Here is a 113,442-nt window from a genome sequence, read left to right on the forward strand (position 1 = left end):
GGATGCTGTATTTCAAGCGCGCGCGCGTATCGAACTGTTGGGTCTGGGCGTGACGCTGATGGCCCCGGAATCTGTTTATCTGGCGGCTGACACCGTCATTGGACGCGATTGCGTGATTGAACCCAACGTGGTCTTTGGCCCCGGTGTGACTGTCGAAAGCGGCGCAACGATCCGGGCGTTCTCGCATCTGGAAGGTTGTCATGTCAGCCGCGGGGCTATCGTTGGCCCCTATGCCCGATTGCGACCCGGTGCCGAATTGGCCGAAAACGCGCGGATCGGCAACTTTGTCGAAATCAAAAATGCCGAGATCGCCGAAGGGGCCAAGGTCAATCACCTGAGCTATATCGGCGATGCCACCGTTGGCGCTGCGACGAATATCGGCGCCGGGACCATCACCTGCAACTATGATGGCGTGATGAAGCACCAAACCACGATTGGTGAAAACGTCTTCATCGGCTCGAACACCATGCTGGTGGCCCCGGTGACGCTGGGCGATGGTGCGATGACTGCGACGGGAACCGTTGTGACCCGGGACGTAGAACCAGATGCCCTGGCCGTGGCCCGCGCCCGACAGGACAACAAACTGGGGTATGCGCGTAAATTGTTTGACATGTTAAAGGCGAAGAAGGCTCGCCTAAGCAAAGGAGCCTGAGACCTATGTGTGGCATTGTAGGCGTTCTGGGACAGCATGAAGCTGCCCCCATACTGGTCGAGGCGCTCAAACGGCTCGAATATCGAGGCTATGACAGCGCGGGGATTGCGACCGTCAACGACGGTGCCTTGGGGCGCAGGCGCGCTGTTGGAAAACTGGTCAACTTGAGCGACTTGCTGGTACATGATCCCCTGCCCGGCAAATCCGGGATCGGCCATACCCGCTGGGCCACACACGGGGCACCTTCGGTCAACAATGCCCACCCGCACAAGGCTGGTCCGGTGGCTGTCGTGCACAACGGGATCGTCGAGAACTACCGGGAACTGCGCTCAGAACTTGCAGAGCATGGCATCGGCTTCGAAACCGAAACCGATACTGAAACCGTCGCCCTGATGGCGGAACATTTCCTCAAATCCGGTATGTCGCCCGTTGAGGCTGCGTTCAATACCATCGACCGGCTGCAGGGTGCTTTCGCGCTGGCCTTTTTGTTCGACGGTCAGGGCGATTTGATCGTGGCCGCGCGCAAAGGCTCACCCTTGGCCATCGGTCACGGAGATGGTGAAATGTATGTGGGATCTGATGCCATTGCTCTGGCCCCTCTGACAAACAAGATCACCTATCTGGAAGAAGGCGACCGCGCCGTTCTGACCCGCACTTCGTTGGAAATCCGCAACGAGGTTGGTGAGTTGGCCAACCGCGAAATGCGCAAAATCAAACTGGATCATGCGCGGGCCGACAAGGGCGAGCACAAGCATTTCATGGCCAAGGAAATCGCCGAACAACCCGTTGTGGTGGCGGAAGCGATCAGATCCTATATGCCCACCGGCGGCGATAAGGTGATTCTCCCCGATACAGATCTCGATTTCACCAAGCTAGACCGCCTGACCATGGTCGCCTGTGGCACAGCGTTTTATGCCTGCCTCACGGCGAAATACTGGTTCGAGCAGCTGGCCAAAATGCCAGTCGAGGTCGATATCGCCAGCGAGTTTCGGTATCGCGAACCACCGATCACTGACCGCACCTTAGCCCTGTTCGTCAGCCAATCGGGTGAGACTGCCGACACGCTGGCGGCACTACGCTATTGCGATGGCAGAGCTGACAAGATCGTCTCGGTTGTGAACGTCCCTGAAAGCTCGATTGCGCGGGAAAGCGATGTGGCTTTGCCAATTCACGCGGGTGTCGAGATTGGCGTTGCCTCGACCAAGGCCTTCACGTGCCAACTGAGCGTTCTGCTGATGCTGGCACTGAAGGCTGCGGCGGACCGAGGCACGTTGACCGATGAGGAAATCGCCGATCACGCGGCAGCCCTGCGCGGATTGCCTTCGGTGCTCAATACGGCATTGGACCAGAACCGGGCCATCCGCAAATCCGCCCAGCGCTTGTCCGAAGCACGCGACGTTCTGTTTTTGGGCCGTGGCCTGATGTATCCGCTTGCGATGGAAGGTGCGCTGAAGCTCAAGGAAATCAGCTATATCCACGCCGAAGGGTATGCATCGGGCGAGCTGAAACACGGCCCCATCGCCCTGATCGACAAGCATATGCCAGTGGTTGTCATGGCACCGCGCGACGCTGTTTTCGACAAGACTGTGTCCAACATGCAAGAAGTGATGGCGCGGAAGGGCAAGGTCATCCTTGTATCTGATGATGACGGCATCGCCGAGGCTGAGGATGGCGTCTGGAGCACGATCCGCATGCCTCATATCCACCCTAACCTGGCGCCGATCCTGTATTCGGTTCCGGCACAACTGCTGGCCTATCACACAGCCGTCGCCAAGGGCACAGATGTCGATCAGCCGCGCAACCTCGCGAAATCTGTCACCGTGGAATGATCACTTTGGGACCAGCAACTTGAACGACACTGACATCCGGACCCTTTTGCGTCTGATGCGCAGCTCGAAACAGGAATACGAGCTGTACCTGAGCAATGGGCGAACATTCCTTCATGCCAGAAAGCTGAGAGAAAACAATCAAGCCATCCTCGACTTAATCGCGGCCGAAGGTTTTGGACCAGACGACACATTGGGTGCGGGCCTTCAGGACCTGAAAGAACACTTGGAAGACTGGGCACAATGCTGGGATCGCGAGCAGGCCACTCTGGGCCCCAAGGATGATGATCCGTTTGTCTTTACAGGCTACAAGACGTATCCAAAGCATCTGGACGCGCTTCTGGCACAGTACCAAAAGGACAGGGGTCGCAAGATCTGAGGCGCAGCCGCTCCGAAATTGACAGTCACGGTGGAGAGCCCAATGGCCAAGCAATTCCCACAAATCGATGTCGCGCACCAAAAATTCATTGAAGACCAGCACATGTTCTTTGTTGGCTCTGCGGGCACCGAGGGGCGTGTAAACATCTCACCCAAGGGTATGGATTCATTGCGGGTTCTGGGACCCAATCGGATTGTCTGGATGAACCTGACCGGCAGCGGAAATGAAACTGCCGGGCATTTGCTGGACGTAAATCGCATGACGTTGATGTGGTGCTCTTTCACCACCCGCCCGCTGATCTTGCGCACCTATGGCGCCGCCCGCATGATCCAGACCGGGGACGAAGATTGGGCTGAAATGGCCCAGCAGTTTCCCTATCATCGCAGCGCGCGGCAGATCTACGACCTGACTGTCGATCTGGTCCAAACCTCTTGTGGTTATGCCGTCCCTTTCATGGAGTATCAGTCCGAACGGGACACGATGCAAAAATGGGTTGATGGCAAATCGGACGACGATATTCGCGCCTATTGGGTTGAGAAAAACCAACATACAATCGACGGCAAACCCACTGGAATTCTGGGCTAACCAACCATGATGGACGCGTATCTGAACCAGATCAAAGCCCACGCCGACCCTGAACGCGCAAAACAGATGGCGGCGTATCACAAGGCAGATCGACCCCATTTGGGCGTCGCAAACCCGGTTCTGAACGACTTGACCAAGATGTGGCGGCAAGAATTGGACGTGCCAGCACGTGTGGAACTCGCGGGTGCGCTTTGGAAAACCAACATCCACGAGGCGCGTCTTGCTGCAGCAAAACTGCTGACCCAAGCGCGCATCCGCCCCGATGCCGAGGTTTGGAGCCTGTTGCAAAGCTGGTTACCGGACTTCGACGCATGGGCGGTCGCAGACCACGCCTGCATGGCGATGCAGAAACGTCTGTCGGCCGACCCGGAGCGCTTGGATCAGGTCGAGCTTTGGACGACGTCAGATCATATGTGGACGCGCCGGGCGGCGCTGGTGGCCACCCTGCCCTGGACCAAACAGAACCATCCAAAACCTGATGACCTCCTACATCGAGATCGGGTGCTCGGCTGGGCTGCAAGCTATGTGCAGGATCGTGATTGGTTCATTCAGAAAGCGATTGCTTGGTGGTTGCGCGAATTGTCCAAACACGACCCGGACCGTGTGATTGCATTTCTAGAAAACCAGGGTGACGCCATGAAGCCCTTTGCCCGCCGCGAAGCGGGCAAGTACCTGAAGGATCAATCGACGAAGACCTGAACTTCAACCAATTCGTCAAATGGCACCAATAGCGCCCGCATTGCATCCACCGACAATCGGCTTCCGCTGCCGGCTGGTCCCGGTGCGGGAACCAGAGTGATATAAGCCTGTGCACCGGTTTTCGGGACAACAACGCGCGCAGTAACTTCCGCATCAACAAGTGGCGTCTGCATCCAGCGACCGGGGGTGGACGGATCGCCCAGACCAGCAATAGTCGTCCTGGCGCCGACCCAGCCCGCAGACGCCGAAACCGGCGCAGGGTCTGGCGTTTCAGTGTCAGCCTCAACCGCCGCAGACGTTGTTTCGGCGGGTGCCTCATCTTTTCCGAAAACGCGGTCTGTCGTGGACCGAATTGCGTCGCATCCACCAAGCACAACACATGATATCAAAAGCACGTATCTCATGTCTGAAACCTACAGCCCTGTGCGCATCTGTACCAGCGCAAAGCACAGTTCACCCTTGTCGCGGACAAGTTCCAGCTTTACCTATACCGAATGACAGCTCCGCTTATTGACCCGTTCGCACGCGCCATCACATATCTCCGCGTCTCCGTCACGGACCGCTGCGACTTTCGCTGCGTCTATTGCATGTCCGAAAACATGACCTTTCTGCCCAAGAAAGACCTGTTGACGCTGGAAGAGCTGGACCGGATGTGTTCAACCTTTGTCAAAATGGGCATCGAGAAGCTGCGCATTACCGGTGGTGAGCCATTGGTGCGCCGCAATATCATGACGTTTTTTAACGCCATGACACGCCATCTGGACAGCGGCGCATTGAGAGAACTGACGCTGACCACCAACGGATCGCAATTGCATCGCTTTGCCGATGATCTCTATGCGGCAGGCGTGCGACGGGTGAATGTCTCGCTGGATACGCTCGATGAAGACAAGTTTGGCCGCGTAACGCGCTGGGGTCGTCTGAAACAGGTCTTAAATGGTATCGACGCGGCACAAAAAGCGGGATTGCGCGTCAAAATCAACGCCGTGGCCCTAAAAGGGTTCAACGAACCCGAGCTGCCAAAGATCACCGAATGGTGCGCCGAACGTGATATGGATCTGACATGGATCGAGGTCATGCCCATGGGCGATATCGGCAACGAAGATCGTCTGGACCAATACTGGTCCCTCAAAGATGTGCGGGCTGAGTACGAAAACCACTATACGGTCAGCGATCTGGCTGAACGCTCCGGTGGCCCTGCGCGGTATGTACGCCTTGAAGAAACCGGTCAGAAAATCGGCTTCATCACTCCGCTGTCCCACAATTTCTGCGAAAGCTGCAATCGGGTGCGCCTGACCTGCACCGGTGAGCTGTATATGTGCCTGGGTCAGGAAGACATGGCTGACCTGCGCGCGCCATTGCGTGATCACCTCGATTCGGAAGAACCACTTGAAAACGCAATTCGCGCGGCGATCAATCTCAAGCCGAAAGGCCATGATTTCGACTATTCGCGCCAAACGATCGATGGTCAGATGAGCCGCCACATGAGCCATACAGGCGGCTGAGATGCCTGAACGTCCGACGCTGCTGTATCGGCTGTATTGCGGCCTGACCTCGCTTGTTGAACCACTGGCATGGCGCACAATTCAAAAGAAGCTACAAGCGGCAGACGTGTCCGTCGCACGTCAACGCGAACGCTTGGGTCATGCCTCCTTGCCCCGCCCCGATGGTCAGTTGATATGGTTTCACGCCGCCAGTGTCGGCGAAAGCCTGTCGGTGCTTAGCCTGATCAAGCGCATGGGGGACAGGTTGCCTGACGCGCATTTCCTTATCACCTCGGGCACGCCGACCTCTGCAGCCTTGATCGAAAAGCGCCTGCCCACGCGCACACGGCATCAATACCCACCGCTGGATACCGGCGGCCCCGTAAAACGTTTTCTGGATCATTGGCAACCCAACGCCGGTATCTTTGTCGAAAGCGAGATTTGGCCGCGACTGATCGTCGAAAGCGCCCGGCGAGGCGTGCCATTGGCCTTGCTCAATGCGCGCTTGTCCGAGAAGTCCGTGAAAGGTTGGTCGCAACGCCCCCAAACCGCACGCTTTATTCTGGACAGTTTCCGCCTGTTTCTGACCCAAAACGACAGGACCGCCGGAAACCTGATCGGCTTAGGGGCAAACCCCGATCATGTCCAGCGCGGCACCAACCTTAAAGCCATGTCCGATCCGTTACCCGTGGACCAAGATGTTCTGGATGGCATTCGCAAAGAAATCTCTGGGCGGCCGGTCTGGATTGCCAGCTCCACCCATGATGGCGAGGAAGAAACGGTTCTGGCTGCACACACGCGTCTTTTGAAACGTTGGCCCAACCTCCTGCTTTTATTGATCCCGCGCCACCCGGACCGTCGTGACGACGTGGCCGCGATACTGAAACAGGCCGGGCTGACAGCTTCTTTCCGCATGGCCGCCGAACCGATAACTGAGACAATTCAAGTCTATGTGGCTGACACGCTAGGCGAAACCGGCACCTGGTACGCGCTTTGCCCAATTGTGTTCCTTGGTGGATCGCTGAAGGAAATCGGCGGCCATAACCCTTTTGAGCCAGCGCAAGCCGGCGCCGCCGTGATCACAGGTCCGGGATACTTCAACTTCGCAGAAACCTTTGCACCTTTGGTGAAAAGCGGCGGTGCCATCAAAGTTCAATCGGCACAAGACCTCAGCGAAACAGTTGAACGATGGCTTACAGTTGAAAGCGCGCTGCGTGAAGCTCAAGCCGCCGCAAGCGCCTGTGTGAAGACGCAGGAAGATGCTCTGGACTCGGTCTTGGACACGCTGTGCAAGCGCCTTGATCTCACCTGACGCACACGACTCGCTCCTTCATCTGGCTAAAACTATCTCGGGGAGCGCGAGGGGCTGGCCCCTCGCTTGCCCAGGCCATCCCTAGGCCGCGGGCATCCGCTGTTCGACAATTTCCGCCCACCAGCTGCACCCGGCCGGAATGGCCTCATCATTAAAGTTATACTCAGGATGATGCACCATCGCGGTGTCACCATTGCCAACCAGAATATAGGCGCCGGGGCGCTCTTCGAGCATGAAGGCAAAGTCCTCGCCACCCATCACCAACGGCGCTTCTTCGCAACTGCCCGAGATCGAGCGTGCGACATCGGCAGCAAAATCGGTCTGTTCGTCACTGTTGACCATGACCGGATAGCCACGGATGTAAGTAACATCTGCCGTGCCGCCAAACGTGGCTGCGACACCATTACAGATCTCATTGATGCGCTTTTCGGCCAGATCGCGCATATCCTTGCTCATCGTGCGCACTGTGCCTTTGATCTGCACGGTCTGCGGGATAACGTTGAACGCTTTCGACGAAGTTTCGAACGATGTGACCGAAACGACCACCTGATCAATCGGATCAGCGTTGCGCGACGCAATCGTTTGCAGCGCCAGGACCGCTTTCGCCGCGATGATTGTGGTGTCCACAGTATCATGCGGTTTGGCTGCGTGACCTCCACGTCCTTCGAATGTGATGTCGAACTGATCCGTCGCCGCAAAGAAAGCGCCGGGGCGAATCGAGAAGCTTCCGACCGGTTTGCCTGGCCAATTGTGCATTCCATAAACTTCCTGGATGTTCCAGCGGTTCATCATGCCGTCTTCGCACATCTCGCGGCCACCGCCTCCGCCTTCTTCGGCGGGCTGGAAGATCACCACAACAGTGCCATCGAAATTGCGGGTTTCGGAAAGGTACTTGGCGGCCCCCAACAACATCGCGGTATGCCCGTCATGACCACATGCATGCATGGCTCCGGGCGTTTTTGAAGCATAATCCAATCCCGTGGCCTCATGGATTGGCAGAGCATCCATATCGGCGCGCAACCCGATGACTTTCCCAGAGGAATCAGCCTTGCCCTTGATCACGCCGACCACACCGGTTCGACCAATCCCAGTGACGACCTCATCACAACCGAATTCTTTCAGCTTTTCGGCAACCAGAGCACTTGTGCGATGAGTGTCGAACAGGATTTCCGGGTTTTCGTGCATGTCACGTCGCCAAGTTGTGATTTCATCCTGCAACTCAGCAAAGCGGTTTTTAACTGGCATACTGTCTCTCTCCTAATTCACTTCAAGCTGCCGGCATCCGGCGCTCGACCATTTCGGCTAACCACGAGCATCCGATCGGTATGATCTCGTCGTTGAAATTGTATTCCGGGTGATGCAGCCCTGCTGTGTCGCCATTACCCAAAATAATGAACGCGCCAGGGCGCTCTTCGAGCATGAAGGAAAAGTCCTCGCCCCCCATCACCATCGGTGCTTCGTCGCAGCTGCCACCAACCGAGATCGCGACCTCTTCGGCATAACCTGTCTGTTCCTCAGCATTGATTGTCACTGGAACGCCGTGCTTATAGGCGACAGTCGCGGTCCCGCCCATGGTAGCAGCAATCCCTTCCGCAATTTCTGTCAGGCGCTTTTCGATCAGGTCGCGCATCTCGTTAGAATGGGTTCGCACCGTTCCGTTCACGCTCGCAGATTGCGGGATCACGTTGAACGCCTTTGAGGATGTCTCCACGGATGTCACCGACAAAACGCCCTGCTGGATCGGATCCGCATTGCGCGACACCACGGTTTGCAACGCAACAATCAACTGAGACAACATCACGGTTGTATCCACGGTGTCATGGGGTTTCGCCGCATGGCCACCCCGCCCTTCCAGATGAATTTCAAACTCATCCGCCGCCGCCAGCAAGGGCCCCGAGCGGATGGCAAACTGACCCGTGGGAACGCCGGGCACGTTGTGCATGGCATAGACTTCCTGAATGCCAAACCGATCCATCAGACCATCTTTGCACATGGCCTCGGCCCCGTTGCCGCCTTCTTCGGCGGGCTGGAAGATCACAACCGCCGTGCCGTCGAAATTCCGCGTCTCAGCCAGATACTTGGCCGTCCCCAGCACCATTGCTGTATGGCCGTCATGGCCGCAAGCATGCATGGCGTTTGGAGTCTGCGAGGCGTATTCCAACCCGGTCTGTTCTTGCATCGGCAGCGCGTCCATATCGGCACGCAATCCGATGGCACGTCCTCGGGTATCCGACTTGCCCCGGATCACCCCTACCACGCCGGTGCGACCTATTCCGTTCACCACCTCATCACAGCCGAATTCTTTCAGTTTTTCGGCAACCAAAGCGCTGGTGCGGTGCGTGTCATACAGGATTTCTGGGTGCTGATGAATGTCACGCCGCCAGCCGGTGATTTCTTCGTGCATTTCTGCAAGGCGGTTCTTGATCGGCATGTCATGCTCCCTGTTATTATGCGACGGGCAATCGTCGTTCCACAAGCTCGGCATACCAACTGCAGCCGGCGGGTATCGCGTCGTCGTCGAAATTGTATTCCGGGTGGTGGCACATCGCGGTGTCCCCATTGCCTACAAAGATGTAGGCTCCGGGCCGTTCTTCAAGCATATAGGCAAAATCTTCGGACGGCATTATGGGATCGGTGTTCTCGGTCACCTTGCCTGCTACGGCGGCGGCGGCCTCGGCCGCATACTCCGTCTCAGCCTGGGAATTTACCGTCACAGGGTAGCCAGGCGTCCACGTCATCGTTGCAGTCGCCCCAAAGGCCGAGGCCGTGTCTTCTGCGATCCTGCGAACCCTCTCTTCCGCGATGGTGCGGTATTCGGGGTCAAGCGTTCTGACAGTACCCAAAAGGCGCACCGTGTGCGCAATGACATTCGAGGCCGAGCTGTCGGTTTCAAACGTGCCCACCGTCAGAACAACGCGCTTAATCGGATCGACCGTACGCGCCACAACGGATTGAAGAGCCACGACGATATGAGAAGCCACCAGCGTTGTGTCGACCGCATCATGGGGCGCGGCGGCATGCCCCCCTTTGCCGGTGACAACGATCTCAAACTCGTCAGAGGAGGCCAGCAGTGCCCCGGGCCGGATCGCAAACTCTCCGACAGGCAGACCCGGCATATTGTGCATGCCGTAGACTTCCTGAATACCCCACCGGTCCATCATTCCGTCTTGGCACATGGCCAGACCGCCCGCGCCGCCTTCTTCGGCGGGTTGAAAGATCAGCACGGCTGTACCATCGAAGTTCCGGGTCTCTGCCAGATATTGTGCCGCGCCCAGCAGCATCGAGGTGTGCCCGTCATGGCCGCAAGCATGCATTTTGCCGGACACGGTCGAAGCATAGTCCAGCCCCGTCGCTTCTTCGATCGGTAGCGCATCCATGTCCGCACGCAACCCGATCACGCGGCCTTGCGTATCCTGACGTCCGCGGATCACGGCCACAACACCGGTTTTCCCAATGCCCGGGGTTGTCTCGTCTACACCAAATTCTTTCAGACGCTCAGCAACAAATGCCGCAGTCTCGTGTACGTCATACATCAGCTCTGGATGAGCATGCAGATGACGGCGCCACTTGGTGATCTCGTCATGCATTTCAGCAAGTCTGTTTTTGACCGGCAATTTAAGTTCTCCACGTAGTTATTTGATAAACAAATAAAACAGATTACGCCGCCAACCTGGATACAAGGCGTTTCATGAAGGTCTGGCCCGAGTCAAACTGCGCGATCGAAATGAACTCGTTTGGCTGATGCGCCTGCGCGATATCGCCCGGCCCGCAGATCACGGCAGAATAACCCGCCTCCTGAAACTGTCCGGCTTCTGTGCCATAGCTGACGACATGGCTGGCATTGTCACCTGTCAGGGTGCGCACCAAAGCCTCGGCCTCACCTTCTTTTTCCGGCATCAAGGCAGGTACTGCAAAATTCTCGGAAACCTCGATGCGGGCTTCCGGATGGATCTTTTGCATCTGTGTCTCGGCCTCGCGGACCTGCCGTAGATAGGCATCTCGCCAAGTGCGAGCCTCTTCACCCGGCACAACCCGAAAGTCCATCATGAACCGGCAGTCTTTGGCGGTGATATTATGGGCCGTTCCGCCCTGAATCATCCCCACATGGCAGGTGGTCCATGGCGGATCAAAGACCGCCGCTATGTCACTCGGCCTGGCCAGCCGGTTTTCGGCGTTTCGCCTGTTGGCCCAGTCGATCAACGGGGCTGCTTCCATAATGGCGTTGACACCTGTGTGCATGATCGAGCTGTGAACTTCAAACCCGACCATATGGGTGTCATAGCCAAAGCCCCCCTTATGGCCGGTCACAGCTTGCATCATCGACGGCTCACCCACAATCACAGCAGAGCCTTTTGGCAGCACGCCCTGCATTGCCTCGATCATCGGCGGCGCACCGGTGCATCCGACCTCTTCATCAAAGCTGAGCGCCAGCTGTAGCGGGCGTTTGACATCGGCGTAGTGCGCCTCAACCAAGGCCCAGATGGCCAGGGCATCAAAGCCTTTCATGTCACAGGTGCCGCGCCCGAAATACTTGCCGTCCTTCTCTGTCACCAAGAACGGATCGGTATCCCATGGCTGCCCGTCCACCGGCACCACATCCGTGTGACCGGACAGAACAATTGCGCCCTCTTCCCAGGGGCCGACATGAGCATACAGCGCCGCCTTGTGCGGCTGCTCCGGGTCCGGCCAGCGATATGACGTGATCCCGTGGTCCCGCAAATACCCTTCGACCCAATCCACCAAAGGCAGGTTGCTGTCGCGGCTCACCGTCGGGAATGAGATCAGCTTGGTCATGATCTCAAGCGGCGTCAGGCGCAGTGCCATGGGGTCTAGTACCCGCTGTCAGTGGTGAGAATGAAATGCCCCGGTTCGACCTCGCGGTATTCCGACGGCTCTGGTGTGTACCCAATCGGGTGGATCGGAGATGGGATCGGTTTGAAATTTAAGTCCTTTTCCGACTTCCGTTTATTCGGATCAGCGATTGGCACTGCTTTCATCAGGGCCTGTGTATAGGCGTGCTGCGGGTTTTCAAACACGCGCGCACGTGGTCCCAGTTCCACGATCCGGCCCAGATACATGACACCGACGTGGTGGCTGACCCGTTCCACAACGGCCATATCATGACTGATGAAGAGATAGGACAAGCCCAGCTCGGATTGTAGCTCCATCATCAGGTTCAGAACCTGCGCCTGCACCGAGACGTCCAGAGCCGAAACGGCCTCATCTGCGATGATCAGCTTTGGGTTCAAGGCCAACGCGCGGGCAATCGCGATTCGCTGTCGCTGACCGCCTGACATTTCATGTGGGAACCGGCGCATGAAACTGCGCGGCAGTTGCACTTTGTCGAACAATTGTGCCACGCGGTCCTGCAACTCTGACCCGGTCGCCACGCCATAGTTCCGCATCGGTTCCGCCACTTGGTCCAGCAATTGCATCTGTGGGTTCAGCGAGGCGAAGGGATCCTGAAAGATCATCTGCATGTCCAGCCGCGCCTTGCGCAGACCGCTCTGATCCAGCTTTATGATGTCCAAGCCATCCAGATCGACCTCGCCAGACAAAGGCTCGACCAAACGCAGGATAGATCGACCGGCCGTGGATTTTCCGCATCCGGATTCGCCAACAAGACTTAGGGTCTGCCCTTTGTTCAATTTGAACGACACATCCTCGACCGCATGGACGTTCGAGATGGTCCGACGTAACAACCCGCCCTTGACCGGAAAGCGCGTCGTCAGGTTCTTGACCGTTAACAGAACCTCCTCGGTGCCTGGGATCGGCGCGATATTCTGCCCTTCCACGCCCAACAGCTTCATCGGTTCGGGCGCGGCTTTGCCCTGCATTTCACCCAACTTCGGCACCGCCGCCAGCAAGGCCTTGGTGTAATCGTGCTGCGGGTTCTCGAAGATCTCTTTGACTGAACCTTCTTCAACCTTGTTGCCGCGGAACATGACCACAACACGGTCGGCCATCTGCGCAACCACAGCCATGTCATGCGTAATGAACATAACAGCGGTGCCCGTTTCCCGTTTCAGCCGGTCCATCAGAGCCAGAATTTCGGCCTGAATGGTCACATCCAGCGCCGTGGTCGGTTCATCCGCAATCAGCAGGCGCGGTTCGCACGCCATTGCCATGGCGATAACAACCCGTTGCCTCATCCCACCGGACAATTCATGTGGGTATTGCTTCAGGCGTCGTTCCGGCTCGGGGATGCGTACCTGGCGCAGAAGTTCCAGTGCCCGCGCTTCAGCCTCGGGTTTGGTCATATCTTTGTGGATGCGCAGGCCTTCGGTCAGTTGCCGGCCTACTGTGAAAACCGGGTTCAGTGCAGTCATCGGCTCCTGAAAAATCATCCCAATTTCATTGCCGCGAATCTGTTTCATCAGGTCCTGATCGGCCCTGGACAGGTCCATCTCTTCGCCATCGCGCCGATCGAACAACAATTCTCCGCCCGCGATTTCGCCGCCTCCAAACTCGACCAACCGCATCAGTGACAACGACGAGACCGACTTTCCAGACCCGGATTCACCAACGATACAAACGGTTTCGCCGGGATTCACATCGAACGAGACATCCTCGACCCCAACCACTGGGCCGTCCTTGGTTTGAAACTCGACGCGAAGTTTTTTTATCTGTGCAATCGGTTGGTCCAGCACGCACACGCTCCCCTTGGCAGCTTTTTTGTTCTATTGCCCGACGCTAAGGCGGCAATAAGGGGAAAGTCAAACCGGTTGCACCTTTTCGCCACAGCAACTCTTGCAATTTTCCAAAGTTCTGTTTCGATACCAAGCGTAACCGTATTGGGGAGAATACGGCATCACCAGAATGCTGCCTGAATTTGCGATTCGAAATCAGGACCTTACTCCCCTTTCGGCAACGCCAAATCCGCAGGCATTGCGGAAGAAATCGAGACACGCAAGTGTCCAACATGGAGTGTATGATGAAAATCAAAACCCTTTTGCTTGGCGCGATCGCAAGCACAGCTATGGCCCCGATGGCCATGGCAGAGCGCGGATCGGACGGCAATGTCAGCATTATTTATTGGCAGGCTCCGTCAATCCTGAACCCTTTCCTGTCAGGCGGCACCAAGGACGTCGAAGCATCGTCGCTCGTGATTGAACCGTTGGCGCGCTATGACCAAGACGGCAATATGGTGCCTTTCCTTGCATCTGAAATCCCAACCGTTGAAAATGGCGGCGTTAGCGAAGATCTGACTTCGATCACCTGGAAAATCGCACCGGGAATCACTTGGTCCGACGGAACCCCCTTCACATCCGCAGATGTGAAATTCACCGCCGACTACTGCATGGACCCCGATGGTGGCTGTGCGCAGGTGACCAAATTCGAAGGCGTAACCGCTGTCGAAGCAGTCGATGACCTGACCGTCAAAGTCACATTCGACAAACCAACCCCATTCCCCTACGGACCGTTCGTTGGCGGCGAAAGCCCGATCATTCAGGCTGCGCAATTTGCCGATTGCACAGGCGCGAAAGCGCCGGAATGCACGGACCAGAACTTCAACCCAATCGGCACGGGTCCGTTTGTCGTCACCGAGTTCAAACCGAATGACGTGATCACATTCCAGGCCAACGACAATTACCGCGACCCGGCTAAACCCGCATTTGCTTCTGTGACGTTCAAAGGCGGCGGCGACGCGACAGCGGCAGGCCGCGCCGTTATGGAAACGGGCGAGTTTGACTATGCCTGGAACCTGCAGTTGGCGCCCGAAGTGATCGCCCAGATGCAGGAAGGTGGCAAGGGTACGCCCGTCGCGGGCTTTGGTCCACTGGTCGAGCGGATCATGTTGAACCAAACGAACCCATCGCCCGACCTACCGGAAGGTGAGCGTTCGACGGCTGCCCATCCGCATCCGTTCCTTCAGGACCCGGCCGTTTACAAAGCCATGTCAATGGCCATCGACCGTCCGCTGCTGGTGGAAATCGGCTATGGTCAGGCAGGTAAAGTGACCTGCAACTGGGTTCCGGCGCCGGCCGCGTTCAACTCGACCTCGATGACCTGCGACACGCAGGATATCGAAGGCGCGAAGAAGATGCTGGATGACGCAGGTATCGTCGATACAGATGGCGACGGCGTGCGCGAAAAAGACGGTGTTCCGCTGAAAGTTGTCTACCAGACCTCGACCAACGCCGTCCGTCAGGACTTCCAGGCGCTGATCAAGGAATGGTGGAGTCAGATCGGTATCGAATCCGAGCTGCGTAACATCAACGCGTCAGTCTTTTTCGGGGGTGACCCGGGTTCGCCTGATACCTTCCAGAAGTTCTATGCCGACGTTGAAATGTATGCCAACACCTTCAACGGCACCGACCCGCAGTCCTATCTGGGCAATGGTCTGTGCGACAAGGCACCTCGCCCCGACTCGCAGTGGCAGGGTGAGAACATCAGCCGCTTCTGCAACGAAGAGTTCGACAAGCTGCACGCACAACTGGCCGAAACCGCAGGTCTGGAGCAGCGGGCTGCTATCGCCACACAGTTGAACGATATCATCGTTCAGAACGGTGGTATGATCCCGCTGGTGCACCGTGGCCGTCTGTCGGCGCACGCGAACACGCTGGGTGGCGTTGTCCTGAACGTTTGGGACAGCGAACTGTGGAATATCGCTGACTGGTACCGCAAGACCGGTTCCTAAGCGTTAGCCTTGCAAAGCCGCGCCCCGATCTTTTTCGGGGCGCGGTCTTTCGCATAATCCACCAACAAGAAGACGCATATAAAGGCGCCTCTTAATGCTTAACTTCACAATCAGACGACTGATACTGGCCGTTCCGACGCTCTTGTTCATCAGCCTCGTCATTTTCCTGCTGCTCGAGCTCGCACCTGGCGATCCGATGGCGCAGGTTCCGCTCACTGTTCCGCCCGAAGTCAAAGAGAAGATGCGCGAGGCACTAGGCCTCGGCCAGCCGATGCATATCCGATTCTGGAAATGGATCGTGCAATTCTTCTGGATCGAACCACAGGTGCTGATCGACGCGATGTTCGGCACAACCTTCTCAGAAGGTGATCTGCGCGTGATTTCTTGGCAGACCCGCTCGCCGGTTATGGACATTGTCGTTCAGCGTATCCCGCAGACCCTGTGGGTTGTTGGCACCGCCTATGTGGTCGCCATCCTGATTGCCCTGCCCATCGGCATCTACTCTGCATATCGCCAGTACTCCTGGTTCGACCAGATGGGGACATTTGTGTCGATGATCGGCTTCTCGGTTCCGCCGTTCTTTTCGGGTGTTCTGGTGATCGTGATCTTCTCGGTCCAACTGGGCTGGTTCCCGTCGATCTATGACACCACACTTGTTGTGAACAGTTGGGACAGCTTTGTATTGCAGCTGAAACAGATGATCATGCCGGTCATGGTTCTGGCACTACAGATCACAGCGCAACTCAGCCGGTTCATGCGCGCCTCGATGCTGGACAACCTTAATCAAGACTACGTCCGCACTGCCCGCGCCAAAGGCCTGAGCGAGTATGTCGTGGTTATGGTTCACGTCTTGCGCAATTCGATGATCCCTGTCGTCACCGTGATCGCGTTGGGAATTCCCGCCATCTTTGGCGGCGCAATCATCACCGAACAGGTGTTCAAGGTGAACGGTATCGGCCAACTGCTGATTGGTGCCATTCAGGCCAACGACCTGCCGATGGTGCAAACCCTGACCTTCATCTTTGCTGTGCTGATCGTTCTGTTCAATCTGATCGCAGACGTTCTATATGGCATTCTGGACCCGAGGATTCGCTATGACTGATCACAATCATTCAGACACGCTGATCCCCGATGAAGGACTTGCCCCGGCATCAACAGCCCTGCCAACGGCCGACGTGCTGGAAGAGCTGGCAACCCCACCCCGCAGCCAATGGCGCGATGTGTGGGATCAGTTCAAAACCCACAAGGGCGCCATGCTGGGGGCGGTTCTATTCATCTTTATCGTGGCTGCCGTCTATCTCGGCCCGTTTCTTTGGACGATTGATCCGACGCAGATCGACATCCGGTCTCGGAATCAGGGGCCCAGCTTCGCTCATCCCTTTGGCACTGACCAGTTGGGGCGCGATATCATGGCTCGCATGATGTCAGGTGGTCAAACATCGGTTTCAGTGGGCATCACGGCAATGCTTCTGGCCCTGTTCTTGGGCTCGTTCATCGGCGTTGTTGCCGGATTCTTCAGACGGTTGGACGGTCCGCTGATGCGCCTGACGGACCTGTTCCTGGCTTTGCCGCTGCTGCCTTTGCTGCTGGTGATGATGCTGTTGTTCCGCGAGCCTTTGTCCGCAGCCTTCGGGCTGGAGCGTGGGATTTTCATCCTGATCGTCTGCGCCATCGGGATCACATCTTGGATGCCGACAGCGCGGATCGTGCGGGGTGATGTGCTGGCCATCAAGGAACGAGAATTCGTGCTGGCCGCCCGGTCCATCGGCACCAGCAACAGCCAGATCATCACGCGGCACATCCTGCCCAACGTGCTGTCGCCGATCATGGTATCGGCAACGCTGGGAATTGCTACGGCGATCATCACGGAAAGCGCCCTGTCTTTCCTTGGATTGGGCTTTCCGCCTGATTTCCCAACCTGGGGAAGGCTACTGTTTGATGGTGTCGACTACCTGCAGCAATACCCGGAGCGCGTATTCTGGCCCGGCCTGGCAATCTCGCTGACAGTGCTGAGCGTCAACTATTTGGGCGACGGCCTGCGCGACGCGCTCGATCCGCGTATTCGCGGACGCTAAACAAAAAATCAGTCGGCGCGCCTTAGCGCGCCGGCGCACACTACGATCATAACGGCCAACGGTAGCAAAACCGCGAAGGCCATCCGCAGCGTCAAAAGCTCGGCCAGAAACCCGATTAGCGGTGGCCCAATCAACAACCCGCCATATCCAAGTGTTGCGACACTGGCGATCGCCTGACCGGGCGGAACATTCGGGTCATTTGCCGCCCGGCTAAACGCCAATGGCATGATCACGGCATAGCCAACCCCCATCAGGGTAAATCCAAACAAAGCGAGGGGCACATTGCCGGAAGAGACAACTAAGAACACCCCCAAGGCCGAACAGAGACCACCAAAACGCGCCGAAGCGACGGGTCCAAACCGAGCGATGGCCACGCCTCCGGCAAGCCTGCAAACCACCATCGCAACCGAAAACACTGCATAGCCCAAGGTCGCCACACTTTCGGTAGATCCTGTCACGTCGCGCATGAACAAGGCACTCCAATCGGCAACAGCGCCCTCGCCCAGCGCAGCGCACAGTGCCGTGAACCCGACAAGGATCAATGCGCCCGAAGGCAAGGCAAAAACCGATCCTTGCGACAAGGCTGACCGGCGCGATACCCAAGGCACCCACGACATCGCCAAAGCCAGAAGAACGACCATGCAACCGGCCACCAAAAAATGCTGAAATGTCGTCAGATCAAATTGCACCGCTATGAAACCGCTGACCGCGCCCAGACCGGCACCCAAGCTCCACATCGCATGGAACGAGGACATCAACGGCTTGTCGTAGGTTTGCTCGACCTCTGCGCCCCAGGCGTTCATGGACACATCCATCGACCCATGAAACGCGCCGAAAACGAACAGAAAAGCCGCCAGCGCCGCAAAACTGTCTGCAAGCCCCAACAGGACTAGAGAAAATGTGTATAGGACCGCAATGATCCGGGTGATGGCAACAGCGCCAAACCGGTCTGTCAGACGCCCAGTCACTGGGAAGGAACAGACAGCCCCGGCCGCCATGAACAACAGTCCATAGCCCAAGTCTTCGTGGCTTAGTTGGAGGTGGTCGCGAACGGCAGGAATACGAGACGCCCAAATGCCGAACAAAGCACCGTTCAGAATAAACATGGCGGCCACGGCCCGCCACGCAGATGCAACACTGATCACTGGAAACCTCTGCCCCTTCACCGACACTCGCGACCACTTCTACAAAGGTCGAAGTCGGTGGCAAGCCGCTCTTACTCTAAACGGCTGCGTATTCTTCGGATTGCGTCCCAAACCAACAACACAACCGGAAGCGTGACAGCCGCCGTTAGCATGCCTTTGCTGATCCCGGCGGCCGTCAACGGATAGAGCAAATAGCTGGCCAGCGAAACCGCGTAGTAGCTGATCGCCACAACAGACAACCCTTCGACCGTGTGTTGAAGACGCAGCGCAAGATCGGCCCTGCGGTCCATGCTTTCCAGCAATGCCTGGTTCTGGGCGCTGCGTTCGACGTCCACCCGCGTGCGCAGCAGATCACCTGCACGGATTGCCCTATCCGACAAGGTCTGTAAGCGCCGTTCCGTGGACTTCACGGTGCGAATGGCGGGGTCATACCGGCGCATCATGAAATCGGCAAAGCTCTGCCTGCCGAGAAAGCGCTCCTCTCGCAATACTTCGATCCGCTGATTCACGATGGCCTCGTAAGCTCCGGTTGCACCAAACCGAAATGCATTGCGGGCAGACAGTGTTTCCAACTCGGTCGAGATTGCGAGCAGTTGCGGCAACTGATCATCGGGCCGGTTGGCATCGTCGGTCATTTCAATCATCAGCTCGGTCAGTTTTTGATCCAATTCACTGATGCGTTCTGTCAGACTTTTGACGCGCGCGAACCCAAGCATGGACATTGCCTTATAGGTCTCGACCTCACACAATCGTTGGATGATGCGGCCAATTCGTCGTTCGCCGGTCCCTTCCGAGACGAACATTGCAAACCGCATGTGCCCGGCCGGGTCGATGCGAAAATCGCTGGCGCAAGTGGCAGCATTATCCAACACTCGGGAAACGGCCAGACTTTCCGGCTCGAACCAATCGGTCAGCGACGCGCTGATTTGATCGTCATCGGGGCATGGTACTACACGCATCAGAACCGAGGTTACCCGTTGTCCCGGGCTGGACATCAGCCAGTCCGGTGGAAAAACCTCAAAATCAGCGGGATTGAACGCACGCTCGCTAACGTTGTTTGTGATCGCGGTGAACGTGACAAACTCCGTATGCTGTTCCCATTTGAGCCAGTGGCGCCCGATTTGCCCCGCGTAATGCGTCGCACCGGGTTGCGGATGCGGCGCGCCGTGGCGGTCCAAGAGGTCTGTCAGATGTGCGATATCTTCACTTCTGTCCCGACCCACCGCTTGTTCGGGCTTTTTGATTGCCAAAAACACAACCGTGCAGGGCATCTGAGCTACCGGAAAAGGGCGCGCATGCAATTCATTGGCCAGCGCATAGCGCAGCGGATGGTCCTGGATCGGTGTCATTGGTCGCTCCGTTGAATTCCCCGGACTATACGGTATGCACGGCAGACATCAATTCTCTTTTTATTTCAGTAACTTACATGGATACAACGGTATACAAGACACGCTATCTCATTGATTTGGTTGCCAGAGCTCAATCGGATTGCCCTCAGGGTCGTGGATGCGGGCAAACTTCCCGACCTCGCTGTCCCACTCTGGGTTGGTTTCTACGGTGATCCCGGCCGCTTGCAATTGTTTGGTCATGGCCTCCAGATCATCAACACGGAAGTTGATCATCCATTGTTGCTCGTCTCGGCCAAAATAGCTCGTGTCCTGCGCGAAGGGGGTAAACACCGTATAGCCCTCGCGCTGTTTCCACGGAACCGGATCATAGTGATGAACGCCCAGATGCGTCTCGTACCATTGCGTCAGCGCCTGCGGATCACGAGCGCGAAAGAACACGCCACCTATGCCATTCACTGTTTCCATCGGACACCTCCTGTGATCGCATGGTACCTCAATGCTGGCAAAAACAGAAAAGGCGCCCATATGGGCGCCTTTCCAAAGGGTATCGGGCCCAGATCAGTCGATCATCGGCAACAGCTTGTCCAGCGAAGCCTTGGCGTCGCCATAGAACATGCGGGTGTTTTCTTTGAAGAACAGCGGGTTTTCGATACCCGAGTACCCGGTGCCCTGGCCGCGCTTTGAGACGAATACCTGCTTGGCCTTCCAGCATTCCAGAACCGGCATCCCGGCGATGGGGCTGTTGGGATCTTCCTGTGCAGCAGGGTTCACGATGTCGTTCGAGCCGATGACAATGGCCACATCCGTGTCCGGGAAGTCGTCATTGATCTCGTCCATTTCCAGAACGATGTCATATGGCACCTTTGCCTCGGCCAGCAGAACGTTCATGTGGCCCGGCAAGCGGCCCGCAACGGGGTGGATGGCAAAGCGTACGTTCTTGCCTTGCGCCCGCAGCTTGCGCACCAGTTCGGAAACTGATTGCTGCGCCTGTGCCACGGCCATGCCGTAACCCGGGATGATCACCACGCTGTCGGCATCGTTCAGGGCTGCAGCCACGCCATCGGCCTCGATGGCAATCTGCTCGCCCTCAACAGCCATCTGCTCACCTTGCGGGCCGCCAAAGCCGCCCAGGATCACACTGACAAAATGACGGTTCATCGCTTTACACATGATGTAGGACAAGATCGCACCTGACGAGCCCACGAGCGCACCAACCACGATCAGCAGGTCGTTGCCCAGCGAGAAGCCAATCGCCGCAGCCGCCCAGCCGGAATAGCTGTTCAGCATCGACACAACTACCGGCATGTCGGCACCGCCGATGCCCATGATCAGGTGATAACCGATGAACAACGCGGCCAGCGTCATCAGGAACAGCGGGAAGAACCCACCCGACGCGGTGTACCAGATCAGGCAGATCAACGAGATGATCGCGGCCGCCGCGTTCAGCGCATGGCCACCCGGCAGCTTGGTCGCTGCAGATGTCACCTTACCCGCCAACTTGCCATAGGCCACGACCGAACCGGTAAAGGTGATCGCGCCAATGAAGATACCCAGGAACAGTTCCACATGCAGGATGCCCAGCTCTGCCGGGGTCTTCTTTGCAATCAGCTTGGCGAAAGCCCCCAGATCAGACAGATCCGCCTGATTGGCCGAATCCACGATAGCCATGACCTGCGCAACATTGCCAATCTCGAAATGCGCATTGTAGCCAACGAAAACAGCCGCCAGACCCACCAGCGAGTGCATCGCGGCCACAAGCTGTGGCATCTCGGTCATCTGTACGCGCTGCGCGACGTACTGGCCGATAAAGCCACCGCCAGCGATCAATAGTAGCGACAACAGCCACAAGCCAGACCCGGGACCGACCAGCGTAGCAAAGACCGCAAGCCCCATACCGACGATGCCATACCAGACCGCGCGCTTGGCGCTTTCCTGGTTCGACAGTCCGCCTAGGGACAGGATGAAAAGGACAGCCGCAACAACGTAAGCGGCGGTAGTGAAGCCATAATCCATGTGCCCGGCCTCCTTAAGATTTCTGGAACATGGCAAGCATGCGCCGGGTTACGAGGAAGCCGCCGAAGATGTTGATCCCGGCCATGAAGACAGACAGTGCCGCCAGCAGAATGACCAGGAAGGATCCCGATCCAATCTGCATCAGCGCGCCAACGATAATGATCGATGAGATCGCGTTGGTGATCGCCATCAACGGAGTGTGCAAGCTGTGCGAGACGTTCCAGATCACCTGGAAGCCCACAAAAATGGCCAGCACGAAGACGATGAAATGTTGCATAAAGCTGGCCGGAGCAATCAGCCCCACCAACAGCATCAGCACGCCGCCGACCCCCAGCAGGGTAAACTGCTGCTTGGTCTGCGCCTTGAAGGCCGCAATTTCCTGCGCCCTCTTTTCTTCCGGCGTCAGCTCTTTCACCTCAGCCTTAGGCTGAGCCGCGATTGCCTGCACTTTGGGCGGTGGTGGCGGGAAGGTGATCTCACCCTCATGTGTCACGGTCGAGCCGCGGATCACGTCATCTTCCATGTCATGATTGATCTGACCGTCCTTTTCGGGCGTCAGATCAGTCATCATGTGACGGATGTTGGTGGCGTAAAGCGACGAGGATTGTGAGGCCATACGGCTGGGGAAGTCGGTATAGCCGATGATGGTCACGCCATTATCGGTCACGACCTTCTCATCCGCGATCGTACCCTCAACGTTGCCGCCCCGTTCGGCCGCAAGGTCAACGATCACCGAACCCGGTTTCATGGCCTTGACCATGTCCTCGAGCCACAGCTTTGGCGCCGGGCGGTTCGGGATCAGTGCGGTGGTGATGACGATGTCCACTTCTGGTGCCAGTTCACGGAACTTGGCCAGTTGGGCTTCGCGGAACTCGTCGGACTGAACGGATGCATAACCGCCCGTGGCCGCACCGTCCTGCTGTTCTTCTTCGAAGTCCAGATAGACAAATTCCGCGCCCATCGACTCGACCTGCTCAGCCACTTCGGGACGGACGTCGAACGCATAGGTAATCGCACCCAGCGAGGTCGACGTACCGATCGCCGCCAGACCAGCCACGCCAGCACCCACGATCAGAACCTTCGCGGGCGGCACCTTACCAGCCGCCGTCACCTGGCCGGTGAAGAAACGGCCAAAGTTGTTGCCAGCTTCGATCACCGCGCGATAGCCTGCGATGTTGGCCATCGAAGATAGCGCATCCATCTTCTGCGCACGGGAAATCCGCGGCACCATCTCCATGGCGATCACGTTGGCACCCTTGGACTTGGCCAACTCCATTCCTTCTTCGTTCCCGGCCGGGTTGAAGAAGGAAATCAGCGTCTTACCCTTGGTCAGACGCTTTAGCTCGGCCTCGGTCGGGATCCGAACCTTGGCTACAATGTCAGCCGATTTCCACAACGAGGCTGCGGTCTTGACGATCTCGACGCCGACCGCCTTATACGCCGCGTCTGAAAAGCCCGCCGCTTGCCCGGCCCCCTTTTCAATGGCGCAATCATAGCCCAGTTTCTGCAGTTGCACGGCGGAGTCCGGGGTCATCGCGACCCTGTTTTCACCGTCCAGTATTTCCTTTGGCGTGCCTATTTTCACTGGCAGTCCCCCTAATTATCACTCTGGCAGAGCGGGTGATCGGTATTGTTAGTTAAGCAAAGATGTATCTTGCGCAAGATTATTTCGCAAGCGCAGCAATCGTTACGTGATGTCACAGCACGAAACACCCTATATCCAACGACGTGTTTTGCATTCATATCGGGCGAAATCCGCGCGAAAAGTACGGCGCAGACGGTCTTCTTCAGGCAATATAAAGCGACGTTCAAGCAGCCAGACAAGGATCGGCACCAAGACCAGTGACAGCACGGCGTCCAGACGCAGTACAAGCCCGGCCAAGATCAGGATATCGGCCAGATAGATCGGGTTGCGACTGTATTTGTAGATGCTTGATTGCACCAGCGCCGTCGGCGTTTCATGCGGGATGACTGTGGTCCTGTGCCTACGAAACTCGACGACCGCCATAACCACAATCAAAATACCGCCGCCAATCAAAACACCACTGATGAGATCGGTCACTCCGCCTTCCAGCGACAATCCAAAACCCAAAAAGCGCGCCTGCAGCCACGCCAGAAAAACAAACCCCAATAGCCAAACAGGCGGAATGTCGATCCGACGCATACATCGTCCCCGTGGATGGCGACACACAGTGGCACATGTCGCTTCTGCGCGATGTCCTATCGCTTTCAGACCGGAATAGCAAAACCTCAGTATGTCGCATGAATGGACAGATACAAGAGGATCGGATAGGCCAAAAGCACCCTGCGATGTGTAAGAAAGAATTGTGAGCCGCCATGACCGATTTTGCCGCAACCAAGGCCATGTTCCATCTGCCCGAAGGGGTTCTGTATCTCGACGGTAACTCTCTGGGACCATTGCCAAAAGCGGCCACGAACGGCGTCCAGCGCATGATGAGCGACGAATGGGGCCAGATGTTGATCACCGGCTGGAACAAAGCCGGCTGGATGGGCCTGCCCACGGGCCTTGGAGACCGTATTGGTCGGTTGATCGGAGCCGAGGCTGGCAGCGTCGTCGTCGGCGACACCTTGTCGATCAAGGTCTATCAGGCCGTTGCATCTGCGCTAGAGCTTAATCCAAAGCGCAAGGTGGTTCTGTCCGACAATGGTAATTTCCCCTCAGACCTATACATGGCAGACGGTCTGTTGCGGTCCCTTGGGGCCGAATACGAATTGCGCGTTGTTGACCCTGATAACGTCGCTGACGCGCTGACAGAAGAAATCGCGGTCTTGATGCTGACCGAGGTCGACTATCGTACAGGTCGCAAACACGACATGAAGGCCCTGACCGAGCTGGCCCATGCAAACGGCGTGGTAACGGTGTGGGATCTGGCGCACTCGGCCGGGGCGATCCCGGTTGATCTTGCCGGATGCAATGCCGATTTTGCGGTGGGCTGCACGTATAAGTACCTGAATGGCGGACCGGGCGCGCCTGCCTTTGTGTACGTGGCACCCCGACTGGCACCCAACGTGCGCCCTGCTTTGTCAGGCTGGCTGGGGCACGAAGCCCCGTTCAACTTCGATCTGGATTACCGACCCGGAGCTGGGATCGAGCGGATGCGCGTCGGCACGCCGCCCGTCATTCAGATGACGGCATTGTCCACCGCGATGGATGTTTGGGATATGGCCGATATTGCGGACGTCCGCACCAAATCCATTGAACTGACCGAGATGTTCATCGACCGGGTCGAAGCGACCTGCCCCGATCTTGAACTGGCAAGCCCGCGTGATCCGGAACAACGTGGCAGCCAGATTTCATTCCGGTTTCATGAAGGCTATGCCGCAATGCAGGCGCTGATTGCGCGTGGGGTAATCGGTGATTTCCGTGCACCCAACATCATGCGGTTCGGCTTCACACCGTTATATGTTGACGAAAACGATGTTGCTCAGGCGGCGGATATCCTGGCCGATATCATGACCAACAAACTGTGGGATACGCCCGAGTACAAAACGCGCCAGCGCGTTACCTGACCTCAAGCCCGGCGCCGATCAGGGCGGCCAGTTGCACGGTCCGCCTTTCAAATTCTTCCGCGCCGGACGCCGTCATTTTGACTCCCTTGAGCGCGACTGTGATGGTCTTTGCAGTTTCATCAGGGGTTTCAAACAACCGGACCCGACCAGCGACGTCTTCGCGGGTCAGCCACGCCGAATAAAGATCCGTTAGCTCGGCCTCGCCTTCTTCAACAATGTCGATGGACATCGATTTGGTCGTATCCAACATCTCTAACCCATGTGGTGACGCAAGAATGGCAGCCATCCCGTCTGCCTGCGCCAGGATTGCCCGTGTCACGAGGTCAGAAACTGCTCCGGACCCGTTTAGGGCTTCGGTCACAGCGACGATCTTTTCGGCATAGTGCAATTCGGTCAGCTTCCGAACAATCGCCTCTTTGTTCTTGTAGTGCAGATAAACCGCAGGACGGGACATCCCCGCCCCGCGCGCTATGTCGTCCATCGAGGTCTTGCGAAACCCATAGGACGAAAAAGCCTGAAACGCCGAGGTCAGGATCGCCTTTTGCCGTGTATCGTCACCGGTGTCGTTCATATTCGCAGACCTGACATTTTTTGTATATTTTGTCAATTGACATACTGACACTTTTCACCAATTATGTCAGAAACCAGCCGCAGCCAAGCGAGGTGAGCCATGGCGACCACCCTTAAGATCAACGGAACGTCTCATCAAGTGGACCTGCCCGATGATGTGCCCCTGTTGTGGGTCCTGCGGGATGAGGTCGGTCTGACCGGAACCAAGTTTGGCTGCGGCGTTGCCTCGTGTGGGGCATGCACCGTCCACATCGATGGTGAAGCTGTGCGCTCATGCCAAGTCGCGCTGTCCGACGTCTGGGGCGATGTGACTACAATCGAAGGCGTAGGAACCCCGGATGCGATGACCACAATCCAGCAAGCATGGGTTGACCATCAAGTAGCGCAATGCGGCTACTGCCAGTCAGGCCAAATCATGCAGGCTGCCACTTTGCTGGCTGAAAACCCGACCCCCACAGACGCCGATATCGACGATGCCATGCAGGGCAACTTGTGCCGCTGCGGCACCTATCCGCGCATTCGCGCTGCTATTCATGACGCAGCTGCCAAATTGAAGGAGGCATAAGCAATGGCTCGCATTGGAAAAATCCTCCGCCGTACTTTTCTGATTGGCTCTGCCGCGATTGTCGGCGGTGTGGCATTCGGCGCGTATTACGTCAGCCGTCCGGCGGCCAATCCGTTGAAACCGAAAGAAGGCGAAGCGGCGCTGAACCCCTTCATCCTGATTGACCAGAAAGGCGTCACTCTGTTTGCACCGCGCGCCGAGATGGGACAGGGCGTCCAGACCACCTGGGCAGCACTGATCGCAGAAGAATTGGACGTAGATCTGGATAAGATCACGGTTCTGCACGGCCCGGCAGCAGCGGCGTATTACAACTCGGCTCTGGTCGGTGAAGGCCTTCCCAACAAGGGCTATGACATTACGAACTTCCAACACAATCTGGGTGAGGCCCTGGGCGTGTTGGGCAAAGTGCTCAGCCTTCAAGTCACTGGCGGCTCGACCTCGATGAAGGATGGGTTTGAACGCATGCGTCAAGCAGGTGCCTCGGCACGCGAAACCCTAAAGCGCGCCGCTGCCAACCGGCTTGGGGTAGACCCATCTGAGCTACAGACAGCATCGGGTCATGTGATCGCACCGAACGGTAGTCAGATTTCTTATACAGAACTGGCCGTCGATGCGGCGGGTTTGGAACCCGTCGATGTGCCCCTGCGCGACCCATCCGAATGGCGCTATCTGGGCCAGACCCAACCGCGGCTGGATATGGTCGAAAAGGCCACCGGAACGGCCGAATTCGGCGTCGATGTGCGCCTGCCCGGCATGAAGTATGCCAGCGTTCGGATGAACCCCAAACTGGGTGGGGCGATGAAAGGATATGACGACAGCGCCGCGACCTCACTGCCCGGTGTTGAAAAAATCGTCGATCTGGGCACTGGCGTTGCGGTTATCGCCAACAATACCTGGTTGGCCATTCAGGCTGTTGAGGCCATCGATGTCGATTGGGGCGATGCCCCCTACCCGCCAGAAACAGACGGTATCTTTGCCAAGATTGCTGAGGCGTTTGACGGCTCGCCGAACTCTACAATGCGCGACGATGGGGATGTCGGCACCCTGCCCGCAGGCGCAACAGAGGTCACGGCAGAGTATCAAGTGCCCTATCTGGCCCATGCCACGATGGAGCCGATGAACGCCACTGCACTTTATTCCGGAGATGCATTGGAACTGTGGTGCGGCAACCAGGCCCCGACATTGATCCAGTTCCGTGCTGCCAACACGGCCAATCTGGAAACCGAGGCGGTGCAGATCCACACCACCTATCTGGGTGGTGGGTTCGGTCGCCGGGGCGAATTGGATTTTGGCGAGATTGCCACCAAAGTCGCCATGGCCATGCCCGGCACCCCGGTTCAAACAACTTGGAGCCGCGAAGAGGATATGCGTCACGACTATTTCCGCCCAGGCGCAATTGCACGTATGCGCGGTGCAGTTCAGGACGGAACCGCAGTTTTGATCGATGGCAAACTCGCATCGCAATCCTGCACGCAGCAGGCTGTTGAACGTTACACGGGCATGCCGGGCGCTGGCCCCGACAAGGTGCTGGTCGAGGGGTTCTTCAACCAACCCTACGCGGTTCCAAACTACAGGATGAGCGGCCATATCGCCGATTTGGCAATCCCGGTCGGCTTTTGGCGGTCCGTAGGTAACAGCCACAACGGTTTTTTCCATGAAACCTTCATGGATGAGATGGCACATGCCGCGGGTCGCGATCCCTTAGAGTTTCGGCTGGAGTTGATGAAGAACGAACACGCCCCATCGGCCGGTTGCCTAGAGGCCGTGCGAGAGATGTCAGGCTGGATCGGTAACACACCGGATGGTGTTGGTCGCGGCGTGGCGTTTACCTACAGCTTTGGCACCCCCGTCGCTCAGGTCATCGAAGTGGTGGACGAAGACGGCACCATCCGCATCAACAAGGCCTGGATCGCGTGCGATATGGGACTTGCACTGGATCCCGAAAATGTCAAAGCGCAGATGTTCGGTGGCATGATGTATGGCCTGTCGGCCGCCTGCTACGGAGAGATTACCTTCTCCGAAGGAGAGGTCGAGCAGTACAACTTCCCGGACTATGACGCGATCCGCATGCACACCGCGCCGCAGGTCGAAGTGCGCGTGCTGGAAACCAACCGTCACATGGGTGGCGCGGGAGAGCCCGGCACGCCCCCATCAATGCCGGCGCTTGGAAATGCGCTGTTTGACCTGACCGGAAAACGGGCCCGAACCCTGCCGCTGAACACTCAGTTCGACTTGCTGATCTGACCACAGAACACTGGTCCGGTAGCGCAAATGCCGGGCTAGCTTCATCTTAAGCAGATTGTTGGATCAATTGCGTGTCCGACCCCGTCGCCCATGCACGAACGGCGGCCCCAAAAGCCTCGAATAGCGGGCGGGACACTGGATCATTGATCGCGTCCCATTCGGGATGCCATTGCACCGACAGTGTAAAGCCAGGTGCGTCTTTGATGTACATCGCTTCGGGCGTTCCATCCGGTGCATGCCCATCGACCAGGACACGCTGCCCGACCGTCTTGATCCCCTGCCCGTGCAGCGTGTTTGTCATCACTTCAGACGCACCAAACAGATCGTGAAACACGCCATTTTCGCTTAGCTTTACAACATGACGCAGCGCAAATTTTTCTTCCAGGGTGCCGTCTGGTGGCATGCGGTGGTTCATACGCCCGGGCAAATCTCGGATCTCGGGGTAAAGCGTGCCACCCATGGCGACATTCACTTCCTGAAATCCACGGCAGATGCCAAGGAACGGCTGGCCGCGATCCACGCAGGCGCGCACAAGGGGCAAGGTGATCGCGTCACGCGCCCGGTCGAAATCGCCATGCGCGTCGGTTGCGGACTCACCATATTCCTCAGGATGCACGTTGGGTCGACCGCCGGTCAGCAGAAACCCATCGCACACCTCCAGCAGTTCCTCCACTGAAACATAACGTGGATCAGCCGGGATCAGCAGCGGCAAGCATTCCGAGACGTTGGCCACGGCATCCGAATTCATCGTCCCACCGGCATGTGTCGGGTATTGATCGTTCATAAGATAAGAATTGCCGATAATACCAACGACGGGCCGAGACATTCCGCATACCTTGCTGTGACAGTAGTTCACCGCGAGGCTATCTGCAGCGGGATAAACGTGCAACAACACACGACCTGCATGACAGCGCAAGACCGTGTTCAACAGCGCACATCTCATGCCTTATTGCTGAAAGCCTAAGAAACAGGCGTTTTGCAACACCTCCAAATGCTGGCAAACAGCCTGCTGTGGTCAAATTTCTCCTGTCAGACCAGAGGCTTCAATACCCGCCATACCAGCCGCCGCATCGTTGTCCGACGTATCACCGGTGACACCAACAGCGCCGATTACAGCGCCTTTGCGGTCCCGCAACAGAACCCCACCCGGGACTGGTACAACCTGCCCGCCGTAAACACCGTTCACTGCAGCCATAAAATAGGCCTGTGCCTCGGCCCGCTGCATCTGCGCGGTCCCTGCCATGCCCAGCATGACCGAGCCATAGGCTTTCCCATGCGCAATGGAAAAGCGACCGGGGGCTGCGTCGTCTTCGCGCTCAAAGGCAATGACGTGCCCACCTGAATCCAGAACAATCACCGACAACGGCTTAAGTTCCATTTCGCGCCCTTTTTCCAGCGTTTTGCGGATAATCGTACGCGCTTTGCGCAGTGAAACCGACATGTATGCGTCCTCCTGTCAGATCGGGTTTTATGCGGAGCCAGAGCACCAACGCCCCCGGCTTAGTTCGCCGCTTATTCTTGGCTGGCCTTCAATTCCAGGCGTCGCGCATGCAGAACCGGCTCGGTATAGCCCGAGGGCTGAACCCGCCCTTTGAACACCAGATCACAAGCAGCCTGAAAGGCGATGCCGTCGAACCCGGGTGCCATTGGCGAGTAGCCCGGGTCCCCCTCGTTCTGACGATCAACCACGGCTGCCATTTTCTGCATCGCCGCCATCAGCTGCGCCTCGTCCACCACGCCATGATGCAACCAGTTGGCCAGCGCCTGAGACGAAATCCGGCAGGTTGCGCGATCCTCCATCAGACCGACATCATTGATATCTGGCACCTTGGAGCAACCGACACCTTGATCGACCCAGCGCACCACATAGCCCAGTATTCCCTGCGCATTGTTCTCGATCTCGCGCGTGATCTCGTCGTCGCTCAGATTGCGACCGCCCAGCAATGGGATAGTCAGAAGATCGCCCAATGTGCTGCGGGCTCCGCCAGCGGCGATTTCATCCTGACGCGCCAACACTTTGACCTTGTGATAATGCGTGGCGTGCAGTGTTGCCGCGGTTGGCGATGGCACCCATGCGCAGGTTGCTCCAGATTGCGGGTGCCCGATCTTGGCTTCGAGCATTTCGCCCATCCGATCGGGTATCGCCCACATGCCTTTACCGATCTGCGCTTTGCCTTTCAAACCGCAGGCCAAACCAATATCGACATTCCGGTCCTCGTAGGATGAAATCCAGGGCGTGTTCTTGATATCCCCCTTGGGCAGCATCGGCCCGGCCTCCATCGAGGTATGGATCTCATCTCCGGTTCGATCCAGAAAGCCCGTGTTGATGAAAGCCACGCGCGATTTCGCGACGCGGATACACTCTTTGAGGTTCGCAGAAGTTCTGCGTTCCTCATCCATGATCCCGAGTTTCACAGTGTTGCGTGGCAAGCCCAGAATTTCTTCGACCATATCGAAGATTTCCATGGCAAAACCGACTTCCTCCGGCCCGTGCATCTTGGGCTTTACGACATAGACAGACCCTTCGACCGAGTTGCCTCCGTCCCGCTTCAGGTCATGCATCGCAATCAGCGTGGTGCACAACGCATCCATCAACCCTTCGCCAATCTCGCGGCCTTCGACGTCCAGCACGGCGGGGTTGGTCATCAGGTGGCCAACATTGCGGATCAGCATCAACGCCCGCCCCTTGAGCGCGGCTTGTTCACCGTGTGTAGTCGTGAATTCGACATCACCTGACAGCCTGCGGGTAAAGGTCTTTCCGCCTTTGGCAACCTCTTCGGTCAGGTCGCCTTTCATCAGGCCAAGCCAGTTGCCGTAGGCGCCAACCTTATCCTCAGCATCGACACACGCGACAGAGTCTTCGCAATCCATAATCGTGGACAAAGCGGATTCCAGACGCACATCCGAAATACCGGCCGGATCGGAAACGCCGATGTCGCTTGTCGGATCAATCATGATCTGAATGTGCAGACCGTTGTTCTTTAGCAAAACAAAATCGGGCTTCTCAGCAGTTCCGCCAAAGCCGACAAACGCGCCCGGATCGGACAAGGCTGGTACAAGGCCCCCACTTTCCACGCGAAGGCTATCGACCGCAGCCCACGAACCATCTGCCAACGCAACCGCATCATCCAGAAACGACTTGGCCCAGTCGATCACCCGGTTTCCACGCGCTTCATCATACCCTCTGCCGCTAGGCAAGTCGCCCATCGCATCCGTGCCATAAAGCGCATCATACAAGCTGCCCCAGCGTGCATTGGCCGCGTTCAGCGCAAAACGGGCGTTCGTGATCGGCACAACCAGTTGAGGACCCGGCGTTAGGGCAATTTCGGGATCGACATTGGCCGTTTCAATCTCAAAATCCGGGCCGTCTTCGACCAGATATCCAATCTCGCGTAGAAACGCTTCGTAGGTGGTGGCGTCATGAGCTTGACCTTTGCGCTCAGCATGCCACCCGTCGATGCGCCCTTGAATGTCAGCACGTTTGGCAAGCAGTTCGCGGTTTTTCGGACCAAGCTCGTCCACGATGCGGGCCAGACCTTTCCAGAATGTGTCGGGTGCAACACCCGTCCCGGGAAGTGCCTGATTGTCGATGAAATCAACCAATTCATCCGCAATCTGCAATCCGTTTCGGATCTGTCTGCTGCTCATATCCCTATTCTCCCGCGCTGGATGCGATAGTATTCTTCCATCAATTAGGGGCAAAGTTTCCGATAGGCAACAACCCAAATGTCGATTTGGTAAAATAATATTACCAACTAGAAGTTCACCGACGCTCGCCTCTGCCATTTGCTTGCAGCCTGCAGACGTTCCCCATAGTTTCGCGTCAAATTTGTACCGAAGCGAGGCCCCGATGCGTGACGCCGCCCCCACCACGATTTACCTCAAAGACTACGCGCCGTTCGGCTATCTGGTGGATAGCGTGCATCTGACCTTTGACCTTGCAGCCCATGCCACTCGGGTCACCTCACGGATCGCGTTCCGCCCCAATCCCCAAGCAACGGATCAAACGTTTTTCCTGCACGGCGAGGATCTTACATTGATCAGCGCCGCCATCAATGGAACTGACATCTCCCCTGAAATCACAGACCAAGGCCTAAGTGCAGACGTACCAGACGCGCCTTTCATCTGGGAGGCTGAGGTTGAGATTGATCCCGGCAATAACACCGCGCTCGAAGGGCTGTATATGTCGAACGGCATGTACTGTACTCAGTGCGAGGCCGAAGGGTTCCGCAAGATCACCTACTACCCCGACCGCCCCGATGTGATGTCCACCTTCACCGTGCGCATCAATGGCGATTTACCGGTACTGCTGTCCAACGGAAACTTGTCAGGCAAAGGCGAAGGTTGGGCCGAATGGACTGATCCATGGCCGAAACCGGCATATTTGTTTGCGCTGGTGGCCGGCGATCTGATTGCCCATCCGGGACAGTTCACCACCAAATCGGATCGCGATGTCGAGCTAAACCTCTGGGTGCGTCCGGGCGATGAAGGCAAATGCGCCTTTGGCATGGAAGCCTTGAAAAAGTCGATGAAATGGGACGAGGACGTGTATGGTCGCGAATACGATCTGGATGTCTTCAACATTGTCGCCGTGGACGATTTCAACATGGGCGCCATGGAGAACAAGGGGCTGAACATCTTCAACTCGTCAGCTGTTTTGGCCAGTCCGGAGACCTCGACCGATACCAATTTCGAACGGATCGAGGCGATTATCGCGCATGAGTATTTCCACAACTGGACGGGCAACCGCATCACCTGTCGTGACTGGTTCCAGCTGTGCCTCAAGGAAGGTCTGACCGTCTTCCGCGACGCGCAGTTCACCTCGGACATGCGCTCGGCCCCGGTGAAACGCATCCACGATGCGATTGACCTTCGCGCGCGGCAGTTTCCCGAGGACAACGGGCCATTGTCGCACCCGGTTCGGCCTGAGAGCTTTCAGGAAATCAACAACTTCTACACTTCGACCGTCTATGAGAAGGGCGCCGAAGTGATCGGGATGCTCAAACGGCTGGTTGGGGATGAGGCCTATACCAAAGCGCTCAACCTGTACTTCGAGCGCCATGATGGGCAGGCCTGCACGATCGAGGATTGGCTAAAAGTGTTCGAGGATACGACTGATCGCGATCTGACCCAATTCAAACGTTGGTACAGCCAATCCGGGACACCGCGTGTCGCCGTATCAGACAGCTGGGCGGACGGCACCTATACCCTGACCTTGAAACAAAAGACCCAACCCACATCGGGACAAGATGAAAAGCACCCGCAGGTAATCCCCGTCGCAGTTGGCCTGCTGGGGCCAAATGGGGACGAGGTTCGTGGGACCGAAGTGCTTGAGCTGACAGAACCCGAACAGAGCTTTTCGTTCACCGGGTTGACCGCCAAACCCACGCCATCGATCCTGCGCGATTTCTCGGCACCAATTATCCTGGAGCAGGATCAATCCAATGCTGAACGCGCCTTTTTGCTGGCGCATGACACCGACCCGTTTAACCGCTGGCAGGCCGGCCGGTCACTGGCGCAGGATACCCTGCTGCGGATGATCTCGGACGAGGCAACACCGGATGCGGACTATCTCGAAGGGTTGTTGGCCGTGCTACGGGATGGCGGACTGGACCCGGCCTATCGCGCGCTGATGCTTGGTTTGCCGACGCAATCGGAACTAGCTGCTGCGCTGCATGAGAAAGGCGAAACGCCCGATCCGATGGCGATCTGGACAGCGGTGGAAACACTGCGGCAGGCCACCGCGCAGCACATGCAGGACCTGCTGCCAAGGTTACACAGTGAAGCTTTGGTCGATGCGCCCTATTCCCCTGATGCCGAGCAATCCGGCAAACGCGCGCTGGGCGGCGCGGCGCTGGCGCTGACCTCTCGCCTGGACGGCGGCGCCATGGCCGCTGAGGTTTACGCCAAGGCGGATAACATGACCCTGCAACTGACCGCCCTGTCGTGCCTCTTGCGGGCTGCAAAAGGCGACGCAGAGCTGGCTGCCTTCTACGACCAATGGCGGCACGACCGGCTGGTGATGGACAAATGGTTCGGCCTGCAAGTGGCAATGGCGTCCCCTAAGGCGACGCCCAAAACCACCCGCACACTGACCGAGCACCCGGAATTCAATTGGAAGAATCCCAACCGTTTCCGCGCCGTGATGGGGGCGTTGGTCATGAACCACGCCGGGTTCCACCAACCGGATGGGGCAGGATACGAGCTGTTGGCCGGGTGGCTGATCCGCCTGGATCCGGTTAACCCGCAGACCACAGCTCGTATGTGTTCAGCCTTCCAGACCTGGAAACGCTATGACGCGGACCGTCAGGACATGATGCGCGCTCAACTCACGCGGATTTCAGAAACACCCAAGCTATCGCGCGACACGACCGAAATGGTGTCCCGAATCCTCGGCGCATGACCCCGTACACCTTCACGCGCCGGAACAGGACCTCTCGTACCGTTATCATTTTGATCGGCGTTTATGCCGCTTTGCTGGCCTTGGTGATCCTATTCAACGCCGCTTGGTGGCTGATGGCCCTGTTGGCGCTCGCGACACTGCCGGCGGTTTGGGATGTCTTTCAAGACACCCAAGCCGGCCTGTGCCTGGGGCCAGAACAGTTGCGCTGGTATTCAGGCCAACGCCAAGGCGAGATCGAACTGAACGACGTCGATTTCTTCCGATTCGACACGCGCTGGGATTTTTCTGTAAGGATCTCTCTGGTTCTGCATTCCGGTAAACGGATACGCCTTCCAGATGAGTCTCTGCCGCCGCATCGAGAATTCGAGGGCCTATTGAGTCAGGCGGGATATCGCGTCGAGCGCCATCATTTTATTGTTTTTTGAAACGATCGTGGCATCAGGGCGCGATTGACCAGAAAAACTACAAAACGACCAGCAATTAACTTGAACTGAATGCCATTAACGCCCAGACTGCTACCTCAGTTATGCGTTGTTAATAGTTTCGAGTTTTACCATGTTTCGGTTGTTCAGGGCGTTTTCGGCCCGATCAGAAGGTTCCCCACCAGGTAACGCGCCCGAATTGTGCGCGACAAAATCTGCATTGGCGGCAGCGCTTCCGGAGCAAGGGCAACTTAACATTCCGGTCGCCCAGCTTGGTTCGGAAGATATGATTGGCCGCGCAACCATCGAACATGGCCGGTTTCTTGCTCGGCAGGATCGCTGGAGTGAGTTGTCAGCGGAAATGCAAGCCGCTGACGAAACCCGGGAGACGGCCCCGGACGGAATGCCAACCGCCGACTTGTTGGCGTTCGGCGCGCGCTCTGACGTGGTTCTGGCCGTTGAACATGCGTTGTCCGATGGCAAAGCAATATCCGATTATGACTTGCTAACAGGCATCTCTGAACTTGAAGGAGAGATGCGCGAAGCACCTGATGACGCGATGCTTGCCCTGGTTGTTGCACTGGCACATATCGACATTGCCTGGGCCTGGCGCGGAACAGCCCTTGACGCCACCCTGCCCCCTTTGCACCGGTCACGCTGCGCTGCTCATTTTGATAGGGCCGCCGCGATCCTTCCCATGTGTCGCACGGCGGCCCCTAACAGCCCACTGATCGCCGCTGCGGGATGCGCCTTGTTGGCTGGACAACGCAAAACGACGGCACGTGTCGCTGACGAGTACGAGCGTCTGATAACTCTGGACCCGCAAAACCAGCGCCATATGCGCGCGATGGGCAGCCATCTGCTGCCACGCTGGTTCGGCAGCTATGAAGAGCTTGAGGTTCAGGCCCTGCGCAACGCCGCCCGGACGCAAAGTATTTGGGGCGCAGGCGGCTATACCTGGGTACAGTTTGATGCCATAGCTCTGGACGACGAAGCCTGCGCGCGTGTGGATCTAGATTACTTCCAAGAAGGGTTGCGAGACATTGTGCGGCAACGTCCGGATCAGCAAATGATCAACATGCTATCGGCCTATTGCGCAATTACGCTTCAAAACGGTCTGGGTTTGAACGAAAAGGCCGATCTGGTTCGAACGCAGATGCGGGAAACTGCCAACTGGCTGATCCGTGATCATCTGACCGAACTGCACCCGCTGATCTGGGCGCATGCCGCCAACGGGTTCAACAATAGCGTTCGCATCAACTCGCCCGAGCGGTTCGCGGCACGTGGTCACCGGGATGCATTGCGGGCGATCGGTGATTTGTTCCGGGATGAGTTGGGCAGCGGGATGGATGTAACCTTCACGCCGTCGGGCCTGCGCTTCTCTGAGAACTGATCCACGCAGGATTCCCCCTTGCCCCTTTGTCGCGCCGGGCCTAATACGCAGGCTTAGACTTCTGCGGAAATGAGGCGCGCCATGCTCGATCTGACATACGAAATGCCCAAACCCAAAACCATCGCCGGTGCCAAGCACGATTGGGAGCTGGTGATCGGGATGGAAGTGCATGCGCAGGTCTCATCCAACGCCAAATTGTTCTCGGGCGCCTCGACCCAATTCGGGGCCGAGCCGAATTCGAACGTCGCCTTTGTTGATGCGGCGATGCCCGGTATGTTGCCGGTAATCAATGAGTATTGCGTGGAACAGGCGGTGCGAACCGGGTTGGGCCTGAAGGCGGAAATCAACCTGAAATCTGCCTTTGATCGCAAGAACTATTTCTATCCCGATTTGCCACAGGGGTACCAGATTTCCCAGCTTTATCAGCCTATTGTCGGCGAAGGTGAAGTTTTGGTCGAGATGGGGGATGGCACTGCGCGTATGGTACGGATCGAACGTATTCATATGGAGCAGGATGCCGGCAAATCGATCCATGACATGGATCCTCATATGTCTTTCGTGGACCTGAACAGAACCGGCGTGTGCCTGATGGAAATCGTCTCGCGCCCTGACATTCGCGGACCCGAAGAAGCGGCCGCCTATATCGCTAAGATTCGTCAGATCATGCGGTATCTGGGCACATGCGATGGCAACATGCAGAACGGCAACCTTCGGGCAGATGTGAACGTCTCGATCTGCTTGCCGGGTGCATACGAGAAGTATCAGGAAACACAGGACTTTTCGCATCTGGGCACCCGCTGCGAGATCAAGAACATGAACTCCATGCGATTCATTCAGCAAGCCATCGAGGTTGAGGCCCGCCGCCAAATCGCAATCATCGAAGGCGGTGGTGAGATCGATCAGGAAACACGCCTGTATGATCCCGACAAGGGCGAAACACGATCGATGCGGTCGAAGGAAGAAGCGCATGATTATCGCTATTTCCCTGACCCGGATCTGCTGCCGTTGGAGATCGAGCAGGCCTGGGTCAACGATATCGCCGCCAAATTGCCGGAACTGCCAGATGAGAAGAAAGCGCGTTTTATCAGTGCCTTCGGCCTGTCCGACTATGACGCATCGGTGTTGACCGCGGACGTGGAGTCTGCGGCATATTTTGAAGATGTTGCCAACGGTCGCAACGGCAAGCTGGCCGCAAACTGGGTCATAAACGAACTGTTTGGCCGGCTGAAAAAAGAAGATCATGACATCACCGAGTCGCCGGTTTCTCCCGCGCAACTGGGCGGCATCATTGACCTGATTTCATCGGATGCGATCTCAGGCAAAATCGCCAAGGACCTGTTCGAAATCGTCTATACTGAAGGCGGTGATCCGGCCAAGATCGTCGAAGATCGCGGCATGAAACAGGTCACCGATACCGGCGCGATCGAGGCTGCGCTGGATGAGATTATAGCCGCCAATCCGGCACAGGTTGAGAAGGCCAAGATAAACCCGAAACTGGCTGGCTGGTTTGTTGGTCAGGTGATGAAGGCAACTGGCGGCAAGGCAAATCCCAAAGCTGTTAACGAATTGGTCAGCAAGAAGCTGGGATCGTAAATCTTTCGTCTTGTATGAGTCGGGCAGTACAGATTGTCTGACTTGTACAAAACAGAATTCCACTCTTTGTGAAGGTTTGGGGGTCAGACCATCCGGTTGACTTCCCCCCGTTGGCACCCTTTCTTCTTCAACAGAGAGATGAGGTGTCATGCAGAAACGATTTGATCAGGAACTGGAAGACCGGCTGGTTCGCTACGCAGCGATAGACAGTCAGAGCGACGAGATATCGCCGTCAACCCCCAGCACGGATATCCAATTCGACATGCTGAACCTGTTGCAGCAGGAGTTGAGCGACATAGGTGCGCAGGATATCGAACTGACGGCGGACAGCGTGGTGGTGGCCACCATTCCGGGCACCGCACCAGGCCCGACCATAGGCTTTTTGGCTCATGTCGATACGGCGCCGCAATTCAATGCAACCGGCGTCAAACCGAGGGTGATCAAAGGGTACAATGGCGGTGAGATTACCTTTCCCGATGATCCGGAGTTGGTTCTGTCGCCCAAAGAACATCCATATTTGGCGGAAAAAATCGGACATGATGTGATCACCGCCTCGGGTACGACCCTGTTGGGCGGTGATGACAAGGCGGGTGTGTCGATTCTGATGACCATGGCGCGGTATCTGCTGGAAAACACAGACATCCCGCATGGCCCAATCCGCATTGCCTTTACACCAGATGAAGAGATCGGGCGCGGTGTCACAGAGAACCTGCCCAAGGATCTGAAAGCTGACTTTGCCTATACTCTGGATGGTCAGGACATCGGCAACATCGAGTATGAGAGCTTTTCGGCTGATCGGGCCATCATCAAAATCGAAGGCGTTTCGATCCATCCGGGGCTGGCTAAGGGCAGGATGGTTAACGCCGCCAATCTGGCCGCCAAAATCGTACAGACCCTGCCGCAGGCCACGATGACGCCCGAGGTCACTGATGGGCGCGAAGGTTTCATCCATGTCACTGACATGAAAGGCGGGTCATCCGAGATGGAGATCAGGCTGATCTTGCGCGACTTCGAACTGGATGCGTTAGAGGCGCAAGGTGATCTGGTGCGGCAGGTCTGTGCCGCCGTACAGGCCACCGAACCACGGGCAGTGATCTCTTGCGACATATCCCACCAGTACCGCAATATGCGCTACTGGCTGGAAAAGGACATGACGCCAGTAGAATTGGCCTTAGATGCCTGCCGCGGCTTGGGGATCGAGCCAGGCTCGGTCCCGATCCGGGGCGGAACGGACGGCTCTCGCCTGACCGAGTTTGGCACGCCCTGCCCCAACCTGTTTACCGGCATGCAATGTGTCCACGGCCCGTTGGAATGGATCTCAGTTCAGGATATGGCCCTGGCTACGGAACTATGCTTGTCTGTTGTGCAAAAAGCCGCGCTGAATAGGCGCAACAGTCAGGGCTGAAATCCGCTGGTTGGGCAACATCTCTTTCGTCCGGGGATCAACGTGTTAGATTGGGCGCAACAGGCATTTAGGAACAGTTGATGCAGCGTTACGAATACAAGGTTGTCCCCGCCCCGCAAAAGGGCGCCAAAGCCAAGGGTGTCAAAACGGCAGAAGGACGTTTTGCAGTTTCGGTCGAACAACTGTTGAACCAGATGGGTCAGGACGGCTGGGAGTACCAGCGCGCTGAATTGCTGCCCAGCGAAGAAAGAACCGGCCTGACGGGATCAACAGTGAACTGGCGCAATGTTCTGGTATTTCGGCGCGCGGTCGAGGGGGATGCAATCGTCATGCGTACCCCCGGTCCGACAGAAACACCCGAGGGTGTTCCGCTGGCACAACCGATTTCGGGACCCGACACCGTGGCAGCACCCGCACCCATTTCAGAGACGGCAGACGAGCCGCCTTTGTCACTGAAAGGGTCCGAGAACCCAAAGACTGAAGAGGCCCACCAGAAGACCTCAACAGAGGCTGCTGACAAAGCCTGAAGCAGGCAATTCCCACGGATACTGCGAACACCGCGTATGGATTCAGTCCGAGCAACGGGTGTTTTTGGATCACGCCTCAAGTTTTGTTTACCCACGGTAGGCCAATGATGAGTTTTATGCGTTGTTTACTTGGCGCTTTCGTCTATCAAGGCCGGTGACACCGATAAAAGCAGGCAAATGCAACACAATCCCGACTCCTTTCAAAAGGACACCGATCAGACGCACGCGCGGGATTGGGTAAAAGTTCTCTCATCTTATCGCGAACCCAGCGGGTCCCGAAGTGCCTTCGAGCTTGCCGTTACGCTTGGCCCGTTCATAGCTTTGTGGGCTTTTGCCTGGTTTGCCCTGTCTTTCAGTGGCTGGTTGGCGTTTGTAATTGCCCTGCTCAACGCGGGATTCCTGCTGCGCCTGTTTGCGATCCAACATGATTGTGGGCATAGCGCCTTTTTCAACAACCGTACGGCCAGCGACTGGTTGGGTCGAGTCATCGGTGTGCTGACACTGACCCCCTATGACGTGTGGCGCCGATCGCATGCGATGCATCACAGCTCTGCCGGCAATCTGGGGCGGCGGGGCATGGGTGACATTCACACGCTGACTGTTGCAGAATACAAAGAGCTTTCGCCGCTAGGGCGTTGGTCTTACAGGCTTTATCGCCATCCAATCGTGCTGTTCGGTCTTGGGCCCGGTTATCTGTTCTTCTTCCAGAACAGGCTGCCTTTGGGGTTCACCAACCAGGCACGCTACTGGGTCAGCGCCATGGGGACGAATGCAGGGATACTGATTGCGTTGTCGCTGATCTACTACTTCGGTGGGCTGATGCCAATCCTTCTGATTTTCGTGCCAACGACTCTGCTGGCCGCAACAGCCGGGGTCTGGCTGTTTTATGTGCAGCATCAGTTCGAAAACACCCATTGGTCTGAAGATACGGATTGGGATCTGCACGACGCAGCCCTGCATGGCAGCTCGCACTATGTTTTGCCCAAAATGCTGCAGTGGATGAGCGCGAATATAGGCATTCATCACGTGCACCACCTGTACTCTCGCATCCCGTTTTATCGGCTGCCCGAGGTCCTGCGCGATCACGCCGTTCTTGCGCATAGCAACCGGATGACCATCCGTGAAAGCCTGTCCAACGCGCGCCTGCATCTCTGGGATGAGCAGAGCAAAAAGCTGCTGTCCTTCGCACAGGCTAGATTGCTGGGCTGAACCGGACTAAAGGTTCAGTCTCACAACCCACGTGCAATTTGCCTGTGTAAGCAGACGATGCTCAGTGTTTTGGTTGCAGCGCAGACTCCGCGGGTTTGGCAGCCTGCGGAAAAGCCCATTATCAAATTACCGCAGCAAAAACCTTTGACCTGAAAACCAAAAATACTTTTCCAGACCGCCTTACGGCCAAAGAAAAGCACGCAATGGTCTAATCATCTGAAACAACGATGATCCTGGGACCATCCAAATCGAATTTCACAAAGTCATTTGCATATTCACCCGACAGGATGGCAAACGGTTCGTGAGAAACGTTACCCCACAAAGTCCCAAGTATTTTTTCATCTGAAAGGTGCGCCGGAGCTTCGATTGTTTTGTTCCATGCCAACCACGTTGGTTGTAGAGATCCAGCCAATTGTGCCCTATACCAAAATCCTGCGTCGTTTTCGCCGCCGGACGCCTGAAAATGAAACCGAATTGGTTTGATTTCTCCCGTCCCGAACGTGCCAGACAAATCGATGTGGCCACTTTGCGGCAAGAAATGTTTCAAAAACGCGCAACCTATAAGGTCGAATTCAAGCTTCGGGTTTAAGTTCTCACGAATACGTTCTACGCCAGTTTTCGTGGATTTGTAGTGCTCGGGGGAAGACGTACCGACGGTTAGTTGCCCATTGTCACGCAGATCGATTTGACTCGCAAGGCGCATTGGCCGGAAGCCAGCCGGGCAAACGGGTCTCGGTTCACCCGGCTCCAGGTTCATCAACTTGGCAATCACGAATTCATTGGGCAAAAATGTAATTTCCCAAGTTCGGGCAGCGACCGGGTTGTTAAAAACCGAGCAAGTCAGGGACGCCCAGAGAAAAATCCGTACAGCTTTACGAAAAAACGCGCGGCACATTATTGACTGCTCTCGGGCATCGGAAACTCTACAAAGCTGCTTAGGGTCAAGTCTACCAGCATCTCGCCGTCCCCTTCCTGCGTCTGAAAAGGTATATCTTTCAATTCCAACGAAAGATGCAGGCGACCAATTGTGCCTGGATTTTTAGCCTTTCCAACGTCGGAACCTCGATACCACTTAAACCCCCGCTCGAATGTTAGCGAAGAACTTTCGCCCTGATCTAACGTTACAGCATCTCTTTTATGAACTGTGAAATTCCCAACTTCGCCCGAAGCCGTGTAAACAAGGCCCACAAACTCAGGAAAACCAAGGTATTCGCAAAAATAGAGCACTGTGCGCAACTCCACATCTGCAGCATCTGCAGCCTGCACTTTTGAAAAAGACTTGCTTGCAAACCGCGCCTGACTTTCTGGTCCTTCCGTATCGGTCCGCCCACCGCGCCGCACGACAACTGGCTTTTTACGTCGCACCGGTTCGACAAAAGATGACAGGTCATGAGTCTGTGGGTTCAACGCATGGACGATGTCAATCTTTGCAGGGCGCATCGGAGCCTTACAGGAAATAGCGGACTCGGGTGCCATTATTTCAAGCTCTACAGAAGTACGACGAGCATTCAATTCTAGGTGCGCATTTTGCGCCTGCGCCTGAACGCCCGACCATGCTGAGATTAAGGCGACCAGCACAACGACTAAGAGAGGTTTTGATGCAAGGGTCATTTCAACGTTTGAATAGATACAATCTAAGGCAGAACTAGGGCTGGTTTCTTGGTCAAACCCCAATATCCAACGCCAGCGCATGGATGCGCGGCACTATGTCACCCAGTGCCTTGTGAACCGCGCGATGCCGGGCGACGCGGGATTGGCCCTCGAACGCAGACGCGCGGATTCGAACGTTGAAATGGCTTTCGCCACCCTCTTGAAAACCTGCATGGCCACGGTGACTTTCGCTATCGTCCACAACTTCAAGCTCATGCGGCTCAAATGCGGCCTGCAGGCGATCTTCAATTTCTTCGGTGATGCTCATTTTTTGCTCAACGGCAAATTAATTGCCGTCCCCCTCTTCTACTTTCGGCTGCTTAGACTAAACTGCTGCCTCCGAGTCGAAAAGATACGTTCGTGAGGATCAGAGCATGGCAAAGTCAGACCCCTTCGGATTCGATATGTCCGTTTCCACGTCAAAGAAAAAGAACCCGCGCGGGCGTCGGGGCATGTCGGGTGCGTCAGAAACTTCGGTTCGGGTCTGTGACCATGAAGGTTGTGAAGAGGCGGGCAAGTTCCGCGCACCCAAAGCACCAGATGTACTGGACGACTTTTTCTGGTTCTGCCAGCAGCATGTGCGCGAATATAATCAGAAGTGGAACTTCTTCGACGGAACCACCGAGGCCGAGCTGAACGCACAGCGATCCAAGGACAAAGTATGGGAGCGTGAGACCAAACCGATGGGCGACCCCGAGGCCCGCGCCTGGGCCCGTCTCGGCATCGAAGACCCGCATCAGGTTTTAGGCGAAAACGCAACCAAGAACCCGGGCCGGGCAAATTCCGGCGGCCGCCGATTGCCCCCGACCGAACGCCGCGCCGTCGAAATTCTGGAAGCGCAGGATAGCTGGTCCAAGGCCGAGATACGCAAAGCCTATAAAAAACTGATCAAAGTGTTGCACCCGGACATGAACGGCGGCGATCGATCGCAGGAAGAACAGTTGCAAGAGGTCGTCTGGGCCTGGGATCAGATCAAGGACAGCCGGAGTTTTAAATAGGGCTGGCTAATTCCCGGTGGGCCGGAATGGTCAATTTGCTGAGCTCCTCGCGGGTTACGCTACCACCGGCGTCTGCAACCTGCACTGTTCGGGAGCAGGAAGTGAGCTGCCGTTGCTGTGAGAACTGGGTGCTGCGAGTGCCTTCGGCGGCTTCGAGCCCGAGTCTACCCATTTGCTGCGGTGAAGCGAATGTCAGGTCCCGATGTCGCGGGTGGCGAATTGACGCCCTCGTGTATCTGGCTTGCGCTGTTATTGCTATCAGGCGCTTTGCCCAGAGATACTTATGCTGCCCTCAGAACTGTCGATCCCTTTCCTCGCTTCTACGGCGATATTTGCATTTACTCCCGGTCCGGGAATGCTCTACATGGCTGTGCAGACGATGGCACATGGCGCGCGCGCCGGATTGCTCAGTTCTTTAGCCTTCCATCTCGCATCCTATATACACATTTTCGCAGCGGCCTTCGGCGTGACCGTTCTTCTAAAGACTGCGCCATTCCTTTTGATAGTGCTAAAAATTGTTGGGGGCTGCTACTTGATTTGGATGGGTATCCGGTTGTGGAAACGACCAAAGACCGGTGCGCTGACAGCTCAATCATCCAAAGCGAAGCCTTCCCGGCAAGCTTTTCGTGACAGCCTTACCATCGAGATCCTGAACCCAAAGTCGGCGCTATTCTACTTTGCATTTTTGCCCCAGTTCACTACTTCTGAAGCGGCTTTTCCAATCTGGGTTCAAATCCTAGCGCTCGGCGTCATCGCCAATGTAGCTTTCAGCCTTACAGATATAGTTTGTATCCTTTTTGCACGCCTCGTTGCTATGCGAGCAGCGGCGTCGGCTCGCCTTGTAGCGTTGGGGCGACGGATTGGGGGCACTATACTTATGTCAATGGGTGCAGGGATCGTAGCTGATACGCGATAGCTCAGCAGACATTCGGCTCCGAGTAGCGAAAGCCCGGTTTAGTCCGCTTGCCGGATCTGGATGCCGTCTGAACAGACCCGGTGACCGGTTCGAGCCCTTTCTGTTTGAACACTGCCGACTTGCAGTCCACCAGTTTCGTGGACGACTGTAGCAACACCAGTGTTAACCTGATTGAGGCCCTCCATTGCGGAAGGTGAAGCAAATAGGGGTCAACTTGAAGCCTTTTCTCAAAACCTTGACGTGTCAGCGCAATAAAACTGAGCCACAGATTGCCAGATTGGTTCCACACGCAGCGTAGCAAACACGCTCAACTGAAAGGGACCAAGACATGAAAAAGACACTGATTACATCCGTCACCGCATTCGCCATTATCCTGAGTGCCGGAACGTCCACGGCTGGTCCGTTGCGTGACCATAGCCAACGAGGGTTTGCGCAGAAAGTTCACTCATCAGTTTCGCAAACAGTCAATCACGCTGATGGGATGGCCGATATCCGCCGTCATCGCGAAGATGATCCGCAACCCCTTCTGAATACAATTAACATCGACGATTGGACTTGTGGTTACGGTGATACACAAAGGCCTCCAATCATACCCAGGATATGCCCCAGAGTTCCGCCAGGATGATGCGTTGCCTTTCGGGAATGGATTGAAGGGGGTGGGATAATGACTGACGCCCTCAGCGCGGGAAATGGCTTCATGCACACGTTGCCTGCTAACCCCAATCTTGTCTGTATTGTCGCCAGAGAAGCCTTTAGGGCGACCGGGGGTTTTGTCCCGCAGACCGGCCATTGCCTACCATTGAGTATGCGACTGCGGCAAATATCTGTTGGGTGGCTCCAACACTTATCCCATTCAAAGCGATAAGGCCAGTTTCAAAGAAACATCCGCCTAGCTTTTGACACGCGCGGCTTTCCCTTGCCCTTGCCCGCAATATGTTGCACCACACACGGGTTCAAACCCGGGAAACGGGGCAAAGGATAAGGACAAGACGCATGGCTGACGGATCGATCGATATCAACGCGAAACCCACCGAAGAGATCTCGGTCCGTGAAGTGTTTGGAATTGATAGCGACATGGCGGTCAAAGGCTTTGCCGACCGCAGTGATCGCGTGCCTGCCATCGACTCGACCTACAAGTTCGATCCCGAGACGACGCTGGCGATTCTGGCGGGATTCTCGCACAACCGCCGCGTCATGATCCAGGGCTACCACGGCACAGGCAAATCGACCCATATCGAACAGGTCGCCGCCCGTCTGAACTGGCCCGCCGTGCGTGTGAACCTGGACAGCCATATCAGCCGGATCGACTTGATTGGTAAGGACGCTATCAAACTGCGCGACGGCAAGCAGGTGACAGAATTCCACGAAGGCATCCTGCCCTGGGCTTTGCGCAACCCCGTGGCCATCGTGTTCGACGAATATGATGCGGGTCGTGCGGATGTCATGTTCGTAATCCAGCGGGTGCTGGAGCATGACGGCAAGCTGACTTTGCTGGACCAGAACGAAATTATCACACCCAACCCGAACTTCCGCCTGTTCGCCACCGCCAACACCGTTGGCTTGGGTGACACCACGGGCCTCTATCACGGCACCCAACAGATCAACCAGGCGCAGATGGACCGTTGGTCGCTGGTCTCGACGCTAAACTATCTGAGCCATGATGCCGAAACGATGATCGTCCTGTCCAAGGCTCCTTTGTACAACACCGCCGAGGGCCGCAAGACCGTCAGCCAGATGGTCACTGTTGCCGACCTGACCCGGACCGCCTTCATGAATGGCGATCTGTCCACAGTGATGAGCCCGCGTACCGTGATTAACTGGGCCCAGAACGCCGATATCTTCCGCGATGTGGGATATGCCTTCCGCCTGTCTTTCCTGAACAAATGTGATGAGCTGGAGCGCCAGACCGTGGCTGAATTCTATCAGCGCTGCTTTGACGAAGAACTACCAGAGAGCGCGGCCAGCGTCAGCCTGGGGTGACTGGAGGTCCGCCATGCATATCGGATTGATTGGCGGGATCGGTGTTGCTGCAACAGTGGTGTATTATCAGCGGCTGAGTGCGGCCATGGCGGCACGTGGAAAGCCGCTTGAGTTGACCATCGTGAACGCGGATGTGCAGGAGTTGATCCGTAACAATCTGGCTGATGAGCGAGACGCGCAGGCGCGGGTCTATGCTGGGTTGCTGACCCGTTTACATGCAGCAGGTGCAGATTGTGCGGCCATCACCTCACTGGGCGGGCATTTCTGCTATGATGAGACAGTCCCGCTATCTCCTATCCCGTTGGTTTCGGCCGTAAAGCCTTTGGATGCCTATTTCGCCTCTCAGGGGTTTGGGACAGTTGGATTGCTGGGCACGCGGGTTGTGATGCAGACAAAACTCTATGGTCAGCTTGTGCAAACTCGGGCAGTCGCGCTGGAAGACGAGATCGACACGCTGGGGCAGACCTATCAGGATATGGCAGTCGCCGGAATCTGTTCCGAACAGGATCGCGCGCTGTTTCTGGACGCAGGCCACCGTATGGTGAATGACTTGAATGCTGACGCCATCGTTTTGGCAGGAACCGATCTAAACCTTGCTTTTGACGGGCAGGATCCCGGCTATACTGTAGTAGATGCGTTGGACGTGCATGTGGAGTTGCTCGCTCGTCTGGCAGGCAAAGAATTGACGCTTGAAGAAGCAGGGGCAGATTAATGAGTAAACAAAACGACAACCCTGCCGATCCGTTCAAGAAAGCTCTGGCCGAAGCCACCAAAGTGATGGCGGACGATCCTGAGTTGAACGTCTCATACACGGTTGATCCGTCAGGGATGACGGGTGAGTCGATGCGTTTGCCGCAGGTCTCCCGCCGGATGACGCGCGAGGAGGTTTTGCTGGCACGGGGCACAGCGGACGCCTTGGCGTTGCAGCGCCGGTATCATGACGATGCGACCCACAACCGCTATGCGCCTCCAGGTGATATGGCGCGTGATCTTTATGAAGCGATGGAGGTCGCACGCTGCGAGGCGATGGGGGCCCGGGATATGCCCGGCACCGCCAGCAATATCGACGTGAAGATCGGGCATGAGGCGATCCGGCGTGGCTATGATCAGTGCAAGCAACCGGCCGAGGCACCTTTGTCCGTGGCAGCAGGCTATCTGATCCGGCATCTGGCGACCGGGCGCGATCTGCCGCCTGCCGCTGAAAACGTCATGAACCTGTGGCGTGGGTTTATCGAAGAACAGGCTGGCGGCGTGCTGGAGAACCTTGATGAGGTGCTCTCGGACCAGGCCGAATTCGCCAAGTTCGCGCGCCAGATGATCAAGGATCTGGGGTATGGCGACCAGCTGGGCGATGACCCGGATGAACTGGATGAAGATCAGGAAGATCAGGCCGAGGACGACGCCGAGGAACAGCCTGATCCAGACAGTACCGGCCAGGATGATCAGGACGAACAGGACGCCGACGCGACGCCTGAGCAAACGCAGGAAGAGCAGCAGGATCAATCTCAGGCGCAGGTCTCGATGGATGAGATGGCCGAGGATGAGATGGGCGATGAGGCCGAAATGCCCGAGGGCGAGGCCCCAATGGAGCCACCTGCCCCACCGCCAGCGTCCGAGGCTGACCCGGACTACAAGGTATATTTGAACACCCATGACGAAGAGATTTTGGCCGAGGATTTGGCGGAACCGGCTGAATTGGAGCGTTTGCGCGCCTATCTCGATCAGCAGCTGGAGCCTTTGAAAGGTGCTGTCAGCCGTTTGGCCAACAAGTTGCAGCGTCGCTTGCAGGCGCAGCAGAACCGGTCTTGGGAGTTCGATCGCGAAGAAGGTATTCTTGACGCTGGCCGTCTGGCGCGGGTGGTTGCGAACCCGACCACACCGCTGAGCTTTAAGGTCGAAAAGGATACCGAGTTCAGAGATACCGTTGTGACGTTGCTGCTGGACAATTCAGGCTCGATGCGCGGACGCCCAATCTCGATTGCGGCGATCTGCGCCGATGTTCTGGCGCGGACGCTGGAACGTTGCAACGTGAAGGTTGAGATTCTGGGCTTTACCACCCGGGCGTGGAAGGGTGGTCAGGCGCGCGAGGCATGGTTGAACGATGGCCGCCCACAGCAGCCGGGGCGTCTGAACGATCTGCGCCACATCGTCTACAAGGGTGCGGATGCACCGTGGCGACGGGCACGGCCCAATCTAGGGCTGATGATGAAAGAAGGCCTGCTGAAGGAAAACATCGACGGCGAGGCGCTGGAATGGGCGCATCGCCGGATGCTGGCGCGGCGTGAACAGCGCAAGATCCTGATGGTGATTTCCGATGGTGCGCCCGTCGATGATTCAACGCTGAGTGTGAACCCGGCCAACTATCTGGAAAAACACCTGCGCGACGTGATCGCCATGGTGGAAAAGCGCAAGATGGTGGAACTGCTGGCCATCGGCATCGGCCATGACGTGACCCGGTACTATGACCGGGCGGTGACGATCACCGATGTCGAACAACTTGCCGGTGCGATGACCGAACAACTGGCAGCGCTGTTTGACAGCGATCCCCGCGCGCGGGCGCGAGTGATGGGGATGAAACGGGCCAGTTAGGCCTGTTGCGGTCGGTGAAATAGCATACCAGCCAAGACGCTAAGAAAGTGTTTCGGGGCAGGTTTTTCAGGCGGGTTCGTGATGTGTCGCGGATCTGGCAGCGTATGACGTGCGGCCAGGTGTTGTAAAAGGGCGGTGTCGAATGGGGGCATCATGGCGTGATCTCCTGTTTCAGATCTTATATTTGCCAACCAGTTAGTGCGCCTGCTTGAAGATACTCTTGAGATTTCCCTAAGAAACCTTTGGGATTGCCGTTCAACCTTGTGAGGCCGGGTAAAACCGGGTGTATTCGCCCCATGCGATATGAGTTTGCAGATTGTGTTCTGGATATAGATCGTCACGTGCTGTTGCGCGGAGGCGAAACCGTATCTGTCGAGCCGCAAGTTTTTGATCTGTTGGAATTGCTAGCGCAAAGCCCCGGCAAGCTGGTCCCGCGTGAAGAGATTATCGAACGGGTTTGGCAGGGGCGCTTCGTCTCGGATTCAACGATCAGCGCGCGCATAGCTGCGGCCAGGAAAGCCGTCGGTGACGATGGCAAGACGCAGCGGATCATTAAAACGATCGTGCGGCGTGGATTGCAATTGGCAGCGGAGGTAAGCCGCGATGACGACGCGGGCTCGGGAAAGGGCGAGCATACTCAACAATTGAGGTATGCACGTGGTCGAAATGGCCAGGCAATCCCGTTTACCCTGTTCGGCGAGGGCCTGCCGGTTCTTCGCTTAGGGTCCGTTGTTCATGATCTGGAAGCAGAATGGCGGTTGTCATCAGAGCACAAGCGGTTGACAGATATGGCTGATCGGTTTCGTCTGTTGCGGTACAACAAGGACCACAGTGCGAGTTCGAATTCAAACCACGAAGCTGTGTATAATCACAGGATCGACGAAATCCTGACCGTGACTGAGGCCGCAGGATTTGAGCGTTTCTCTATCGTCGGTGAGTTCGGCGGAACATTCCCTGCGTTGCACTTTGCAGCGCAGCACCCCGAGCGGGTGAACAAGCTGGTGATCGCAGGTGGTTGGGCCGAAGGGCGAGATCATCGCGCGGACGCGCAACAGCCGGACTCGATCCGAACGTTGATTGCCGAGGGCTGGCAAACTCCGGGAGGCGGGTACGCACTGGGCTCTACGCTCAGCTATTTTCCGGATGGCCCGCTTGATGATGTCCGGCAGATGGTCGACGAGATGCAGTCGTTGTATTCCCGAGAACAAAAGCTGCACTACCGCGACATAGGCAACAGCACATCTGCTTTGCACATACTGCCAAAAATCGAGTGTCCCACCCTAGTTCTGCACGGGCGTCACGCTGCAGTTCACCCGTTGTCAGAGGCGCGGAAACTGGCGGCTGGAATACCCAACGCCTCATTGGTGGTCCTCGAAACGGGCAATCAGATACCCCTGCCCGGAAACGCCGCATATGACACCTATTTGCAAAGCCTAACCGCGTTTCTTGAAGCACCCGACTAAGGTCGGATCGGGCGCTGGACATTTCTCGGCGCAGCGCTCAGGTTTCACATCGACCATGCAAAAATGAGGCCCCCATGTTCCAGTCTTTCACAGCCACCGCGCGCCCTGAACAAGGCCCCCCTAGGCTGGCGGCACTGCGGGGCGAGATGGCACGCGACGGGTTGGACGGGTTTCTGGTTCCGCGGGCGGATGCTCATCAGGGTGAGTATGTGGCACCCCGGGACGAGAGGCTGGTGTGGTTGACCGGTTTCACCGGATCAGCCGGGTTTTGCGCGGCTCTCGTCGATGTAGCCGGGGTCTTTATCGACGGGCGCTATAGGACGCAAGTCAAGGCAGAGGTGGCGCGGGATTATACGCCGGTTCCATGGCCTGAAGTCGGCTTAAGTGCCTGGCTGAAGGAACAGCTGCCAAATGGCGGCAAGATTGGGTTTGACCCGTGGTTACACCCGGCTGGGCAAGTTTCCAAGACGCGGACCGAGTTGGATGGCAGTGGCATCACGCTGGCGCAATGCGACAATCTGGTGGACCGGATTTGGGACAATCAACCCGCGCCACCGATGAACCCAGTCAAGGCGCACCCGATTGAATTTGCCGGCGAAACCGCAGACAGCAAGATTGGTCGATTGGCCGATGGTTTGCAAAAGGACGGATACGCGGCAGCGGTGATCACCCTGCCGGATTCGATCATGTGGTTGCTGAATATTCGGGGATCAGACATTCCCTATAATCCGGTAGCCCACGGGTTCGCCATTCTGCACGCCGACGCCCGGGTAGATCTGTTTATGGCCGCTGAAAAGTTGGTGGGTGTGGAAGGTCATCTAAGCCCACATGTCCTGGTGCATGACCCATCTGATTTCCTGGATGCTGTAGGCAAGTTGGAAGGGCGCATTCAGGTTGACCCCAACACCGTGCCCCAGATCGTTGCGGATGCTCTGGGGGATCGGCTGGTCGAAGGTGGCGATCCTTGCGCCCTGCCCAAGGCCTGCAAGAACGCCGCTGAAATCGCGGGCAGCGCCGAGGCGCATCTGCGCGATGCGGTCGCTGTAACTGAAACGCTGTGTTGGTTGGATACGCATTCCCCTGGCAGTCTGACGGAGTCTCAGGTTGTGACGCGGCTTGAGGAAAATCGCCGCAAAGACAATGCACTGCAGGATATCTCGTTCGATACAATCGCGGGCTCCGGGCCGAACGGCGCCATTATGCATTACCGCGTGACCGAAGAGACGGACAGCAAGCTTGAGGACGGTCATCTGTTGGTTCTGGACAGCGGCGGGCAGTATCTGGATGGCACAACCGATATCACGCGCACCATAGCGATTGGCGAAGTCGACCACGAGGAAAAAGCCTGTTTCACCCGCGTGTTGAAGGGCATGATCAACCTGTCGATGTTGCGTTGGCCGGTTGGGTTGGCCGGCCGCGATATCGAATGCATCGCCCGTACGCCGCTGTGGTTGGCCGGTCAGGATTTCAACCACGGGGTTGGGCATGGTGTTGGCGCCTATCTCAGCGTTCACGAAGGGCCGCAACGTCTGTCCAAGGTCAGTCATGTCCCGCTTAAGCCCGGCATGATCCTGTCGAATGAACCGGGGTACTACCGCGAAGGCGCGTTTGGCATCCGGATCGAAAATCTGGTGGTGGTGGAAGATGCCGACACCCTGCCCGGTGGCGATGCCGAACGGGCAATGTTGTGTTGGCGCACGCTGACATATGTGCCGATCGACCGCCGACTTATCGTCACCGAGATGCTGGCGGCGGATGAGCGCACCTGGCTGAACGCCTATCATCGCGACGTTGCAGAAAAGATCCGACCAAGGCTGGGCCCCGACGCGCAACTGTGGTTGGATGCCGCAATTGCGCCGATCTGACACCGGACTGTTACACAGACCGGGCAGAGGAAAGGCCCTGATACGACGAGAGTAGGAGCAGAAATGACTGAGATCACGATCCAAAAAGCGCCGGGGAAATGGACCGTCCGTTCTGGCGGAGCGATTCTGGGCGAGACAAGCAACGCGCTGGAATTGAACGAAGGCGATCTGGATCCTGTGATCTACTTTCCGCGTTCGGACATCGCCATGGCCTTTCTGGATCAGACCGACAAGGTAACTCATTGCCCCCATAAGGGTGACGCGGCGCATTTTTCCATCGTCAACAAATCTTCGGTCACGGAAAATGCAGCCTGGAGCTATGAGGACCCGATTCCGGCTGTGGCCGAGATCAAAGGGTATCTGGCGTTTTATCCGCAGGAGTCGGTGAAGGTCGAACAAATCTAGGCATCGCACGATCCGAGGCGCCAGGCCCGGTCAGGCCAGGCTTGTCAGTCAGGCTCAAAACTCAGGATATCGCCTGGCTGACACTCAAGATACTTGCAGATCGCGTCCAGTGTCGAAAACCGGACACCTTTTATTTTGCCTGATTTGATCAGCGACAGGTTGGTCTCGGACAACCCGATTGCCGCCGCTAATTCCCGCGAGGAGACTTTGCGCTTTACTAGCATCAGGTCGAGATTCACCTGAATTGTCATACAGTCCCCCTATAGAAAGTGTTTGTTTTCATCTTCGGCCTGCCAGGCACGCCCTAGCGTTTGCGAGATCGCCAGCAACACAACACCCGTTATGGCAAAGATAATGTCCAAATCCAGTGGGTCCCAGCCGAATTCGAACCCTTCGGTCGAGTCCAAACCAATCACGATCAGATACGGCATCACGGCTGAAATGATATTGTAGCCGATCCAAAAGCCGATCAGCCCCCAAGCCATGCGACGCAGATTGCGTGCCAGATCGCGAAAATCCTGCCCCTGCCCGCCGTTCAAGATTAACCAAGCGCCCCGAAACGCACCGGCCAGAGACAAAAGGGCAAGTAGGGTCAGGATCAATCCGATCATCAATGTCCAAACGGGTGGGGACGAAGGTTGTATGGGAAACTCAAAAATGTCCCATATCTCGTTGTGAAGACCCAACATTTGGCCAATCCAGAGGAAGCCAAAGATAAAAAGATAGTAGGTCATGCTCAATGCCATCGCGGCCTTTGCAAGAAAACTCATCATACCTCCTGTGTTGCCGATCGTGCTTATCGCAATTCGTCAAATATACAAACCCTTACTTTACGTAATTTAAATAAAACATAAAAATATTGTTGAAAAGCATTGAACCTTCGATTAGGTCCGCTGCCGAGTAATTCGATCGCACTAAAAAAAGGACAAAACGATGAAACTGACCAATTCTTGCGGCATACTGATACTTGGATTGACGGTCGCGGCGTGCTCGGACAGTGCAGACACTTTGATTGTTGACGGCCAGAAAAAAGCGAATTTCCAATCTGACCTGACCGCCTGCCAGCAGGTGTCGATGCAGCGCGAAAAAACCAATGACGGGGCGATTACCGGTGCCGTAATCGGCGGGCTGGTCGGCGCAGCCGAAGCAGACAGCGGCGACGCACTGGCCGGGCTCGGTATTGGTGCAGCCGTTGGCGGCCTCATAGGAACAGCCGAGGATTCATCTGAGGCAGACGACGCCAGAAAACGTATCGTTTTTAACTGTATGCGGGGTCGAGGCCACAATGTCGTTGGTTAGAAGACATCTTTCGCCGCGTGGCCGCCGCCTGAGCCGCTATGCCGCCGCGCTGGCGGCAATGGTCGCGGTTTTAATGGGCGGGTGTACTCAGATGTCCATCTTGGCGTGGAACCAGGTCCCGATGACCGAGTTCCGCGTCGACGGCACACGGCTGTATATGCAAGGGGCTATCAACTCTCAGACGCTGAAACAGTTTGAAGACGTTTATGCCAAGCACCCTGACATCAAGACTTTGGTCGAACTGGATGTGCCCGGATCGCTTGATGATGACACCATGATTGCGCTGGCCTATCGAGTACGAGAGCTGGGACTTAACACCCATCTAGAAGCCTCCAGCCTGATCCAGTCAGGCGGGGTGGACTTGTTTCTGGCAGGCGTCCGTCGCACCATGGAGCCGGGCGCACAGATTGGTGTGCATTCTTGGTCAGACGGATCGCGGGACGCGAAAGACTACCCGGGCGATGCCCCTGAACACGAACAGAACCGATTGTACATCGAGCACGTGCTGGGCGATGAGTCATTCTACTGGTTTACGATTTATGCCGCACCGGCTGATGGCATGCACTTCATGACTAGCAGCGAAATCAAAAAATACGGGTTATTGACGAACTAGCCATCCAATGCCCCAAGTCGATGTGACCGCAGGCACGCAGATTTCAACGCGCGTGCCTACTACATTTTGATCGGTGCATATGCTCTCCGCTTCGCGAAAGCCTGAAATCCGATCACACGCTGCTCACGCGGCTGTGGCATGCAATTGATCATCCCAGCGTGCATATTGGGCCTGAACAGAAAGGGAGCGGGCCATGTCGATATCTCGTCGCAGCTTTGTTTGGCTAGCCGGGGCAGGCGCATTCGCGCCAGTTGCGCTCTGGGCCCAACAGGACCCGGTGCTTGAGGCAGTTCGCAGCACGCTTTTCGGCCGCAGGACTGAGTTTGAGGCACACATGGCGTTTCTTAAGGATCGCGGCAACCCTGACGTTGTTCCGGCCCTGCTGACAGGAATGCGGTTTTCCGACCGGCGAAGAGACGACATCGTCGAAGTGATGGAGGCTCTGACGGGTCAGCAATTGGGCACCGACTGGTTCGAATGGATGCTATGGCAGGAACGCAACCCGCAGGTGGTGCCCCACCCATCGCTGATCCCGTTCAAACGCGAAGTTCTATTGGGTGTCGATTCCAATTTCGACGTATTCCTGCAGCCAGAATATCTGCAACGCGACAAGATGAAGATCCGGCTGGAAGAGATCGCCTGGGGTGGCGTGCGCAAAGATGGCATTCCGTCGTTGGACAACCCGACACTCATTTCGGCTGCAAACGCCGACTATATGAAGGGCGACGATCTGGTTTTTGGCGTGGCGATCAACGGGGATGAGAGAGCCTACCCGCTGCGGATCATGGGATGGCACGAGATGTTCAACGATGTGATTGGCGGCGTGCCGGTTGCTTTGGCTTACTGCACCCTATGCGGTTCGGGCATTCTGTTTGAAACGCAGGTTCAGGGACGGCAAAAACCACTGGTGTTTGGCTCATCCGGGTTCTTGTATCGGTCCAACAAGCTGATGTTTGACCGCGCGACACATTCGCTGTGGAATCAATACACCGGAAAACCGGTGGTGGGGCCCTTGGTGGACAGCGGAATTACCCTGAAGCAACGCCCTGTTGTGATCACGACCTGGGACAGCTGGAAGACATCGCATCCGGGCACGCGGGTGCTGTCGCTGAACACAGGGCATCGGCGTAACTATGGTTCGGGTGTCGTCTACCGCGACTATTTTGCGTCGAGCGAGTTGATGTTCCCGGCGCTCGTGGATCAGTCTAAGCATCGGCAAAAGGACTACGTGTTTGCGGTACGCCAATTTGGGGCAGCGCGGGCTTGGCCGCTGGATGCTTTCAAGCGAACTCAGGTGATCAATGACGCCATCGCCGGCCGCCCGCTGGTTTTGATCGGTGATCCAGCCGAGCGCAGTGTTCGGGCCTATGAACGCAAGTCCCACAAATTCAGCGCGTCAGGGCGCGGGTTGCGGGATGCCAAAGGCGCTGACTGGACCGTCACTGAAGAGGCGATTGTCGGCGCGGATGGCGCACGGCTGCCGCGTGTGGCTGGTCATATCTCCTACTGGTTTGCGTGGGACAACTATATGGGTGACGCCGCAAGCGTGTATGACGGCTGACGGTCAGGAATGTTCCTCGGCCGCTGTTGCCGCCAAAGCTCGGTTATAGGCTTTGAGCGCATCTACGTGATAGAGCGCGCCAACGGGCGTTTCTCGGCCAACGTCATCGACAATGACCACCGGAATACACGGGATATCGTCGCGGTCGAAATAGGGCATCGCGGCTTCGAGCGTTGCGCTGGCTTTGACGCAGAACCCCTTATCGATCAGGATCTGCGCTTCATCCTTTGAAATCGAACGCGGGTCTCCGATAGGCCGCATTACAGCCCCTGCCCTGAGCATGGCCAGCAGATAAGCCTGGGGCCCGGCGGCCAGATGCACGTTGCGACGCTCTAGCTGGGTCAGGAAGAACGAACGGTCGACCAGGCGAGATGCCAACGCGGTGGACATCGAAACCGACACCATCACTGCCAAACCAATCTGCCAGTCCCCGGTCAGTTCGAACACGATCAAAGTGGTAGAGATCGGCGCGCCCAGAACGGCGGCGGCCACGGCGCCCATGCCCGCAAAGGCATACAGCGTATGGGTACCCGACACTTCCGGCAGCAATCCGGTGGCAATAAGACCAAAGGCCAACCCGGTCAGCGCGCCAATCATCAACGATGGAGAAAACACGCCGCCGCCCATACGCCCGCCCATGGTGATCGCTACCGCTACGGTCTTGATCACGGCAAACAGGATCGCGGTTGTCAGCACAAGATCACCGGTCAAGGCACGGATCGTAGTTTCGTATCCGACCCCTATGATATGCGGGAACCAGATTGCCAAAAGACCCAGCATCGCGCCGGACACCCCTGGTCGCAGCCACCGCGGCATGGATAGGCGGTTTTGAATATGGCTGCCGATATCCTCGGCAAAGAAGATCGAACGCATCAGCAGCACTGCCACGAAGCCGCAGATCAGCCCAAGGATCAGAAAGGCCGGCAATTCGACATAGAATTGCAGAGACCCGGGCGTTTCCAGCGCAAACTCTGTGACGTCACCATATTCCAACCGGTTGATCACCGTCCCCGCGACCGAGGCAATGACGATGGGTGCAAATGCGTGCACGGCGAAATGGCGCAGCACGACCTCGAGCGCGAACAGGGCTCCGGCGATGGGCGCGTTAAAACTGGCCGAGACGGCGGCGGCAACAGCGCAACCCAGCAGATCACGCCCGGTGATGCCATCTGCGTGAATGCGATTGCTAACCCAAGTGGAAATCACACCCGCCATATGGACCACCGGCCCTTCCCGCCCGGTGGACCCGCCTGTACTGAGGGTGATGAGCGAAGCAAAAAACGACGCGATACCCGCTTTGGTTTCGACCCGCCCATCGGTCACGGCAGAACCTTCGATTACATCTGCCACGGATCGAACACGCCCGTCATCAGTGAATTTATTCAGTATGACCCCGACGATCAAACCACCGAAAATGGGGGTGATCAGGATCAGAAACCACGGGAGTTTTTCGACGTGGCTATGCAGCAGCAGAATGTCTTCCGTTTCGTAAACATAGGCCTGCAACGCCCGGATCGCCTTACGAAATCCAAGCGCCATGAAGCCCGCAGCTATTCCGATGACCAGTGCAATGAACCAGAACTGGATCTGGCTGGGACCCCGGCGCAGCATCACCCGCCAGGCGTCCTTGATTGCGGCCAGAGCCTGACTAAGCTGGTTGCGCAGAACGGTGCGGGTAGACTGGGTCATTGGCCCTCAGGGATCATCTCATATCCCTTAGTAAGCCACGGGGCGCTCATATAAAAGTAGGATAGCGACCCCAGGTAGTAGCGAGTTGTTTCAGGCTTGCAGCAAAGCGCGGGCGGCGGCGCGGGCCTCGTCCGTTATCGTATCGCCTGCAACCATGCGTGCGATCTCATCCACCCTGTCGGGATCGGCCAAAGGGGTGACAGTGGACAGGGTCTGCCCGTTGGCGACATGTTTCTGAACGCGCCAGTGATGCGCGGCACGGGCGGCAACCTGCGGCGAGTGGGTGACAACCAGTACCTGCCCACCTTCTGCCAGCGACGCAAGACGTCGCCCAACGGCATCAGCGGTAGCGCCTCCGACGCCGCGATCAATCTCGTCAAAGATCATTGTGAGGGTGCTGTCATCACCGGACAGGCACACTTTGAGCGCCAATAGAAAGCGACTGAGTTCCCCGCCCGAGGCGATCTTGTTCAGCGGCCCCGACGGTGCACCGGGGTTGGTGGCAACCGTGAAGGCAACCGCGTCGGTTCCTTCAGGGCCGGGATCGGCGGTGGTGATTTCGGTCTGAAACACCGCGCGTTCCATTTTCAGCGGCGCCAATTCATCCATGACGGCTGCATCCAGTTGCCCGGCTGCCGACTTTCGCTTGGTACTCAGCGCATTGGCCGCCGTATCATAAGCAGCTTGTGCCACATCCATAGCGGCGCGCTGATCAGCAAGATCCGCATCCCCTGCATCAAGCCGGCTGAGACGATCCCGCAGCGTTTCGGCAAAGCCACCTAGTTCATCTGGCGCAACATCATGCTTGCGAGCCAATGCACGGATCGCGAACAGACGTTCTTCGGCGGCTTCAAGGTCAGCCGGGTTGAAGTCCAGCGCCTGCAGGCAGGCGTTGACGCCGTCCTGTGCCTCACCCAGTTCGATCATGGCGCGCCCCAGCGCGGCGATAGGGCCTTCCAGTTGCCCGCCTGCGTGATCGGATACGCCTTCGAGCCAGCGCACGGCATCTGCCATGGCCCCTTCTGCGCCGTCCCCGCCCAACAAATCAAAGGCGCGGGCGACGTCGTCACGGATGCGTTCAGCCCCCTGCATCATGCGGCGGCGCGCGTCGAGTTCGGCATCTTCACCCGGCTGAGGGTCAAGTTGATCCAGTTCCGCCACGGCGTGGCGCAGAAATTCCTCTTCGGCGCGCATGGTCGCCAATGCGGCTTCGGTCTCGGCCAGCGCTTTACGTGTGCGGGACAGTTCAGTCCACGCGGTGCGTACGGCATGCAGATGACCCGAAAGCTGGGCATAGCTATCCAACATCGCCCGGTGGCCGCGCGGATTCAGCAAACCACGATCATCATGCTGGCCGTGAAGTTCAATCAGGGTTTCAGACAGGGCCCGCAACACCTCACCAGAACAGCGGCGGTCATTGACCCAGGCGGTCTTGCGCCCTTCGGCGGTGTTGACGCGGCGCAGGATCAGCTCTTCTCCGCCGGGCAAACCGGCCTCGGATAGAATTTCGTGGGCAGGGTGATCGTCTGGCAGTTCGAATTCTGCCACGACCTCGCCCTGCGCGGCCCCTCGGCGGACAAGTTCAGCTCGGCCGCGCCAACCAAGTACGAAACCCAGTGAATCCAACAAGATCGATTTGCCCGCACCCGTCTCACCGGTCAATGCGTTCAACCCCGGCTGGAACGATAGCTCCAACCGGTCAATGATCAGCATGTCGCGGATATCGAGGGCGCGCAGCATCGGGTCTTTACCGTCCCAAGCCAAAAGCCATGACGACTACAACCACTCACCCTTGATGGTTTGACGATAGATCGTGCTGAGCCAATTGTTGCCACGGCTCTTGAGATCCAGCCCACGCGAAGTCAGCAGCTTGTAGGCGTCATCATACCACTCCGAAGACTGGTAGTTGTAGCCGAGGATCGCACCGGCCGTTTGGGCCTCATCCACCAGACCAAGTGACAAGTAGGCTTCGACCAGACGATATAGCGCTTCGGCGGTATGTGATGTGGTCTGAAAATCCTCTACCACCACACGGAACCGGTTGATGGCCGCGATGTAGTGATCCTGACGCAGATAATAGCGCCCGATTTCCATTTCTTTTCCCGCCAGATGGTCAAAGGCCAGATCGAATTTCAGCACGGCCGACGTGGCGTATTCGCTGTCTGGATAAACCTCGATCACTGTCCGCAGGGATTGCAACGCCTGAAAGGTCAGACCCTGATCGCGACCAACTTCGTCAATCTGGTCGTAATAGCTGAGGGCCAAAAGATACTGCGCATAGGCCGCGTCTTCATCCGTTGGATAGAAGTCGATGTAACGCTGCGCGGCCGCACGGCTTTCTTCATAGTTCTTGTCCGAGTGGAACGAAAACGCCTGCATGATCAGCGCACGTTTGGCCCAGTCGGAATAAGGATACAGACGCTCCACTTCCGAGAAATACCAAGCCGCATCGTCCGAACGACTCTGCGATAGTTCGTATTCACCACGGGTGTAAATCTGCTCCGGCGTATAGCCTTCCAGGTTTTGACTGCGATCCGCGCCTTTGTTGCCGAACAGGCCCCCCGCGTTGCCGCATGCCGTCAAAGTTGCTGCCAGAAGAATCGCGCTTGCGAACCTGACTGCCGCTTTGCTGCCAACCATACCGCCCATCCTTGTCGTCTTAACTTAACGGGGTTCGCCCCGGATTGAGCCATGGTCTAGCACAGAAAATTCCGGTGCAAAACGCCTTATCCACGCTCTGGCGCAATTGTCGTCAGAGTTGATCAGATCAGGCGACTTCGGGAACTTCGTTCAGAACGAGGCCCTGCCCTGGCAAGCGCGCAGCTTGTTCGGGGGTGCACAGGACTGGACGCACCGCACCGGGCGTTTCGAACAGTTTGCGCAGCAAAGTATTGGTCATCGAATGACCTGACTTGTCACCAGTGAAGTGGCCAAGAATCGGACCACCCGCAAGATAGAGATCGCCCAGAGCGTCCAGCATCTTGTGGCGCACGGCCTCATCCGCGCGGCGAAAGCCGCCCGGGGTCAGAACTTCGTTACCTTGCACAACAACCGCATTTTCCAACGTACCGCCAAGTGCGAGACCGTTTTCACGCATGGCTTCGACGTCTGTACGACGGCAGAACGTCCGACAGTCACTAAGCTCGCGGGCAAACGACCCGTTGCGCATGTCCAGAGTTTTAGTCTGGCTGCCGATGGCGTCGTCTTCGAAATCGATGTGGAAGTCGATGATCAGCCCGTCTGCGGGCACAATCGTGGCGCTGGCGCCTTCACGCGAAGCAGTCACTGCTTTTACGACTTCGTAGGCCAGAACCGGGCTGGCTTGACGGCGCACGCCCTTTGCCACAATGCCGCGCACGAAATCGATGGACGACCCGTCCATAATCGGAACCTCGGGCCCATCAATCTCGATCAGTGCATTGTGCACGCCACATCCGGCCAGAGCCGCCATGATGTGTTCAACGGTGGACACCGACACACCAGCGTCATTCACCAGGCGGGTGCAAAGTGGCGTCCGCTCGACCACGTCATAGATCGCAGGGATGAGGGCATTGCCCAGCTCAATATCCGTCCGCTTGAACCAAATGCCGTGACCGGCAGCTGCCGGTTTCAGGACCATCTTGGCAGGCTGACCGCCATGCAGTCCGACGCCTTGGAACGTGACCGGAGATTTGAGCGTATGTTGCAAATGGTGCCTCAAAGAGTGGTGTCCAGCCTGCTAGGGCTGTGTTGCATCCCCAGTTAAGGAAGCATGCGTCAAGGCTCAACTCACTCTTTGTAACCGAATGAAACATGTATGTAACAGATCGGCAAAACCCTGCTTACCCACCTATAATACTTTGGTAATAAAGTAAAAAGGGCCGCCAGTAGGCGACCCTTTACACTCAATTTGTTACCGCCATCAGTTGGCTTGGCGGCGCAGGAAGGCCGGAATTTCGATCCGTTCCTGTTCCGGGTCGGCCTCATCATGGATAGGTGCCGTAGCGTCAGCCTGACGCATTGCAGGCTGTTGACGCACCGGCTGCGGGGCCTGTGCCGGAGTATCTGCCGCATGGCCGGTCATCCGGTCAATCAACCGATTGAAGCCAAAGCGGGGGCGTTCTTCGGTCTCGGGCTGCGGTTGCTGCGCCGCCTCCTGAGGCCGCGAAGCGGTCATGCGCTGCTTGGCTGACGGCACGTTTTGAACGGCCGCCTGCAGACGCTGAAGTGCTTCGGGCGAGGGGGTGCCGGCGGCTTGTCCACGCGGAGCAACAAAGGTTTCTGGTGCCTGTTCGACAGGATCGGGCTGCGGTTCAAACTCGGCCACACGCGGCTGGTAGGCCGGAGGCGGCAGACCGTCATCATCCCGCTCGTCCCGTGCATGAAACTGCGTCGGGGCAGGCTCTTCGGCTGCTTCGAACAGAGAAGGCTCGCGGATTTCTTCTGGCTGCGGAGCTGGCTCGGCCACTTCGGCTGCAACAGGCGTTTCCTCGGGCATGTGCTCTTCCGCTGAAACCGTACGGGTCAGTGGTGCGGACATCGAACGGCGTGCAACCGGGATATCTTCCTGCTTTTCAGTGGCGTCGATGCCAGTAGCAACAACCGATACGCGCATGCCACCTTCCATTGCGGTGTCCAGCGTCGAGCCGACGATGATGTTCGCCTCGGGATCAACTTCTTCGCGGATGCGGTTGGCCGCTTCGTCCAGTTCGAACAACGTCAGATCGTGCGAGCCGGTGATGTTGATCAGCACGCCCTTGGCGCCTTTGAGGCTGATTTCATCCAGCAGCGGGTTGGCAATGGCCTTCTCAGCCGCCTGAACCGCGCGATCTTCGCCGGTTGCTTCGCCGGTGCCCATCATGGCTTTGCCCATCTCGTCCATCACCGCACGGACGTCGGCAAAGTCGAGGTTGATCAGGCCCGGACGCACCATCAGGTCGGTGACGCCTTTGACACCCTGATACAGAACGTCGTCGGCCATCGAGAACGCCTCGGTGAACGTGGTCTTTTCATTAGCCAGGCGGAACAGGTTCTGGTTTGGAATGATGATCAGCGTGTCAACAACCCGTTGCAGCGATTCAACGCCGTCTTCGGCCTGTCGCATCCGCTTGGCCCCTTCGAACTGGAAGGGTTTGGTCACGACACCAACAGTCAGTACGCCAAGCTCACGTGCGGCCTGCGCAATAATCGGAGCGGCCCCGGTTCCGGTACCGCCACCCATGCCGGCGGTGATAAAGCACATATGCGCACCCGCCAGGTGATCAACGATCTGTTCGATGCTTTCTTCGGCGGCAGCAGCCCCTACGGTCGGCCGTGCCCCAGCACCCAAACCTTCGGTGACCTTTACGCCCAGTTGCACGCGCGCCGATGAATGGCTTTGCTGCAACGCCTGAGCGTCGGTGTTAGCGACAACAAAGTCGACCCCATCTAGTTGCTTTTCAATCATGTTGTTAACGGCATTGCCGCCGGCGCCGCCAACGCCAAATACTGTGATCCGAGGCTTCAGTTCATCGTGCCCGGGCATCGAAAGATTCAATGTCATGCTCTGTCCGCCTGTTTTTATGTTCCGCCAAAGCGGTGTTTTTCTTGCCTATCTGCCCATGATTCTATCGCTCCAATACGAAAAGGTCACGTCAAAAATTGCGTGATTCCACAAAATATGGAGGAAATAAGGCGCTGAACGGCGGTATTTCGCATCCAACGCCAGATATTGGGGAACACAGGCAAATCACAACAAGACAAGCGTCATCCGCGCCGCATTTTGGGTGCGTCACGAGTTAGTGGATCGTATCGGTACATGCGGAAAACTGCTCAGGGTCCTGCCGCGGGCCTCTTGCGGGCCTTGTGGATATCTTTAGGGATAAATCCGGTCGCTGCAACCCGTTTCTTTAGCTGAGCGGAGCGCCTGGGCAGTTCAAACTGTTCGTGGTGATGCTGCGCACTTCCTGAATTTCACCGTCCGAGAATGAAGCAAGCCGCACCAACAGGCGGTCTTTATGCATAAAGGGCCACCAACATACAGGCAGACCATCCGGATCATTGTCGTACAGAAAGCAGATCTGACCGTTGGGCGTGGTGATCTGACCATAAACGCACCCCTCGCCCTCTTGCCGCCAGACCGATGTTGTGCGGCTTAGAAACTGTTCGGTTCCTACCAGGTCGCCGCTTCGGATTTCATAGAATTTTAACGTTCTCCCAATTGCGGCATCCAGAAATGCCTCGGGCGTGATGATGGTTTGGGCCGCAGCCCAGCCGGGCAGCAGCACTGCCCCAAGACCGAACCAGCGCAGTGTTTTACCAATTGTCACGGAACCACCGGACGGCCCGTTTGAAGGGGCGTGCCGCGTCCGTGTCGACCGGAATTTCGAAGTCCCACCATTCGTCCTGCGGATGCGCAGCAAACAGGCTGAGTCCGACCGCCGAGGAAAAACCCGGCCCGGTGGCCGATTGCGGCAGCCCGTGGACGCGCAGCGGACGGCCCAGGCGCACACGCTGGCCTAGGATCCGCGTCGCAAGCCCGTCCAGCCCCATGATCTGACTGCCACCGCCGGTCAGCACAATCTGCTGGCTTGGCATATGTTCGAACCCGGCCGCGTCCAGACGTACACGTACCTCTTCAAGGATTTCTTCGACCCTAGGGCGCATAATCCCGATCAGTTCAGCGCGGCTGACGGTGCGGCGATCATGTTCCCAGTCTCCAGTGTCGCCACCGATATCGATCATATCGCGATCATCCGCGCCGGTCGCATGGACCCCACCATTAAATGTCTTGATCCGTTCGGCCACCGACGCGGGCACGCCCAGCCCCATGGAAATATCCGACGTCACGTGATCTCCGCCCATGCGCACGCAATCGGCATAGATCATGTGCTTTTTCATGAAGATCGATACGCTGGTCGTGCCACCGCCCATATCGATACAAGCCGCGCCCAGTTCCTGTTCATCTTCAACAAGCGAAGAGATGCCCGACACATAAGCCGAATTTGCAATACCAGCGAGCTCTAGATCGCAGCGTTTGATACAGCGCACGATGTTCTGAATTGCCACAGCATCAACGGTCAGCATGTGCATATCGACGGCCAACGATTGCCCGAGCTGACCGCGCGGATCAATCAGGCCCGAGCGGTTGTCGAGCGCAAAGTTCACCGGCTGGGCATGCAACACTTCGCGCCCTGCTCCGTAGTCAGGCACATCGCAGGCGTTCAGAACGCGGCCTACTTCGGCCTCGGTCACAAGCTGGCCTTCCAGATCGACCTGCGCATCCAGCCCATAAGACCTAGGGTTGGCGCCCGAGAAACAGGCGATCACATGATCAACGCGGATATCGGCCATTTTCTGTGCTGCCTGCAGCGCCGTGCGAATGGCCCGCTCGGTTTCCTGCATGGCGGTGACTTCGCCAAATTGCACACCGCGTGAGCGTGTTGTGGCGGCCCCGACAACGCGGAACCCGGTCTGACCCGCCATGGACCCGATGGTGTTATCCTCGCTGAGCCGCCCGGATCCGTCGAACCGCAGCACAAGGCAGCTAATCTTGGAACTTCCGACATCCAGAATGGCGACGACGCCCCTTTGCATGGCTTGTCTACGCATCTGCCGCATGGCGCGTTGAGACTGATATAGATCGGTCATCATGATCGTTACTGCCCGTTACCCACTGTCACTTTTGTATTCCACCAGTCCTCGCTGGCAGCTTTTGTCATTCTGATTGTCGGACGCTGCCCAAGGCGCATGTCCACCACGGCCACGTCTCGCTCCAGAAGATCCTGCACTTCGTTCACCGCCAGCACGCGTTCCAGCGCGCGCACCGGGCGCTCGACGGGCAACATGATGCGCTGCCCGCGGTCGAGCACCAGATCCCAACGCCGCTCACCGACGCGAACCAATCCGCGAACCCGATCGCCGAGGCTGCGGGCGGTGGTAAAAATCTGCAGCGCCTCGGACACGTGCTGATCTGCACCAGTTCCAGCAACCAACGGCAGATCCACGTGATCCCTCCGCGAAACGGCCTGATCCACGTGCACGCCGGTTTCGTCCAGCAACTCGACACCGTCCCGGGTGCGCCAGACGATAACGGGCTGCCGTTCAATGACATCAACCTGCAGAATACCGCCGGGGCGAATGCGCACCGTCGCGGATTTCACCGGGTCCAGACCTGTGATGGTGTCACGCATCTGCTCGACATCCAGATCCCAGGAGCTAATCGGGAAATCCAATGGAACGATCTCGCGAATATCATCGGCCAACCCGGTTCCGGCGCCATCAATCGCCATCAGATTGACCATGAATTCCGGTCTCTCCTGAATCGAGGTGCGAATGTCAGCGATGTAAGCGCTAACGGCTTCGCGCCGATCTTCAGAGGCAAAATATAGACCAGCTGCTGCGGCAATGGCGCAGATCGGAACGCCCAGCTTGACACCAAGGCGAATGCCCGGCGTCAACATCCAGCGCTGGAACCGATAGCTGAGCCGCGACGGCGCAGGGTCACTGCGTCGTGCGGTTCGCGCAAAGACCTTGGCCCCGCGAAGCCGCAGGACAGCTTGAACATCGCTGTCCTCTGATCCAGCGGACTCAAAATCTGCATCCGGCCCGGCCAATGGTTTGGCGCGGTGGATCACGGGTGCGCGGGTGGCGATCAGCGGTCGCATGAGGCGTCCTCCACCATCCAGGCGCAGAGCTGGCCGAACGTTAGGCCACAATGCGCGCCCTGTTCCGGCACCAGCGAGGTTGGCGTCATCCCGGGCTGGGTGTTGGTTTCCAACAAGAACAACCCGTCCGTACCCTGACTGTCATCCCAACGAAAATCGGTACGGCTAACACCCCGGCATCCCAACAGAGTGTGGGCGCGCAAAGCGTACTCCATGCACATGTCAAAAATCTCGGATGGAACTTCGGCGGGCAGAACATGCCATGATCCGCCGGGTTTGTACTTGGCGTCATAGTCGTACCAGCCGTCGGTCATGATCTCGGTCACCGTCAGGGCGCGGTCGCCCATCACGGTCACGGTCAACTCGCGGCCTGCGATGTATTGTTCGACCATCACCTGATCGGGCATGTCATCTGACAGTTTCGGAGGGCCATTTGCGCCCTCAAACACCAGATAGATGCCGACGCTGGACCCCTCGTTGTTGGGCTTGACCACATAAGGTGCTGGCATTGTGTGCTTGGCCACCACCTCGGTCTTGGGCAGAATCACACTGTCGGCAATGGGCAGCCCCGCGATGCGAAACGCCTCTTTGCTGCGCTGCTTGTCCATCGCCAAAGCTGAAGCCAAAACACCAGAGTGCGTGTAAGGGATGCGCATCCATTCCAGCAGGCCCTGCACACAGCCGTCTTCGCCCCAACGGCCATGCAGAGCGTTGAAAACAACATCCGGCTTGATGTCCAAAAGGCGCGCATAGAGGTCGGGACCTGCGTCCAGCTCGACCACTTCAATACCTTCTCCCCTGAGGGCGGTTGCGCATTCGCGCCCGCTGCTGAGAGACACCTCGCGTTCAGCCGAGGGGCCGCCCATCAATACCGCCACTTTGGGGTTTGTCCTGCTCGACATACCCACGTTCGTGCGCCTCAATGTCCCCGGACCTTATCTGGTGGTCCGTACTGCGTTTATGCCTTTGATCCGTCGCCTTAAATTGCCTGTTATTGGTCTGACGGTTTGGGCTTTATTCTGTCAGCGGATCACCGACCCGCATGATTTCCCACTCTAGCGTGATACCGCTTGTTTCGTAAACCTTTTTTCGCACCTCTTCGCCCAGCCCTTCGAGGTCTGCGGCGGTGGCGCTGCCGGTGTTGATCAGGAAATTCGAGTGCTTCTCGCTCATCTGTGCGCCGCCCTTCGTGGCGCCGCGCATGCCTGCGTCATCAATCACTTTCCACGCCTTGAGGTCATGCACATCATCAGTGCGGCCAGTGGACGAGAAGCCCGCAGGGTTTCGGAAGGTCGATCCGGCGCTGCGGTCCTTGGTGGGTTGCGTCTCGTCACGCTTCTTAAGTTGGGCGTCCATACGCGCATGTAGGTCAGCGGGAGTGCCTGTAGGACCTTCGAATTGGGCCGAAACTAACACCGCGCCGTCCGGAAAATCGGACTGGCGATATCGAAAATTTAGCTCTTCAGGCGTGAGATCCAAAATCTCGCCCTGCCGGGTCACGATTGTGGCTTTGCGCAACACATCTGCCGTATAGCGGCCATAGCACCCAGCATTCATCCGTACCGCGCCGCCGATTGAACCGGGGATGGTGCGCAGAAAGGTCAAGTCGACGCCCGCGTCCGCCGCCTTGCGCGCCACATGGGCATCCAGCGCTGCTGCGCCTGTGGTGACGATGTTGCCCTCGACAGATATCCCGTTGAACCCGCGCCCGAGGCGGATCACCACAGCACGCAGCCCGCCGTCACGAACGATGAGGTTGGAGCCGACGCCCATCGGAAAGATCGCGACGTCTACTGGCAGATCGCGCAGAAAGGTTTGCAGATCTTCGATATCCGCCGGCTGGAACAAATAGTCCGCCGGACCGCCAACGCGGAGCCATGTTAGGTCATTGAGAGATCGGTTTTCGGAGAGCTTTCCGCGAGGCGAAGGGAGTGTATTCATAGCTGCTAAATCGCGGATTTGGACTAGCAAATCAAGCTGTATCAATGCCCTTTAATTCAGATCAGGCGGCGCAGCCACCGGCCCAGATAAATCACCGGCCAGCGCAGCACGGACATCCCTGCCGCAAGGACCAACAATCCAATCCATGGACCGTTCTCATAAGTAACATAGCCCAGAATAGGGATGCCTACCGCGATTAGGAAATAGGCACGAGCCCAGTGATTGTCTTTGCTAGGGATCATCGCCAGAATATTGGCCGCAAGCCCCCAGAGCGCGGCAAGGGCGAGAGACCAGATCATTCTGTCACCTCTCGGCCTGTCCATTTGCGCCAGTAAAATCGGATGGGATTGCGGAACATCGAGATGAACCCGCCGGAGGCGAGAACCGACCAGAACCAGCCGTGGTCATAGCCCAGCCAGATGATAAGCGCTGGCGCGCAGGTCAACAGGATGATGCCCGGCGGAAACTGCAGCCGCATCGGCAACAGCGCCACGATTGTGGCGCAGATCACCCAGAGGGCGGCAAAGATCATCGAATAGTCCATTCGCCCCTCCAAGGACGCGCGGTATCAGCGAGCATCGTATCACACTTTATGGTTGTGTGCCAAATCAACATGGACGTCAAACAGCTTGTTTTCTTTGCAATCTCTCGGGCAAACCGTTAGCCCAGGCGCTGATCGTCCCTGCGCCCAGGCAAACAACCATATCACCGGGACGGGTCTGTTCGCGCACGAGGCGTTCAAGGTCTTCTTCATTCAGGATCGCGCGGGCATGACGGTGACCGTGGCGGATCAACCCTTCGACCAGATCGTCGCGGCTGGCCCCTTCAATCGGGTCTTCGCCAGCGGCGAAAACCTCGGCGATGGCGACGACGTCAGCGTCATTGAAGCAAGTGCAGAAATCGTCGAACAGGTTGGACAGGCGGGAATAGCGGTGCGGCTGATGAACCGCAACGACACGGCCTTCGGTAGCCTGGCGGGCGGCTTTCAAAACGGCGGCAATTTCAACCGGGTGGTGGCCGTAATCGTCGATGATGGTGACGCCTTCGACCTCACCCACCTTGGTGAAGCGGCGATTGACGCCGCCGAAATTGGCAAGCGCATCACGGATTTCAACCGCCTTCATACCCAGATGGCGGGCGACAGCCACGGCGGACAACGCATTCGAGACGTTGTGATCGCCGGGCATCGGTAAAGTGCAGCCTTCGATAACCTTGTCTTCGTATTGCAAGTGGATGTCGAAATGCGCGACGCCGCCCTTGTAAGTCAGGTTCTCGGAGCGCACATCAGCCTGCGCGTTGAAGCCATAGGTGCGCACGCGACGGTCGGTGATACGGCCAACCAGCGCCTGAACTTCGGTATGATCGGTGCAGCAAACTGCAAGGCCATAGAAGGGCAGGTTTGAGACGAACTCGTAGAAACCATCGCGCAATTGATCGAAATCGCCCCAATGCTCCATATGTTCGGGGTCGATATTGGTGACGATGGCGATGGTCGCGGGCAAGCGGTTGAAGGAACCGTCGCTTTCGTCCGCCTCGACCACCATCCACTCGCCCTGCCCCATCCGTGCGTTAGAGCCGTAGGCGTGGATGATACCGCCATTGATCACGGTCGGGTCGAAATCACCTGCGACCATCAGCTCGGCCATCATCGTTGTTGTGGTGGTTTTACCATGGGTCCCGGCAATGGCGATGTTAGAGCGCAGGCGCATGAGCTCGGCCAGCATGTCTGCGCGGCGCACGACCGGTAAGCCTTGAGCCCGCGCCTCGTCCAGTTCCGGGTTGCCGGGTCTGATCGCGGTGGAAGTAACGATGACTGCAGCGCCTTTAAGGTTTTCGGCTTTTTGACCGACAAAGATCTCAGCACCCAGGCCTGCCAGACGATCCGTGATTTTAGAGGCTTTCAGATCGGACCCCTGTACCCGATAACCCAGGTTCAACAGTACCTCGGCAATGCCTGACATCCCGATCCCACCGATCCCGACAAAGTGGATCGGACCTACATCCTGCGGCAGTTTGGTTGCTGGGTTCATGTGGTCTCCTTCTGCGCCAGTTGTTCGACAAGGGCCACCAGACGCTCGGTTGCGTCCGGTGCCCCGACTGACAAGGCGGCATGGGCCATTTTCTGTGCGGCTTCGGGGTTGGTCAAAACCGTGGTCATTTGTTCGGTTAGCGAAGAAACGTCAAGCATGTTTTCGGGGATCATGATCGCCCCGCCCGCCTGAACCAGTCCGCGTGCATTGGCTGTCTGGTGGTCGCCTGCCGCCGCGGCAAAGGGGATCAGGATCGACGGGCGTCCGATGACCGAGATATCAGCGACGCTGGATGCGCCCGAGCGGGAGACGACCAGCTGCGCTTCGGACATCCGGCGGGGGACATCCTGAAAGAACGGTTGCACGTCGGCCAGAATGCCGTGATCGGCGTAGAATGCAGTGACACGCTCTCCATCCTCGTCGCGGGCCTGATGGGCAACCCGGACATAGCGGCGCAGATCTTCGGGCAAAGCTGCAATCGCCCCCGGCACAACATCGCTGAGGATACGAGCCCCCTGAGAGCCGCCCATCACCAAGACCGACATCGGGTAGTCCCCCGGTGGAATATAGGGCGCGGCCGCGCGGTCCAGCACAGCGGCGCGGACAGGATTTCCGGTGTGAATACCGTTCGAGTCTTCGGGTAAATCCGTGGGCCAGACACCACAGGCTACATGTGCAACCCGGGTTGCGAACAGCTGGTTCACGCGCCCCAGAACACCGTTCTGTTCGTGGATCATGCGGGGAATTTTCAGCAGGGTTGCGGCGCTGAGTGCCGGGATCGACGGATATCCGCCAAAGCCCACAACCACATTCGGCTTATCGCGCATCATGCCAAATGACATGGAGGTAACACCGCCTGCAATCTTGGGCCCGGCCAGCACCTTGGCAGCCAACCCGCCGCGCGCGAACGTGGCGGAGGATGCTTCGACAATTTCGGTCGAATGCGGGAAACCACTGGTATATCGCGCGCCGCGCGCGTCGGTGGAGAGACGCACGCGCCAGCCTTTATACAACATTGCCTCGGCCAGTGCCTGCGCAGGGAACATGTGGCCCCCGGTGCCGCCAGCCGCAATCAATAGGTAGGGTTTGCCCATCAGCCTCGTCCGCGCAGAATATCGCCAAGTTCGCCCTGTGGGCGGGTTCGGGTGAAGGCCAGCAACATGCCAACTGCGATGCCGCCGGCAATCAGCGACGAGCCACCATAGCTGACAAACGGCAAGGTCATGCCCTTTGCGGGCAGCAGGCGCACGGCAACGCCCATGTTGATCATCGCCTGAACGCCGAACATACAGGCCAGACCAGTGCCCGCCAGGCGGATGAACATGTCACGCTCACGCATCAGGCGCAAAAGCGAACGCACCACAATGATCGAATACAGGGCGATGATGATCAGCACGAGGATCAGGCCGTATTCCTCGGCCGCAACGGCAATGATGAAGTCTGTGTGGGCATCGGGCAGCGACCATTTCACCTGCCCTTCGCCAACGCCAACGCCAAATAGCCCGCCTTCGCGGATGGCGTTGGTGGCATAGCCAAGCTGGGTGGTCGGGTCGACCTCTTGGTTCAGAAAGCCATCAATGCGGCGGGCGAAGTGGTCGGAATTGGAATAGGCAAACATGCCGCCCAGAACAACGACCCCGGCCATGCCGACCAGCAGCAGCATCGGCGCACCGGCGACGAAGTACATCACACCCCAGCCGAATAAGATTAGACAGGCCTGACCGAAGTCAGGCTGCATCACCAGCATGCCAACAATGGCCATGCACAAGGCGAACGACCAGATCCGCCCCGGTGGGCCATTGATTTGCTGGGACGCTGCCAACAACCATGCGGCCACAACGACGAAACCGGGTTTCAGGAATTCCGAGGGTTGTAGCGAGGCAAAGCCCAGCGAATACCAACGCACGGCACCTTTGCCGAAATCAGTGCCGAAGATGGGCAGGAAGGCCAGCGCCACGAATGAAGCCAGAAAGCCCAGTACCGCCAGACGTCGTACAAGCGTCGGCGACATCATTGAGGTCAGCAGCATCGAAACCAAGGCCAACCCGCCGAACAATGCCTGTCGCTCGACATAGTGAAAGGGATCAAACCCGTTGCGACCTGCCAGCGGTGGCGATGAGGCCAGCCCCAACAACAGCCCGATCACAAACAGGATCAGTACGCAGGACATCGTCCAACGATCAATCGTCCGCCACCACTTTGGTAGAATCGGTTCGCCGCGCTGGTCCTGGACCGCGCCATACACCATCTCAGTCATGAGATACCGCCACTATCTGCCTCAACAACGTCCCGTTTTTCGGGATCTGATTGAGAGTCTACAGGGAAATTCGCGTTTGGGCCAGCGGAATGACGGGTCGCGGCGGAAAACAATTGGCGGCGTGCGGAACCTTGCCGGGGCGGGTTTTGTGCCGCCAGACGCTTTGTCGAATTGCGCTAGTCGACGTCCTCGACCGGGCCATCTGCCTTAACCCAGGCGCTGAACCCACCTTCAATATGTGCGACCGGGGCCAGACCCATTTCCATTGCCGTCTTGGCGCTGAGCGCCGACCGCCACGCGCTGGCGCAATAGAAGACATATGTTTTGTCCTGATCGAAAATGTCCTTGTGATACGGGCTTTCCGGGTCGATCCAGAATTCCAGCATGCCACGTGGACATGAAAAAGCGCCGGGTATCTTACCCGCGCGTTTCAACTCGCGAATATCGCGCAAATCGACCAGAACATGCTCTTCGCTGTCAATCAAACCTTTGGCTTGCTCAATCGATATTGTCGTAACGACGGCATTTGCCTCGGCAAGCAGGGCTTTGATCCCCTTCGTGATGGTCTGTGACATGGGCGATGTTCCTATGTTTCGGGGTTCGTATCGGAGCTTGAACAATTTGCTTGAATCTACCTGAGTGCGGGCGGCCCGGCAAACGCAATCCCGACAGGCAACCTCTTGCCTTCCTCAACGATCCACGCCATGCGCTGGGTATGACCTATGACACGATCATCCTTGGGGCCGGTGCCGCCGGTATGATGTGCGCAGCCCATTGCGGCGGGCGCGTTCTGGTGATCGATCACGCCAAGGCCCCGGGTGAGAAAATTCGCATCTCGGGCGGTGGGCGCTGCAACTTTACCAACATGTATGCGGCCCCCGATAACTTTCTGTCGCAGAACACCCATTTCTGCAAATCGGCGCTGGCGCGATATACCCAGTGGGATTTCATCGATCTGGTAAACCGGCACGACATTGCATGGCATGAAAAGACGTTGGGCCAGTTGTTCTGCGACGGCTCCTCCAAGCAGATCATCGCGATGTTGCTGACTGAGATGGAGCGCGCGGGTGCCGAGCTTTGGGTGCAGACTTCACTGCGTTTCCTCCGCAAGTCCGACGCCGGGTTTGCCTTGGAGGTCGAACGCGAAGGGCAAAGGCACAGCCTGACCTGTAACAATCTGGTGCTGGCGACGGGCGGCAAGTCGATCCCCAAGATGGGTGCCACGGGACTGGCCTATGACTTAGCGCAGCAGTTTGGGTTGCGTCTGACCAACACCCGCGCGGGTTTGGTGCCGTTCACATTCTCGGACGGTAAATTCAAGGATTTGTCCGGGGTGTCTCTGCCAGCTCGACTGTCCAATGACCGGACAAGCTTTGACGAAGCCCTGCTGTTCACTCATCGTGGCCTCAGCGGCCCTTCGGTGCTGCAATTGTCATCCTATTGGCGCGAAGGCGAGGCGATCCGGGTCAACCTGATCCCCGATCTGCCGTTGTACGACCTTCTGCGTGATCAAAGACAGGCGTCCGGGCGCAAGGATCTAAGCACCGAGTTGGCGCGACATCTGCCCGGGCGGCTTGTGGACTACCTTGGCCAACAGCTTCTGCTGTCCGGCAAGCTAGCCGATCAATCAGACACGAAACTGGCTGAACTGACGAAAGCGCTTTCCGATTGGCACCTCGTGCCCTCGGGCACCGAAGGGTATCGCACTGCCGAAGTGACCTTGGGCGGGATAGATACGGATGATTTGTCGTCAAAAACGATGGAGGCCAAGGAAATCCCCGGCCTCTATGCAATTGGCGAAGCGGTGGATGTCACCGGATGGTTGGGCGGCTACAATTTCCAGTGGGCGTGGTCCTCGGGCCACGCCGCCGGAATCGCGATTGCTGGTGATTAACCGACTACGTTGTAGCCACGACCACGCATGCAATTCCGCACAATGACTTCCTTGTTCTGGTTCTTGCCGATGGCATCAGCACTCGCCCCCAACAAAGCACCTGCAACAGCAGCACGACCCAGATTGTCGCTGCTGTCCTGAACAATCCCGGTGACTGCGGCCGCACCTGCCGCACCGATAGCTGCGTTCCCGGCAGTGCTACCGTCAATAGTTGCCTGCGATGCAGCCAATTGCTGGCATTGCGCCAGATCGTTGCTGTAGTTCGGCCCAATCGGCCCATCGATAACCGGCTGATAGCTAGCCCCGGTATTCGCGCAGGCACCAGCCAGCATCAAAGCGGGAACAATCATAAGAGATTTACGGTTTGGCATATTCATGACCTCGTGTTGAGCTATCGAGAAACAAAACAAATTCTTAAATGGCGTCAAGCCAATCACCTCGGACTCTGTCCGAAACGGCGGTCAATTGCAAATGAGCTAGCCTTCCAGTTGGCTTTTGACCTGTTCCGCGAAATCGTCTCCGCGCCGTTCGAAATTGTCATATTGGTCAAAACTGGCAGCTGCGGGGGCCAGCAACACCGTCTCGCCCGGCTGGCTGTCTGCCACTGCTTGCGCAACGGCCGCCTCCATGGTTGTGCAGACCTGTGCGTCAATGTCCAACTGCATGGCAAAATTTGCCGCCTCACGCCCGATGACATAGGCCCTGAGGACGTCTGTAGTGGCCCCGTTCAGGGCCACGATACCGCCCTCTTTCTCTAACCCGCCGCAAATCCAGCGGATCTTTTTGAAGGCACTTAGCGCTTTGATAGCGCTGTCGACATTGGTCGCCTTGGAGTCGTTGACATAGGTCACACCATCGGCTTCGGCGATGATCTGGCTGCGGTGCGGCAGACCCGGATAGCTGTGCAACGCATCTTCGATCACCCGTGGTGCCAGACCCAGCGACCTGCAGGCAGCATAGGCTCCGCAGGCGTTCTGGTGGTTATGCGCACCGGGCAGGCCCTTTATGGCGCGCAAATCGATCGAACCGGCCTGACGCCCCTTACGGTATTCCGACAGGAACCCTTTACGGGCAAAAACCTGCCATCCCGGCCCTGTAAGCTTGCGCGCAACCGAAACGCGGATCACCCGGTCATCGGTCGGGCCTTCGGCCAACTGGCCTGCCAGAAATGCTCCTTCGGCCTCGTCCACGCCAATGACTGCGCGATCCGGGCCACCTTCCGCGAACAGGCGCCGCTTGGCTGCAAAGTACCCGCCGATGCCGCCATGCCTGTCCAGATGATCTGGTGAGAGGTTGGTAAACACCGCCACATCCGGCGTCAGCGCGCGGGCCAGCTCAGTCTGATAGCTGCTGAGTTCCAGCACAACGACCGAGCCATCGCCACCTGGTTCGATATCAAGCACCCCACGCCCGATATTACCGGCCAATTGCGCATCTCGTCCGGCTTCGGTCAGAATATGGTGGATCAGTGCGGCTGTCGTAGACTTGCCGTTTGACCCAGTAACCGCAATCACCCGTGGTGGAGTTTCGAACTTGCCCCAATCCTGATCCGCGAAAGACCGGAAGAACAGGCCGATGTCGTTGTCCACCGGAACACCGGCTTCAAGCGCCGCGGCTACAACCGGGTTTGGTTTTGGGTAAAGATGCGGAATACCCGGCGAGACCACTAGCGTCGCAACATCGTCAAAGGCGCCATGGCGCAACAGATCGGCGCAGGTAAATCCTTCCTGCTCGGCCAAGTCACGCGTGGCCGGATTATCGTCCCAGCAGATGGGCGTGGCTCCACCTGCAAGAAGGGCGCGTGCCGCGGCCAGACCCGAACGGCCCAGCCCCAGAACAGCCACCTTTTGTCCTGAAAACCCTTTGACCGGGATCATGCTGCCCTACCTTCACTTCAATCTTGAATTGGCCGCCACCCTGCACCGAAGAAATTGCCATTGGCAAGGGCGGCATCGGGCTCGCGCGGCAGCGCGAGCCGGGCCCAACATGTGCAAGGCGGGCCGCAGGCCCGTCGAACCTGGCGGGAGCATTACCTGACTTTGAGGGTCGCCAGACCAATCATCGCCAGGATCAGTGAGATGATCCAGAAACGGATGACAATCGTAGGTTCCGCCCAGCCCTTTTTCTCATAGTGGTGGTGGATTGGCGCCATCAAAAAAACCCGTTTGCCAGTACGCTTGAAGTAAAGCACCTGGATGATCACACTCAGCGCTTCGACCACAAACAGGCCGCCAACTACCGCAAGAACCAGCTCGTGTTTGGTCGCGACAGCAATGGCACCCAGCGCACCGCCCAAAGCCAAAGACCCGGTGTCGCCCATGAAGACAGCTGCTGGAGGAGCGTTATACCAAAGGAAGCCAAGACCCGCACCAAACAGGGCCGAGGTAAAGATAAGGATCTCGCCCGTGCCTGGCACATAGTGCACATCCAGATATTCAGTGAAGTCCACCCGTCCGACGGCGTAGGCGATGATCCCAAGCGTCGAGGCTGCAATCATCACCGGCATGATGGCGAGCCCGTCCAAACCGTCTGTCAAGTTCACCGCATTGGCAGCGCCAACGATCACGATGATTGCGAACGGAATGTAAAGGACACCAAGGTTGATCAGTGTATCTTTGAACACCGGCAGGGCCAGCTGGTTTTGCAACGCATCGGGATGGTTCAGGGATGCCCACCCTGCGGCCAGCACCGCGATGATGACCCCCAAAGCAAGCCTCATTTTGCCAGAAACACCTTTGGAATTCTGCTTGGACACTTTTGCATAGTCATCAGCAAAGCCAATGGCCGCATACGCCAGCGTTACAAATAGCACCATCCAGACATAAGGGTTGTCCCACCGGGCCCAGATCAGGGTGGATGTCAAAAGCGCGCCCACGATCAGCAATCCACCCATGGTCGGCGTTCCGGCTTTGGACAAATGGCCCTCGGGCCCGTCGTCACGGATCGGCTGACCTTTGCCCTGCCTCTTGCGCAGCACGTTAATCAATGGTTTGCCAAACAGAAACCCGAATATCAGTGCAGTCAGGAAGGCGCCGCCTGCGCGGAATGTGATGTAGCGGAAGAGGTTAAAAAAATCTCCCCCGTCCGACAGGGCGGTCAGCCAATAGAGCATTATAAGACCTTTCTCAAACGCGTTTCACGGGTGGGTTACACATCAGGCGCGCCCCCTTGCCCCATTTTCCGCAAACCGTCAACAATCCGTGCCAATGCCATGCTGAGAGACCCTTTGGCCAGAACCGCATCGCCGGGCCGGATCACGTCCGGCAGATGCGCCGCCATCTCATCGCTGGTTTCAAACCACAGCCCGCGCCGACCTTCCGGCAACGCCTGATACAGGGCCTGCATCAACGGGCCGATGCAATGTACCTGATCAATATGCGCCATGGCGCCCACGCCGGCCACGTCGGCATGCATCGCCTGTTCTTCTGGGCCCAACTCTTTCATATCGCCCAGAAAAGCGATCCGTCGTGTGCCTTGAACCGCGGCAAGAACATCAAGGGCTGCGACCAGCGATGTGGGGTTGGCGTTATAGCTATCATCCAGCACTTCGATTTGCCCGCCTTTAGGCAGTGCGATGATCTCGCGCACCCCGCGCCCTTGCACCGGTGACCAGAGTTTCAGACCAGCGATGGCCCGATCAATATCGACACCCAATTCACGGCAAACAGCCAAAGCGCCGAGCGCATTCATCGCAAAATGCGTGCCCGCCGACGCAACGTCATAGGCAAAGGTTTTTCCGCCTATTGTCGCCACAGCGCGAACCGAGTCTGATAACTGCTCGACATCAGTCAAAACAAAATCGCAGGCTGCACGGCCGAATTCGACTGTTTTCGCACCCAGCGCCTGCGCGTGTTGGCGCAGAATATCAGCATGTTCGATATCTGCATTTACGACAGCGGTGCCGCCTGCGGTCAATCCGTCGAAGATCGCAGCTTTTTCATGAGCAATACCAGCAACCGAGTCAAACGCCTCCAGATGCACGGCAGCAACCGTTGTGACCAGCGCGACATGAGGGCGGGCTTGTCGCGCCAGAGGCGAGATTTCACCCGGATGGTTCATGCCGATTTCGATCACGGCATAGTCGGTCCGCCGGGGCATCCGGGCCAGTGTCAGAGGAACACCCCAATGGTTGTTGTAGCTGGCAACGCTGGCATGCGTGCGGCCTTGTATCGATAAGATCGCCGCCAGCATTTCCTTGGTCGAGGTTTTGCCGACACTGCCGGTTACCCCGATAACTTTTGCCGCTGTTCTGGCCCGGGCAGCCTGTCCCAATGCCTCTAGCCCGGCCTGCACGTCTTTCACGATCAACAAGGGCGCATCTTCAGAGACACCTTCTGGAATACGCGAGACCAGCGCAGCGCCTGCGCCTTTTTCAAGCGCCTGTGCCACGAAATCATGCCCGTCACGTGCCGCCTTGAGGGCCGCGAAAAGATCACCAGGCCGCAGCGTGCGCGTATCAATGGACACACCGTTTGCCACCCAATCGGCGGTGGCGCGCCCTGCGGTTGCGCCGGCGGCCTCGGCTGCAGTCCAAAGGGTCATGCGACCCTCCCATCCAATGCGGCGACCGAGATACTGGCCTGTTCGACATCATCGAACGGCAGAACCTGATCGCCGACAATCTGGCCCGTTTCATGCCCTTTACCCGCAATCAACAACGCGTCGCCCGGTTGCAGGGCGTCAATGCCACGCAGGATGGCTTCGGCCCGATCAGCCACTTCAGTGGCTCCCGGGGCTCCGTCCATCACCGCAGCGCGAATTGTGGCCGGATCTTCGCTGCGCGGGTTGTCATCGGTGACAAAGACGATGTCGGCGTGATTTGTCGCAGCACTGCCCATCAAGGGGCGTTTGGTTGCATCGCGGTCCCCCCCCGCGCCAACAATGGCGATCAGACGCCCTATCACATGCGGACGCAAGGCTTTCAGTGCCGTCGCAACCGCGTCCGGTGTGTGGGCATAGTCAACAAAGATGGCCGCGCCATTTTCGCGGGTTGCGGCCAGTTGCATGCGGCCTCGCACAGTTGTCAGATGCGGTAACGTTTCGAACACGCGCTCCGGGTCATCCCCGGCTGCAATCACCAATCCGCAAGCGAGCAGTATGTTTTCAGCCTGAAACCCACCGATCAGGTTCAGACGAGTCAGGAAGGTTTTGCCTTGCCAGGAAAACCGCAGATCTTGTCCTGTCGCGTCAAAACGCTGGTTCATCAGACACAGGTCCGACTGTCCAAGCCCAACCGACAGCACCGATTGGCCGCGCGCTTCGGCGATCCGCCGCACCTGCCCGCCTTTCGGGTCACTCAGATTGATAACTGCGATACCGTCCTGCGGCAGAACCCGATCAAATAAACCCGCCTTGGCGTCGAAATACGCCTCGAACGTTTCGTGATAGTCCAGATGGTCCTGTGTGAAGTTCGAAAACCCGGCTGCGGCCAACTGCACGCCGTCAAGGCGGCGTTGTTCAAGACCGTGGGAAGACGCTTCCATCGCGGCGTGGGTTACACCATTATGGGTCGCTTCGGCCAAACACCGATGCAGGGTGATCGGTTCGGGCGTAGTGTGGGCGAGCGGTGCGGTCCAAGCTCCTTCCACCCCGGTTGTGCCAAGATTTACGGCGGCATGGCCCAGCTCGGTCCAAATTTGACGCACGAATGTTGCGACCGATGTCTTACCGTTGGTGCCGGTGACGGCCACAATGGTCTGCGGTTGCGCCCCGTACCACAGCGCGGCACATCCGGCCAAGGCCTGCCGGGGATCTTCGGTCACGATCAGGGCCGCATCAGAGGCCGACAGCTCAGTCGCGGCGATTTCGGCGCCCTCGGCATCGGTCAAGATCGCAGCTGCGCCCATACGCAACGCATATTGAATGAACTCTCCGCCATGAACCCGTGTGCCCGGAAGGGCCGCGAACAGGTAGCCATCCTTGACCTCGCGGCTATCGACGGCCAGCCCGGTGATCGACGGGTTCGCACCCCCCCGCGCAGTCAGGGCCAGCTGGCTAAGTTTCTTTGACTGATCGCCCATAACCCACCTTCTGTCCAACAACCTAGTTCGAGGTCAGGGTTATAGCAGCGCCGGCTTCAGGCTCAAGCCGGGGACGCAAGCCCAAAAGCGGTGCGATCCGACCGATCAATTCGGCGGCGACAGGAACTGCAGTCCAGCCTGCCGTTCGGCGCTTTTCGCCGTAGGCCACGATGGACGGTTCGTCCAGTGTGACGATCAGAACGTATTTCGGATCGTAAGACGGGAACATCGTGGCAAAGGTGGCAATGACCTTATCGTCATAATACCCACCGCGGGGTTTCGGTTTGTCGGCAGTGCCGGTTTTGCCTGCAACGTAATACCCCGACACATCGCCAAAACTTGCTGTCCCTTCCGTGACGACGTTGCGCAGCATCTTCTGCGCCTGACTGGCCGTGTCCTGCGACATCACTCGCGGCCCATATTGCGGGCCATTTTTGCGCAAAATTGTCGGGCTTACATAGTGGCCACCATTGGCGATGGCCGCATATCCTGCTGCCAAATGCATTGGGCTGGTCGACAACCCATGGCCGTAGGAGATGGTCACGGTGCTCAGTTCGCCCCATTTCTTGGGCTTAAGGGGTTCGCCACCTGCGGCTTCGACAATTTCGAACGGCGTAGGTTCGAACATACCAAGCGTTTCCAGAAAGGCCTGCTGCCGCTGCGCGCCGATCTGCAAGGCTAGGCGACCGGTGCCCCGGTTAGAGCTGTGCACGATCACATCAGCCACGCTGATTTTGCCGTAGTTCTTGCCGTTAAACTCACCAATCGGAAACCGGCCAATTTTCATCGGGCCCGAAGTGTCGATGATCGTGTTCGAATTCACCAGGCCCAGTTGCACCGCCTGCGCTGCTGTGAAGATTTTGAAGACTGACCCAAGCTCGTAAACACCCTGCACATAGCGGTTGAACAAGGGGCTGTCCGACGGATCAAAGCCCGAGGTTGGCGGGCGCGGACGGTCGTTGGGATCAAAGGAGGGCAACGACGCAGCCGAAACGACCTCGCCCGTATGCGCATTCATCAAAACAGCCGAGGCCCCTTTGGCGTTCATGATCTTCATGCCGCCATGCAGCACTTGTTCGACCGCGGCCTGAATGGTCAGGTCCAGAGACAGTTGCAGGGGTTTGTTGCCGTTGGCCGGGTCACGCAAATAGTCGTCGAACTTTTTCTCGACCCCGGCCACGCCGATGACCTCGGCCGCGCTGACGCCTTCACGCCCAAACCCGGAACCACCTAGTATATGTGCCGCAAGACGGCCATTGGGATACAGGCGCATCTCGCGCGGGCCGAACAAGATGCCCGGATCGCCGATGTCATGTACCGCCTGTTTCTGTTCGGGCGAGATCCGCTTTTTGATCCAGATGAACTTGCGGTTGCCAGTGAAGTCCTTGATCAAGCGCTCTTTCTCCAGATCTGGGAAGATCGCGACAAGCTGATCGGCGGCCGCGTTCGGATCGATCATCAAAGGCGGTTGAGCGTAAACCGAATAAGTGTCGAGATTGGTCGCCAGTATGCGCCCTTCGCGATCGACAATATTGGCCCGTTGCATGGCAATTGCCGCGCCGGGCGCACTGGCCAGCGGTTCCTGGGCCTCGGATGTGGCAAGCATACCCATGCGCACGCCCACAACGGAAAAGGCGCAGAAAAAGAACAGCCCAAGTACAAGCAGGCGCCCTTCGGCGCGGGCGCGGGCTCGGTCCTTCATATCTTCGTGGCGCTGGCGGATATTTTCCCGTTCAATCGCTTTGGGGTTTTCGCCACGGGCGCGGGCATCCAGAACGCGGGCCAATGGGCGGAGTGGCGTCCGGGTCATGGGAACTGCACCTCGCCAAGGGCCTGAATATCGGTGATTGCCTGCAGCTCGATCGGATCAACAATCGGCAGATCCGGGTCCTCGGCATAGGTGATCTGATCGGCCCGCCCGAACTGTTCAGAACGCAGCGGCAGCAGACCGAGACGTTCGAAATTCAGATCCGCCAGTTCTCGCAGCCGATCAGGGCGGTTCAGGTAGGCCCATTCCGCGTTGAGCACGGCCAGCCGCACCTGTGCGGTGCCGATTTGTCGCTGCAACCCCTGTGTTTCTTTCAACACCTGCTGGGTTCGGTAGTTTTCCTGATAGGCCCATAATGCCAATCCGAACACCGCCAGAGCAGTCAACACATACAAAAAACCCTTCATCTTGCCCTTCCCCCAAGTTGCGGCATGCCGATAGCGCGGGCATCGATTTCCCCCGCAGGGGCATCCGTGCGCACGGCAACGCGCAGCTTGGCCGACCGCGCGCGTGGATTGTCCTGCAATTCCTGATCATCCGGACCAACGGCCTTACGGGTTTTCAGGTGAAACTGCGGCTGTTCTTCTTTCATTTCAGGTGCATAACGATTGGCCCGGCCTGTTTTGCCCGCGCGCGACTGAAAGAACCGTTTCACCATCCGATCCTCGATGGAATGGAAGGTGACAACGGCCAGTTGCCCGCCGGGTTTCAACGCCCGTTCAGCCGCCATTAGGCCTTGAAACAGCTCTTCATATTCTGCGTTTACTGCGATGCGCAGGCCTTGGAAGCTGCGTGTTGCTGGGTGTGATTGCCCGGGTTTTGGGCGCGGCAGGCAGGACTCGATGATCCCGACCAATCGCAAGGTTGTTATGATCGGCTCCTCAGCACGCGCTTTTACGATGGCTCTGGCGATGCGACGGCTGGCGCGTTCTTCACCATAGTGAAACAGAATGTCGGCCAGCTGCGCCTCGGTCGCAGTATTGACCAGATCGGTAGCGCTGTCTCCATCCTGGCTCATGCGCATATCCAGCGGACCGTCTTTCATGAAGGAGAACCCGCGCTCGGCCTGATCCAGCTGCATGGAAGAGACCCCAAGATCCAGAACGATGCCGTCCAGATCATGGGCATATTCATCCATGCGCGAAAACACACCTTGCTGCATCACCAGACGGTCGCCATAGTCCCCGGCCCAATCGGCAACCATTTCAAAAGCCAGCGGATCGCGATCCACACCAATGACCTTATCCGCGCCAGCTTCAAGCAATCCGCGGGTGTAGCCCCCAGCACCAAAAGTACCATCCAACCAGATGCCTGAAACAGGGGCCACCGCAGCCAGCAAGGGGCGCAGCAAAACTGGGATATGTGGTTTATCCGAGGAGGGGGTCGCGCCGGCCATGCCGCTACGCATCCCCGGTGCCATCAAGGAACTGCAGCGGATCGAAATCTTCGGGCAGATCGTCCAGCCAATCTTCGGCTGCGGCCAGTTCCTCGGCCTCGTAGGTTTCAGGCTTCCATATCTGGAATGTATCACCGGCAGCTATGAAGAACGCCTCATTCTCAAGATCGATCTTGCTGCGCAACTTGGCGGGCAGCACCAAGCGCCCGGTCTCATCCACATTGGTCGGGAACGACTGACCGTGGAACATGCGTTGCAGCATCCGGCGCTGCATCGAGCCGCGCGGCAAGGCATCGATCTTGGCGTCAACCTCATCGATGGCCTGCATCGTATAACACTCAAGATATTTGCGGCGGTGGTCACCGTAGACAATCACCAGTTCAGGACTGTCTCCGGGCTGCCAATTGGGATCGGACGCTTCAAGCACACGGCGAAACGAGGCCGGGATCGAGACCCTGCCTTTTGTGTCCACCTTATGGTGGCTTTCACCTCTAAACCTGCGCGCCAAGACGACTGTCCCTTTCGCTTGCGCCCCACCAGAAAACTACGTTCCCCCGGAAGTAAAAACGGCGGGTTGATCTGCTGCCACTGATCAACCCGCCGCATTGACCCGCTGTGCGGGATGTCCAGCTGCACGCGCCACCTGGGGGGATGTCTGCTCGCCCGCGCGCCGGATCTCTTGATTGATGAAAGCGAGATGCCTGTATGAAACCTGATTATTTTTGGTTCGGGGTCGTTTGGCGCCCCTGCTGCCTCGTCCTCATCGGATGAATAAGGGATGCCATGGGAATTCATGGAAATCAACTAGTATTTTTAAACTAGGAACGACTCGGGCAGCGTAATACTGACATTCTTATCGTGAAAAACGCGCCATATACACACTATATCGACATATCTATCTAAACAGACACAACATATGCGCAGATAGGTGGCTATCAAAATTTCCCATGATTTCCCGCAGAGATCAGATTTTAGTGCAAATACCTTTCAAACCTGCGGTGAGTTTCAGTATTTCGCTACGAATCACGCACATCCTGTAAGACCGGCCACATGCCTTTCACAAAGCTCAGCCGACCCTCCCATGGTTTCCCATGTCATCGCCGCACGCGCACCAAACTCACACAGCAGGCAAACGATGGTTTCCCACCGCACAAATTTTAGAGTTGGGCGCACAAACATGAAGCATCCGCTTGCGCTAACATTTTTTTGCAATTTCCTGACGCAAACCAGACGCGCGCCAAACCCATATTTTTAGGGCGAATTTCCAAATCAACACCCAACGAATTGATATCTATGCGCTTGCTGCATAGCAGCATTGACGACGTCAGCTATTGTGCAATTGCAGCATTCACCTATTTTCAGTCTCAAGCAAACGCCGGAACACACCGGCAACAACATGAGACATCGGGTTACGCACATGACAGTGGCAACCAATACTTCCGCGCTGAAAGGCGCATCCAAAGGTGGGCTGAGCGCTCTGATCGAGGCAGCAAAAACGCGTTTTGATCGCTATCGCATGTACCGCCAAACGGTCAGCGAACTGGCATCTTTGTCGGATCGCGAACTGGCCGATCTGGGCCTGCACCGTTCGATGATCCGCCGCATTGCAATGCAAGCGGCCGAAGAAAACGCGGTGCGTTAAGCACCTGAAGAACAACCGAGATCAGGCCCTCCTCCTCCCTTTGGGTCTGTAATCAGCGGCGGCATCTCTCCTCCTCCCTGATGCTGCCGCATCTAATACCGGCCCTGAACGCCGGAACTTGATACATCGGGGCTCTCCTCCTCCCTGCCCTGATGTTGAAAGCGCGCGGCGACGTCTCCTCCTCCCTGATGTCGCCGCGTCTTCCCATACCGGGATCAAACCCGGGTTCGTATACATCGGGGCTCTCCTCCTCCCTGCTTCGATGTTAATAAGAACGGCGGTTTCCTCTCCTCCTCCCTGGAAACCGCCGTTTTTGATTTCCCCAACACGAAAAAAGCGCCATAGCCAGAGCTGGGCGCCTTTTGTAAAAAAGAGCATGTGCCGTCAGGCACAATCCATATGATTAAAACGGAACATCGTCCTTGGCGGACAAGAACCGAGAGACAACTTTCTTGGTGCCGGCCTTGTCGAAATCCACTTCGACCTTGTCGCCCTCGATCCCGATCACACCGCCATAGCCAAACTTTTGGTGAAACACCCGCTCGCCCAGTGTGAAACTGGCCACGGCAGTGGCATCAATCACCGTATTGCGGCTCTCTTTTGGTTGCGACATACCATACTGCCCTTGCCGGGCCTGCATTCGCCGCCAGCCAGGAGAGTTATAGACATTCGCCTCGGCCGCGCGGGTTTCGATTCCGGCTGTCGTCTGCCCCCCGCCATAAAGCCCCGGAGGCGTCAGCACCTCTACATGGTCCTCGGGCAGTTCATCAATGAACCGCGATGGCATCGAGTTCTGCCATTGGCCGAAAACACGCCGGTTGGCGGCAAAAGAAATGGTACAGACCTCTTCGGCGCGAGTGATGCCGACATATGCCAGCCGCCGCTCTTCCTCGAGGCCCTTGATGCCCGTCTCATCCATCGAGCGTTGGGACGGGAACAACCCATCCTCCCACCCCGGCAAGAACACGGCAGGGAATTCCAACCCCTTGGCCGCGTGCAGGGTCATGATCGAGACCTTGGCCCCATCCGAGTCCTGCTCGTTATCCATGACGAGACTGACATGTTCGAGGAACCCTTGAAGGTTCTCGAAGTTATCCAACTGGTTGACCAGCTCCTTAAGGTTTTCCAGCCGCCCCGGTGCCTCGGGCGTTTTGTCGTTTTGCCAGTGTCCAGTATAGCCGGATTCGTCCAATACGATTTGGGCAAGTTCGATATGTGTATGCTCGGGCGCGCCAAACCGCATCGGCGCGGTGCCATCGTCGATCACCGTCTCGTCGTCAAGTTCGATCCGGGGGCCCCGAGTCATTGCGTTCCAACGGGCCAGCCCGTCGATCAACTCGCTCAGCGCTTTACTGCCTTTCCCCTTGATCAACCCATTGTCGATCGCGATCCGAGCACCGTCGACCAAGGACACACCGTTTTCCCGTGCCGTCATCTGGATCGTCTGTTGTGCCTTGTCGCCCAGACCGCGCTTGGGCGTATTCACAATCCGTTCGAAGGCTAGATCATCCTCGGGGCTGACCACCAGCCGGAAATAGGCCATGGCATCACGGATCTCCATCCGCTCATAAAAGCGTGGCCCGCCGATTACCCTGTAGGGCAGACCGATGGTCAGAAACCGGTCTTCAAATGCGCGCATCTGGTGGGATGCGCGGACAAGGATAGCCATCTCGTCGAGATTCATCGGACGCACGCCTCGGGTACCACCCTGCATCGCGTCGATTTCCTCGCCGATCCAGCGCGCTTCTTCCTCCCCGTCCCAGTGACCGATCAGGCGCACCTTCTCGCCATCCTCCTCGGCGGTCCAAAGCTCTTTGCCCAACCGGCTTTCATTGCCTCGGATGACATTCGAAGCAGCCGCCAGAATATGCGGGGTCGAGCGGTAGTTTTGTTCCAACCGCACAACAAAAGCGCCGGGAAAATCCTTTTCGAACCGCAGGATGTTGCCCACCTCGGCCCCGCGCCAGCCATAGATCGACTGATCGTCATCGCCCACGCAGCAGATATTCTTGTGCCCGCCGGCCAGCAATCGCAACCAGAGGTACTGAGCGACGTTGGTATCCTGATATTCGTCCACGAGGATGTAGCGGAACCAACGCTGGTATTGTTCCAGCACATCCCCATGCGTCTGGAAGACTGTCACCATATGCAGCAACAGGTCGCCGAAATCGACGGCATTCAACTCGCGCAGGCGAGTCTGGTATTGGGCGTAGAGTTCAATGCCTTTGTGGTTATAAGCCCCCGCATCCGCAGTGGGCACCTTGTCCGGTGTCAGTGCGCGGTTCTTCCAGTCATCGATAATCCCGGCCAGCATCCGCGCAGGCCAGCGTTTGTCGTCGATATTTGCCGCCTGCACTAATTGTTTGAGCAACCTAAGCTGGTCGTCGCTGTCCAGAATGGTGAAGTTCGACTTCAGATCCACCAACTCTGCATGGCGGCGCAGCAGCTTGACGCAGATCGCGTGAAAGGTGCCTAGCCAGGGCATTCCCTCGGCGGGCTGGCCAAGCAGACGCCCTACACGATCTTTCATTTCACGCGCGGCTTTATTGGTAAAAGTTACCGCCAAAACCTCATTTGGTCGCGCTTTTCCGGTAGCCATAAGATGCGCTATTCTGGCAGTGAGCGCTTTGGTCTTACCAGTCCCCGCCCCAGCCAACATCAATACCGGACCATCAAGTTGCTCAACCGCCTCGCGCTGCGCCGGGTTCAGATCATCAAGATACGGAGTTGATGGCCGTGCCATAGCTCTTTGGGACAGCGATGCGCCCTCGAAGGCGTCCATTTCGTCAAAACTGCTCATGGCTGCAAGCTACGCCGGTTTGGTGACGAGGGAAAGAGTTTGTTCATGACTTGTTCACCTGAAATTCACCAATATGCCAAACCATTCATCCAATTCGATTGAAACTGTCCGCGTCTAAAACGCCTGACGTTAACCCTCTGTCAAGCACTGCCCGACATTGTTGCGTTGGAGTTGGGAAGTGTCAGATCATGAATAGAAAACTATCAGAAACAACGCGACATAGACTGAAATGGGCCGGAATCAGTGCGATGCTGGTTCTCATGACCATCGCAGCCGGTTGGGGCATCTATCGTATTCCGGGCCCTTTGGTAGATCGGATGCTGCAGACCGATATTCTTCATTCCGCCGAGTTGTGGAAACGACGCGTGGTCTTTCACATGGGCAACGTTGAAGATGGCTTTCGAACCGGGCACCTGGACCCCCATGATCAGGAGTTTCTTGAAGCATTGCCGGAAGCGTCAGATGTCTATCGCTTCAAACTGTTCGACACCACTGGTCAGGTCATCTGGTCGACGCGCGACCACGAAATCGGGCAGCTTGAAAGCGCCTCGTTCTTTCGCAACGATGTCGCACAGGGCATGATCCACTTTATTCACGAAACCTTGCCATTGTCCGAAATCGATGGGCTGGATCTACATGTCGAACACGCCAACAGCATCGAAATGCGCCACGTCGCCGAAGTTTTTGTGCCTGTGATGGTCAACGGGCGTTTTGTCGGCGCAATCGAGTTCTTTACCGATTTCACCGACCTTCGCGCGACCTTTGTCAAACGGGTGCGGCTGTCTCTGGTTGTCTTATCGGCTGTGGCTTTATGTGCGATGGCTGCGGTTTCTTTGGTGATCTACCAAACCAACCGATCGCGGATGTCGTCGTTGCGCAGCCGGAACACCAAGGAACGGGATCTGCTGAACGACCAGTTGCGGTTGGCGCGCGAAGTGCGCCTGTTGGGTGAACTTAACGAATGGTTACAATCAAGCCGCTCTTTGGAAGAGCTGTTTGATATGGTTGCGCGCTTCATGACACATATTCTGCCCGACGCTGAAGGCAGCGTTTATGTCTATTCGAATTCACGCGATGTGCTGGATGGCTGCGCGAGCTGGAATGGTGGCAGTCACAAAGCGCATATTCACCCCGAAGGATGCTGGGGCCTGCGTCGTGGCCGCACTTATGAGTTCGGCGCGTCCGAAATTGATTTCGTCTGCGAACATGCCGAACCGCATGATGGCAGGCCCTACTTTTGCTTTCCAATTCTGGCGCATGGTGAAACGGTTGGGCTACTGCATCTCCGGGCACAATCTTCGGAAGCGGAAGCGTTTCACGCCAGCAAAAAACTCGCTCAGATGTGCGCCGAGCAGATTAGCATGGCAATTGCCAACGTCCGGATGCGCGATCAGCTGCATGACCAATCGGTTCGCGACCCGTTGACCGGATTGTTCAACCGCCGCCATATGACCGAAAACCTGCGCAAGTCGATCTGTCGCAGCCAACAGACCGGCGCTCCGCTGAGCCTGATTGCAGTGGATGTGGATCATTTCAAAAAATTCAACGACACCCATGGTCATGATGCCGGTGACATGGTCTTGCGGGCGGTTGGTGCGGCGCTGGAACAAGGCTGTGACCGAGACGAGGTGGCCTGCCGCATAGGGGGTGAGGAATTCATGCTAATCCTACCGGACAACACCCCCGAAGACGCCGTGACGCGAGCGGAAAAATTGCGGCAGGCGGTCGAATCTGTCTCGGTCCGTTATGGCGAAAAATCCCTGCCACGCATCACGATATCCATCGGGGTGGCGCATTATCCAACCCATGGACATATGCCGCAGGACCTGATGCGCTCGGCAGATGACGCGCTCTATGCTGCCAAGGACAAAGGGCGCAATCAGATGCAGGTGGCGCGCGGGATTGCCCGCCACGAACATGCTGATCAACAGACACGTAACGAGCTTGGAGCAGCGATCCCTCCTGCAAACGCGGCCTGACATCCTTGCCGAATCGCGCCGTAAGCCCGATCAAGCTGCATGGACCTGCACAGCACTTATCCCGGCATATCGGATCTGAAACAGCGCGCTAAACGACGACTGCCGCATTTCGTCTGGGAGTACATTGACAGCGGGACCGGCGCGGAAACGACCGTACACCGCAACAGAGATGCGCTAAACCAGATCCGTTTCCCCCCCTCGATCCTGCATGGCGCGCTGGAGTTTGACACCAGCGCTCGGGTCTTGGGACATGACTATCCATTGCCATTTGGTATTGCGCCCATCGGGATGTCAGGGTTGGTCTGGCCTGACGCGGAAGGCATATTGGCAAGGGCCGCAGCCGATTCTGGAATACCATACACATTATCGACAGTTGCCAGCCAATGCCCCGAAGATCTGGCGCCCCACCTTGGGGACAATGCCTGGTTTCAGCTGTACCCACCGAAAGACCCGGAAATTCGATCAGATCTGCTGAACCGGGCGTGGCAATCGGGTTTCCGAACCCTGGTTTTGACCGCCGATGTACCGGTAGCATCCCGTCGGGAACGGCAGACACGGTCCGGGCTGACGCACCCGCCGCAGATGACACCGCGATTGATGGCGCAAATCGCGCTAAGACCCGCTTGGGCTTTGGGTATGTTGCGGTACGGGGTTCCGCATATGCGGACGCTCGATAAATACATCGATGCCAGCCAGAACCTGCCTCCGACGGCGCATATCGGATATCTGCTGCGCACCTCTCCGGACACGGACTATGTGAAATGGCTGCGTGATCACTGGGATGGGCCTTTTGTAGTCAAGGGCATCTTACGACCCGAGGATGCGGACCGCTTAGAACAAGCTGGTATCGATGCGCTTTGGGTCTCGAATCACGGCGGTCGTCAGTTCGATGCCGCACCCGCCAGCATCGAAGCGTTGCCCGCCATTCGCGCCGTCACCAATCTGCCGCTGATCTTCGACAGCGGGGTTGCAAGCGGGTTGGATGTTCTACGCGCACTAAGTAAGGGTGCCGATTTTGTCATGCTGGGCCGGGCATTTCTCTATGGAATTGCGGCGCTTGGTGCACGCGGCCCTGCGCATGTCATTGACATACTGAGACAGGACATGCTGGCCAATATGGGGCAAATGGGGATCGCAACACTTGCCCAATTTCCCTCGGGTCAATCAAACAATTGATGCTGCAGCGCGGCGTATGTAAAAGGAAAGCGCCTCAGGGCGGCGTTTGCGAGCGATAACATGCCGGTTCTACCCAGAACTACAGATGTACGCGGCCGTAATGTCCGCCTATTAACACGGCCATACAAAAAGACCGGGACCTAAAATGACAGACTTCAACAAGATCCTGATCGCCAATCGCGGCGAGATTGCCATTCGCGTGTTGCGCGCAGCCAACGAGATGGGCAAACGCACCGTTGCCGTCTTTGCCGAAGAAGACAAGCTGGGCCTGCACCGTTTCAAAGCGGATGAAGCATATCGCATTGGCGAAGGGATGGGGCCGGTCGCGGCATATCTCTCGATCGACGAAATAATCCGTGTTGCCAAGGACTGCGGCGCGGATGCGATCCACCCGGGCTATGGTCTGTTGTCGGAGAACCCGGATTTCGTGGATGCCTGTGTGCAAAACGGCATCACCTTTATCGGACCGAAAGCCGAAACCATGCGCGCCCTGGGCGACAAGGCGAGCGCACGGCGGGTTGCGATCGAGGCCGGAGTGCCGGTGATACCCGCCACCGAAGTGCTAGGCGATGACATGGATGCAATCGGCAAAGAAGCTGCTGAAGTTGGCTATCCTTTGATGCTCAAGGCGTCCTGGGGCGGCGGCGGACGTGGCATGCGCCCGATCGAGTCCGAGGATGAACTGGAAGAAAAGGTTCTGGAAGGTCGCCGCGAAGCCGAAGCCGCCTTTGGCAATGGCGAGGGGTATCTGGAAAAGATGATCACCCGCGCCCGCCATGTCGAAGTGCAGATCCTGGGCGACAAGCATGGTGAGATTTACCACTTGTATGAGCGCGACTGTTCGGTTCAGCGCCGAAACCAGAAAGTCGTAGAGCGCGCGCCTGCCCCCTATCTCACTGAGGAACAGCGTACCAATATCTGCGAACTTGGCCGCAAGATCTGCGCGCACGTGAATTATGAATGTGCGGGCACCGTTGAGTTCCTGATGGATATGGAAACGGGCAAGTTTTACTTCATCGAGGTGAACCCGCGCGTGCAGGTCGAGCACACGGTAACCGAGGAAGTCACCGGTATCGATATTGTCCAGGCACAGATCCTGATCGCCGAAGGAAAGTCGTTGGCCGAAGCGACCGGCGCAGCAAACCAGGCCGAGGTAAAGCTGAACGGTCACGCACTGCAGACCCGGATCACCACCGAAGATCCGCAGAACAACTTTATCCCGGACTACGGCCGCATCACGGCCTACCGCTCCGCCACAGGAATGGGGATCCGGCTGGATGGCGGCACTGCATATGCCGGCGGGGTGATCACACGGTATTACGACTCGCTGTTAACCAAAGTGACCGCTTGGGCGCCAACGCCTGACAAGGCGATTAGCAGGATGGACCGGGCACTACGTGAATTCCGTATTCGCGGCGTCAGCACCAATATTGACTTTGTCATCAACCTGCTGAAGCACCCGACCTTTTTGTCCAATGAATACACCACCAAGTTCATCGACACGACGCCGGACCTGTTCACCTTCAAGCGGCGACGCGATCGGGGCACCAAGGTTTTGACCTACATCGCGGACATCACCGTGAATGGGCACCCCGAAACGAAAGACCGCCCGGAACCCCGCGCCGATTTGAAAGAGGCCAAAGCCCCCGCGCCGAAGGCCGAACCACAGATGGGTGCCCGCAATCTGCTAGAGCAGAAAGGTCCACAGGCCGTTGCCGACTGGATGAAAGCACAGCGGCAGTTGCTGATCACCGACACCACGATGCGCGACGGGCACCAGTCGCTGCTGGCGACCCGGATGCGCTCGATCGATATGATCAAGGTGGCGCCCACTTATGCGGCCAACCTGCCGCAGCTGTTCAGCGTTGAATGCTGGGGCGGTGCGACCTTTGATGTGGCCTATCGGTTCTTGCAGGAATGCCCCTGGCAGCGTCTGCGTGATCTGCGCGAAGCGATGCCGAATTTGATGACTCAGATGCTGCTGCGCGGTGCAAACGGGGTTGGCTACACCAACTACCCCGACAATGTGGTGCAGGAATTCGTGCGTCAGGCGTCGCAGAACATCGATTTGTTCCGGGTGTTCGACTCACTGAACTGGGTTGAGAACATGCGTGTCGCGATGGATGCAGTCGTAGAAAACGGCAAAATCTGTGAAGGCACCGTCTGCTACACCGGTGACATTCTGGATCCGGATCGTGCAAAGTATGACCTGAAATACTATGTCGGCATGGCGAAAGAGCTGCGCGATGCGGGCGCGCACGTGCTGGGTCTGAAAGACATGGCGGGCCTGCTCAAACCGGCGTCGGCCAGGATCCTGATCCGTGCATTGAAGGAAGAGGTTGGGCTGCCAATCCACTTCCACACTCACGATACCGCCGGCATCGCCAGCGCGACCATTCTAGCCGCATCCGAGGCAGGCGTGGACGCGGTCGACTGTGCGATGGACAGTTTCTCGGGCAACACCTCGCAGGCGACGCTGGGCACCGTGGTCGAAGCACTGCGTCATACCGAGCGGGATACCGGGCTGGACATCAAAGCGATCCGCGAAATCAGCGACTACTTCGAGGCTGTGCGCGGTCAATACGCGGCGTTTGAATCCAGCCTACAAGCCCCAGCCTCTGAGGTTTATCTCCACGAAATGCCTGGTGGCCAGTTCACCAACCTCAAGGCGCAGGCGCGCAGTTTGGGGCTGGAGGAGCGTTGGCACGAAGTGGCGCAGATGTATGCCGATGTGAACCAGATGTTCGGCGATATCGTCAAGGTAACGCCGTCGTCCAAAGTGGTTGGCGATATGGCACTGATGATGGTCAGCCAGGGCCTGACCCGCGCCGAGGTGGAAAGCCCCGATACCGATGTGGCCTTTCCGGATTCGGTTGTGGATATGATGCGCGGAAATCTGGGCCAGCCTCCGGGCGGGTTCCCTGACGTCATCATCCAAAAAGTTCTGAAGGATGAGGCGCCTAAAACCGAACGTCCCGGTAAAGGTGTCGACCCTGTCGATCTGGAGGTCACTCGCGCCGATCTATCCAAGCAACTGGATGGCAAAGAGGTCGATGACGAGGATCTGAACGGCTATCTGATGTATCCTAAGGTGTTTCTGGATTACATGGGCCGCCATCGGGTCTACGGTCCGGTCCGCACCCTCCCCACCCGCACCTTCTTTTATGGCATGGAACCAGGTGAAGAGATTGCCGCCGAGATCGACCCCGGCAAAACGCTTGAGATCCGCTGCCAAGCCATCGGCGAAACCGATGAAAAGGGCGAGGTGAAAGTGTTCTTTGAGCTCAATGGTCAACCGCGCGTAATCCGGGTGCCAAACCGGTTGGTGACCTCTGCCACGCAGGCGCGTCCAAAAGCCGAAGTTGGCAACCCCAACCATGTCGGAGCGCCGATGCCAGGTGTGGTGGCTACCGTTGCCGTCGCAGCCGGACAGGAAGTCAAGGAAGGCGACATGCTGTTGACCATCGAAGCGATGAAGATGGAAACCGGTATCCACGCCGAGCGTGACGCGACGGTCAAGACTGTCCATGTCCAGCCGGGCGGCCAGATTGACGCCAAGGATCTGCTGATCGAACTGGAATAAAAGAAAAAAAGCACTAACCTACCAAAGGCCGCGCAATGTACTGCGTGGCCTTTTTTGATGCTCTAACGGAGGCCCCCATGCTTGCCATCACTCCGATCTACGCGGCACTAATCGCGCTATTGTTCGTCGCGCTCAGCGCCAATGTCATCTCGCAACGCCGAAGCGGCCGGATTTCGGTTGGTGACGGAGGTAGCAAAGACATGATTAAGGCCATGCGCACGCATTCCAACTGTGCCGAATACGCTCCGTTTGCGCTGCTGTTGATCGCCATGGTCGAGCTGCAAGGTGCCGGTGCGCTCTTGTTGAACCTGTTGGGGCTGTCACTGTTGGGCGGTCGCGTTTTTCATGCCTACGGATTCGGGCGCACACCTCAGGTCATCATTCTGCGCCAGATCGGCATGCTATTGACCTTTGCCGCTATATTGGTTGCTGCACTTGCAAACCTTGTACTGGCGCTCTGACAAGGAAACCCTTGTCAGCAGTGCAACAGGGTAAGGGCGTCAGGGCTGCAACTGGTCGGTTTCACAGAATTCCGGCGCTTGGACAGGCTCGGCCGCCTGGGCGCCATACCTGTCTGTTTGGGCCAGCGTACCAACAACAATCAACGCCGCCAGCATTGCCATTTTCAGAGTTTCTTTCCGCGTCATCTGTCACCTCTGCTACACGCTTGTTTTTGCTTTCTGACCTTTGAACGGATCAGCGCATGAATTCCGTCGCACGAAAGATTTTTTAGCGATGAGGCGTTTTTCCTCTTGCAGCTTTGCGCCAGAATTAATACTTCACGCCTCACTCAACGGCGCGGGCGTAGCTCAGGGGTAGAGCATAACCTTGCCAAGGTTAGGGTCGGGCGTTCGAATCGCCTCGCCCGCTCCATTGAGAGACCGAAAGGTCGCCATAAGTATCTGATGCGGGCGTAGCTCAGGGGTAGAGCATAACCTTGCCAAGGTTAGGGTCGGGCGTTCGAATCGCCTCGCCCGCTCCAGATACAAGCCTCTCTGAACATGCTGGTTCTTTCCCGGGCGTTGCGCCATTCTGGCTGCGATTGCAACCAGGACGAGACCACGCCGATGTCGGATTATACCATTCGCCCCCTCACCGCTGCCGAACTACAACACGCCGTGAACTGGGCCGGGCGCGAGGGTTGGAATCCTGGCAAACACGACGCCGAGTGTTCCCGTACCACAGATCCCGAAGGGTTTTTGGGCGGGTTTCTCGACGGTGAGATGATCGCATCCGTATCAGCGGTGAATTACGATGAAGCGTTTTCGTTTCTAGGATTCTACATTGTACGGCCTGAGTTTCGGGGGTCAGGGCACGGTCTGGAAATCGCCCAGCATGCGCTGACCCATTGCACCGGTCGCAACATGGGATTGGATGGTGTGGTCGAGCAGCAGGACAACTACCGCAAATCCGGTTTCACCTTCGCCTACAACAACTATCGCTTTGTCGGCACAAAAAACGGAATCCTGAACAAGCTGATGGAGCCTGTGGACCAGATCATCCAACTGGTCAGCCTGTCAGACGATCTGAGAGCCTATGATCGCAAGCTGTTTCCTGCCGCGCGTGATTTGTTTTTGCAAAGCTGGCTAAATGCCGACAGCCACGTTTCCAAAGTCTATTCCGAGAGGGGCCAGATAAAGGGGTATGCCACCCTGCGCCCCTGTCAGTCCGGGTACAAGATCGGGCCTTTGTTTGCAGATAGTGCAGATATCGCACGCGCCCTAATGGCGGCGGTGTTGGACACAATTCCCGACGATCACAAAGAACACGAGGTGTTTGTGGATATGCCTCAACCCAACGCTTCGGCCTTTGCATTGGCGGATGAGTTGGGGCTGGAAAAGGTGTTTGAAACGGCCCGGATGTATTCCCACCATCAGCCTGATATCGACTTGGACCGTATCTTTGGCGTAACCACGTTTGAGCTGGGATGACTCCTAAAACGCCTTGAACGTAATCGTGGTCAAAGATCGTTCGATGCCCGGAATCACCAGAAGGTGTTCGTTGATGAAATGCCCCACATCCTCGGATTCGGGGATGTAGAGCTTCAACAGCAGGTCATACTCGCCGCTGGTCGAGTAAAGCTCGGAGTGAATTTCGCGCAGCGCGATCTCTTCGGCGACTTTGTAGGTGGTGCCGGGTTTGCAGCGGATCTGGATGAAAACGCAGGTGGACATGGCTTGACCCTGTTGGTTGAGTTGCGGGCAGGCTGGCATGCCGGGCGTGCAGGCGCAATCCCCTGCAACAGTTTGCAGCGATTGCCACGCTTGGTCTGGATCAATCCACCCTGCCCCGTCTATAAGCGCGCCTGTAGCAAAAGGAATTCGCCCATGCGCACCGCTTTGATCAGCCGTAAGACCGCCGAGACGGACATCTCGGTTGAGGTCAACCTGGACGGCACAGGCCAGTATGACAACAAGACCGGTGTCGGGTTCTTCGATCATATGCTGGACCAACTGGCGCGCCACTCGTTGATCGACATGACGATAAGCGCCAAGGGCGATTACCACATCGACGATCACCACACGGTCGAAGACACCGGCATCGCGCTGGGTCAGGCACTGACTCAGGCGTTGGGCGACAAGAAGGGCATCCGCCGTTATGGCGAATGCCACCTGCCCATGGATGACGCTCAGGTGCGCTGTGCGCTTGATCTGTCGGGCCGTCCGTTTCTGATCTGGAACGTGGACCTGCCGACACCCAAGATCGGGGCGTTCGATACCGAATTGGTACGCGAGTTCTTTCAGGCGCTCAGCACCCATGGCGGCATCACGCTGCACATTGACCAATTGCACGGTTTCAACAGCCACCACATTGCCGAGGCGGCGTTCAAGGCCGTTGCCCGCGCATTGCGGCTGGCGGTCGAGACCGATCCGCGCAAGACGGATGCGATCCCGTCGACTAAAGGCGCGCTGTAAGCGCAACTCGAAAAATCGGCCCGGTTTTCGGACAAGTTGCGCGCAGAAAGGACTCAGATGCTCACTGCGATTATTGACTATGAAAGCGGCAACCTGCATTCCGCCGAAAAAGCATTTCAGCGTATGGCGCGTGAGATGGATGCAGGCGAAGTTGTGGTGACCTCGGAAGCTGATGTTGTCGCACGGGCCGACCGGCTGGTTCTGCCCGGCGACGGGGCCTTTCCGGCCTGCGCGGCCGAACTGCGCGGGCACAAAGGCATCTATGATGCGATGGTCGAAGCGGTCGAACAGAAAGCCCGGCCGTTTCTGGGCATCTGCGTTGGGATGCAGTTGATGGCCTCGAAAGGCTTAGAGTACACAGAAACGGATGGATTGGATTGGGTCGCGGGCGATGTGGTTCGAATTGAACCGTCAGACAGCGCGCTGAAGGTACCCCACATGGGCTGGAACGATCTGATTCTTGAAAGTGATCATCCGGTGTTTGCCGGGGTCAAATCAGGTGATCACACCTATTTCGTGCATTCCTACCACTTTCGGGTCACTGACCCAGCGCAGCGTCTGGCTTATGTGGAATACGGGCAGGATGTCACGGCCGTGATTGGCCGTGACACAATGATTGGGATGCAGTTCCACCCGGAAAAAAGCCAGGAGGTCGGCCTCCGCATGATCGGGAATTTCCTGACCTGGACCCCATAAAGGGGTTACTGAACGCGTGTCCATGTCTGGCCACGGCAGACCAGACCACCCGCGACGCACCCTTTGACGGTCAAGGTGTTCTGGCCGTCCAACGACATCTTCGAACTGTAGGTCTTGTTCCGGTCTGGCGCCCAGATCTTACCGTCATCATATTTACCGCCACCTTCGGGAATCATATCCCAGATGATCTGCTTGCCCAGGTTTTCGTATTCCAGCTGCTCATTGCCATCTTTGTCAAAAGCGGTGTCAATCGTACCGCAAATGGCACTGCCGCAGGACCCGATGGACACGTGAAGATAGCCGCCCGTGTCGCCGGGTTGCGTTTTCCAAAGGCCGTCAACCTGATCTGCAAAGGCGCTGGTTGCCATGGCGGCGAAGACCGCTGCGAGTGTAAGCTTCTTCATAATATTCTCCCTATTTTGCATGCAGTCTGGCCCGGTCGGGGATTTCGGGCAAGAATGACTTTGCGTCGCGTTGCATCCCCTGCCCCGCTTGTGCGATATCCCGCCCGAATAACTATGACATAGGGCCGCCCGACATGATCCTCTACCCCGCCATCGACCTCAAAGACGGCCAGGCCGTACGCCTGCTGCGCGGTGAAATGGACAAGGCCACCGTGTTCAACGAAGACCCGGCCGCTCAGGCCCGTGCTTTTGTCGACGCAGGATGTGACTGGCTGCACCTTGTTGATTTGAACGGCGCTTTCGCGGGCACGCCGGTGAACGCTGGCCCGGTCGAAGCGATCCTGAATGATTGTGACGTTCCCGCCCAGCTTGGGGGTGGCATTCGCGACATGGCCACAATCGAGACGTGGTTGGACAAGGGCCTGGCCCGCGTCATTCTGGGCACGATCGCGGTCGAGAACCCAGATCTCGTTCGCGAAGCAGCGCGCGCTTTCCCCGGTCAGGTCGCTGTGGGGATTGATGCGCGCAACGGGCTGGTCGCGACCAAAGGCTGGGCCGAAGAAACCAATATTCAGGTCACCGATCTGGCCCGCAATTTTGAGGACGCGGGCGTTGCTGCGATCATCTACACCGACATCAACCGCGACGGCGCGATGCAAGGCCCGAATGTCGACGCCACCGCCGCATTGGCGCAGGCGGTTTCGATCCCCGTCATTGCATCAGGCGGTGTGTCTTCGATCACCGATTTGATCGCCCTGCGCGATTGTGGCGCAGATTTGAACGGTGCGATTTCGGGCCGCGCGCTGTATGATGGGGCGATAGATCTGAAAGAGGCTCTGGCAGCGCTCAGAGAATAGTCTGATGTTCGAAACGCGTGTCAAACGGACTGATTTACCCGCCAGTAGTCTGTTGCACAAGCGACTACAAAGCGGCGATTTTCTGGATTGTTTCAGCGTGGCCTCGGACCTGCCACCGCGTCGGGCGGCAGAAATCATCACCGCTTTTCCAACATGGGCAACGGCGCTGGTTCGCCTGCGTGGCCTGTTGGTCGCGCCGTTTGGGATAAGTAAGACCGGACCCGATGCCAGCGACAAGTTGGGGATTTTCCCGGTGGAGCATGATGACGAAACAGAGGTGATCGCGGGTTTCAACGACCGACATCTTGACTTCCGGGTTTCCGTACATTCGGAAAACGGTCGTGTTTCATTGGCCACTTGGGTTCATCGGCACAATCTGGGCGGGCGACTGTATCTGGCTTTGATCCTACCGTTTCACATCCTGATCGCCCGGAATGCGCTTGCGCGGGTACGCCACGCAAGCACCTGATCTGATCGCGCTTAACCGGCCGCCGCGGCTGTCAGTTTTTTCAACGCGCCGCGCATCTTTTCGATGACGGGTGATTTTTCGACCTCGTCGAATTCGTCCATTGTTTCTTTGGGGTCTTCATAGGCCAACCAAACCTGACCACCCGCGTCCTCATATGCCTGTACCTTCAGCGGCAGAAACAGGCCAGCACCGGGATCGATCATCATGGCTGGGGTCCCCAGCTTGGGGTTGCCGAAAATCAGCACTTGGTTAGCCGGGATGGGCGTTCCCACCTTTTCGGCCCCTGCCGCGTGATCGACGCGGGCAAAGACAGTTGCGCCAGCGTTGCCCACTGCGGCTTCAAGCGCGTCCAGCGCCTCTACCACAGACTTGTCTGTTGGAACTTTGATGATGTCGTCAGCCATTGCGGACAGCGCCCCTCCGAAGGTGAAAATAGTTGCCAGTATCAGTTTGCGCATATCGGACTTCCTTCTGTGAATTTCACCCTAGTTTTCACAGCTTTGCGTGTTCGGGCAATCACAAGTCTGGCATCGGCGGGGCTTTGCCGGTAGAGGTGCGGCAACAAAGGATGTTCCATGCTGAAAACCCGCATCATTCCCTGTCTGGATGTCGCTGATGGCCGTGTGGTCAAAGGCGTCAACTTTGTTGGTCTACGGGACGCGGGTGACCCAGTTGAATCGGCAAAGGCCTACGATGCAGCCGGGGCGGATGAGATCTGTTTTCTGGATATCCATGCAACGCATGAAAACCGCGGCACCATGTTCGACGTGGTACAACGCACGGCTGAACAATGCTTTGTACCCCTGACCGTCGGCGGTGGAGTACGCACCAAGGAGGATGTGCGGGCGCTGCTGTTGGCAGGGGCAGACAAGGTCAGTTTCAACTCGGCCGCTGTGGCCAACCCCGATGTGGTGGCCGAGGCGGCAGACCAGTTCGGCAGCCAGTGTATCGTAGTTGCCATCGACGCCAAAACCGTCAGCCCAGGCAAGTGGGAGATTTTCACCCATGGCGGGCGCAAACCAACCGGCATAGATGTGGTTGAATTTGCCAAAACGGTTGTTGCCAAGGGCGCGGGCGAAATTCTGCTGACATCGATGGATCGGGACGGCACCAAAGCCGGGTTCAACCTGCCCCTGACCCGCGCGATTTCAGATGCGGTGGATGTACCTGTTATTGCCTCGGGCGGCGTGGGCACCCTAGACCATCTGGTCGAAGGCGTGACCGAGGGCGGGGCAAGCGCGGTACTGGCAGCCTCGATCTTTCATTTCGGCGAATATACAATCCGAGAAGCCAAGGAACATATGGCTGCGGCGGGCATTCCCATGAGGATGCTATAGTGCGGTGGGAAGACATTTGTGTTTCGGAACGACAAACAGACCAAACCAAGTGTGATTGCTGTAGGGAAGTTACAACGCGGGCAACAGGCGATTTGTCTTTTGAAGGTGACTTTAAGGCTTGGTACGATGTTTTTTTCTCGGCAAATTCGCTCACTCATCCACCCATGATATCTATCTATGTTGGAGATTGGTCCGAAGATGCAGCACCTAATGCTCGATGGGGTGCACGAGTGGTCTGGCATACCGAAGGGTGCGTGCTGGTGGACTGGGATGTCGAAACGAAAGAAGATATCGATTTATTTACGCCACTGGATCGCAATGACATTTTGGGCTCAGATTTTGCAATCGAAGTATGGGCAATGGTTGACGCCGTGATAATGAAGGACAGCCGTCTCAAGGAATTGCATTCATGAGGACACTCGAGAAACTTGAACAAGTTATCGCCGCCCGAAAAGGCACCAACCCGGACTCCAGCTGGACCGCAAAGCTGCTAGCCAAGGGACCTGAGAAATGCGCCGAGAAATTCGGCGAAGAGGCCATTGAGGCCATCATCGAAGCTATCAAGGGCGACCAAGAGAAGCTGACCGCAGAGGCGGCGGATGTGCTGTACCACCTGCTGGTTATGCTGGCGTCGCGCGATGTGGCGTTGAGCATGGTGTTGAGTGAGCTTGAGCGGCGTCAGGGGACAAGTGGCATTGCGGAAAAGGCATCGCGGCCTGACAGTTGATCCTGCGGGTTCCGCCACCCTGACTTCCCCTTTATAGTGACCGCTCGACGCGCATTCGCGCAGGACAGATCAAAGGACGCAGGAATGATCAGACCCATGGCCTATGTTTTGGCCCTGCTTGCGCTGCTAACGCTCACAGCGTGTTCTGCGCCGCCCCCGTCCAGTAGTGACGATGTTCAGCGTCTGGCAACCGAAATCCAACGTCTCGGGCCAGATGTTGACCCACAAGAGGCACAGCGCGCGGCCAGTATTGCCTATGCCTACACCGCGCAGTTGGCGCAGGAGTACCAGATCACAGATCCGCCGCTGATCCACAACACCAAAGTGAACCGAGGAACGCGCCCGCGCGGGCTGTGCTGGCACTGGGCCGAGGACATCGAACGGCGATTGAAGCAGGAAAACTTCCGCACGCTTACCCTGCACCGTGCCATTGCCAACGCCGACAACCCGTTCCGAATCGATCACAGTACGGCCATCATCAGCAGCAGTGGCGAAACCATGTATGAAGGGGTCGTACTTGACCCGTGGCGCTATGGTGGCGTGCTGTTCTGGTCGCCGTTGGCTGAAGATACCCGATACGACTGGGTTCCGCGCGAGGTGGTTCTGAGAAAACGCCGGCAGGAGCAGGTGGCCCGTTTAAAGCCCTACACCGGCGGTTAGAGTTACAGTTTTGATGAAATGATCCCGGTGCTGAACCCGCCCATGCGAAGCTCGCCAAACAGACGCTGATACTCGATTTTTGGACAACGGTTCATGATCACATCGACGTTCCGCGCCTGCGCTTTAGCGGCCGCCTCAGCATGTTCCACGCCGATCTGCATCCAGATCGTCTGCAGGTCGGGAAACACCTCCAGCGCTTCGTCAACAATCGGTGGCACCGCCTCGGACCGGCGGAATATGTCCACCATATCAACCTGATCAGTTATATCGGCAAGATTGCCGCGTACCGTTTGACCGAACAGGTCTTTGCCAGCATGCCCCGGATTGACCGGAATGACCGTATAGCCTTTCAGGGACAGATACCGCGCTACGTAGTAGCTGGGGCGGACAGGGTTCATCGAAACCCCTACAACGGCCACGGTCTTGGTCCGTTGCAAAATGGATTTTAGGTATTTGTCAGAATAATCGATCATGACCCTATACTTAGCAGGGTCCAGAAAAGAAAAAAGCGCCCAAGAAACCTTGGGCGCAAGTTATGGAACGAGGGACAGTGAAATGACCCGCGGCAGTTCCGTTCCGCGGTCACTGTGACATTTAGGCATGATCTGTTTAAAAAAAAGAGGTCGCGCTCATTTTTGTGATGACTTTTCACAAATGTCGCACCCGTCCCTATTCTTGATACAGGATGGCTGGCCAGTTTTCATCAGCCATTTGAATATATTCACCTCGATCCCGATCCCAGATTTGTTCGACCTGAGGTGAATGCGTCAAGTACAATCTGCCGTCAACAACCTGCCACGCGTTTGGGTCAGTGCTTTTGAGAACACCATGCGCCACGGCGTACGAGCAATATCCACCGAACTGAGGCGCAAAAGCGCGTGGATTGCTTTCAAACATTTCCCGGTGTTCCGGAGAGGCAAAATGCCATTCCGCCCCTTTCCACATAACAGCAATCTCTGGCTCACCAAGGACTGGTACCTCGTTTTCGAAGTAAGACACGGGGTCATAGCCCGCCATGGCGGCACCGTCTGCTTCGAAGTAGACCGGCACGTCTTGTGCCTGCACAGCAGAGGAAAAAACGATGGCGGTCAGCGCGCCAAGAAGGAAACGTCGGGTCAGCATCACGGTTTCAGAATCAGGATCAGAGAGTGATAAATTGCAACTTTTGACGCGCGGTGAAACCCCCGTTGACGCGGTTGTGAACGCCTGTATCGCTGTCAGGATGGCTTAGTCGAAGATATCTTCGATCACATCCCATGCCTCATCCAGAACGCGCGAAAACATCGTTTTCTTCTTTTTCTTGCGCTTGGGTTTTCGAGAAGACGGGTAATCCGCTACATCGCGCGTCGGCCTGGAATCTGACGTCTTTCGCTTGGGCAACATCTTCAGGTTATGCAGTGGGGCACCGCAGCTAGAGCAGCTGAGCTCGTGCCGGTCTTTCCCTTTGAGCACCAGAGCGGCGCGTGTGCCGCAGTAACAGCAGGTCGCGATTTTGGACGGTCCTGGAATGGCGCTCTCCTAACTTCAGTGCTGAGATGCATATAGGGCGATTGCCGCCGCGTTTGATACGTTCAGTGAGCCGAACCCGCCAGCTGCGTCAATTTTCACCAGTTGATCCACGGTTTCTTTGGTCTTTTGCCTCAAGCCGGGCCCCTCTGCCCCAAGAACCAATGCCACTGGACGATCCTGTCCATCACCCAGCGCGGCCTCAATCGTATTTTCGGCATCACCGTCCAGTCCAAGCACCAGAAATCCCATATTTTGAAGCTCAAAAATCGCGTCGGCCAGGTTTCGTACTCGTAGATAGGGCTGGCGTTCCAACGCACCACTGGCTGTTTTGGCCAGCGCCCCGGTTTCTGGCGCAGAATGATGTCGCGTACCAATCACCGCACTGGCCCCCAGCACCTCGGCCGAACGCAGAATTGCGCCCACGTTATGCGGATCGGTCACCCGATCAAGCAATACTACCCGCGGGTGTTCGCGACCAATGCAGTTCTCAGCAAGACCACCCCAATCCAGCGGTTTTACCTCCAGCGCGGCGCCTTGATGGACAGATCCCGGATCGATAGGAGCACTGAATTTGCGCGGATCAGCCATCTCGGCCTCAATACCTGCAAACTCAATGGCTTCGGCCAGTTTGTCCCGCGCATTTCGGGTCACAACAAGGTGCAGTTTTTGGCGTTTCGGGTTCATCAAAGCATCCCGTACGGCATGCAAACCAAACAGCCAGACAGTCTCGGATGCGGTCGCTTTGCGCGCCTGTTCCTTTTCGACGACCCACTTGGGTTTTTTCATTTCTTGGGCCTCCAAGCCGGGCGAAAGGTTTCCTGCGCCAATGCGGTATTTTCCTGTTGACGCTTCTTTAGCGCGCTAGTAATCACGCCTCCACGTCAGGTGCAACGCCTGACAGTGGGCGACAGGCCGCAAGGTGTGGCAGGGGACTGTAACTCCCTCGCGGAGACGCACGCCTGGTTCGATTCCAGGGTCGCCCACCATCTTCCAAAGATGAGTGATTTTAGCAACCTGCCTTTAATTTGGCAGGCAAGGCCATTCGTGGACAACCTGGTTATCCCGGACCGCAAGCAATCTGCCGAACTGCTTCAAGACCGCCTCGCTTTGGGTGGGCCGAAGCAGGGCGATGTCACCGGGTTGAACGGATGCCGCCATTGGACCGGTCCAGACCTCTTGATTGGTTGAGCGTCCAAAGACAGAAGAATAGGCGAACCCGCTGGGATAAAGCGGATCGGCCATGTAGTACCCGCCAAAGACCGCAATATCGGTTTTCCGACGCGGCAGAAAATCCAACCCTGGCAACGCGTTACCGGGCATTACCTTGAGGATTGGCGTCGCCAGATAGGTCGCAGGTGCGAAGTCCCGTGTCGAGGCATGGTCGAAGTCTGATGGCTTCACCAGAACCGAGCCAAAAGCGATCTCGTTGGCGAACCCTGCCGCCTTGTAGGACTGAAAGGTCAGGCTGCCACCAGTATTCAAGCAAAGCCGAGAATTGGTCGCCGGAAGAGCATCAATGGCACGGCGATAGGATTCGGCGCAGCATCGACTGGCGCGGGATCTGAGAAATCCGGGCAACTTGGCCAAATGGGCCTCGTACCCCATTAACCCACTGAGCTGGGCATTTGGATGGGCGGCTACGGCTCGCGCGGCCTCGGCCACCTGATGAGATGTCATCCCTCCGCGGTGCAGGCCGATATCCACTTCCAACGAAATTCGCAGCCGAGATTTGCTGCCCTCCGCAAGTTTCAGATACTCCCGCAGGCGATCCGGGGTATCGATCAACCATTGCACCCGGTCGGCTGCATCGGCACATGCCGCCACTATACGCGCAGCCGAACTGACCGGAAGCGGTTTGCCAAGCAGATGGTCAGTGCCGGTTTCCGCCCTGAGCAAGGCTGTCAGCATGGTCTCGGAAAAGGTCATCAGGCCTGAGGTCGGGATCAGATGTCTGATATGGTCCAACAACGGCAGACAAGGCAAGGACTTGGCGACCAGACGCCGCTTTACTCCAGGATCCGCAACCTCCAATGCGATGGTACAATTGGCCTCCAGACGGTCCAGATCGACAACCGTCACCGGTTGATCGACGCCGTAGTTGCGCAGCGTGTCAGACAGCTGGGCCAGATACGGATCGCTCATGGTTGAAACAGCCGGGACAAAGCAGGCGTCAGGAATTTCCCGGTTGGGTCCAATCGCTCTCTCGCCGCACAGAACCGGTCGAAATCTGGGTAAAGTCTGGACAAGTCAGAGTATGTCAAGCTGTGCATCTTTCCCCAATGTGGTCTTCCGCCTGCTTCGACAAATAGCGGTTCCATCGAGTTAAAGTACTTGCGGTGATCTTCATGCGCATCAGTGTGAATTGCCACTGAAATACGCGGCCCACCCTGAAACGGTGACAAGCAGGCTGTATCGCCAGCAGTCTGCCGAACCTCGACGGGGAAATAGATATCCTTGTGATCCCTCTCCAGCAGCCGAAACACCTCGGCCAACACATCGCCTGCCGCGTCAGGTGGCAAGTGATACTCCATCTCTTTGAAACGCGCATGCCGGTCACTGCACAGAACACGCCAACTTTCACCGACATAGTCCTCTTCGGACTGGGCAAGTATCAGCAATTTCAAAAGCATGGCGCGCAGACGTGGGCTGAGACGCCCGGCATTTCGCGCAAGTCTCAGCACCTTTATTGCAATCATGTCCAGATCGCGTGGTGCATTGGTTTCCGGCGCATCGCTTAACGCATGACGGATTTCGACAGTCGCGCCGGTGAAGGGAATGTAAAAAAACTCAAAGTTCCGGTTTTCGGCCCAGTTTTGATGCATCATGTCCAGACTGTCTTGCAGCGCGGCCAATCGCACCTGACGGCGAAGGTTGTATTTAGGCACAACTTTGATGCACGCCTCGGTCAGAACCCCAAGCAACCCGAGCGTGACCTGTGCCATGTCCAGCGGGATATCTGATATGGTAAGGACGTCCCCTGCGGCTCCGACCAGCTTTGCAGCGGTAAGTTCAGCGGCGATGCTTGGCAGTTCCTGTCCAGTTCCATGGGTTGCGGTGGAGACGGCACCGGCCAGCGACTGGGCGTTGATGTCGCCCAGATTGCGAAATGCAAAGCCATGTTGCGCCAGCGCTGGCGAGAGATCTCGCAGACGCGCATTGGCGTTCACCCAAACCTGCCCGCCCTCTACACGCCCGACTGTGGGCACTTGCAGATTCGACAGATCCAGAATGCGATCCGCGCCTGCCACGATGGGTGTAAAGGAATGCCCTGCCCCGACAACTCGCAAATTTTGCGACTCAGAAACAGCGCTTTGCAACGCCGTCAGTGTTGCGGGCCGCGTCAGTTTTGTGCTGGCGCTTTGATTGCCCGCCCAATTGGTCCACATGTAACTGTTCCTCCCACCGTCGAAGATCGCAGCCCGAGCGGCGCGGAACAAGTCAGTATATCAGGACGTTACGCGAGGTGACCGTCACCTAGGCAGCAGCCTCTCGCTGCGCGGTGACACGGTCTAACCAATCTGCGATGGCTTGCACATCTGGGACAAGCTGTTCAGCCTCACCGCCGGTGAATTCGTTAAACTTTTCGGTATTCAATTCGTTCACGCCAACCAGAACAGGAATGTCCTGCGCCAGGGCCTCGGCAATCACGGGACGGAATCCGCGTCCGTCAGCCTCGTGCTTGCCAAATTTATTGATGATCAGCAACTGCGGCGCATCTTTCAGGGATGCGGTCACGTATCCAACGGCTTGTTCCAAAGCAGCCGGGTCCAGACGGCATCCACGGGATTGAGTTCCCAAAGTTTGCGAAATTCGAATGGTCTCACCATCCGGCAGAACGCGCACATCCATATCGCATTTGCTGTCGTCGGCGCATTCGGTATTGGTTTGAACCACCCCCGCAAGATGCGCACCGCCAGCCAACAAGTGTTCGGCCACTTCACTTAGCAGGCGATCCGTCGCGCCGCGATCCGTTGTTGTGACATAAGCCAGATACATTCAGAAACCCCCGTTCCTTCAAGGCTGCTGACTCAGATAGCACGCCGACCGGCACCCCGCTACTTTTCTTTGCGATTAGCGTGTGAAAACGGCTTGCGGAAAGGGTGCAGCATATTAGGCTTAACGTCATGGTTCTGCGCGGTTTGTTTTTTGCCCTTTTGTGTCTTGCGTCTTGCGGTCGTCCCCTGACAGATCTGGAGCGCGAATTTGCCAGCACAGTTCAAGGCGAAACACTTGATCTGGACCGAGTGCGCCTTGTCGATGGTGCGCCAGTCACGCAGATCACCTATTTTCGCGAAGCGCGCCCGCGTTTGGCCTGCCGCGAACGCATTCTGCCGCCGATCGAAGAGGGCACCGTCTCTGGCAAGCCTGCAGCCATTGCCCTGTTCAACAAGGTTTATTTTGCACGGGATTGGTTTCTTGAAGACTATATGTCCGAATACCCGGACGAGATGAATTTGATCGCGGCAATGCTGCTGGCCCATGAATTGACCCATGTCTGGCAATGGCAGAACCGCAAAACAACCGGATACCATCCATTGCGTGCAGCGGCCGAGCATGGCGGACGGAAAGATCCCTATCTTTTCGACCTCGATACGTCGCCGGACTTCCTCTCATACGGGTATGAACAACAAGGCGCTATTGTGGAGGAATACGTGTGCTGCCGCGCGCTTGATCCCCAAGCGGAACGCACCCAAAGACTGCACAACATGCTGGGTGAGCATTTTGACCTGTCAGCCCTGCCCCAGAAAGGGCGAGAGCGCGGCGTGGTTATCCCCTGGAGCGAGGCTAAAGTTCAAGGGATTTGCCGCTGAGAACTCAATCCTTTTGGAGAGTTTTCAGATACGCGACCAGGTCGACAATCGGTTGGCTGGTCAGGATCGGTTGACCTTCATGGGTTTTGATGGCTGTGTCCTGCCCTTCGAAGTAAGGTCCGTAGACCGGCATTGGGCTGCCGTGGCTGACCAAAGGGTCGCGCCCATCAATCCGGGCGACAACGCGCGCTGTAGGAAAAACGCCATCCTCGCTGACCAGAGACTTCAGATCTGTTGGCTGGATCAGCAGCACTCCGGCCATCGGTCCTTGTCCGGTGGCGTCGATCCCATGGCAGGTCGCGCAATAATGCATATACAGGTCTTCGCCTGTTTCAACATCCTGCGCCCACCCGACTTGGGACGCCAACGCAACAAGCCCAAATACCCCAGCCCCAATTCTTGCCTTGATCATCGCATCCTCCTGTCAAGATTGACATTTGCAGGCTTGCCCGTCGGGCGTCTTGGCGCAATGATCCAGATCAACGAAACCGTCGCAAAGGGTCCGGTCCATGACACAATACGCCACCATCATGCTGGCCGCTGGAATCGGAGTTCCGATCCTTGCAGCGCTGAACGCCGCGCTGGGTAAACTGATTGGATCGCCAACAACTGCGGCGGTCATCTTGTTTGCTATCGCGTTTTTGGCATCCGCTTTGTTGATGGTGTTGTTTCCCGGGTTTGACGCCTTGTCAAAGGTTACCCAGGCGCCCAAACATCTGTTGCTGGGCGGTGTTCTGATCGCATTCTATGTCCTGTCGATCACCCATGTAGCGCCGCATTTCGGTGTCGGGAATGCCGTTTTCTTTGTGCTTGTTGGACAGCTGATCAGCACCGCTGCAATTGACCATTTCGGCCTGTTTGGCGCTCAGGTCACGCCGCTGACGTGGATTCGTGCGGGTGGTATCACTGTCATGGTGGTGGGTGTGGCCATCACTCAACTGGCCTGAGCACCCCACCGTCCAGACGGACCATCCGGTCCATGCGTGCAGCAAGCTCAAGATTATGTGTGGCGATAAGGGCCGACAGACCTTCATCGCGCACAAGCGACATCAGTGCATCAAACACCTGATCAGCTGTGTCTGGATCGAGGTTGCCCGTCGGTTCGTCCGCAAGCATCACGCGTGGTTTGTTGGCCAAGGCCCGACAGAAGGCCACGCGCTGTTGTTCGCCGCCAGACAAAGCCGCCGGGCGGTGATCCGCTCGCGCGGCGACACCCACGCGTTCCAACAAACTCATGGCCCTGTCCTGAGCGGTCTTTTCGGACTGCCCGTTGGCAAGCTGCGGCAGGGTGATGTTTTCCAGCGCCGTGAATTCGGGCAACAGATGATGGAACTGATACACAAACCCGACGTCTTGCCGCCGTAGCGATGTACGGGTCCGATCCCCTTTACCCGACACATTCTGCCCGCCGATTTCGACGGTTCCATCGTCAGGTTTGTCCAGAAGCCCGGCAATATGAAGCAGCGTTGACTTGCCTGCACCCGATGGTGCGACCATTGCCACAGCCTCGCCCGTGCGCAGGTCCAGATCGACCCCGCGCAACACCTGAACCTCGCCAGGGGTTCCTTTCAGATAAGTCTTGGTCAGACCACTCAGCCGCATCGTCAGATCATTCATAGCGCAGTGCCTCAACCGGGTTCAGCCGCGCTGCGCGACGGGCAGGAAAATAGGTGACGATGAAGGACAGGCCAAGCGATAGCCCCACGGCCTTGAGCACATCGTTCAGGTGCAGCTCGGCCGGTAACGCATAGATGCCTCGAATGGACGGATCCCAAACCCCACCACCCATGACTGCATTCACGAAGGAAAAGATCGGGTCGATATAGATCGCAAAAAGGCACCCCAGAACCACGCCCATCGCGGTTCCGATGATCCCGGTAAAGGCGCCACAGATGAAAAAGACGCGCAGGATCGAGCCTTCACTCAGTCCGATGGTGCGCAGGATACCGATGTCGCGGCCTTTGTTCTTAACCAACATGATCAGACCCGAAACGATGTTCATCGCGGCGATCAGCACGAGGATCGAGAGAATGATGAACATCACGTTGTCTTCGACCTCAAGCGCGCGCAGGAACCCCCCCGAGGCGTCCTGCCATGTCCAGATCTGGCTGCGCTCGCCAGCGGCTTCCAGGATAGGGATCAGGATGGGCCCCAGATCTTCAGGTTTGTCGACCATCACCTCAATTTCATCGGCAACACCGTCACGATTGAAAAAGCCCTGCGCTTGTGAAAATGGCATGTAGACACGAGTGCGATCGATGTCGTAGCGCCCGGCGGAAAACACATAAACCACGCGGTACGCATTGACGCGGGGAGAAGTGCCAAAAGCGGTCTTCACGCCATTGGGCGAGGTCAGCTTGACCGTATCCCCGACAGTCGCACCGATACTGCGCGCCACGCCCGAGCCGATGGCGATCACATCTTCGCCCGTTTGAAACAGGGACAAATCGCCAGCGGATTGCTCGCTTTGCGCAACGCCCGGCAGATCCCGCAGGTCATCCGGACGGATGCCAAAAACCTCGACGCCGCTGCTGCGGTCGCGATTGGTGATCAGAACCTGGCCTTTGACCAAAGGTGCAGCGCGCGCAACACCCGGCACCTGCGCAATACTTGTGGCCCGTTCTTCGTAATCGACCATGGTGCGATCCACTCGCCCCTGCGCATCGATCTCGCCAGAAGAAAAGATGGTGACATGTGCGTTGGCCCCAAGGATCGTCCCGACAAACTCCGCCCGGAACCCGGACCGAACGGCCAGGGTCGCGATCAGGGCGAACACGGCCAGCGTGATCCCGATCAACGAAATCCAGGTCATCACACTGACGCCACCTTCAGCCTTGCGCGCGCGCAGATAACGCCAAGCAATTTTCCATTCAAAAGGCGCAAAGGGCGGGGGTGTTTTG

General features: G+C 57.3%; 109 protein-coding genes and 3 tRNA genes (2 of these 112 only partly in view). 51 read left to right on the forward strand and 61 right to left on the reverse strand.

All coding sequences use genetic code 11. The features are described from left to right. The 5 genes in view from glmU to ACR0BU_RS02245 are tightly spaced (at most 42 nt apart) and all read left to right on the forward strand, a layout consistent with a single transcriptional unit that may run on beyond the window. On the forward strand, nt 1–652 hold the end of the coding sequence (glmU, locus tag ACR0BU_RS02225; RefSeq protein ID WP_480734983.1) for a bifunctional UDP-N-acetylglucosamine diphosphorylase/glucosamine-1-phosphate N-acetyltransferase GlmU. 701 nt of this gene lie to the left of the window's left edge; the window shows 652 of its 1,353 coding nt (coding positions 702–1,353); the start codon falls outside the window, past its left edge; it ends in the stop codon at nt 650–652. Between the two features lie 5 nt (nt 653–657). After that, the gene (glmS, locus tag ACR0BU_RS02230) at nt 658–2,481 is read left to right on the forward strand and encodes a glutamine--fructose-6-phosphate transaminase (isomerizing) (RefSeq protein ID WP_480734981.1); all 1,824 of its coding nucleotides are present in this window, start codon (nt 658–660) and stop codon (nt 2,479–2,481) included. 19 nt (nt 2,482–2,500) lie between these two features. Further along, nucleotides 2,501–2,857 (forward strand): hypothetical protein, encoded by a 357-nt coding sequence (locus tag ACR0BU_RS02235; protein ID WP_480734979.1) that lies wholly within the window; start codon nt 2,501–2,503, stop codon nt 2,855–2,857. Between the two features lie 42 nt (nt 2,858–2,899). After that, nucleotides 2,900–3,442, forward strand: a complete 543-nt coding sequence (locus ACR0BU_RS02240; RefSeq protein ID WP_480734977.1) for a pyridoxamine 5'-phosphate oxidase family protein — start codon at nt 2,900–2,902, stop codon at nt 3,440–3,442. A 6-nt stretch (nt 3,443–3,448) separates the two neighbouring features. Next, nucleotides 3,449–4,141 (forward strand): DNA alkylation repair protein, encoded by a 693-nt coding sequence (locus ACR0BU_RS02245; RefSeq protein ID WP_299079930.1) that lies wholly within the window; start codon nt 3,449–3,451, stop codon nt 4,139–4,141. Here the strand turns inward: ACR0BU_RS02245 and ACR0BU_RS02250 are convergent. Next, nucleotides 4,123–4,545 carry a hypothetical protein gene (locus ACR0BU_RS02250; RefSeq protein WP_480734975.1) on the reverse strand — a complete coding sequence of 141 codons (423 nt, stop codon included), beginning with the start codon at nt 4,543–4,545 and terminating at the stop codon, nt 4,123–4,125. The two genes, ACR0BU_RS02245 and ACR0BU_RS02250, sit on opposite strands and share 19 nt — an antisense overlap. Nucleotides 4,546–4,635: 90 nt before the next feature. Here ACR0BU_RS02250 and moaA point away from each other — a divergent pair, with 90 nt between their 5' ends. Together moaA and ACR0BU_RS02260 are read left to right on the forward strand one after the other, a co-directional pair. Continuing rightward, nucleotides 4,636–5,643, forward strand: coding sequence for a GTP 3',8-cyclase MoaA (gene moaA / locus ACR0BU_RS02255; RefSeq protein WP_480734974.1), 1,008 nt, complete (start codon nt 4,636–4,638; stop codon nt 5,641–5,643). Nucleotide 5,644: 1 nt separating this feature from the next. After that, nucleotides 5,645–6,934 carry a 3-deoxy-D-manno-octulosonic acid transferase gene (locus ACR0BU_RS02260; RefSeq protein ID WP_480734972.1) on the forward strand — a complete coding sequence of 430 codons (1,290 nt, stop codon included), beginning with the start codon at nt 5,645–5,647 and terminating at the stop codon, nt 6,932–6,934. A gap of 81 nt (nt 6,935–7,015) precedes the next feature. On the opposite strand, the gene ACR0BU_RS02265 is transcribed toward ACR0BU_RS02260, so the two are convergent. Genes ACR0BU_RS02265 through ACR0BU_RS02285 form a run of 5 tightly spaced genes read right to left on the reverse strand, consistent with a single transcriptional unit; the run spans nt 7,016 to nt 13,584 of the window. Next, nucleotides 7,016–8,179, reverse strand: coding sequence for a M20 aminoacylase family protein (locus ACR0BU_RS02265; RefSeq protein ID WP_480734970.1), 1,164 nt, complete (start codon nt 8,177–8,179; stop codon nt 7,016–7,018). Between the two features lie 22 nt (nt 8,180–8,201). Next, the gene (locus tag ACR0BU_RS02270) at nt 8,202–9,365 is read right to left on the reverse strand and encodes a M20 aminoacylase family protein (RefSeq protein WP_480734969.1); all 1,164 of its coding nucleotides are present in this window, start codon (nt 9,363–9,365) and stop codon (nt 8,202–8,204) included. Between the two features lie 16 nt (nt 9,366–9,381). After that, nucleotides 9,382–10,548 (reverse strand): M20 aminoacylase family protein, encoded by a 1,167-nt coding sequence (locus ACR0BU_RS02275; protein WP_480734967.1) that lies wholly within the window; start codon nt 10,546–10,548, stop codon nt 9,382–9,384. Between the two features lie 43 nt (nt 10,549–10,591). After that, nucleotides 10,592–11,758 (reverse strand): acetylornithine deacetylase, encoded by a 1,167-nt coding sequence (argE, locus tag ACR0BU_RS02280; RefSeq protein ID WP_480734966.1) that lies wholly within the window; start codon nt 11,756–11,758, stop codon nt 10,592–10,594. A gap of 5 nt (nt 11,759–11,763) precedes the next feature. Further along, nucleotides 11,764–13,584: an ABC transporter ATP-binding protein gene (locus ACR0BU_RS02285; protein ID WP_480734965.1), complete on the reverse strand. Its 1,821-nt coding sequence runs from the start codon at nt 13,582–13,584 to the stop codon at nt 11,764–11,766. A gap of 284 nt (nt 13,585–13,868) precedes the next feature. Here ACR0BU_RS02285 and ACR0BU_RS02290 point away from each other — a divergent pair, with 284 nt between their 5' ends. The 3 genes from ACR0BU_RS02290 (at nt 13,869) to ACR0BU_RS02300 (ending at nt 17,650) form a co-directional block, all read left to right on the forward strand. Then, a complete protein-coding gene (locus tag ACR0BU_RS02290; RefSeq protein WP_299885535.1) occupies nt 13,869–15,575 on the forward strand; it encodes a peptide ABC transporter substrate-binding protein in 1,707 nt (568 codons plus the stop codon). A gap of 94 nt (nt 15,576–15,669) precedes the next feature. Beyond that, nucleotides 15,670–16,677, forward strand: coding sequence for an ABC transporter permease (locus ACR0BU_RS02295; RefSeq protein WP_298933106.1), 1,008 nt, complete (start codon nt 15,670–15,672; stop codon nt 16,675–16,677). Next, nucleotides 16,670–17,650 (forward strand): ABC transporter permease, encoded by a 981-nt coding sequence (locus tag ACR0BU_RS02300; RefSeq protein WP_298933107.1) that lies wholly within the window; start codon nt 16,670–16,672, stop codon nt 17,648–17,650. The genes ACR0BU_RS02295 and ACR0BU_RS02300 overlap by 8 nt, the downstream gene beginning before the upstream one ends. Before the next feature lie 8 nt (nt 17,651–17,658). On the opposite strand, the gene ACR0BU_RS02305 is transcribed toward ACR0BU_RS02300, so the two are convergent. The 6 genes from ACR0BU_RS02305 to ACR0BU_RS02330 form a co-directional block, all read right to left on the reverse strand. After that, nucleotides 17,659–18,795, reverse strand: a complete 1,137-nt coding sequence (locus ACR0BU_RS02305; RefSeq protein WP_480734963.1) for an MFS transporter — start codon at nt 18,793–18,795, stop codon at nt 17,659–17,661. A 71-nt stretch (nt 18,796–18,866) separates the two neighbouring features. Beyond that, nucleotides 18,867–20,144, reverse strand: coding sequence for a DUF3422 family protein (locus ACR0BU_RS02310; RefSeq protein WP_480734962.1), 1,278 nt, complete (start codon nt 20,142–20,144; stop codon nt 18,867–18,869). A gap of 108 nt (nt 20,145–20,252) precedes the next feature. After that, the gene (locus ACR0BU_RS02315) at nt 20,253–20,609 is read right to left on the reverse strand and encodes a VOC family protein (RefSeq protein ID WP_480734960.1); all 357 of its coding nucleotides are present in this window, start codon (nt 20,607–20,609) and stop codon (nt 20,253–20,255) included. Nucleotides 20,610–20,702: 93 nt separating this feature from the next. Next, entirely contained in the window at nt 20,703–22,157 is a 1,455-nt protein-coding gene (locus tag ACR0BU_RS02320) for an NAD(P)(+) transhydrogenase (Re/Si-specific) subunit beta (protein WP_299079898.1), read from the reverse strand. A gap of 13 nt (nt 22,158–22,170) precedes the next feature. Beyond that, the gene (locus tag ACR0BU_RS02325; protein WP_298933116.1) at nt 22,171–23,742 is read right to left on the reverse strand and encodes a Re/Si-specific NAD(P)(+) transhydrogenase subunit alpha; all 1,572 of its coding nucleotides are present in this window, start codon (nt 23,740–23,742) and stop codon (nt 22,171–22,173) included. 129 nt (nt 23,743–23,871) lie between these two features. Then, on the reverse strand, nt 23,872–24,321 hold the full coding sequence (locus ACR0BU_RS02330; protein ID WP_480734958.1) for a methyltransferase family protein: 450 nt from the start codon (nt 24,319–24,321) through the stop codon (nt 23,872–23,874). Nucleotides 24,322–24,494: 173 nt separating this feature from the next. Between ACR0BU_RS02330 and kynU the strand changes: the two genes are divergently transcribed. Beyond that, nucleotides 24,495–25,688 carry a kynureninase gene (kynU, locus tag ACR0BU_RS02335; RefSeq protein WP_480734956.1) on the forward strand — a complete coding sequence of 398 codons (1,194 nt, stop codon included), beginning with the start codon at nt 24,495–24,497 and terminating at the stop codon, nt 25,686–25,688. On the opposite strand, the gene ACR0BU_RS02340 is transcribed toward kynU, so the two are convergent. Next, the gene (locus ACR0BU_RS02340; RefSeq protein ID WP_300067966.1) at nt 25,681–26,259 is read right to left on the reverse strand and encodes a TetR/AcrR family transcriptional regulator; all 579 of its coding nucleotides are present in this window, start codon (nt 26,257–26,259) and stop codon (nt 25,681–25,683) included. The genes kynU and ACR0BU_RS02340 overlap by 8 nt on opposite strands. 99 nt (nt 26,260–26,358) lie before the next feature. Between ACR0BU_RS02340 and ACR0BU_RS02345 the strand changes: the two genes are divergently transcribed. Both ACR0BU_RS02345 and ACR0BU_RS02350 read left to right on the forward strand, forming a co-directional pair. Then, a complete protein-coding gene (locus ACR0BU_RS02345) occupies nt 26,359–26,823 on the forward strand; it encodes a (2Fe-2S)-binding protein (RefSeq protein WP_298933125.1) in 465 nt (154 codons plus the stop codon). A gap of 3 nt (nt 26,824–26,826) precedes the next feature. Continuing rightward, complete coding sequence (locus tag ACR0BU_RS02350) at nt 26,827–29,067, forward strand: xanthine dehydrogenase family protein molybdopterin-binding subunit (RefSeq protein WP_480734955.1); 2,241 nt, start codon at nt 26,827–26,829, stop codon at nt 29,065–29,067. 46 nt (nt 29,068–29,113) lie between these two features. Here the strand turns inward: ACR0BU_RS02350 and ACR0BU_RS02355 are convergent, their stop codons facing one another. From ACR0BU_RS02355 to ACR0BU_RS02365, 3 genes are all read right to left on the reverse strand, one after another. After that, nucleotides 29,114–29,893 carry a gamma-glutamyl-gamma-aminobutyrate hydrolase family protein gene (locus ACR0BU_RS02355; RefSeq protein ID WP_298933129.1) on the reverse strand — a complete coding sequence of 260 codons (780 nt, stop codon included), beginning with the start codon at nt 29,891–29,893 and terminating at the stop codon, nt 29,114–29,116. Between the two features lie 189 nt (nt 29,894–30,082). Further along, nucleotides 30,083–30,508, reverse strand: coding sequence for a GlcG/HbpS family heme-binding protein (locus ACR0BU_RS02360; protein WP_298933131.1), 426 nt, complete (start codon nt 30,506–30,508; stop codon nt 30,083–30,085). A gap of 71 nt (nt 30,509–30,579) precedes the next feature. Continuing rightward, entirely contained in the window at nt 30,580–32,715 is a 2,136-nt protein-coding gene (locus ACR0BU_RS02365; protein ID WP_480734953.1) for a malate synthase G, read from the reverse strand. Nucleotides 32,716–32,917: 202 nt separating this feature from the next. Here ACR0BU_RS02365 and pepN point away from each other — a divergent pair, with 202 nt between their 5' ends. From pepN to ACR0BU_RS02400, 7 genes are all read left to right on the forward strand, one after another. After that, nucleotides 32,918–35,470, forward strand: coding sequence for an aminopeptidase N (gene pepN / locus ACR0BU_RS02370; RefSeq protein WP_480734952.1), 2,553 nt, complete (start codon nt 32,918–32,920; stop codon nt 35,468–35,470). Continuing rightward, on the forward strand, nt 35,467–35,895 hold the full coding sequence (locus ACR0BU_RS02375; protein WP_480734950.1) for a hypothetical protein: 429 nt from the start codon (nt 35,467–35,469) through the stop codon (nt 35,893–35,895). Before pepN ends, ACR0BU_RS02375 begins: the two co-directional genes overlap by 4 nt. Nucleotides 35,896–36,025: 130 nt before the next feature. Next, nucleotides 36,026–37,285 carry a hypothetical protein gene (locus ACR0BU_RS02380; protein WP_298933139.1) on the forward strand — a complete coding sequence of 420 codons (1,260 nt, stop codon included), beginning with the start codon at nt 36,026–36,028 and terminating at the stop codon, nt 37,283–37,285. 81 nt (nt 37,286–37,366) lie between these two features. Beyond that, nucleotides 37,367–38,878 (forward strand): Asp-tRNA(Asn)/Glu-tRNA(Gln) amidotransferase subunit GatB, encoded by a 1,512-nt coding sequence (gene gatB, locus ACR0BU_RS02385; protein WP_480734948.1) that lies wholly within the window; start codon nt 37,367–37,369, stop codon nt 38,876–38,878. Between the two features lie 148 nt (nt 38,879–39,026). After that, a complete protein-coding gene (gene pepT, locus ACR0BU_RS02390) occupies nt 39,027–40,283 on the forward strand; it encodes a peptidase T (RefSeq protein ID WP_480734947.1) in 1,257 nt (418 codons plus the stop codon). Between the two features lie 80 nt (nt 40,284–40,363). Then, entirely contained in the window at nt 40,364–40,810 is a 447-nt protein-coding gene (locus ACR0BU_RS02395; protein WP_480734946.1) for a DUF4177 domain-containing protein, read from the forward strand. A gap of 177 nt (nt 40,811–40,987) precedes the next feature. Continuing rightward, nucleotides 40,988–42,019, forward strand: a complete 1,032-nt coding sequence (locus ACR0BU_RS02400) for a fatty acid desaturase (RefSeq protein WP_298933147.1) — start codon at nt 40,988–40,990, stop codon at nt 42,017–42,019. Nucleotides 42,020–42,227: 208 nt separating this feature from the next. On the opposite strand, the gene ACR0BU_RS02405 is transcribed toward ACR0BU_RS02400, so the two are convergent. Genes ACR0BU_RS02405 through ACR0BU_RS02415 form a run of 3 tightly spaced genes read right to left on the reverse strand, consistent with a single transcriptional unit; the run spans nt 42,228 to nt 43,937 of the window. Then, nucleotides 42,228–42,914, reverse strand: coding sequence for a hypothetical protein (locus tag ACR0BU_RS02405; RefSeq protein ID WP_480734944.1), 687 nt, complete (start codon nt 42,912–42,914; stop codon nt 42,228–42,230). Continuing rightward, nucleotides 42,914–43,630: a hypothetical protein gene (locus tag ACR0BU_RS02410; protein ID WP_480734943.1), complete on the reverse strand. Its 717-nt coding sequence runs from the start codon at nt 43,628–43,630 to the stop codon at nt 42,914–42,916. The genes ACR0BU_RS02405 and ACR0BU_RS02410 overlap by 1 nt, the downstream gene beginning before the upstream one ends. Before the next feature lie 52 nt (nt 43,631–43,682). Next, nucleotides 43,683–43,937, reverse strand: a complete 255-nt coding sequence (locus tag ACR0BU_RS02415; RefSeq protein ID WP_299885589.1) for a BolA family protein — start codon at nt 43,935–43,937, stop codon at nt 43,683–43,685. A gap of 106 nt (nt 43,938–44,043) precedes the next feature. Here ACR0BU_RS02415 and ACR0BU_RS02420 point away from each other — a divergent pair, with 106 nt between their 5' ends. The 8 genes from ACR0BU_RS02420 (at nt 44,044) to ACR0BU_RS02455 (ending at nt 53,885) form a co-directional block, all read left to right on the forward strand. Next, nucleotides 44,044–44,667 (forward strand): DnaJ domain-containing protein, encoded by a 624-nt coding sequence (locus ACR0BU_RS02420; RefSeq protein WP_298933155.1) that lies wholly within the window; start codon nt 44,044–44,046, stop codon nt 44,665–44,667. A 283-nt stretch (nt 44,668–44,950) separates the two neighbouring features. Further along, nucleotides 44,951–45,583 (forward strand): LysE family translocator, encoded by a 633-nt coding sequence (locus tag ACR0BU_RS02425; RefSeq protein WP_480734941.1) that lies wholly within the window; start codon nt 44,951–44,953, stop codon nt 45,581–45,583. Nucleotides 45,584–46,576: 993 nt separating this feature from the next. Continuing rightward, nucleotides 46,577–47,563 (forward strand): cobaltochelatase subunit CobS, encoded by a 987-nt coding sequence (cobS, locus tag ACR0BU_RS02430; RefSeq protein WP_298933159.1) that lies wholly within the window; start codon nt 46,577–46,579, stop codon nt 47,561–47,563. A gap of 13 nt (nt 47,564–47,576) precedes the next feature. Continuing rightward, complete coding sequence (locus ACR0BU_RS02435) at nt 47,577–48,275, forward strand: aspartate/glutamate racemase family protein (protein WP_480734939.1); 699 nt, start codon at nt 47,577–47,579, stop codon at nt 48,273–48,275. Then, nucleotides 48,275–50,152: a cobaltochelatase subunit CobT gene (cobT, locus tag ACR0BU_RS02440; protein ID WP_299885599.1), complete on the forward strand. Its 1,878-nt coding sequence runs from the start codon at nt 48,275–48,277 to the stop codon at nt 50,150–50,152. Before ACR0BU_RS02435 ends, cobT begins: the two co-directional genes overlap by 1 nt. A gap of 296 nt (nt 50,153–50,448) precedes the next feature. Then, a complete protein-coding gene (locus ACR0BU_RS02445; RefSeq protein ID WP_480734938.1) occupies nt 50,449–51,615 on the forward strand; it encodes an alpha/beta hydrolase in 1,167 nt (388 codons plus the stop codon). A 74-nt stretch (nt 51,616–51,689) separates the two neighbouring features. Continuing rightward, entirely contained in the window at nt 51,690–53,480 is a 1,791-nt protein-coding gene (locus ACR0BU_RS02450) for an aminopeptidase P family protein (RefSeq protein WP_480734936.1), read from the forward strand. A 63-nt stretch (nt 53,481–53,543) separates the two neighbouring features. Then, entirely contained in the window at nt 53,544–53,885 is a 342-nt protein-coding gene (locus ACR0BU_RS02455) for a DUF427 domain-containing protein (protein ID WP_480734935.1), read from the forward strand. A gap of 44 nt (nt 53,886–53,929) precedes the next feature. Here the strand turns inward: ACR0BU_RS02455 and ACR0BU_RS02460 are convergent, their stop codons facing one another. Beyond that, nucleotides 53,930–54,136 carry a helix-turn-helix domain-containing protein gene (locus ACR0BU_RS02460; RefSeq protein WP_120635971.1) on the reverse strand — a complete coding sequence of 69 codons (207 nt, stop codon included), beginning with the start codon at nt 54,134–54,136 and terminating at the stop codon, nt 53,930–53,932. A gap of 9 nt (nt 54,137–54,145) precedes the next feature. Continuing rightward, nucleotides 54,146–54,655: a hypothetical protein gene (locus ACR0BU_RS02465; protein WP_299079834.1), complete on the reverse strand. Its 510-nt coding sequence runs from the start codon at nt 54,653–54,655 to the stop codon at nt 54,146–54,148. A 163-nt stretch (nt 54,656–54,818) separates the two neighbouring features. Between ACR0BU_RS02465 and ACR0BU_RS02470 the strand changes: the two genes are divergently transcribed. From ACR0BU_RS02470 to ACR0BU_RS02480, 3 genes are all read left to right on the forward strand, one after another. Next, the gene (locus ACR0BU_RS02470) at nt 54,819–55,184 is read left to right on the forward strand and encodes a glycine zipper family protein (protein WP_300068003.1); all 366 of its coding nucleotides are present in this window, start codon (nt 54,819–54,821) and stop codon (nt 55,182–55,184) included. Continuing rightward, the gene (locus ACR0BU_RS02475; RefSeq protein ID WP_480734934.1) at nt 55,171–55,797 is read left to right on the forward strand and encodes a COG3904 family protein; all 627 of its coding nucleotides are present in this window, start codon (nt 55,171–55,173) and stop codon (nt 55,795–55,797) included. The genes ACR0BU_RS02470 and ACR0BU_RS02475 overlap by 14 nt, the downstream gene beginning before the upstream one ends. A 193-nt stretch (nt 55,798–55,990) precedes the next feature. Continuing rightward, nucleotides 55,991–57,358: a DUF3179 domain-containing protein gene (locus tag ACR0BU_RS02480; protein ID WP_480734933.1), complete on the forward strand. Its 1,368-nt coding sequence runs from the start codon at nt 55,991–55,993 to the stop codon at nt 57,356–57,358. A 3-nt stretch (nt 57,359–57,361) separates the two neighbouring features. Here the strand turns inward: ACR0BU_RS02480 and ACR0BU_RS02485 are convergent, their stop codons facing one another. The 16 genes from ACR0BU_RS02485 to ACR0BU_RS02560 form a co-directional block, all read right to left on the reverse strand. Beyond that, nucleotides 57,362–59,047, reverse strand: coding sequence for a chloride channel protein (locus ACR0BU_RS02485; RefSeq protein WP_480734931.1), 1,686 nt, complete (start codon nt 59,045–59,047; stop codon nt 57,362–57,364). 90 nt (nt 59,048–59,137) lie between these two features. Beyond that, complete coding sequence (gene recN, locus ACR0BU_RS02490; RefSeq protein ID WP_480734929.1) at nt 59,138–60,787, reverse strand: DNA repair protein RecN; 1,650 nt, start codon at nt 60,785–60,787, stop codon at nt 59,138–59,140. A gap of 36 nt (nt 60,788–60,823) precedes the next feature. Next, nucleotides 60,824–61,687: an outer membrane protein assembly factor BamD gene (locus ACR0BU_RS02495; protein WP_298933185.1), complete on the reverse strand. Its 864-nt coding sequence runs from the start codon at nt 61,685–61,687 to the stop codon at nt 60,824–60,826. 127 nt (nt 61,688–61,814) lie between these two features. Further along, on the reverse strand, nt 61,815–62,735 hold the full coding sequence (gene lpxC, locus ACR0BU_RS02500) for a UDP-3-O-acyl-N-acetylglucosamine deacetylase (RefSeq protein ID WP_480734927.1): 921 nt from the start codon (nt 62,733–62,735) through the stop codon (nt 61,815–61,817). Between the two features lie 213 nt (nt 62,736–62,948). Continuing rightward, nucleotides 62,949–64,568 carry a cell division protein FtsZ gene (gene ftsZ, locus ACR0BU_RS02505; RefSeq protein WP_299885630.1) on the reverse strand — a complete coding sequence of 540 codons (1,620 nt, stop codon included), beginning with the start codon at nt 64,566–64,568 and terminating at the stop codon, nt 62,949–62,951. 346 nt (nt 64,569–64,914) lie between these two features. Then, complete coding sequence (locus ACR0BU_RS02510) at nt 64,915–65,334, reverse strand: hypothetical protein (RefSeq protein ID WP_480734926.1); 420 nt, start codon at nt 65,332–65,334, stop codon at nt 64,915–64,917. Then, nucleotides 65,321–66,655: a cell division protein FtsA gene (gene ftsA, locus ACR0BU_RS02515; RefSeq protein WP_298933476.1), complete on the reverse strand. Its 1,335-nt coding sequence runs from the start codon at nt 66,653–66,655 to the stop codon at nt 65,321–65,323. Before ftsA ends, ACR0BU_RS02510 begins: the two co-directional genes overlap by 14 nt. An 8-nt stretch (nt 66,656–66,663) precedes the next feature. Continuing rightward, nucleotides 66,664–67,671 (reverse strand): cell division protein FtsQ/DivIB, encoded by a 1,008-nt coding sequence (locus tag ACR0BU_RS02520; protein ID WP_480734924.1) that lies wholly within the window; start codon nt 67,669–67,671, stop codon nt 66,664–66,666. Continuing rightward, nucleotides 67,659–68,573, reverse strand: coding sequence for a D-alanine--D-alanine ligase (locus ACR0BU_RS02525; RefSeq protein WP_298933195.1), 915 nt, complete (start codon nt 68,571–68,573; stop codon nt 67,659–67,661). Before ACR0BU_RS02525 ends, ACR0BU_RS02520 begins: the two co-directional genes overlap by 13 nt. A gap of 112 nt (nt 68,574–68,685) precedes the next feature. Beyond that, the gene (gene murB, locus ACR0BU_RS02530; RefSeq protein ID WP_480734922.1) at nt 68,686–69,612 is read right to left on the reverse strand and encodes a UDP-N-acetylmuramate dehydrogenase; all 927 of its coding nucleotides are present in this window, start codon (nt 69,610–69,612) and stop codon (nt 68,686–68,688) included. A 56-nt stretch (nt 69,613–69,668) separates the two neighbouring features. Continuing rightward, nucleotides 69,669–69,911 (reverse strand): DUF2484 family protein, encoded by a 243-nt coding sequence (locus ACR0BU_RS02535; protein ID WP_298933199.1) that lies wholly within the window; start codon nt 69,909–69,911, stop codon nt 69,669–69,671. Continuing rightward, nucleotides 69,908–70,156: a DUF2484 family protein gene (locus tag ACR0BU_RS02540; protein ID WP_480734921.1), complete on the reverse strand. Its 249-nt coding sequence runs from the start codon at nt 70,154–70,156 to the stop codon at nt 69,908–69,910. Before ACR0BU_RS02540 ends, ACR0BU_RS02535 begins: the two co-directional genes overlap by 4 nt. Nucleotides 70,157–70,232: 76 nt before the next feature. Then, the gene (gene murC, locus ACR0BU_RS02545) at nt 70,233–71,642 is read right to left on the reverse strand and encodes a UDP-N-acetylmuramate--L-alanine ligase (protein WP_480734920.1); all 1,410 of its coding nucleotides are present in this window, start codon (nt 71,640–71,642) and stop codon (nt 70,233–70,235) included. Next, nucleotides 71,639–72,736, reverse strand: coding sequence for a UDP-N-acetylglucosamine--N-acetylmuramyl-(pentapeptide) pyrophosphoryl-undecaprenol N-acetylglucosamine transferase (locus ACR0BU_RS02550; RefSeq protein ID WP_480734919.1), 1,098 nt, complete (start codon nt 72,734–72,736; stop codon nt 71,639–71,641). The genes murC and ACR0BU_RS02550 overlap by 4 nt, the downstream gene beginning before the upstream one ends. Further along, nucleotides 72,736–73,899 (reverse strand): putative lipid II flippase FtsW, encoded by a 1,164-nt coding sequence (ftsW, locus tag ACR0BU_RS02555; protein ID WP_298933207.1) that lies wholly within the window; start codon nt 73,897–73,899, stop codon nt 72,736–72,738. The genes ACR0BU_RS02550 and ftsW overlap by 1 nt, the downstream gene beginning before the upstream one ends. A 176-nt stretch (nt 73,900–74,075) precedes the next feature. Beyond that, nucleotides 74,076–74,474 carry a rhodanese-like domain-containing protein gene (locus ACR0BU_RS02560; protein WP_299079789.1) on the reverse strand — a complete coding sequence of 133 codons (399 nt, stop codon included), beginning with the start codon at nt 74,472–74,474 and terminating at the stop codon, nt 74,076–74,078. A 140-nt stretch (nt 74,475–74,614) separates the two neighbouring features. On the opposite strand from ACR0BU_RS02560, the gene ACR0BU_RS02565 reads away from it, so the two are divergent. Continuing rightward, complete coding sequence (locus tag ACR0BU_RS02565; RefSeq protein WP_480735796.1) at nt 74,615–75,793, forward strand: BaiN/RdsA family NAD(P)/FAD-dependent oxidoreductase; 1,179 nt, start codon at nt 74,615–74,617, stop codon at nt 75,791–75,793. On the opposite strand, the gene ACR0BU_RS02570 is transcribed toward ACR0BU_RS02565, so the two are convergent. The 9 genes from ACR0BU_RS02570 to mraZ form a co-directional block, all read right to left on the reverse strand. Continuing rightward, nucleotides 75,790–76,164 (reverse strand): glycine zipper family protein, encoded by a 375-nt coding sequence (locus ACR0BU_RS02570; protein ID WP_298933213.1) that lies wholly within the window; start codon nt 76,162–76,164, stop codon nt 75,790–75,792. The two genes, ACR0BU_RS02565 and ACR0BU_RS02570, sit on opposite strands and share 4 nt — an antisense overlap. Before the next feature lie 105 nt (nt 76,165–76,269). Continuing rightward, nucleotides 76,270–77,670: a UDP-N-acetylmuramoyl-L-alanine--D-glutamate ligase gene (gene murD, locus ACR0BU_RS02575; RefSeq protein ID WP_480734918.1), complete on the reverse strand. Its 1,401-nt coding sequence runs from the start codon at nt 77,668–77,670 to the stop codon at nt 76,270–76,272. 152 nt (nt 77,671–77,822) lie between these two features. Next, nucleotides 77,823–78,905: a phospho-N-acetylmuramoyl-pentapeptide-transferase gene (mraY, locus tag ACR0BU_RS02580; RefSeq protein WP_299079783.1), complete on the reverse strand. Its 1,083-nt coding sequence runs from the start codon at nt 78,903–78,905 to the stop codon at nt 77,823–77,825. A 35-nt stretch (nt 78,906–78,940) separates the two neighbouring features. After that, a complete protein-coding gene (locus ACR0BU_RS02585) occupies nt 78,941–80,335 on the reverse strand; it encodes a UDP-N-acetylmuramoyl-tripeptide--D-alanyl-D-alanine ligase (RefSeq protein WP_480734917.1) in 1,395 nt (464 codons plus the stop codon). After that, a complete protein-coding gene (locus tag ACR0BU_RS02590) occupies nt 80,332–81,813 on the reverse strand; it encodes a UDP-N-acetylmuramoyl-L-alanyl-D-glutamate--2,6-diaminopimelate ligase (RefSeq protein WP_480734915.1) in 1,482 nt (493 codons plus the stop codon). Before ACR0BU_RS02590 ends, ACR0BU_RS02585 begins: the two co-directional genes overlap by 4 nt. A gap of 22 nt (nt 81,814–81,835) precedes the next feature. Further along, on the reverse strand, nt 81,836–83,623 hold the full coding sequence (locus ACR0BU_RS02595) for a peptidoglycan D,D-transpeptidase FtsI family protein (protein ID WP_480734913.1): 1,788 nt from the start codon (nt 83,621–83,623) through the stop codon (nt 81,836–81,838). Next, nucleotides 83,620–83,988 (reverse strand): cell division protein FtsL, encoded by a 369-nt coding sequence (gene ftsL, locus ACR0BU_RS02600; RefSeq protein WP_120635996.1) that lies wholly within the window; start codon nt 83,986–83,988, stop codon nt 83,620–83,622. The genes ACR0BU_RS02595 and ftsL overlap by 4 nt, the downstream gene beginning before the upstream one ends. Continuing rightward, nucleotides 83,985–84,977: a 16S rRNA (cytosine(1402)-N(4))-methyltransferase RsmH gene (gene rsmH / locus ACR0BU_RS02605; protein WP_480734911.1), complete on the reverse strand. Its 993-nt coding sequence runs from the start codon at nt 84,975–84,977 to the stop codon at nt 83,985–83,987. Before rsmH ends, ftsL begins: the two co-directional genes overlap by 4 nt. A gap of 4 nt (nt 84,978–84,981) precedes the next feature. Then, nucleotides 84,982–85,485, reverse strand: coding sequence for a division/cell wall cluster transcriptional repressor MraZ (gene mraZ / locus ACR0BU_RS02610; protein ID WP_298933230.1), 504 nt, complete (start codon nt 85,483–85,485; stop codon nt 84,982–84,984). A gap of 909 nt (nt 85,486–86,394) precedes the next feature. Here mraZ and ACR0BU_RS02615 point away from each other — a divergent pair. Next, entirely contained in the window at nt 86,395–86,619 is a 225-nt protein-coding gene (locus ACR0BU_RS02615; protein WP_480734910.1) for a DUF1127 domain-containing protein, read from the forward strand. Between the two features lie 403 nt (nt 86,620–87,022). Here ACR0BU_RS02615 and ACR0BU_RS02620 read toward each other — a convergent pair whose 3' ends face one another. Then, nucleotides 87,023–89,419 carry an ATP-dependent helicase gene (locus ACR0BU_RS02620; RefSeq protein ID WP_480734908.1) on the reverse strand — a complete coding sequence of 799 codons (2,397 nt, stop codon included), beginning with the start codon at nt 89,417–89,419 and terminating at the stop codon, nt 87,023–87,025. Between the two features lie 188 nt (nt 89,420–89,607). Between ACR0BU_RS02620 and ACR0BU_RS02625 the strand changes: the two genes are divergently transcribed. The 4 genes from ACR0BU_RS02625 to ACR0BU_RS02640 all read left to right on the forward strand — a co-directional run bounded on the left by ACR0BU_RS02625 (nt 89,608) and on the right by ACR0BU_RS02640 (nt 96,618). Beyond that, entirely contained in the window at nt 89,608–91,398 is a 1,791-nt protein-coding gene (locus ACR0BU_RS02625; protein ID WP_480734907.1) for a sensor domain-containing diguanylate cyclase, read from the forward strand. A gap of 39 nt (nt 91,399–91,437) precedes the next feature. Further along, nucleotides 91,438–92,574: an alpha-hydroxy acid oxidase gene (locus tag ACR0BU_RS02630; RefSeq protein ID WP_480734906.1), complete on the forward strand. Its 1,137-nt coding sequence runs from the start codon at nt 91,438–91,440 to the stop codon at nt 92,572–92,574. A gap of 145 nt (nt 92,575–92,719) precedes the next feature. After that, nucleotides 92,720–96,157: a pyruvate carboxylase gene (locus ACR0BU_RS02635; RefSeq protein WP_480734905.1), complete on the forward strand. Its 3,438-nt coding sequence runs from the start codon at nt 92,720–92,722 to the stop codon at nt 96,155–96,157. 77 nt (nt 96,158–96,234) lie between these two features. Then, a complete protein-coding gene (locus ACR0BU_RS02640; protein WP_480734903.1) occupies nt 96,235–96,618 on the forward strand; it encodes an MAPEG family protein in 384 nt (127 codons plus the stop codon). Nucleotides 96,619–96,657: 39 nt separating this feature from the next. On the opposite strand, the gene ACR0BU_RS02645 is transcribed toward ACR0BU_RS02640, so the two are convergent. Beyond that, entirely contained in the window at nt 96,658–96,804 is a 147-nt protein-coding gene (locus ACR0BU_RS02645) for a hypothetical protein (protein WP_298933244.1), read from the reverse strand. Nucleotides 96,805–96,955: 151 nt separating this feature from the next. Between ACR0BU_RS02645 and ACR0BU_RS02650 the strand changes: the two genes are divergently transcribed. The 3 genes from ACR0BU_RS02650 (at nt 96,956) to ACR0BU_RS02660 (ending at nt 98,088) form a co-directional block, all read left to right on the forward strand. Continuing rightward, nucleotides 96,956–97,030 (forward strand) — tRNA-Gly (locus ACR0BU_RS02650). A gap of 34 nt (nt 97,031–97,064) precedes the next feature. Further along, a tRNA-Gly gene (locus ACR0BU_RS02655) sits at nt 97,065–97,139 on the forward strand. A gap of 85 nt (nt 97,140–97,224) precedes the next feature. Continuing rightward, nucleotides 97,225–98,088 (forward strand): GNAT family N-acetyltransferase, encoded by an 864-nt coding sequence (locus ACR0BU_RS02660; protein ID WP_480734902.1) that lies wholly within the window; start codon nt 97,225–97,227, stop codon nt 98,086–98,088. Between the two features lie 3 nt (nt 98,089–98,091). Here the strand turns inward: ACR0BU_RS02660 and ACR0BU_RS02665 are convergent, their stop codons facing one another. After that, the gene (locus tag ACR0BU_RS02665) at nt 98,092–98,331 is read right to left on the reverse strand and encodes an Lrp/AsnC family transcriptional regulator (protein WP_298933246.1); all 240 of its coding nucleotides are present in this window, start codon (nt 98,329–98,331) and stop codon (nt 98,092–98,094) included. Nucleotides 98,332–98,484: 153 nt separating this feature from the next. On the opposite strand from ACR0BU_RS02665, the gene hisB reads away from it, so the two are divergent. Then, the gene (gene hisB, locus ACR0BU_RS02670) at nt 98,485–99,072 is read left to right on the forward strand and encodes an imidazoleglycerol-phosphate dehydratase HisB (protein ID WP_299885695.1); all 588 of its coding nucleotides are present in this window, start codon (nt 98,485–98,487) and stop codon (nt 99,070–99,072) included. 57 nt (nt 99,073–99,129) lie between these two features. Further along, complete coding sequence (hisH, locus tag ACR0BU_RS02675) at nt 99,130–99,768, forward strand: imidazole glycerol phosphate synthase subunit HisH (protein ID WP_480734900.1); 639 nt, start codon at nt 99,130–99,132, stop codon at nt 99,766–99,768. 5 nt (nt 99,769–99,773) lie between these two features. On the opposite strand, the gene ACR0BU_RS02680 is transcribed toward hisH, so the two are convergent. Then, nucleotides 99,774–100,172, reverse strand: coding sequence for a DUF2147 domain-containing protein (locus ACR0BU_RS02680; protein ID WP_298933252.1), 399 nt, complete (start codon nt 100,170–100,172; stop codon nt 99,774–99,776). Nucleotides 100,173–100,306: 134 nt separating this feature from the next. On the opposite strand from ACR0BU_RS02680, the gene hisA reads away from it, so the two are divergent. Next, the gene (hisA, locus tag ACR0BU_RS02685; RefSeq protein WP_480734898.1) at nt 100,307–101,029 is read left to right on the forward strand and encodes a 1-(5-phosphoribosyl)-5-[(5-phosphoribosylamino)methylideneamino]imidazole-4-carboxamide isomerase; all 723 of its coding nucleotides are present in this window, start codon (nt 100,307–100,309) and stop codon (nt 101,027–101,029) included. A gap of 4 nt (nt 101,030–101,033) precedes the next feature. After that, nucleotides 101,034–101,498: a DUF2867 domain-containing protein gene (locus ACR0BU_RS02690; protein ID WP_299079745.1), complete on the forward strand. Its 465-nt coding sequence runs from the start codon at nt 101,034–101,036 to the stop codon at nt 101,496–101,498. 11 nt (nt 101,499–101,509) lie between these two features. Here the strand turns inward: ACR0BU_RS02690 and ACR0BU_RS02695 are convergent, their stop codons facing one another. After that, nucleotides 101,510–101,956 (reverse strand): DUF302 domain-containing protein, encoded by a 447-nt coding sequence (locus tag ACR0BU_RS02695; protein ID WP_299885706.1) that lies wholly within the window; start codon nt 101,954–101,956, stop codon nt 101,510–101,512. 117 nt (nt 101,957–102,073) lie between these two features. Here ACR0BU_RS02695 and hisF point away from each other — a divergent pair, with 117 nt between their 5' ends. The 4 genes from hisF to ACR0BU_RS02715 all read left to right on the forward strand — a co-directional run bounded on the left by hisF (nt 102,074) and on the right by ACR0BU_RS02715 (nt 104,222). Further along, complete coding sequence (gene hisF, locus ACR0BU_RS02700) at nt 102,074–102,835, forward strand: imidazole glycerol phosphate synthase subunit HisF (protein ID WP_480734896.1); 762 nt, start codon at nt 102,074–102,076, stop codon at nt 102,833–102,835. After that, nucleotides 102,835–103,248 carry a hypothetical protein gene (locus ACR0BU_RS02705; RefSeq protein ID WP_480734894.1) on the forward strand — a complete coding sequence of 138 codons (414 nt, stop codon included), beginning with the start codon at nt 102,835–102,837 and terminating at the stop codon, nt 103,246–103,248. The genes hisF and ACR0BU_RS02705 overlap by 1 nt, the downstream gene beginning before the upstream one ends. Beyond that, nucleotides 103,245–103,562, forward strand: a complete 318-nt coding sequence (locus tag ACR0BU_RS02710) for a phosphoribosyl-ATP diphosphatase (RefSeq protein ID WP_480734893.1) — start codon at nt 103,245–103,247, stop codon at nt 103,560–103,562. Before ACR0BU_RS02705 ends, ACR0BU_RS02710 begins: the two co-directional genes overlap by 4 nt. Nucleotides 103,563–103,646: 84 nt before the next feature. Then, entirely contained in the window at nt 103,647–104,222 is a 576-nt protein-coding gene (locus tag ACR0BU_RS02715; protein ID WP_480734891.1) for a hypothetical protein, read from the forward strand. A gap of 2 nt (nt 104,223–104,224) precedes the next feature. On the opposite strand, the gene ACR0BU_RS02720 is transcribed toward ACR0BU_RS02715, so the two are convergent. The 4 genes from ACR0BU_RS02720 to rlmB form a co-directional block, all read right to left on the reverse strand. Then, nucleotides 104,225–104,695 (reverse strand): CoA-binding protein, encoded by a 471-nt coding sequence (locus ACR0BU_RS02720; protein WP_298933266.1) that lies wholly within the window; start codon nt 104,693–104,695, stop codon nt 104,225–104,227. Between the two features lie 196 nt (nt 104,696–104,891). Further along, complete coding sequence (locus ACR0BU_RS02725; RefSeq protein WP_480734889.1) at nt 104,892–105,344, reverse strand: YHS domain-containing (seleno)protein; 453 nt, start codon at nt 105,342–105,344, stop codon at nt 104,892–104,894. A gap of 105 nt (nt 105,345–105,449) precedes the next feature. Continuing rightward, the gene (locus tag ACR0BU_RS02730) at nt 105,450–105,731 is read right to left on the reverse strand and encodes a hypothetical protein (protein WP_480735794.1); all 282 of its coding nucleotides are present in this window, start codon (nt 105,729–105,731) and stop codon (nt 105,450–105,452) included. 15 nt (nt 105,732–105,746) lie between these two features. After that, a complete protein-coding gene (gene rlmB / locus ACR0BU_RS02735; RefSeq protein ID WP_480734888.1) occupies nt 105,747–106,517 on the reverse strand; it encodes a 23S rRNA (guanosine(2251)-2'-O)-methyltransferase RlmB in 771 nt (256 codons plus the stop codon). A gap of 116 nt (nt 106,518–106,633) precedes the next feature. Here rlmB and ACR0BU_RS02740 point away from each other — a divergent pair. Beyond that, nucleotides 106,634–106,717, forward strand: a tRNA-Tyr gene (locus ACR0BU_RS02740). A gap of 34 nt (nt 106,718–106,751) precedes the next feature. Here ACR0BU_RS02740 and ACR0BU_RS02745 read toward each other — a convergent pair. The 3 genes from ACR0BU_RS02745 to ACR0BU_RS02755 all read right to left on the reverse strand — a co-directional run bounded on the left by ACR0BU_RS02745 (nt 106,752) and on the right by ACR0BU_RS02755 (nt 109,727). Then, the gene (locus tag ACR0BU_RS02745) at nt 106,752–107,873 is read right to left on the reverse strand and encodes an alanine racemase (protein ID WP_480734887.1); all 1,122 of its coding nucleotides are present in this window, start codon (nt 107,871–107,873) and stop codon (nt 106,752–106,754) included. Beyond that, on the reverse strand, nt 107,870–109,117 hold the full coding sequence (locus ACR0BU_RS02750; RefSeq protein WP_480734886.1) for a D-arabinono-1,4-lactone oxidase: 1,248 nt from the start codon (nt 109,115–109,117) through the stop codon (nt 107,870–107,872). The genes ACR0BU_RS02745 and ACR0BU_RS02750 overlap by 4 nt, the downstream gene beginning before the upstream one ends. Before the next feature lie 88 nt (nt 109,118–109,205). Continuing rightward, nucleotides 109,206–109,727 carry a DUF2478 domain-containing protein gene (locus ACR0BU_RS02755; protein ID WP_480734884.1) on the reverse strand — a complete coding sequence of 174 codons (522 nt, stop codon included), beginning with the start codon at nt 109,725–109,727 and terminating at the stop codon, nt 109,206–109,208. Nucleotides 109,728–109,855: 128 nt separating this feature from the next. Between ACR0BU_RS02755 and ACR0BU_RS02760 the strand changes: the two genes are divergently transcribed. Then, nucleotides 109,856–110,542, forward strand: a complete 687-nt coding sequence (locus ACR0BU_RS02760; protein WP_480734883.1) for a hypothetical protein — start codon at nt 109,856–109,858, stop codon at nt 110,540–110,542. Nucleotides 110,543–110,546: 4 nt separating this feature from the next. Here the strand turns inward: ACR0BU_RS02760 and ACR0BU_RS02765 are convergent, their stop codons facing one another. Continuing rightward, nucleotides 110,547–110,954: a c-type cytochrome gene (locus tag ACR0BU_RS02765; protein WP_299079711.1), complete on the reverse strand. Its 408-nt coding sequence runs from the start codon at nt 110,952–110,954 to the stop codon at nt 110,547–110,549. Nucleotides 110,955–111,051: 97 nt separating this feature from the next. Here ACR0BU_RS02765 and ACR0BU_RS02770 point away from each other — a divergent pair, with 97 nt between their 5' ends. Continuing rightward, nucleotides 111,052–111,489 (forward strand): DMT family transporter, encoded by a 438-nt coding sequence (locus ACR0BU_RS02770; protein ID WP_298933278.1) that lies wholly within the window; start codon nt 111,052–111,054, stop codon nt 111,487–111,489. Here the strand turns inward: ACR0BU_RS02770 and ACR0BU_RS02775 are convergent. Together ACR0BU_RS02775 and ACR0BU_RS02780 are read right to left on the reverse strand one after the other, a co-directional pair. Beyond that, complete coding sequence (locus ACR0BU_RS02775; RefSeq protein ID WP_299079705.1) at nt 111,473–112,159, reverse strand: ABC transporter ATP-binding protein; 687 nt, start codon at nt 112,157–112,159, stop codon at nt 111,473–111,475. The two genes, ACR0BU_RS02770 and ACR0BU_RS02775, sit on opposite strands and share 17 nt — an antisense overlap. Continuing rightward, nucleotides 112,152–113,442: the 3' portion of a lipoprotein-releasing ABC transporter permease subunit gene (locus tag ACR0BU_RS02780; protein ID WP_480734881.1), read on the reverse strand. The gene runs 5 nt beyond the window's last position; the window shows 1,291 of its 1,296 coding nt (coding positions 6–1,296); the start codon falls outside the window, past its right edge; it ends in the stop codon at nt 112,152–112,154. Before ACR0BU_RS02780 ends, ACR0BU_RS02775 begins: the two co-directional genes overlap by 8 nt.

The sequence above is a fragment of the Ruegeria sp. CK2 genome (assembly GCF_056536585.1).

What these genes read in the sequence shown, in the direction of transcription:
- ACR0BU_RS02310 (WP_480734962.1), bottom strand. Translation starts at nt 20,144, where the DNA reads ATGACACCGATCCAGGACCATCCGCTGCGCTATGCGCTGGCCAATGAA.
- hisB (WP_299885695.1), top strand. Translation starts at nt 98,485, where the DNA reads ATGCGCACCGCTTTGATCAGCCGTAAGACCGCCGAGACGGACATCTCG.
- ACR0BU_RS02365 (WP_480734953.1), bottom strand. Translation starts at nt 32,715, where the DNA reads ATGAGCAGCAGACAGATCCGAAACGGATTGCAGATTGCGGATGAATTG.
- glmS (WP_480734981.1), top strand. Translation starts at nt 658, where the DNA reads ATGTGTGGCATTGTAGGCGTTCTGGGACAGCATGAAGCTGCCCCCATA.
- ACR0BU_RS02300 (WP_298933107.1), top strand. Translation starts at nt 16,670, where the DNA reads ATGACTGATCACAATCATTCAGACACGCTGATCCCCGATGAAGGACTT.
- ACR0BU_RS02380 (WP_298933139.1), top strand. Translation starts at nt 36,026, where the DNA reads ATGTTTCGGTTGTTCAGGGCGTTTTCGGCCCGATCAGAAGGTTCCCCA.
- ACR0BU_RS02315 (WP_480734960.1), bottom strand. Translation starts at nt 20,609, where the DNA reads ATGGAAACAGTGAATGGCATAGGTGGCGTGTTCTTTCGCGCTCGTGAT.
- ACR0BU_RS02470 (WP_300068003.1), top strand. Translation starts at nt 54,819, where the DNA reads ATGAAACTGACCAATTCTTGCGGCATACTGATACTTGGATTGACGGTC.
- ACR0BU_RS02745 (WP_480734887.1), bottom strand. Translation starts at nt 107,873, where the DNA reads ATGAGCGATCCGTATCTGGCCCAGCTGTCTGACACGCTGCGCAACTAC.
- ACR0BU_RS02400 (WP_298933147.1), top strand. Translation starts at nt 40,988, where the DNA reads ATGCAACACAATCCCGACTCCTTTCAAAAGGACACCGATCAGACGCAC.
- ACR0BU_RS02415 (WP_299885589.1), bottom strand. Translation starts at nt 43,937, where the DNA reads ATGAGCATCACCGAAGAAATTGAAGATCGCCTGCAGGCCGCATTTGAG.
- kynU (WP_480734956.1), top strand. Translation starts at nt 24,495, where the DNA reads ATGACCGATTTTGCCGCAACCAAGGCCATGTTCCATCTGCCCGAAGGG.
- ACR0BU_RS02760 (WP_480734883.1), top strand. Translation starts at nt 109,856, where the DNA reads ATGGTTCTGCGCGGTTTGTTTTTTGCCCTTTTGTGTCTTGCGTCTTGC.
- ACR0BU_RS02270 (WP_480734969.1), bottom strand. Translation starts at nt 9,365, where the DNA reads ATGCCGATCAAGAACCGCCTTGCAGAAATGCACGAAGAAATCACCGGC.
- ACR0BU_RS02620 (WP_480734908.1), bottom strand. Translation starts at nt 89,419, where the DNA reads ATGAGCAGTTTTGACGAAATGGACGCCTTCGAGGGCGCATCGCTGTCC.
- ACR0BU_RS02765 (WP_299079711.1), bottom strand. Translation starts at nt 110,954, where the DNA reads ATGATCAAGGCAAGAATTGGGGCTGGGGTATTTGGGCTTGTTGCGTTG.
- ACR0BU_RS02345 (WP_298933125.1), top strand. Translation starts at nt 26,359, where the DNA reads ATGGCGACCACCCTTAAGATCAACGGAACGTCTCATCAAGTGGACCTG.
- murD (WP_480734918.1), bottom strand. Translation starts at nt 77,670, where the DNA reads ATGATCCCGGTCAAAGGGTTTTCAGGACAAAAGGTGGCTGTTCTGGGG.
- ACR0BU_RS02460 (WP_120635971.1), bottom strand. Translation starts at nt 54,136, where the DNA reads ATGACAATTCAGGTGAATCTCGACCTGATGCTAGTAAAGCGCAAAGTC.
- ACR0BU_RS02550 (WP_480734919.1), bottom strand. Translation starts at nt 72,736, where the DNA reads ATGGGCAAACCCTACCTATTGATTGCGGCTGGCGGCACCGGGGGCCAC.
- pepN (WP_480734952.1), top strand. Translation starts at nt 32,918, where the DNA reads ATGCGTGACGCCGCCCCCACCACGATTTACCTCAAAGACTACGCGCCG.
- ACR0BU_RS02425 (WP_480734941.1), top strand. Translation starts at nt 44,951, where the DNA reads ATGCTGCCCTCAGAACTGTCGATCCCTTTCCTCGCTTCTACGGCGATA.
- ACR0BU_RS02290 (WP_299885535.1), top strand. Translation starts at nt 13,869, where the DNA reads ATGAAAATCAAAACCCTTTTGCTTGGCGCGATCGCAAGCACAGCTATG.
- ftsW (WP_298933207.1), bottom strand. Translation starts at nt 73,899, where the DNA reads ATGACTGAGATGGTGTATGGCGCGGTCCAGGACCAGCGCGGCGAACCG.
- cobS (WP_298933159.1), top strand. Translation starts at nt 46,577, where the DNA reads ATGGCTGACGGATCGATCGATATCAACGCGAAACCCACCGAAGAGATC.
- ACR0BU_RS02395 (WP_480734946.1), top strand. Translation starts at nt 40,364, where the DNA reads ATGCAGCGTTACGAATACAAGGTTGTCCCCGCCCCGCAAAAGGGCGCC.
- ACR0BU_RS02455 (WP_480734935.1), top strand. Translation starts at nt 53,544, where the DNA reads ATGACTGAGATCACGATCCAAAAAGCGCCGGGGAAATGGACCGTCCGT.
- ACR0BU_RS02720 (WP_298933266.1), bottom strand. Translation starts at nt 104,695, where the DNA reads ATGATCGATTATTCTGACAAATACCTAAAATCCATTTTGCAACGGACC.
- ACR0BU_RS02410 (WP_480734943.1), bottom strand. Translation starts at nt 43,630, where the DNA reads ATGACCCTTGCATCAAAACCTCTCTTAGTCGTTGTGCTGGTCGCCTTA.
- mraY (WP_299079783.1), bottom strand. Translation starts at nt 78,905, where the DNA reads ATGCTCTATTGGCTGACCGCCCTGTCGGACGGGGGAGATTTTTTTAAC.
- pepT (WP_480734947.1), top strand. Translation starts at nt 39,027, where the DNA reads ATGCAGAAACGATTTGATCAGGAACTGGAAGACCGGCTGGTTCGCTAC.
- ftsL (WP_120635996.1), bottom strand. Translation starts at nt 83,988, where the DNA reads ATGAAGGGTTTTTTGTATGTGTTGACTGCTCTGGCGGTGTTCGGATTG.
- ftsA (WP_298933476.1), bottom strand. Translation starts at nt 66,655, where the DNA reads ATGACCGATCTATATCAGTCTCAACGCGCCATGCGGCAGATGCGTAGA.
- ftsZ (WP_299885630.1), bottom strand. Translation starts at nt 64,568, where the DNA reads ATGACATTGAATCTTTCGATGCCCGGGCACGATGAACTGAAGCCTCGG.
- ACR0BU_RS02465 (WP_299079834.1), bottom strand. Translation starts at nt 54,655, where the DNA reads ATGAGTTTTCTTGCAAAGGCCGCGATGGCATTGAGCATGACCTACTAT.
- ACR0BU_RS02775 (WP_299079705.1), bottom strand. Translation starts at nt 112,159, where the DNA reads ATGAATGATCTGACGATGCGGCTGAGTGGTCTGACCAAGACTTATCTG.
- ACR0BU_RS02640 (WP_480734903.1), top strand. Translation starts at nt 96,235, where the DNA reads ATGCTTGCCATCACTCCGATCTACGCGGCACTAATCGCGCTATTGTTC.
- ACR0BU_RS02445 (WP_480734938.1), top strand. Translation starts at nt 50,449, where the DNA reads ATGCGATATGAGTTTGCAGATTGTGTTCTGGATATAGATCGTCACGTG.
- ACR0BU_RS02520 (WP_480734924.1), bottom strand. Translation starts at nt 67,671, where the DNA reads ATGCGACCGCTGATCGCCACCCGCGCACCCGTGATCCACCGCGCCAAA.
- ACR0BU_RS02590 (WP_480734915.1), bottom strand. Translation starts at nt 81,813, where the DNA reads ATGGGCGATCAGTCAAAGAAACTTAGCCAGCTGGCCCTGACTGCGCGG.
- ACR0BU_RS02635 (WP_480734905.1), top strand. Translation starts at nt 92,720, where the DNA reads ATGACAGACTTCAACAAGATCCTGATCGCCAATCGCGGCGAGATTGCC.
- ACR0BU_RS02565 (WP_480735796.1), top strand. Translation starts at nt 74,615, where the DNA reads ATGACCTATGACACGATCATCCTTGGGGCCGGTGCCGCCGGTATGATG.
- ACR0BU_RS02680 (WP_298933252.1), bottom strand. Translation starts at nt 100,172, where the DNA reads ATGAAGAAGCTTACACTCGCAGCGGTCTTCGCCGCCATGGCAACCAGC.
- ACR0BU_RS02570 (WP_298933213.1), bottom strand. Translation starts at nt 76,164, where the DNA reads ATGCCAAACCGTAAATCTCTTATGATTGTTCCCGCTTTGATGCTGGCT.
- ACR0BU_RS02540 (WP_480734921.1), bottom strand. Translation starts at nt 70,156, where the DNA reads ATGGACTATTCGATGATCTTTGCCGCCCTCTGGGTGATCTGCGCCACA.
- ACR0BU_RS02375 (WP_480734950.1), top strand. Translation starts at nt 35,467, where the DNA reads ATGACCCCGTACACCTTCACGCGCCGGAACAGGACCTCTCGTACCGTT.
- recN (WP_480734929.1), bottom strand. Translation starts at nt 60,787, where the DNA reads ATGCTGCGCGCCCTCGATATCCGCGACATGCTGATCATTGACCGGTTG.
- murC (WP_480734920.1), bottom strand. Translation starts at nt 71,642, where the DNA reads ATGAACCCAGCAACCAAACTGCCGCAGGATGTAGGTCCGATCCACTTT.
- ACR0BU_RS02625 (WP_480734907.1), top strand. Translation starts at nt 89,608, where the DNA reads ATGAATAGAAAACTATCAGAAACAACGCGACATAGACTGAAATGGGCC.
- ACR0BU_RS02690 (WP_299079745.1), top strand. Translation starts at nt 101,034, where the DNA reads ATGTTCGAAACGCGTGTCAAACGGACTGATTTACCCGCCAGTAGTCTG.
- ACR0BU_RS02660 (WP_480734902.1), top strand. Translation starts at nt 97,225, where the DNA reads ATGTCGGATTATACCATTCGCCCCCTCACCGCTGCCGAACTACAACAC.
- moaA (WP_480734974.1), top strand. Translation starts at nt 4,636, where the DNA reads ATGACAGCTCCGCTTATTGACCCGTTCGCACGCGCCATCACATATCTC.
- ACR0BU_RS02250 (WP_480734975.1), bottom strand. Translation starts at nt 4,545, where the DNA reads ATGAGATACGTGCTTTTGATATCATGTGTTGTGCTTGGTGGATGCGAC.
- ACR0BU_RS02755 (WP_480734884.1), bottom strand. Translation starts at nt 109,727, where the DNA reads ATGTATCTGGCTTATGTCACAACAACGGATCGCGGCGCGACGGATCGC.
- ACR0BU_RS02320 (WP_299079898.1), bottom strand. Translation starts at nt 22,157, where the DNA reads ATGGATTATGGCTTCACTACCGCCGCTTACGTTGTTGCGGCTGTCCTT.
- ACR0BU_RS02710 (WP_480734893.1), top strand. Translation starts at nt 103,245, where the DNA reads ATGAGGACACTCGAGAAACTTGAACAAGTTATCGCCGCCCGAAAAGGC.
- ACR0BU_RS02665 (WP_298933246.1), bottom strand. Translation starts at nt 98,331, where the DNA reads ATGTCCACCTGCGTTTTCATCCAGATCCGCTGCAAACCCGGCACCACC.
- ACR0BU_RS02420 (WP_298933155.1), top strand. Translation starts at nt 44,044, where the DNA reads ATGGCAAAGTCAGACCCCTTCGGATTCGATATGTCCGTTTCCACGTCA.
- ACR0BU_RS02350 (WP_480734955.1), top strand. Translation starts at nt 26,827, where the DNA reads ATGGCTCGCATTGGAAAAATCCTCCGCCGTACTTTTCTGATTGGCTCT.
- ACR0BU_RS02265 (WP_480734970.1), bottom strand. Translation starts at nt 8,179, where the DNA reads ATGCCAGTTAAAAACCGCTTTGCTGAGTTGCAGGATGAAATCACAACT.
- rsmH (WP_480734911.1), bottom strand. Translation starts at nt 84,977, where the DNA reads ATGGCCGGCGCGACCCCCTCCTCGGATAAACCACATATCCCAGTTTTG.
- ACR0BU_RS02295 (WP_298933106.1), top strand. Translation starts at nt 15,670, where the DNA reads ATGCTTAACTTCACAATCAGACGACTGATACTGGCCGTTCCGACGCTC.
- ACR0BU_RS02525 (WP_298933195.1), bottom strand. Translation starts at nt 68,573, where the DNA reads ATGTCGAGCAGGACAAACCCCAAAGTGGCGGTATTGATGGGCGGCCCC.
- ACR0BU_RS02435 (WP_480734939.1), top strand. Translation starts at nt 47,577, where the DNA reads ATGCATATCGGATTGATTGGCGGGATCGGTGTTGCTGCAACAGTGGTG.
- ACR0BU_RS02355 (WP_298933129.1), bottom strand. Translation starts at nt 29,893, where the DNA reads ATGTCTCGGCCCGTCGTTGGTATTATCGGCAATTCTTATCTTATGAAC.
- rlmB (WP_480734888.1), bottom strand. Translation starts at nt 106,517, where the DNA reads ATGAAAAAACCCAAGTGGGTCGTCGAAAAGGAACAGGCGCGCAAAGCG.
- ACR0BU_RS02260 (WP_480734972.1), top strand. Translation starts at nt 5,645, where the DNA reads ATGCCTGAACGTCCGACGCTGCTGTATCGGCTGTATTGCGGCCTGACC.
- ACR0BU_RS02645 (WP_298933244.1), bottom strand. Translation starts at nt 96,804, where the DNA reads ATGACGCGGAAAGAAACTCTGAAAATGGCAATGCTGGCGGCGTTGATT.
- ACR0BU_RS02340 (WP_300067966.1), bottom strand. Translation starts at nt 26,259, where the DNA reads ATGAACGACACCGGTGACGATACACGGCAAAAGGCGATCCTGACCTCG.
- ACR0BU_RS02495 (WP_298933185.1), bottom strand. Translation starts at nt 61,687, where the DNA reads ATGGTTGGCAGCAAAGCGGCAGTCAGGTTCGCAAGCGCGATTCTTCTG.
- ACR0BU_RS02405 (WP_480734944.1), bottom strand. Translation starts at nt 42,914, where the DNA reads ATGTGCCGCGCGTTTTTTCGTAAAGCTGTACGGATTTTTCTCTGGGCG.
- ACR0BU_RS02240 (WP_480734977.1), top strand. Translation starts at nt 2,900, where the DNA reads ATGGCCAAGCAATTCCCACAAATCGATGTCGCGCACCAAAAATTCATT.
- ACR0BU_RS02725 (WP_480734889.1), bottom strand. Translation starts at nt 105,344, where the DNA reads ATGCTGACCCGACGTTTCCTTCTTGGCGCGCTGACCGCCATCGTTTTT.
- hisF (WP_480734896.1), top strand. Translation starts at nt 102,074, where the DNA reads ATGCTGAAAACCCGCATCATTCCCTGTCTGGATGTCGCTGATGGCCGT.
- ACR0BU_RS02630 (WP_480734906.1), top strand. Translation starts at nt 91,438, where the DNA reads ATGGACCTGCACAGCACTTATCCCGGCATATCGGATCTGAAACAGCGC.
- ACR0BU_RS02715 (WP_480734891.1), top strand. Translation starts at nt 103,647, where the DNA reads ATGATCAGACCCATGGCCTATGTTTTGGCCCTGCTTGCGCTGCTAACG.
- ACR0BU_RS02330 (WP_480734958.1), bottom strand. Translation starts at nt 24,321, where the DNA reads ATGCGTCGGATCGACATTCCGCCTGTTTGGCTATTGGGGTTTGTTTTT.
- murB (WP_480734922.1), bottom strand. Translation starts at nt 69,612, where the DNA reads ATGAATACACTCCCTTCGCCTCGCGGAAAGCTCTCCGAAAACCGATCT.
- cobT (WP_299885599.1), top strand. Translation starts at nt 48,275, where the DNA reads ATGAGTAAACAAAACGACAACCCTGCCGATCCGTTCAAGAAAGCTCTG.
- argE (WP_480734966.1), bottom strand. Translation starts at nt 11,758, where the DNA reads ATGGCACTGCGCCTGACGCCGCTTGAGATCATGACCAAGCTGATCTCA.
- ACR0BU_RS02360 (WP_298933131.1), bottom strand. Translation starts at nt 30,508, where the DNA reads ATGTCGGTTTCACTGCGCAAAGCGCGTACGATTATCCGCAAAACGCTG.
- ACR0BU_RS02535 (WP_298933199.1), bottom strand. Translation starts at nt 69,911, where the DNA reads ATGATCTGGTCTCTCGCCCTTGCCGCGCTCTGGGGGCTTGCGGCCAAT.
- ACR0BU_RS02480 (WP_480734933.1), top strand. Translation starts at nt 55,991, where the DNA reads ATGTCGATATCTCGTCGCAGCTTTGTTTGGCTAGCCGGGGCAGGCGCA.
- ACR0BU_RS02595 (WP_480734913.1), bottom strand. Translation starts at nt 83,623, where the DNA reads ATGACCCGGACGCCACTCCGCCCATTGGCCCGCGTTCTGGATGCCCGC.
- hisA (WP_480734898.1), top strand. Translation starts at nt 100,307, where the DNA reads ATGATCCTCTACCCCGCCATCGACCTCAAAGACGGCCAGGCCGTACGC.
- ACR0BU_RS02615 (WP_480734910.1), top strand. Translation starts at nt 86,395, where the DNA reads ATGACAGTGGCAACCAATACTTCCGCGCTGAAAGGCGCATCCAAAGGT.
- ACR0BU_RS02560 (WP_299079789.1), bottom strand. Translation starts at nt 74,474, where the DNA reads ATGTCACAGACCATCACGAAGGGGATCAAAGCCCTGCTTGCCGAGGCA.
- ACR0BU_RS02245 (WP_299079930.1), top strand. Translation starts at nt 3,449, where the DNA reads ATGATGGACGCGTATCTGAACCAGATCAAAGCCCACGCCGACCCTGAA.
- ACR0BU_RS02585 (WP_480734917.1), bottom strand. Translation starts at nt 80,335, where the DNA reads ATGACCCTTTGGACTGCAGCCGAGGCCGCCGGCGCAACCGCAGGGCGC.
- hisH (WP_480734900.1), top strand. Translation starts at nt 99,130, where the DNA reads ATGCTCACTGCGATTATTGACTATGAAAGCGGCAACCTGCATTCCGCC.
- gatB (WP_480734948.1), top strand. Translation starts at nt 37,367, where the DNA reads ATGCTCGATCTGACATACGAAATGCCCAAACCCAAAACCATCGCCGGT.
- ACR0BU_RS02770 (WP_298933278.1), top strand. Translation starts at nt 111,052, where the DNA reads ATGACACAATACGCCACCATCATGCTGGCCGCTGGAATCGGAGTTCCG.
- ACR0BU_RS02475 (WP_480734934.1), top strand. Translation starts at nt 55,171, where the DNA reads ATGTCGTTGGTTAGAAGACATCTTTCGCCGCGTGGCCGCCGCCTGAGC.
- ACR0BU_RS02695 (WP_299885706.1), bottom strand. Translation starts at nt 101,956, where the DNA reads ATGCGCAAACTGATACTGGCAACTATTTTCACCTTCGGAGGGGCGCTG.
- ACR0BU_RS02750 (WP_480734886.1), bottom strand. Translation starts at nt 109,117, where the DNA reads ATGTGGACCAATTGGGCGGGCAATCAAAGCGCCAGCACAAAACTGACG.
- ACR0BU_RS02450 (WP_480734936.1), top strand. Translation starts at nt 51,690, where the DNA reads ATGTTCCAGTCTTTCACAGCCACCGCGCGCCCTGAACAAGGCCCCCCT.
- ACR0BU_RS02485 (WP_480734931.1), bottom strand. Translation starts at nt 59,047, where the DNA reads ATGACCCAGTCTACCCGCACCGTTCTGCGCAACCAGCTTAGTCAGGCT.